Genomic DNA, 83,306 nt, shown 5'->3' with positions numbered 1-83,306 from the left:
TCGTCATCTTCGTCCAGGCCTTCGGCCTTCCCTTCAGATTCCCTCGGGCGCATCGAGGTTGCCCGCTGCCACGAAGCCCTGCACGACGGGCTACGCGTGTCTGGGTTCGTTGCGTCGCTAGACCTGTGGTCAGGGAATGGAAGGTGCGGTGCCCGCCTCGTGCCGGCCGCGCGGGCGGCCTTACGAGGCATACGCGGTGTCTTACGTACGCCGATGCCGCTCTCGCGTGTGGGCGCGGATGCAATAGCGTTTCACGCCGCTATTGAGCGCCGGATGGGCGGCGCGCGAGACGGTCAGCATGCGCAAGCCGGTGCCGGCCGCGCCGCCCATCACCGCCCCTCCCCCAACATGGGGCGTCAATAGAAAGCCACTTCCCGTAAGCGCGAAGCGCCCCCCCAACACAGTCAACAACACAAATGCCAAACGTGGCCGCCCGCGCGGCCGCGGCTTGGCGACCCTGTACATTCCATTCCCTGACCACAGGTCTAGCGACGCAACGAACCCAGACACGCGTAGCCCGTCGTGCAGGGCTTCGTGGCAGCGGGCAACCTCGATGCGCCCGAGGGAATCTGAAGGGAAGGCCGAAGGCCTGGACGAAGATGACGACGGGGTAGTCCGGCGCCCGCGCGCCGGACCGCAATCGTGGGCGCCCGCTGCCACGAAGCCCTGCACGACGGGCGACCTACGAAGAACGACCGAACGATGCAGACTATTGCAAATTCACTAAACCAGCACCCTCCGATACTCCCCCGCCACATGCTCCAAAGGCAACCGACTACGCCCCACCCCAAACAACTTCTCCCGCAACGTCCCATCAACATAAGCCGTCTTATAAACCCCTCGCTCCTGCAACTCAGGCACCACCAGATCAACAAAATCCGAATAGCACTCCGGCGTCACCGTACGCGCCAGATTGAAGCCGTCGATATCCGTCTCTTGCACCCAAGACGCCAGTTCCTCGGCCACCTGCCCCGCGCTGCCCACCAGCGCCGGATAACGACCGCCCAGCGCCATGTCCGCCAGCAGATCGTTCACCGTTCTGTCCGTGCGCGCCACCGTCAGATTCTTCACCGCCGACTCGATTGCATTGTTCTTCACATAGCGTATCGGTTCGTCCTTCTGGTATCGCGAGAAATCTATCCCCGTTGAGCTGGCATAGTGCGCCAGGCCTGCCTCTGGATTCGCATAGCGCAGGTATTCAGCGTGTTTCTCTCTGGCCTCGGCCTCCGTCCTGCCCACCACCGCCGTCACCCCCATGAAAAACTTGATGTCGCGCGGGTCGCGGCCTTCCTTGGCGACCGACTCGCGGACGCTGGCCACCAGCTTGCGCAGGCCTTCCTTCGTCTGGCTCGACACGAACACGCATTCCGCGTGGCGCGCCGCGAATGCCTGCCCCCGGCCCGACGAGCCGGCCTGGTACAGCACCGGCGTGCGCTGGCGTGACGGTTCCGACAGGTGGTAACCCTGCACCTTGTAGTACCTGCCCTCGTGGTCTATCCGGCGCACCGCCTCCGGGTCCGCGTAGACCCGGGCCGCGCGATCCGCGCGCACCGCCTTGTCGTCCCAGCTGCCTTCCCACAGCTTGTAGGCGACCTCCAGGAACTCGTCCGCGCGGTCATAGCGTTCGTCGTGCGCGATCTGCTCCGATAGTCCCATGGCCCGTGCCGCGCTTTCCAGATAGCCCGTCACGATGTTCCAGCCAATGCGTCCGTCCGTCAGATGGTCCAGCGTCGAAAAGCGCCGCGCCAGCAGATACGGCGCTTCGTATGTCAAGTTCACCGTCACCCCGAAGCCCAGGTGGCGCGTGGCCGCCGCCATGGCCGACACCGTCAGCAGCGGGTCGTTCACCGGCAGCTGGATCGACTCGCGCAGCGTCAGGTCCGCCGAGCCCTGGTACACGTCGTACACCCCCACGATGTCCGCCAGGAACAGGCCGTCGAACAGACCGCGCTCCAGCAGCCGCGCCAGCTCCGTCCAGTAGTCCAGCGTCTTGTACTGCGTCGACGTATCGCGCGGATGGGTCCACAGGCCGTGGTTGATATGGCCCACGCAGTTCATGTTGAACGCGTTCAAGAGGATTTGCTTCTTCGCCATGGCGTGCCGCTTTTCGAAAGATTCAGGTGGTGCCGACTCGGCCGGGTACGGCGTCGTTCAGGTAATAGTTGCCGACCGCGTGGCGCTTCCAGCGCACCGGATCGTGCAGCGTGTGCGTGCGCGCGTTGCGCCAGTGGCGGTCCAGGTTCAGGTGGTCCAGCGTTGCCTGGGTGCCGGCCAGCTCGAACAGCTTGGTGCCCGCGGCCAGCGCCGACTCGGTGGTCAGCGCGCGGGCTTCGGCCACCGCGATCGCGGCGGCGGCCACCCGATGCGGCTGGGGGTCGGCCGTCGCCACGTCCAGGATCCGGCCGGCGCGGGCCACCAGCGCGCGCGCCGCGTCCAGGCGGATCGACAGGCGGCCGAACTCGCTGATGGTCAGCGGATCGTCGGCGGCGCGTTCCACTCCCGCGTCGACCCAGGGACGCGAGCGGTTGCGCACGAAATCCAGCGCGTCCGCCAACGCCGCCTGGCCGATGCCCAAATCGATCGCCGCATGGATGATCTGCGCCAGCGGCTTGATCGTGTTGGGCGGCGCCGCGGGGTCAGCCAGCACCATCACGTCCTCAACCGGCACGGCCACGTCCTTGAACAGCACCGTGCCGCTGCCCGTGACCCGCTGGCCGAAACCCGACCAGTCGTCGATCACTTCCACGCCCGGGCTGTCGCGGCGCACGAAGGCCAGCCGCTGGATCGCATCTTCGCCTGCGGTCGCAGTGGGAATCCACTGCGCATAGAGGGCGCCCGTGCAATAGAACTTGCTGCCGTTAATGCGCCAGCCGCCCTGCCCGTCCGGCGACAGGCGCGTGCGGCGCTCCGCGGCGGTGCGGGTGCCGATCTCGGCCAGCGCATTGCCGAAGCGCTCGCCCGCCAGCGCGCGTGCATAGAAGCGGCGCTTCTGGTCGGCGTTGCCGTTTACGCGCAGCACTTCCAGCGCGTAGTAATGGTTTTGCGGAATCTGGCCCAGCGAGCCGTCGGCGCCCGAGATGATCGCCGTGACCTCGGCCAAGGTCACGCGCGACACGCCGGCGCCGCCGTATTCACGCGGCACGGTAATGCCCCACAAGCCGGATTGCGAGTAGCGTTCCAGTTCCGGCAACGGCAGGCGCCGCTCGCGGTCACGCTGCGCGGCTTCCAGCCCGAAGCCGGCGGCCAGTTCACGGGCCACGTCCAGCGCCTGCGCGTCGCTGCCGATGATCGCGGCGCGCTGCGGCGCCAGGGTCGAAATAGGCGTATCGCTCATGGCTCAGATCCAGGAGTGGCGGTTGGGGCGGCGGCCGTTCAGCAGGTAATTGCCCACCGCGTGATATTTCCAGCGCACCGGGTCGTGCAGCGTATGCGTGCGGGCATTGCGCCAATGGCGGTCCAGATTGAATTCCGCCAGCGACGAGCGGGCGCCCGACAGTTCGAACAGCGTCTCGCTGGCGGCCAGCGCGATCTCGGTGGTCAGCGCCTTGGCCCGCGCCACAGCGATCGACGCGGCGGCCACATCGTCGGCGTCCAGCGTGCGCGGCGTGGCCTCGTCCAGGTGTGCGGCAGCCTCCAGCAGCACCGCTTGCGCGGCGTGCAGATCGATGAACAGGCGGCCCACGTCGCCGATCACGTATGGGTCCTGCGTTGCCCGTTCGACGCCGGCCTCGGCCCAGGGCCGGGCGCGTTCGCGCAGGAACTTCACCGTGTCGTTCAGCGCCGCCTCGGCGATGCCGGCATCGATCGCCGCCTGCATCAGTTGGGCGAATGGACCTTGCAACGCGGGTTGTTCCTGCACGGTCCAGGCCGGCAGCACCGCATCGGCCTCGACGCGCACGTTGTCGATCAGCACGGTGCCGCTGGCCGTGGTGCGTTGGCCGAAGCTGGACCAGTCGTCCACCACCGTCAGACCGGCCGCGCCGCGATCCAGCAGCACGGTCACCAGGCGGCCCTCGGTATCTAGCGCTTTGGTGGGAATCCAGTGCGCATACAGCGCGCCGGTCGAATAGAACTTGCGCCCCGACAGCCGGTAGCCATCGCCGTCGACCACCAGGCGCGCCTGCACGTCACGCGCATGACGCGTATGGCGCTCGGGGCCGGCGTTGCCCAGCCGCCGGCCGGCCAGCACGCCCTCGTAATAACGCCGCTTCTGCTGCGGCGTGCCCACCTGGCGCAACAGGTTCAACGAGCCGAAGTGGTTTTGCGGAATCTGGCCCAGCGACGGATCGGCCGCGCTGATGATGCGGAACACCTCGGCCAGCGTCACGTGCGATACCTGGGGGCCGCCGAACTCGCGCGGCACGGTAATGCCGCCCAGCCCGCTGGCGGAATAGCGCTCGATCTCGCGCCAGGGCAGGCTGCGCGCCAGATCGCGCTGCGCCGCGCCCTGCGCGAAGTCCGCGGCCAGCACGTGGGCCGTCTCGATGGCCTGGGCGTCGCTATCGATGCGGACGGCCGGCACCACGCGGGGCGCCTCGTCGGTTTCCGGCAGAAGGGGGGAATGTGCGGCTTGCGGCATGGGACGGGGCGGCGGGGTGAAAACATGCAGCCTATCGGCGCGGCGCGGTGCACGGAAGGACGGATTTCTCATGGGGATATTTGAAATCGGTATATGGCGCCGCCGCGCCCGCCCCTACTTGTTAGCGTGCTCTGGCGCGGCATATCGAAATCACCAAAGAGTGTTTGCGGCGGGCTTTCGCGCTTGCTTAGAGTCGAGCTTTTCCTTGATCCGCGCCTTGCCGCCTGCCGCTTTCATGCCTGCACTGGATTTGCCCCTGGCCCTGGACTACGACGGCGCGCTGGAAGCGCGGCTGTTCGACGAGATCCGCCTGGTGGTTGCCCCCACCGTCCCCGCCGCGCGCATCGAACCGCCGCGCGATCTGGCCAATGCCGACGAACGCCGCGCCGCCGGCGAGTACGCCATCTGGAACACGGTGCATGACCTGTTCATCACGCAGGTGGCGGCGCAGGCGATCTGCGGCCTGTTCCGCGACGACACGGAATTCCAGTTCGCACTGGCGCGCCAGCTGGGCGACGATGCCGCGCACGCCGAGTTTTCACGCGGACGCGCGGCCGTACTGCTGGGCCGCGATCCGCTGCCCGACGTGGAGCAGGGCGTGCGCGATGCCTGGGATCTGGTCGGCGGCTTTGCGCTGCGCAACTGGCAGAACTTCCTGGCCTGGCAGTTCCATTACGAACACTACATCCTGGCACGCCTGTTCGTGAACCGGCGCACCGCCCGCGTGCTGGACTTCGGCCACCGCGAGTTCGGCGAAAACCGCATCCTGCCCGACGAAGAAGCGCACCGCATCCGTATCACCCAGTGGTGGCTGCGCAAGCTGGCCGGCGCCAGCGAATCCGAGCGCCGCGAATGGACCGACAGCCTGATCCAGGCCGATGAGGACGTGCAGCGCATCCTGGGCCCTTACCTGCGCGATTCCTGGCAGCTGAACCTGCGCGCCACCGGCCTGGACACCCGCGGCCATGTGGCGCTGTACGACGCCTGGCGGCGCGAGCTGCTGGCCACGCTGCTGCGCCTGACCCCCGACGACCTGCCCCCCTTGACCAGCCTGGCAGCCTGACCCGGCCACACCCCTCTCGACCGAAGGAATCCGCATGACCCAGCCCTTGCCCCCGGTGTCCCATGACGACACGCCGCAGGATGCCGTCAACCCCTTGCGCCGCTGGCTGCTGAGCGCCGGCGCGCTGATGGGCACCGGCGCGCTGTTTCCCAACGTGATCTTCCCGCCGGCCCACGCCGACACGCAGAGCCTGCCCAACACGCTGCAAGGCGCCACCCGCGGCGGCGTGCTGAACGCGGTGGTGCACCCCGAGCCGCCCACGCTGGCCTTCTACCTGAATTCGTCCACGCCCACCGGCGCGGTAGCCAGCAAGATCTTCGACGGCCTGGTGGAATACGGCCCCGACCTGAAGCCGCGGCCGGTGCTGGCCGAAAGCTGGAGCGTATCGGACGACGGCAAGACCATCACCTTCAAGCTACGCCAGGGCGTGCTGTGGCACGACGGCAAGCCGTTCACGTCGGCAGACGTGAAATGGTCGGCCGAGCAGATCTGGCTCAAGCACGCACCCAGCGCGCGCCGCGTGTTCCAGTACCTGCAGCAGGTCGACACGCCGGACGACCACACCGTGATCCTGCATCTGTCGCAGCCCACGCCCGTGGCGCTGAACGCCATCGACTCGCTGGGTGCGCCCATCCTGCCGCGTCACCTGTTCGAAGGCACCGACATCCAGAACAACCCCTACAACAACAAGCCGGTGGGCACGGGGCCGTTCGTCTTCAAGGAATGGAACCGCGGCAACTACATCGTGCTCGAGCGCAACGCGCACTACTGGCAGCCCGAACGCCCCTTCCTGGACCGCATCGTCTGGAAGATCGTGCCCGACGTGTCCGGCCGCGCCACCGCGCTGGAAACCGGCGCCGTCTCGTACGGCGAGCGCAACCCGGTGGCCTTCACCGACGCCACCCGCCTGTCCAAGCTGCCCAAGCTGGCGGTGGACACGGCCGGCTACAACGGCTTTGCCGCCTGGCTGTGGCTGGAAGCCAATCTGCGCGATCCGATCCTGGCCAACCTGAAGGTGCGCCAGGCCATCGCCCATGCCGTCAACAAGCAGGCGCTGGTCAAGACCGTCTGGAACGGCTATGCCGAGCCTTTCGTCAGTCCGGTGCCCTCGCTCGTCAAGCCTTATCACAACCCCAATGTGCAGCAGTATGCCTATGACCCGGCCCTGGCCGAGAAGCTGCTGGATGAGGCCGGTTATCCGCGCGGCGCCGGCGGCTGGCGCTTTGCGCTGACCCACGACTACATTCCATTCGGCGACGACTACCGCCGCACCGGCGAATTCGTGCGCCAGGCGCTGCGCAAGATCGGCATCGACGTGACGCTGCGCGGCCTGGACCTGGCCACCTGGACCCGCAACGTCTTCACCGACTACAACTTCCAGCTGATCAGTTCGTGGGGCACCGTGCTGATCGACCCGCAACTGGGCGTGGAAACGCGCTACTGGAGCCGCGCCGAAGCACGCGGCACCCCTTGGTACAACGTCTCGGGTTACAACAACCCCGAGATGGACCGCGCCATCGAGGCCGCCCAGGTCGAGACCGACCCGCAAAAGCGCATCGAACAGTACAACGAGGTGCAACGGCTGGCCCAGCGCGACCTGCCGCTGATCGGCCTGTTCGAGTTCCGCTGGTTCGGCGTCTGGGACAAACAGCTGCGCAACGTGACCGACGCCTCGTCCCACTCGCGCAACAACTTCGCCAACGTCTGGCTCGGCAAGGCCTGAGCGCCGCAGGATCGACCAGACATGTTCCCGCGCCTGCCCCGCCCCGTCCGTTACCTGCTGCAGATCCTGTTCGTGGTGGGCGCCACCGCGGTGGCGAACTTCTTCCTGCTGAAACTGGTGCCCGGCGACCTGGTGGACGTGATCGCCGCCGAGAACAGCGGCATCACCCCGGCCCACGTGGCCGAGCTGCGGCTGGCCTACGGGCTGGACCAGAGCGTGCTGGCGCAGCTGGGCTATTACCTGAAAAGCCTGGCGTCGCTGGACCTGGGCTATTCGTTTCGCTACGGCGAGCCGGTAGCCACGCTGATCTTCGGCCGCCTGCCGGCGACGCTGGCGTTGATCGGGACTGGCCTGGCGCTGTCGGTGCTGCTGGGCGTGCTGCTGGGGGTGCTGGCCGCCCGCCGGCCGCACGGCCTGTTGGACACGCTGCTGTCGGCCCTGGCCACCGCCGGCTATTCGGCGCCCATGTTCTGGACCGCGCTGATGCTGATCGTGGGATTCGGCGTGCATCTGGATTGGCTGCCGGTCGGCGGCATCCGCGACGTGGGCGCGGCCTACCAGGGCTGGGCGCTGTGGCTGGACTATGCGCGCCACCTGGCGCTGCCGGTGGCCACGGTGGCGATCTACTACGTCGCCATTTACGCCCGCCTGTCGCGCGCGTCCATGATCGAAACGCTGCAGGAAGACTACATCCGCACGGCCCGCGCTCGCGGCAACGGCGAGGCCCGGGTGATCTGGCGCCATGCGCTGCGCAACGCCATCCTGCCCGTGGTCACCATGCTGGGCCTGCAGAGCAGCGCGCTGCTGGGCGGCAGCATCGTGGTGGAAACCGTGTTCGCGTGGCCCGGCCTGGGCCAACTGTCGTTCGAGGCCATCGCCAGCCGCGATGTCAACCTGCTGCTGGGCATCCTGCTGATGAGCGCGGCGTTGGTGGCGATCATGAATATCGCGGTCGACGCCACCTACGGCCTGCTCGACCCCCGCGTGAGGAAAGCATGAAATCCGCCCTGCACGCCGCGCTGCGCCTGTTGCGCGCGCCGTCCGCCGCCATCGGCGCGGCCATCCTGCTGACCCTGCTGGCGGCCGCCGCCACCGCCGGCTGGCTGTACCCGGGCGACCCGCTGGAGATGGTGGGCGCGCCCTTCACCTGGCCGGGCAGCGACGCCGAGTTTCCCGCCGGCACCGACCTGATGGGCCGCGACATCCTGGCCGGCCTGTTCCACGGGGCCCGCGTGTCGCTGCTGGTGGGCGGCGCGTCGGCGGCCATCGCGCTGGGCATCGGCCTGCTGGTGGGCGCCTTTGCCGGCTACGCCGGTCCGCGCACCGACGCCGCGCTGATGCGCGTGACCGAGCTGTTCCAAACGGTGCCGTCGTTCCTTCTGGCCATCGTACTGGTAGCGATCCTGGGGCCGTCGCTGTCGACCATCATCTTCGCGCTGGGCGTGACCTCGTGGACCGGCATCGCGCGCCTGACGCGCGGCGAATTCATCGCGCTGCGCGAGCGCGAGTTCGTGCGCGCCGCGCAGGCGCTGGGCGCCGGCCACGCCCGCATCATCTTCCGGGAGATCCTGCCCAACGCCTTGCCGCCCATCATTGTCACCGCCGCCGTGCTGGTGGCCAACGCCATCCTCTCCGAAGCCGGACTGTCATTTCTGGGACTGGGCGATCCCAACGTGGTCAGCTGGGGCAGCATGGTGGGCGCCGGCCGCGAAGCCCTGCGCACCGCCTGGTACATGACCGCCCTGCCCGGCCTGACCATCATGGCCGCCGTGCTGGCGCTGAACCTGCTCAGCGACGCCATCAACGATGCCCTCAATCCCAAGCTGCGGCGCCACATGGCCGCGGCGCCCGCCCCCGCGCGCTGATCCTTTTTCCTACTCCTATGAGCACGCTGATCGACATCCAAGGGCTGAACGTGGCCTTCCCCGGCCACCAGGCCGTCAGCGGCCTGGACCTGCGGGTCCGCGCCGGCGAGACGCTGGCGCTGGTGGGCGAATCCGGCTGCGGCAAATCCACCACCGCCCTGGCGCTTTTGGGCCTGCTGCCGCGCCACGCCCGCACCAGCGGCCGCATCCTGTTCGAAGGGCGCGACCTGCTGGCGCTGCCCGAGCGTCAACGCTGCGCCCTGCGCGGCGACCGCATCGCCATGATCTTCCAGGAACCCATGACCAGCCTGAACCCGGTGCTGACGCTGGGCGAGCAGATCGGCGAGGCCCTGCGGCTGCATCGCGGCGCCACGGCCCGCGCCGCGCGCCAGCGCGCCATCGAGCTGCTGGACCTGGTGCGAGTGCCGGAACCGCAGCGCCGCGTCGACGACTACCCGCATCTGCTGTCGGGCGGCCAACGCCAGCGGGCCATGATCGCCGCGGCCATTGCCTGCGAGCCTGCCCTGCTGGTGGCCGATGAGCCCACTACCGCGCTGGACGTCACGGTGCAGGCGCAGATCCTGCGCCTGTTGGACGATCTGCGCGCCGAGCTGGGCATGGGGTTGCTGCTGATCACCCATGACCTGGCCGTGGTGGGCGACTGGGCCGACCGCGTCGCCGTGATGGTGGCCGGCGAAAAAGTGGAAGAGGGCCTGGCGTCCGTATTGCTGTCGCAGCCGCACCACCCGTATACGCGCGGCCTGTTGGGCGCGTCGCTGCGGCTGGACGACGCCACCCATTACCGCCAGCGGCGGCTGCCGGAAATCCGCACCCGGCTGGACCCGGCGTCGGGGCGGCCCGTTTTCGGACTGGTCACGCCGCCGCGCGTGGCGGCCGCCAATGACCCCGCCGTGCCGGATGCCCACCCGCTGCTGCAGGTGCGTGACCTGCGGGTGAACTATCCGACCCGCCAGGGCGTCAAGACTGCCGTGGACGGCGTGTCGTTCCAGATCGAGCGCGGCGAGACGCTGGGCCTGGTGGGGGAGTCCGGTTGCGGCAAGTCGACTCTGTCCCGCACCCTGGTGCGGCTGCTGGCGCCGTCGTCGGGCAGCATCCTGCTGCGCGGGGCGGATACCGCCCGGTTGACCAAGCGTGATCTGGCGGCCTACCGCCAGAGCGTGCAGATGATCTTCCAGGATCCCTACGCCTCGCTCAATCCGCGCCATTCGGTCAACGACATCCTGCAGGCCGCGCTGCGCATCCATCATGTGGATGACCGCCACGAACGCCGCCGCCGCATCGCCCACATCCTGGATGCGGTCGGCCTGCCGCAAGCCGCGCTGGCGCGCTATCCCAGCGAGTTCTCCGGGGGGCAGCGCCAGCGCATCGGCATCGCCCGCGCGCTGGTGCTGCGTCCGGCGCTGGTCATCTGCGACGAGCCGGTGTCGGCGCTGGACGTATCGGTGCAGGCGCAGATCCTGAACCTGCTGGTGGACCTGAAGGCCGAGTTCGGCTTGTCGTACCTGTTCATCTCGCATGACCTGTCGGTCGTGCACTACCTGGCCGACCGGGTGCTGGTGATGAATGCGGGCCGTATCGTCGAGGAAGGCCCCAACGCCACCCTGTGGCGCGAGGCCCGCCACCCGTACACCCGCAGCCTGATCGAGGCCCTGCCGCGCGGGCTGGCCGGAGCCGGTGAAACGCTGCGCCGGATCGCGTAGCGGGCGCCCGGGCGGGGTGCCTCTGCCTGGCGGGCGCCCGGCTATTCCCCCTCCTCCCAACGCAGTACTGGATTGCGGCCGGACGCGGGCCTATACTGGATTCGCCGTTGCTGGACATTCCTTTTCTCAAAGGAGAAGCAACATGTACAGGCACCTGCTCATTGCCGTGGACGGCTCCCTCACGTCCGAGTCGGCCTTCAAGCAAGCGCTCGTTTTCGCCAAGGAAATGGGCGCTTCGATCACGATCCTGCGCGCCATTCCCGAAGACCACCTGCTGGTTTACCAGGCGGAAATGCTGGGCGCGCACCAGGCGCCGCCCACCGACCAGGCGCGCAAGAATGCGGCGGCCTATCTGGAGGGCCTGGAGATGGAGGCGCGCCACGCCCTGGTGCCCTGCAACACGGCTGTCGCCGTCAACGACCACCCGCATGAAGCCATCGTGGCGGCCTCGCAAGCGCACCACTGCGACCTGATCGTGATGGGGTCGCACGGACGCCACGGCATGACCGGTTTCCTGCTGGGCAGTGAAACCCAGCGCGTGCTGGCGCGCACCAAGCTGCCGGTGCTGGTGTTCCGGCAAGACCGGCCCAAGGCGGCTTGATCCGCGCGGCGGCCGCCGTCAGCCCTGGTCCGTCGCCACGGGCGCGTGCTGGAACGTGAAGCTGTCGGCGTAGACGTGGTCCAGGCTGGCGCCGCGCGCGGCCAGCAGCGCCGTGGCCTCGCTGACCATGGCCGGCGCGCCGCACAGGTAGATGGCGTGTTCCGACAGGTCGCCATGGTCTTGCAGCACGGCCTGCTGCACGTGGCCGCGGCGTCCTTGCCAGCCGGCATCGGCGCGCGACAGCACCGGCACGAAGTTGAATTCGTACAGCCGGCCGGCCCAGCTATCGATGACCTCGCGCAGATACAGGTCCGCTTCGGCGCGCATGCCCCAGTACAGCGTCACCGGCGGGCAATCGTCGTTGTCCAGCAGGGATTCCAGGATGGCCTTGATCGGCGCGATGCCGGTGCCGGTGGCCATCATGATCATGGGGCGCCAATCCTGTTCGTGGTAGCTGAACACACCCAGCGGCGCTTCGATATCCAGCGCGGCGCCTGCCTGTGCCTGGCCCAGCCAGCGGTCGGTGTAGCGGCCGCCGGGAATGCGGCGCACATGGAAGTCGACCAGGTTGCCGGCGGGCGGCGATGCCATCGAGAAGCTGCGCGTTTCACCGTCCGGCAGCACGACATTCATGTACTGGCCCGGCACGTAATCCAGCGGCGCGTCGGATGGCAAGGCCAGCGTCAGGTGGATCACGTCGTCGCACAGCGGCGCGATGCGGTGCACGCGAGCGGCCAGGCGCCGCGGTTCGGCGAACGCGCGCCGGTCGGGCACGCTCAGGCTCAGGTCGCTGCACGGCCGCGCCTGACAGGCCAGCGCATAGCCCTGCTCCGCCTCCTCGGGCGTCAGCGCCATCGGAAACTCGTCGTAGGCCACCGTGCCCGCCGCCAGCTTGACGCGGCAGGTACCGCAGCCGCCGAACGTGCACTCGTGCGGCAGCTTGACCGCGGCGCGGGTGGCCGCCTCCAGCACGGATTCGCCTTCCTCGACCAGAAAGGTCTGTTCGGTTTCCAGGATATGCACGCGGTATGCCATGACGCTTCCTGCCGGCTGTCGCCTATTTCTTGATGTCCGCCTGCACCAGCACCTTCAGGCCGTGGGGCTCCAGCAATTCGGCCAGCGCCGTCAGCGCGGCCAGACCCGCTTGGGTGTCCTGTTCGCCGTTGCCGCCGCTCAGGCCGACTCCGCCGATCACCTCGCCGTTCACCACGATGGGGAAACCGCCCACGAACGCGGCGAACTTGCCCTCGAAACTCCATTGGATGCCAAAGGCCTCGTTACCCGGCAACGCGGGGCCGTTGGGCGGCGTGGTGAACAGGTGCGTCGAGCGCTTGTGCCCGGCCGCGGTGAAGGCCTTGTTCCAGGCGATCTGCGGGCCGGTGATGCGGGCGCCGTTCATGCGCTCCAGCGCGATGGGGTAGCCGCCGTCATCGACGATGCACACCGATTCTAGCACGCCGATCTGTTCCGATCGGGCAATGGCCGCGCGCACCATGGCGCGCGCTTCTTCCAGTTCCAGGCGATAGATCTGTTTCATGTCTGCTTTCCCAGGTTGGCCGTCAGCCGGCGCGGTAGACGGTCTTGATCTGCGTGTAGAACTCCAGCCCCACCCGCCCCGATTCGCGGAACGTCGACGTGCTGGAGCTTTTCAGGCCGCCAAACGGCGCGTTGATGAGGTTGCCGGTGGTGGTGCGGTTGATCTTCACGGTGCCGGCCTGGATGTCGCGAGCGAACCGGTGGGCGTAGCGCGCATCGGTGGTGGCGATGGCGGCCGACAGGCCGTATTCGGTGTCGTTGGCGCAGGCGATGGCCTCGTCGTAGCCGTCCACCGCGATCAGCGCCAGCACCGGGCCGAAGATTTCTTCGCGCGCGATCCGCATCTGCTGGGTCACGCCGGTGAACAGGGCGGGCGTCACGTAATACCCGCGATCGAATCCCGAGCCTTCCAGGCGATCGCCGCCGGTCAGGTGGGTGGCTTCCTGCTTGCCCAGCGCGACATAGCTGAGCACGGTATCGAGCTGCTTGCGGGTGGCCAGCGGGCCCAGGTCGAAATTGCCGTCCAGGCCGTTGCCGATGGTCAGCGCTTTCATCCGCGCCAGCAGCTTGTCGGTAAAGGCCGGCAGCACCTTGCGGTCGACCAGCAGACGGCTGGTGCCGGTGCAAGCCTGGCCGGACAGCGAAAAGCCGCCCTTGACCGCCAGGTCCACCGCGCGCTCCAGGTCGGCGTCGGCCAGCACGATCAGCGGATTCTTGCCGCCCAGTTCCATCTGCGTGCGCGTGGTCAGGCCGGCGCCGCGGTGGATCTGCTCGCCCGCGGCAGTGGACCCGGTGAACGAAATCGCCCGCACTGCCGGTGCGGCGGTGATGGCCTGCCCCACCTTGGAGGCTGGCCCGATCACCAGATTCAACACCCCCGGCGGCAGGCCGGCCTGGACGAAGGCTTCGGCCAGGCGGTAGCCGGACAGCGGCGCGTCCGAAGACGGCTTGAACACCACCGTGTTGCCGCTGATCAGCGCGGGCGCGATTTTGCGCGCGGGGATCGAGATCGGGAAATTCCACGGCGAAATCACCGTGACCACGCCCAGCGGCTCGCGCTGGCTGTAGACCACCATGTCCGGATCGTCGTTGACGAAGGTCTCGCCGGTGAACGACTGCCCTTCCACGGCATAGAAGCGGATCGTCTGCGCCGACCGCAGCACCTCGTCGCGGGCCAGCGCCAGGCTCTTGCCCTCTTCGCGGGTCAGTTCGCGGGCCACGCTGTCGGCGTGGTCTTCCAGATGCTGGGCGGCGCGAAACAGAATGGCCGCGCGCTTGGAGATCGGCGTGTCGCGCCACGCGGCGAACGCCGCTTGCGCCGCGTCCACCGCCCGGGCGCCGTCCACGGCGTCCGACAGCGGAAACCGCCCCACCACGTCCGCCGTATCGGCCGGATTGATATTGGGCGCGGTGGCGCCCGAGGCGCAGGGCACCCACTCGCCCCCGATGTAATTCCGAAATTCCTGCTGCGAAAGCTCGTCCACGGAAGTCCTTCCTTTGCCGGGCTGGCCGGGTTGACCGGAAATCGGCCGTCTGAGGTAATTTCTGAACATTGTATACTTTAATCTAGACGATTCGATCCGCGTAAACCCGAGGATGGGACGGGCCCCCGTTCCGGCAAGCGGACGTCCCGCCCCGTTGCCCCCTGTTCATTGCCAGATCAGCACGGCGCAGATGGTCGAGACGAACAGCGCCAGCAGCACGGGCAGCAGCAGCGCCCGTACCAGCGACAGCACGTGGACCCGCGCGAATCCCGCCACGGCGATCAGGGAAGACCAGGCGATCAGCGTGCCGCCCCCGGTCCAGACGGCGCCCATCTGCCCTACCGCCGCCAGCGTGGCCGGGTCCACGCCCACCACCGGGCCCAGCGCACCGGACAGCGTGCCGGTCAGCGGCAGGCCCGCGAAGCCCGAGCCGTCGATGCCGGTGATCATGCCCACCAGCAGTACGCCGAAGGCCACCAGGAAGTGGTTCTCGGGGATCAGGTGCTGCGCCGCCGAGATCACCTCGAACAGCAGGCCCGGCGCCTGCGCCTGGGGCAAGCCCAGGATCTGGGCGGCGGTTTCGTTGGCGCCCACGAAGAAGAAGCCCGCGATCGGCAGCACCGAGCCCATGGCCTTGAAGGCGAACACGAAGCCGTCGGTGACGTGCTCGGGACAGACGTCCAGCATCTTGCGCGGCCCCTCGGCCGCCAGCGTCACGAACATCATCACCACGAACGCCACGCCGCCCACCAGCGCCGCCGCGTCGCCGCCGCGCAGGGCCGGCAGGCCGGGAAACACCCGCGGCACCACCATCACGGCGATCACGCCCAGGAATGCCAGGGGCGTCACCACCGCGAACACGCGCGACCAACGCACGCGGCGCCGTTCGGCCTCGTCCAGGCCCGGCCCGCGCGGAAGCGCAGGGTTGGCGCCCATGGTGCCGCGCGCCAGCTCGGCCTTGTCGAACGACCCCGACTGCTCGATCTCGGCCAGGCTGCCGTCCTGCGCCCGTGCCTGCCAGGCCGGCAGCAGCGCCGGGTCGGCCGCCACGATGTGCTTGCGGATCAATAGATAAGCGGCGGTCAGCGCCACCGCGCCGGTGATCAGCGACAACACCAGCGCGCGGTCGGCCACCACCGCGGCGCTGACGGCCGCCCCCGCCGCCTTGGCGCTGATGCCCGGCGCCACCCCGATCACGTAGTCCGACGACAGCGCCATGCCTTGGCCGGCGATGGCGATCGCCATGGCGCCCGCCAGCGGCGGCAGGCCGGCCGCGATGGCGGCGGGCAGCAGAATCGCCGACACCAGCGGCACCGCCGGCGTGGGCCAGAAGAACAGCGAGATCACGTAGGTACAGAGCGCCAGGATGATGAATGACGAATGCCCGCCCCGCATCACCCGCCGGAACGGCTGCACCATGCGCACGTCCGCCTGCAGCGTCTTGAGCGCGTTGAGCAGCGCCGTCATGAAGGTGATCACCAGGAAGATGTTGAAGAGCTCCTTGGCCGCCACGAAGCTGGCCGAGAAGATGCCGATCAGCCCGCTGATCGGGTTGCCCGTGATGGCCAGCACCACCAGGAAGGTGCCGATCACCGACGGCACCACCACGTTGGCCCGCAGGATCATCGTCAGGATGATGGCGGCCACACTGGCCAGATAGACCCAGTGCGCGGCGTTGAGCACGACGTCCGATTGCATGCGCTATTCCCCTTGTCGACGTGGCTGTTAAGTCGCCACTTCGGTATACTATATTTCGTTATGCGCCATACCAATCGAAATATGCAACGCCTAGGGAAAGCGATAATTCTGAAAATTCCTTGAATATTCCAGGAAAATCAGGGCACTAAAGCGTGCGGCATGCCCTGTTACGGTGCATGCGCAAAAAACAAATAGACTACCGTATACAAAATAGGCGTAATACGATGCCCGCTTCGTTCCCCGACTTCTGGCATTACGGCGCCATGGCCGTCGTGGTGTTCGGCGCCGCGCTGGCCCAGGGCGTGGGCGGCATCGGCTTCGCCATGTTCGCCGCGCCCGTGGCGGCGCTGTTTTTCCCCCAACTGGCGCCCGGACCGCTCCTGACGCTGGGCGGCTTCATCTCGCTGCTGACCGCGCTGCGCGAACGCGCCGCGATCGACTGGCCCGCCGTGGCCTATGCCCTGAGCGGGCGTGCCGCCGGCACGCTGATCGCCATCTATGCCATGGCCCGCTTCTCGGCCCAGGCCCTGGGCTTGCTGTTTGCCGCGCTGATCCTGGCCGCGGTCGCGCTCAGCCTTGCCGGCCTGCGCTTTGCCGCCACGCCCGGCCGGGTCTCCGGCGCTGGCGTGGCGTCGGGCATCATGGGCACCATGACCTCGGTGGGCGCCCCGCCCATCGCCCTGGTGCTGCAACACGCCGAGCCCGCGCGGCTGCGCGCCACGCTGGGCATGGTCCTATTTCTTGGATCGATCTTTTCCCTGGCCATGCTGGCGTGGGCCGAACGCTACACCGGCTACCACGCCGGACTGGCGCTCAGCCTGGCGCCGTTCCTGCTCGCCGGCTTTGCCGTTTCCGGCCGCTTGCGCTCCCGGCTGCCGCCGCGGGCGGTGCGCGGCGTGCTGCTGAGCGCCTGCGCCCTGGGCGCGCTGGGCGTCATCGCCAAGGCCTTGTGGCTGGGCTGACGGCAAGCGCGCCCGCCGCCGCGACCCACCCCGGTAATACAATGAAGACTGTATCCATTCCACCAGACCTGCTCGCCATGACAACCACGCCCGTCAGCCCGCAAGCCGTAGACACGCAGCCTTCTGCCCCGCTGAAAATCGGCGAGCAGCATCCGCAGTTGTTCGCGGTCATCCGCGACAAGCTGCGCGAGCGCATCCTCAGCGGCGAATTCACCCCCGGCGACCGGCTGGTCGAAGGAAGGCTGTCGGAAGAAATGGGCGTGTCGCGCATCCCGGTGCGCGAGGCGTTGCGCGCGCTGGCCGCCGAAGGCCTGGTCACCATCGAGCCGCGCCGCGGCGCATCGGTGTCGGTGCTGTCCGACGCGGTGGCCTACGACATGGTCGAAGTGCGCGCCACGCTGGAGGGCCTGAACGCCAAGCTGGCGGCGCAACGCCGCGACGAGAAAACCGTTGAACGCCTGCAGGCCTTCCTGCGCGAAGGCACCGAGGCCGCGCGCAGCGAACAGCTGGACAAGTTCCTGGCGCTGAATTCGCAGTTCCACGAAATGCTGGCCACCATCGGCGGCAACGTCGTGCTGACCGACCTGATGCGGTCCCTGCGCGACCGCACCGCGCTGCTGTTCGCGCCCAGCAACATGCACCGCGCCAAGCAGAACTGGGACGAGCACTCGCAGATCCTGAACGCCGTCATCGCCGGCAACGGCGACCTGGCCGCGTTGCTGGCCAGCCAGCACGTGCACAACGCCGCCAAGGCCTACACCGACACCCGCCAGGCGCATTCGTCGGCCGCCTGAACCACGACCGTAGCGCGGCCCACTGCAGCCGCGCTGTGTGGCCTGGTGGCCGCGGCGCGGCCGAATTACCCGATCGGAGCGATCAGCCGTCCACAGGCGCCACCGGCGCCGCCTGGCCGGCGGCATCCACCACTACGCCCTTGCCGTTCTGCACCACCCACGACACCGCCACGTCCCCCAGCACGAACGTCTGGCACGCCATGCGGTAACCGGCCTCGAAGTCTTCGGGCCGCAGATGCTTGCGCTCCTTGGGCTTGATGGCGTCGGTGTGCTCCAGCCCCTGTTCGATGCGGCACTTGCAGGTGCCGCACAGGCCGCCGCCGCACTTGAATGGAATGCCGCCCTGTTCCTTGAGCGACACGCGCAGCAGATTGCTGTTTTCCGGCGCGCTGGCAACCTTGCCGCCGTTCGAAAGAAAAGTGATCTTGACCATGCTGCTCATTGCTCCGCGGCGACGGGATGGGCGCGTCGCGTCAAAGTGGTGTCGCCGCCGCCGAACCGCGTCAGGTGGTCCAGTTCGCGGCGCGCGGCCTCGATCGAGGCAAAGTGATCCAGGAATTTCGACGGCACGCGGTTCACCACGTAAGGCGGCGTCTCTTCGGTGACCACCAGCCGCGTCGGCCCGGATAGCCGCGCGATGCTGAACACCGCACGCGTGCGGCCGCCGCAGAGGTAGTCGTAGGTTTCGATGATCTCGGCCTGCTCGCCCGCCTCGGTGCGGAACACGCCGGGCTTGCTTGTCAGGATCACGTATGGCGCGTCGCCTGGATTCATGCGGGGCTCCTTTTCGTGCTGACAGGCCCTAGCCTTCCGCGTCCTGCGCCAATTCAACGTCGTTGCCGATCCACAGCTGGCAGACCAGCCGGTAGCCGTCGTCGACGCGATCGCCCAGCTGCTTTTTTTCCTTCCAGTTCACGGGCGGCAGGTGCTCCGCCCCCGCCAGCACGCGGCAGGCGCATTTGGCGCACTTGCCCATGCCGCACTCGTAGCGCAGATGCGGAAAGGGAAATTGCCGGATGCCGGCGCGTACGACCAGATTGGTGTTGTCCTGCACCACGCCGGTGTAGGTCTGACCGCCTTTGTGGAATACGACAGTGGGCATGGATCGGGATATCCGTGTCAGCGGCCGTGGCGGCGTCCGCGCACGCTGCGCGGGCGCCGCCACGGCCAGGGGAATCAAGCGGCCAGGCCCAGCTCGGGCAGCGCGATTTCCTGCTGCACGTAGTCGGTGTAGAGCGCGGTGGTGTACAGCAGCCGCATCTGCGCGCCGATCTCGCAGATCTTCAGGCAGCGCTGTTGCAGGTCCACCGTGTTGGCATGCTCCAGCACGATCTGGTAGCCGCGTTCGCCGTGGATCTCGTCGGACACGATGTGCAGGTCGAAGAATTCCACTTCTTCGTCGGTAAAGCCGTATTTCTCGCGCAGCGTCGGCGTCTGCTTGCGGTAGATGGACGGCACCTGCGATTCCAGCCCCACCACCAGGCCGGCCACGGCCACGATCGGGTCTTCGCGCATGGCCACGGCGTAGCACCAGCTTTGCAGCGCGCGGGTGGTGGGCGACATGTTGTCCGGGTTGACCACGCGTTCGCGCGTGGTGCCGCAGGCTTCGGCAAAGCGGATCAGCAAGTCCGTGTGGCGGTCGCCGCCGATTTCCTCTTCGTACATGTTGGCCAGCAGGAAATCCTTGGCTTCCGTGTAGGCATCCGGCGTGCGGGCGTACAGGTACCCCAGGTAGTCGGCGAAGGGGCCGACGTAGTGGTAGTGGTTTTCCGCCCAGCGCTGCAGATGCTGGCGGCTGAGTTTGCCTTCGGCCCAGGCGATGGAAAAGGGCGAGGCGTTGGCGCTCTTGCCCTTGATCGCGTTTTCCAACGCGGTACGGAATTCATCTCGATTCATCAGTTCTGCCATGACGCGCTCCAGGTCCAGTGGGGAGGGGCCGGCCGGGCGCTGCCCTTGGCCGATGATGAACATTGTATACCGTCTACCGTTTTAGTCGCCTAGGGTATTCCCACCCGAAGGCTGAATATCGGGGACGGCTCTTCTGATATCAAGGACTTGCATACCAGGACTGGGCTTGAGCAAGATTTGCGCAGACTGGTACAATGAATACACTTTCAATGCAATACGGAAATACCATGACCACCCGCCATCCCCTCGGAGACGCTCCCATCGGCCAGCAACTGCTGGCCCATTACGCCGGCCGCGACGCCGTGCGCCATGCCACGCCCTTGTTCCCCAAGTCCTGGTCGGAATGCTTCGCGCCGTTTCGCAACGCGCGGCTGCAGCCGCTGGCCGCGTCCACGGGCCAGGCTGCGCCAGGGCGCAGCGGCGCCCCGGTCGGGCAAGCAGGTTAAGTCGGAGTCAGACCGGGCCTAGCCCGTCAACAACGGGCCGGCGCGCCGGTCCCAGCGCGCCTTCACTCCCGCCAGCAGCAGCACCAGGCAAAAGCCCACGGTGTAGGCCACCACATCCCACCAATCGGGCACGCTGCCCAGGATGACGCGCAGCACCGGCTGCTCGATGCGCAAGCCGAAATATCGCGCCAGGTACTGGCCGAATTCCACCGCATAGCCCGTCAGCAAGGCCGCTATCGCCAGCGGCAGCACGCCCGCGCGGATGAAGCTGCGGTACACCAGGTACGCCCAGCCCACCGCCACCACATCGCCCACGAAACCGCGCAACAGCGGGTAGGGCTTGCCCAAGGTGGCGATCAACGCCTCCACGACTGTGACGGCGACCAGGGCGGCAAAGGCGGATCGATTGAAGGTCAGTCTCATCGTGAAGGAGTGCGTCGATTGTGCGGAAATGGCTGATATTGGAACGGCCGCCGCAATACGGCGCAACAATTAACGCCGCTGTCAGCTAGCCGGGCGTAGCCTGATCCGACCGCGCCGCGAGGGGCAGGGTACTAGAAAACACAGAGGAGACAAGCATGAGCACATTCGATCCGGATGGGCGCCGGCGCTTCCTGCGCCAGGCGTGTACCGTGGGCGCGGCCGGCACGCTGGCCGGCCATGCCCTGACCAGCCTGGCCGCCCCGGCCACTGTCACGCTGCCTTTCGCCAACGGCGAACGCGACCTGATCGCGTATCCCCAGAAGCGTCCGCTGATCCGCCAGACCTCGCGTCCGCCGCAACTGGAAACGCCGTTTGCCGTCTTCAACGAGGGCGTCATCACGCCCAACGACGCCTTCTTCGTGCGCTACCACCTGGGCAACATCCCCACCCAGGTCGACGCCAATACCTACCGGCTGCGCGTGGGGGGCCTGGTCGGCACGCCGCTGGAGCTGTCGCTGGCCGACCTGAAGCAACAATTCGGCGCGCCGGTCGAGCTGGTGGCCGTCACCCAGTGCTCCGGCAACAGCCGCGGCTTCTTCGAGCCCCGCGTGGGCGGCGGCCAGCTGGGCAACGGCGCCATGGGCAACGCCCGCTGGGTGGGCATCCCCCTCAAGCGCATCCTGGAAAAGGCAGGCATCCAGGCCGGCGCCCGCCAGGTCACCTTCCAGGGGCTGGACCGGCCGGTGCTGCCCGGCACCCCGGAATTCATCAAGGCGCTGGACGCGGCCCATGCCCTGGACGGCGAAGTCATGCTGGCCTACGCCATGAACGGCGCCGACCTGCCCATGCTCAACGGCTATCCCGTGCGGCTGGTGGTGCCCGGCTACTACGGCACCTACTGGGTCAAGCACCTGGCCGACATCAAGGTGCTGGACGCGGACTTCGACGGCTTCTGGATGCAGAAGGCCTACCGCATCCCCGACAACGACTGCGCCTGCACCCCGGTGGGCAAGGCCCCCGACAAGACGCGCCCCATCGGCCGCTACAACGTACGCAGCTTCATCACCAGCCTGGCCGACGGCGCCCGCGTGGCCAAGGGCAAGCCCGTCAAGGTGCGCGGCATTGCGTTCGACGGCGGCCGTGGCATCCGCGAGGTGCAGCTCTCGGTCGACGGCGGCAAGACCTGGCACGCCGCCACGCTGGGCCAGGATCTGGGCCGCTATTCGTTCCGCGAATGGCACGCCGACTTCACGCCCAAGCAGGCCGGCGCCTACGCCCTGAAGGTCCGCGCCACCAATACGGCCGGCGAAACCCAACCCCTGGACCCGCTGTGGAACCCGTCCGGGTACATGCGCAACGTGGTCGAAACCGTGCGCGTCGATGCCGCGTAAGGAGCCCGCCATGACCTTCTCCGCCCGCCGCCATTGCCCCGTGCGCCTGGCCGGCCTGGCCTTCGCGCTGGCCGCCGCCGCTGCCTGTGCCCCCGCCAGCGCCCTGGACATCCAGCTGCCCCAGGAAACCGCCACGCTGCACCCCGGCACCGGCCCCGGCGCCCAAAGCGCTGCCCTGTGCCTGATGTGCCACTCGGTCGACTACCTGTCGTCGCAGCCGCCCATGCCGCTGGGCTTCTGGGACGCCGAGGTCAAGAAGATGGTCGGCACCTACGGCGCCCCCATTCCGGCCGACCAGGTGCCGCTGATCGTGCAATACCTGAACCAGGCTTATCCGCCGCCCCAGCCAGCCGCTTCCGCCAAGCCCTGACCGTCGCCGTCCCAGCCGGCCGCTTCCGCCAAGCCCTGACCGCCGCCGCCCGGGCCAACGCCGACGCCGTGACGCCAGGCGCGCGGCGTCGCGCCCGCGCCCATTCGCGCTTCGCCTCGTCTTAACCCGGACCCCTATTAGGCGTACCATTGGACGGCCCCCGCCCGCCGTTCCCGGGGTTTCCAGAGGCCTTCATGCTCCAGCCCGTCTCGGCCAATAGCGACCTGGCCGCCGCCCCGCCCGAGGCGGCCGCCCCCCAGCCCGTCCTGCGGGTCAGCACGCTTTCCCCCTTGTCCTTCCCCGCGTTCCGCATCATCTGGATCGCCAACCTGTTCGCCAACCTCGGCACATGGGCGCAATCGGTCGCCGCGGCCTGGGTCATCACCACCGAGCAGAGCAGCCCCCTGATGGTCGCCATGATCCAGGTGGCCGCGACCTTCCCGCTGGTGGCGCTGTCCATCCTGACCGGAGTGCTGGCCGACAACTACGACCGCCGCAAGGTCATGCTCACCGGCATGTTGCTGGAGCTGGCCGGCGGCATCTTCATCACCATCCTGGCGTTCGCCGGGCTGCTGCATCCCATCACCCTGATCATCTCGGTGTTCTGCATCGCCATCGGCAGCGCCATCGTCACGCCCGCCTGGCAGGCCGCGGTGGGCGAACAGGTGCCGCGCGCCCACGTCGGCAGCGCGGTGCTGCTCAACAGCGTGAACTTCAACGTGGCGCGCGCGGTGGGCCCCGCCATCGGCGGCCTGCTGCTGGGCGCCACCGGCGCGCCCACCGTGTTCCTGTTGAACTGCGTGTGCTACGGCGGGCTGATCTGGGCCATCTGGCGCTGGCGCCGCGACATCCCGGTGCGGCGGCTGCCGCCCGAACGCCTGTTCGAAGGCGTGGTCGCCGCCCTGCGCTATACCCAGCACTCCACCGTGACGCGCGTGGTGATGCTGCGCGCCTTCGCCTTCGGCCTGTCGGCCAGCGCCCTGTGGGCGCTGCTGCCGTTGCTGGCCTACGACCACGAGAACGGCAACGCGCTGCTGTACGGCTACATGCTGGGCGCGCTGGGCGTGGGCGCGATCCTGGGCAGCGCCGTGGTCCGCCGGCTGCAAGCCGCCTGGGGCGCCAGCGGCCTGGTCAGCGCCGCCGCGGGGTTGCTCGCGGCCTGCCTGCTGGCGCTGGGCCTGACGGCCAATCTGTGGGTCGCGTTTCCCGCGCTGCTGCTGTCCGGCGGCTGCTGGATCGGCGTGCTGGCCACCTACAACACCACGGTGCAGATGCTGGTGCCCGACTGGGTCAAGGCGCGCTCGCTGGCGCTGTACCAGACGGCGATCTTCGGCGGCCTGGCGGCGGGTTCGTTCATGTGGGGCCATTTCGCCGGCACCATGGGCGTGTCCGGCGCCTTGTCCTCAGCCGGCATCATGCTGGGCATCACCGTCGCGCTGCTGTACCGTTCGCGCCTGCCCGAACAGGTCGATACCCAATCGCTGGCCCGCGCCGACAGCACCGAACCGGCGCTGTCGGCCGCAGGCTTCAACACCCAGCACGGCGCGGTGCTGGTCGCGGTGGAATACCTGATTCCCAAGGAAAAACTGTCGGAGCTGATCCGCGTGGCCGGGCCGATGCGCCAGGTGCGGCTGCGCAACGGCGCGCAGCAGTGGCAACTGTTCCGCGACCTGGAGCGCGAAGGCGTCTGGCGCGAAGTCTTCCTGGTGGAAAGCTGGATGCAGTACCTGCGCATGATCGATCGCATGACCCTGGCCGACAAGATGGTGCTGGACGAGCTGCGGGCACTGCACACGGGCGACAAGCCGCCGGTGGTTTCGCGCAACGTCAGCTACCTGGCCATGAACGAAGCGCAGGGCTTCTCGCTGCGCCGAGAGCCCGAATCCCTCTGACCCGCGAGACCCGACCATGCTGACTTCCCTTTGGCGTAAATGGCGCGCGTCGCGGCATGCCGGACCGCAGTTGGACGTGATCCTGGCGAGCGCCAATCCCGGCGCGCCGCTGGCGCAGCGCAACCTCTGGATGGTGGACCTGTGCCGCTGGATCGACCGTTCCGGGCGTGAAACCGCTGAAGAGAGCGGCCACCCCCAGCATGCGCGCCTGCGCTACGTCCTGCAGGTACTGGAGCGCAACCCCGCGCTGGCCACGTCGGTAGCGGCCACGCTGCGCTCGCTGCTCGCCGACAACGACCCCACCTCGCTGCTATGCGACACCGGCGTGGCCTCGCACCCCGGCTTCTGGGGCGAATTCTGGGAACGGGCGCAGGCCCGTCTGCTGCCGCCCCCGCCGAACCGCAGCGACCTGTTCGGCCTGTTCTCGCTGATCTTCCGCAAGGCTCACGACGCCGCCTGGATCGAAGCCCTGGACGATGACACGCTGGCGCGCATGCGCCGGCTGCTGCGCCACGGCGACGGCGTGACGCGCGCCGACCCGGCCGCGCCCGAGCCGCCGCCCCCGTCTCTGCAGGCTGCGCTCACCAGCAGCATCCAGGTGCTGGCCAGCCAGGTCCGCGCCACCGGGCTCAGCCAGGACATCCGCTCGCGCCTGCCCGGCCGGGTGCAGGAAAGCCCCTTCTTCCCGCTGGCGGCCGCCGCGGCCGAACTCTGCGACAGCGCACCGGACACGCCGCGCGACGTCTTCGGCAGGCGGCTGAACGTGTTTCGCGCGCTGCTCGACAATTGCCGCGCCGCCTCGCAGCACGTCTACGCCGAGCTGGAACAGAACGGCGTCTCGGTCGAGGTGGTGTTCCAGATCGAACGCATGAAGCTGCGTCTGGCGCGCATCGAGCTGCTCTTGAGCGTATGGGTCGACCCCACCCAGCGCCACAAATACGTGCACCTGGCCGCCGAACTCATCCGCTCGACCCAGGCCCGCAGCAGCATCCGCCACTTGGCGGCCTCGTCGTTCGCGCAGCTGGCGCGGCGCGTGATGGAACGCACCGCCGAAACCGGCGAACACTACATCGCCCGCGACACCACGGAATACCTGACCATGCTCAAGGCCTCCGCCGGCGGTGGCCTGGTGATGGTACTGACCGTCTACCTGAAGTTCTTCATCGTCTCGCTGCACCTGGACAAATTCATCGAGGGGCTGCTGGCCTCGCTGAACTATGCCGGCGGCTTTCTGGCGATCCACTTCGCGCACTTCACGCTGGCCACCAAGCAGCCCGCCATGACCGGCCCGGCGCTGGCACACCGGCTGGACGAGGCCAACACGCCCGAGGGCCGCGAGGCCTTCCTGGACGACACGCTGGCCATGATCCGCTCGAACGCGGCGGCCATCCTGGGCAACCTGGCGGTGGTGTTTCCGCTGGCCTGGGCGGCGCAATGGGTGGCGCAGCACTGGCTGAACCGGCCGCTGATCGACGGGCAAAAGGCGCAGGCAGCCCTGGACTCGTTCTCCGCCTGGGGCCCCACCCCCATCTACGCCGCCGCCACCGGCGTGCTGCTGTGGCTATCCAGCCTGATCGCCGGCTGGGCCGACAACTGGTTCGCGCTGCACCGCGTGCATGACGTGATGGCCTACGACCGGCGCGTGCGCCACCTGTTCGGCGAGCGCGGCGCGGCCCGCTGGGCGGGCTTCTGGCAACGCAATATCTCGGGCATCGCCGGCAACGTCTCACTGGGCCTGATGCTGGGCTTGGGGCCAGCCATCGTCAGCTTCTTCGGCCCGCACGTCGAGGTGCGCCACGTGACGCTGTCCGCCGGCCAGATCGGCTCGGCCATCGGCGCGCTGGGTTGGGACGTGGTGCACACGCACGCCTTCTGGATGGCCGTGGCCGGCACGGCCCTGACCGGCATCCTGAATGTGGGGGTGAGTTTTGCGCTGGCCTTCAACGTGGCGCTGCGCTCGCGCAACCTGCGCCGCGGCGACCGCCAGGCGCTGGCGCTGGGCGTGCGCCGGCGCATCTGGCAACGGCCGGCCACGCTGTTCTGGCCGGTCAAGCCGCGGCCCGCGGCACCCGAAGCCTGACCCAAGCGTCGCGGCGCCGGCGGCTCGCCGGCTTCAGACGCCCGCTTCCGGCGCCCAGCCGCCCGCCACGCGCCGCATGCGCGGCGATTCAAACGCGCAGGCCAGCGGAATCGGCGCGCCGTGCGCGTCCACCAGCCGCGTGCGCCAGCGCTCACCCTGGCACATCGCCACTACGATGCCGGCGACCTGTGCCTGGCAGCGTTGCAGCAACGTCAAGGCCGACGCCATCGTCTGGCCGGTGCTGACCGCGTCATCCACCACCAGCACGCGGCGGCCGCGCAGCGCGCCCGCCAGGTTGGGGTCCACGTACAGCAGCTTGCCGGCGTCCGGCGTAGTCAACGACCGCACCGGCACCGCCAGGCTTTCGTCATACCAATACTTGCGCGAATAGCCGAACGGCACATAACGCGTAAAACCCAGTCCGCGCGCCACCAGCGGCGCGAACGCCAATCCCAGCGTCGGCAGGCCCACCACGACCTCGGCATTGAAGGCGCGCGCCCGCTCGGCCATGAAGCCCGCCAGCGTTTCCACCACGTCCAGGCTGGCATGGTTGGCGATCAGCGAGGCCACGCAGCGCTGCGGGTCCGCCGGCACGCCGCGCAGCGGCAGCACCAGATAGCGGCCGTCGGGCAAGCGGGCCGGATAGCCGCGGGAGTAGGGCGGCTTGGCCGGCAGCGTCAACGCGTCGGCGGCGACGATCTCCTGCCAGTAGCCTGTAGTGGCGTCGAAAGGCGTGTCAGTGGAGCGCGGTGCGTCGAAAGGCGCCGCGCCGGCAAAGCCCTGATCGTCGTCAATAGCAGTCATGCGATTCAAGAAAAGATGGCCGGCGGCGCTCAGTGCGCGTCCGCGGCCAGGAATGCCTCGGCCAGCTTGACCCAGTAGCTGGCCGTGACCGGAAGAATGGCGTCATTGAAGTCGTAGTCGGGGTTGTGCACCATGCAGCCGCCTTCGCCCTCGCCGTTGCCCACGATGAAATAGCTGCCCGGCACCGCTTCCAGCATGAAGGCAAAGTCATCGCTGGCCTGCAGCGGTTCCAGGTCGGGAATCACCAGTTGCTCGCCCAGCCAGCCGCGCGCCACGGCGGCCGCGAACTCGGTGGCGCCGGCATCGTTCACCACCGGCGGATAACGCCAGCGGTAGTCCACCGTCACGGTGGCGCGGTGCACCGCGGCCTGCGCGGTGGCGATCGCCGTGATGCGTTCGCGCAATAGCGCCCGGGTGCCGGGCTTGCGCGCCCTCACGGTCAGGCGCAGCTCGACGCTCTTGGGAATCACGTTGGGCGCATCGCCGCCGTGGATTGCGCCGATGGTCACCACGGCCATGTCATTGGGGTCGATCTCGCGCGAGACGATGGTCTGCAGGGCCAACACGATGCTGGCCGCGGCCACCACCGGGTCCACCGCCACGTGCGGCATGGCGCCGTGCCCGCCCACACCGCTGACCGTCAGCACCACCGTGTCCGACGAGCTGTACATGGCGCCGGCGCGAAAGCCGAAATGACCGGCCGGGTAGCCGGGCTCGTTGTGGAAGCTGTAGACCGCGTCGCACGGAAAGCGCTCGAACAGGCCGTCGGCGATCATCTTCTGCGCGCCGCCGTGGCCTTCCTCGGCCGGCTGGAAGATCAGGTGCAGCGTGCCGTCGAAGCGCCCGCGCAGCGCCAGCGCGCGGGCCGCGGCCAGCAGGGTGGCCGTGTGGCCGTCGTGGCCGCAGGCGTGCATTTTGCCGGGATGGGCGCTGGCATAGGGCAGGCCGGTCGTCTCGTGGATGGGCAGGGCGTCCATGTCGGCGCGCAGGCCCAGGCGGCGCGTGCCCGAACCCAGCCGCAGCGTCCCCACCACACCCGTCACGCCCAGGCCGCGATGCACCTCGAAGCCCCAGGCGGTCAGGCGCTCGGCCACCAAGTCGCCGGTGGCGACTTCTTCGTAGGCCAGTTCCGGATTGGCATGGATGCGGTGGCGCAGCGCCACCATTTCTTCCTGGATCTCGCGGATCTCGGGCAACACGGGACCCTGCTCGGCGTGGCTCATAGCGTCTACTCCTGCTGGATGTTGGCGCTTTTGACGATGTGCGCGTATACGTCTTTCTCTTTCTTCAGGAACGCGGCGAACGCCTCGGGCGAGCCCTGGCCGGGAATCGCACCGCCTTCGGCCAGGCGCTTTTTCACCTCGTCCAGTTGCAGGACGGCGTTCAGTTCCTGGTTCAGGCGCTGCACCACCTCGGGCGGCGTGCCGGCCGGCACGAACACGCCGGTCCAGGTGTTCAATTCAAAGCCCTTGAGTTCGGGGGTTTCGGCAAAGGCCTGCACGCCCGGCAGCGTGGCAATGCGCGCCGCCGACGTCAGCCCCAGCGCGCGCAGCTTGTTTTGCTGCACCAGCGGCGTCGCGCTGGTGGTGACCAGCAGGCCCAGGTCCACCTGGCCGCCCATGACGTCATTGGTGATCTGCGCGCCGCCCCGGTAGGGCACGTGCACCAGCTTGATCTTGGCCTGCTCCTGCATCACTTCCATCGCCAGGTGCAGCACGGTGCCCACGCCCGAGGACGCATAGGTCAACGTGTCCGGCTTGCTGCGCGCCAGCGCGATCAGCTCCTGCATGTTGCTGGCCGGCAGGCCCGGGCGGGCCAGCAGCACCACTGGCGCCGTGGTCACCAGCGCCACCGGCGCCAGCGCGGTCTCGGCGTCGTACCTGACCGCCGGGTTGATCAGCCGCGCCACGCTCACCGGGCCGTCGAACCCCATCACCAGCGTGTAGCCGTCGGCCGCCGCGTGAGTGGCCTTGGCCACGCCCAGCACGCCGCCCGCGCCCGCCACGTTGTCCACGATGATGGATTGCTTCAGGCGTTCGCCCAGCTTCTGCGCCACCAGGCGGGCGGTGGTGTCGACGTTGCCGCCCGGGCTCACGGGCACGATCAGGGTCAGCGGCTTGGCCGCCGGCCAGGCATCGCCGGCACCGGCGGCCGGGGCCAGGCACAGCGCGGCTGCCAGCGCGGAGACGGACAGGAACAGGCGTTTGAACATGATGGCGGGCAGCCGGCTGCGGACCGGCGATGCGTAGAGGGCGAGGGCGCCATCGTACGCAGCCTTGCGTCATAACTGAAATGGGTTATTTTTATAGATTCATCAGGTAAATCTATGACCAAGCCGCCCGTCCGCGAATCCGCCGCCCCCATCCGCCAGCCCACGCTGCGCCAATTGCGCGGCTTCAAGGAGGTGGCCCGCCACGCCAGCTTCAGCCGCGCCGCCGAGGCCCTGGCCCTGAGCCAGCCCGCGCTGTCGTCGGCCATCCGCGAGCTCGAAGCCTTGATGGGTGTGACGCTGTTCGACCGCGGCACGCATCATGTGCGCCTGACCCCGGCCGGCCAGGCCGCGCGCGCCCAGATCGAATGGCTGCTCAACAGCTACACGCAGGGCGCTGAAGACCTGCGGCGCCTTCTGGACACGCAGGCCGCCACCGTGCGCATCGGCTGCATTCCATCGACCATGCACCTGCTGGCGCCCGCCGTGGCCCAATGGCGGCTGCGCCACCCCGAGATCGTGCTGATCCTGTCCGACCACTTGAACGACGAGCTGATGGCCGCGCTGGCCAACGGCGAGCTCGACATCGGCCTGGGGCTGGATTTCGGCCTGGCGCCGGGCCTGGCGGCCACCTTCGTGGCCGAGGACGACCTGGTGGCGGTGCTGTCCGACAGCCACCGGCTGTCACGCCGCCGGCAGATCACCTGGCAGGACCTGAAACGCGAACCGCTGGCCGTGCTGTCGCGCGGCAGCACCTACGAGATGATCGTCTCGGCGCTACGCCAGCAGGGCGCCGACCTGGCCGCCACCGATACGCTGAACTACACCGATACGCTCTACAGCCTGGTACGCGCCGGGCTGCGGATCGGCCTGATCTCGCGGCTGTACACGCAGGGCCAGCGCCCCGACGGCCTGGCGATCGTGCCGCTGCAGCATCCGCGGCTGACGCGCCGCATCAGCCTGATGACGCGCGCCCCTGAACAACAGGCCCGCGACGCGGTGAAGCGTTGCTATGCGGAACTGGGCGGCATGCTGCGGGCCAGGGCGGCGACGGCGACTTGAACGCGCGATGCCTGAACCGCCAGCGTCCGGCCATCAGAACGTGATGGTGGCGATGACGGTATCGGTATAGTTTCCCGGACGTGGCGTCGCCTGCACCGGCACCCTGCCATAGACCGTGAACTGCTGGTTGGCTCCCGTCCCCGTGCCGGTCAGCGGCGTGCCGCCGGTCAAGCCGTCACCCCAGATCGTTGCATAGCCGCCGTCCTGGTACAGCTGATAACTCACGGTATCGGCCGCCGTCGCATGCTTCATCTTGCGCGCGGCCACATTGTTGGCCACCGAGCCGCCGCTGAGCGCGACCGAGAAGGCGTTGTTATTGGTGCAACGCACCGTGATCTGGCCATTCGCCGTCACCACATGGTTCAACAGCCCTTGCGCCGGAAACGCCAGGTTGGTCGCGTTGATGGTGCAGTTCTTTTGCACGGTCGCTTGCACGGTCAGCGGGACGAAGAGCGTCTGCATGGGCGTCGTAATCGGGCAGTTCACCAGCAAGGTCGCCAACAACCCCGACGCGATGTCCACGCGCACAGTGGTGGTGTAGTTTTCGCTATACAGCGTGTTGGCGTTGCCGATGGTCGATACCGTACTCTGGTTGCCCGGCAGCTTCGCATAGAACGAAAACGAACCCGATCCCAGGCCACCCGTCAGCAACGGGCCCGTCACCAGCACCGATGTCGTCGTATTGGCCGCGGAAGTGCTCCATATCTGGTTGTGGCCGCTGTCCGTATACAGGTTGTAGTTCATGCGGAACGCGCCCGCGCCCATCGCACGCGCCTCCACCGACGGGCTGGTATTTCCCACCCCGGCGGAAAAGCACAGGCGCGCGCCCAGGGCCAGGCTGGTGAAATTGCACGTCACCGTCACGGTATTGCTGTCGGCGAACGTATCGGCGGCGAGCAACGGATTCACGGTGCCGAAATTGACCGTGCTGGTGGTGCCCGAGGCCAGCGCGCAAGTGGTCGCCTGCGCATCGGCCGACCAGCCCAGTCCCAACAGGGCTCCCAACAAGAACAATGCGGACTTCATTGTCCGGACTCCTTCAACGGCTGGCACACGAACGGCCCCAGCGTGGGCAGCGGCCTCGCGGGGTCATGCTGATACGGAAACTCCACCACGCAGGACACGCCGCCGCCTTTGATGCGCAGGTGGTTGTCCGGCGTCAGGTCTTCGACGAAGGCGATGCCGTCGTAACCCACCACGGACTGCTTGCCGCTTTCCACGTGCGCCACTTGCGCGCCCACCGGCACCGCCTTGCCGTCCGGCATCTGCAGCACCACCGACGCGGCGGCATAACGCTGCAACTGGAACCTGGCCAGCACGCCGGAGCCGGCCTGCGGCACCACCGCGACCTTGGTCGAGTCCAGCTTCATGTCCACGGGCAACTCGTCGGGATCGATGGCCAGACGGTTCACCTGGTAGGAATTCAGGTCCGGCACCAGCAGGTGCCCGGCGCTGTTGGTGCGTCCGAGCTTGCGGTTTTCATGCAGCACCGACACGCCCGGCATGCCATCGGTGCTGACCAGCGCAAAGGCGTCGTTGATGCGGCGCGACGGCGTCACCGCGCCGTCCATCAACACGACCGCGCCCGAGGCCTGCACCGCCGCCTGGCTCCTGCCGCCATAGTCCTGCCCCAACGCGGTCACCTGGCCGTAGCGGCCCAGGAACTGCAACTTGCCCTGGTTGTATTGCGCGCCGCCGCTGCGGCCGTTCTCCACGCCCCAGCCCCAGCCGCCGTCGTAGTCCACATTGCGCTGCGCCCCCACGCTGTAGATGTTTTGCTCGCCCTGCTTGCCGACCGACGCGTTGATCTGGGTGTTGTCGCCCAGCATGATCGACAAGCCCAGGTAGACGCCGTGCGAGCCGGTCTGGGCAAAATCGTTGTAGGCGCTCACGTTCATCGACACGCGGCTGTGCAAGTTGGCGGTATAGGAGGCGGACCCGATCTTGGCCGCGGGCGCCTGCGGCATGCGAAAGCCGACATAGCTGAACGCGACGCTTTGCGACAGGGTCAACGGCAGCGAAAACGTCACCCGGTCCGTCTGGCGCGGCACCGGCACATCTTCGCGCGACCCCAGGTCGCCATAGTCTCCCAGCGCGCGCACCGATTGCAGCTCCAGGCTGAAGGCCGGTTGCACGTACTGGTATCCCAGGCTCACCTGGCCGCCGGCGTGGTTGCCGGCGCTGCCCGACAGCGCGCCGTTGACCACGCCCGCCTGCCCCAGCCTGACCAGCGCGCCCGCGCCCACGTTGTAGACGCCTGCGCTCAGTTCCGAATGGCCTTCCAGCGTCAGCGCATCGTCCAGCCCGTAGCGCCCCGACGCGGTCATGGCCGGGCGCGTGTCGTAGTCGAACGAACGCACGCTGAATTGGCGCCGCACCACACCCGCCTCGATCGAGTAACTGGACAGTCCGGCCGCCAGCATCCGGGTGTCGATATACAGCGGCACCGACGTGCTGACGCTGCGCCCCAGCGCATCGCGCGTCACCAGCGTGGCCTGGCCCGCGCCGGTGATGCCGGGAATCTGGTTGACCACGAAGGGCCCCGCCGGCACGTTGCCCGAATACTGCTGCACCCCGTTCACGTATAACGACACCGACGACGGCACCACCGACGAAGCGCTCAGCGACGACACGGGAAATGTCACCAGGTCGGGCCGCAACGCGAAATTGCGGCCCCACTGGATGCCTGCCACGCGCACCGAGCGCGACCAGTTCAGCGACGAGGTAATGGTGTCGCCCACCCGCAGCGTCCGGAGCGTGTCCTGGTCGGACTGGGTCCAGTAGGTGTCGTAGCGCACGTAGCGGTCCGCCCGTCCGCCCAGATAGGTGGTGCCGGTGTTGCTGAGCGTGCCGTGGGGATCGAAATAACGCAGCTCGGAGTACGCCGACACCTTGCTGTAGGAGTCGGTCTGGGCATAGGCCTCGTAGTTCAGGATCAGGCCGCGCCCCGACGTCGCTGGCGGCGTCCTGGGCAGCCCGCGGGTATCCACCTGGAAAGGCTGGCGCAGCGCGTCCGGCACCACCAGGTTCACCGACTGCATGGCGGCGTTGTAGGTATACCGCAGGCCGGCGATCTCATCGAGCCGGATTTCGGTGTCTTGCGGCACGCCCAGCTTGCTCACGTCCACGCCCACCGATCCCAGCGCACCGGGGCTGGCCGACAGCCGGCCTTGCGCATCCCGGAAACGCAACAGCTGGGTTGTGTTCACACCATTGATACTCACCTCCAAATAGACGTCGCGTTCGGCGAGATCGCCGAACGACACCAGTTGGGTGGGCACATCCGCCGCTGCCGCCGACGCCCCGATCAGTATGAGCGCGAGACGGCCTGCGCAGCGCCCGCAAGCACGGAGAGCGCGTACTGCCATGGGCTGCCTTCTCTTACCCCGCAACCGCCTGCGAGGCGGGCCGGGACGCAATCAGTCAGTCAACTCGCGGAGTCACGGTGACGGCGTTGCCGTTCACCAGGGCCTTGATCTTTATCGGGCCGGTGGTGCCGTGTTTGACGGGAATCCGCCACTCGCGCTGCCGCTGGGCCAGCGCGTAGCCCAGCAGGCCGTCCACCTTCGCCACCGGCGTATCCGCACCGGCCACGATCTGCAGCGATGCCACCTGGGCATAGCGGGTGCCGGTGTTGGCCAGCCGCAGCACCCATTCCTTGTCCGCGCGCGCCACGTGCCAGGCCAGCTCGGGCACGGGCTCGGGCGTGGCGCCGGCCACGAATACCGGCACCGAATAGCGCATTCGCAGCACCACGCCGTTGATCCGTGGCGTGGAGGGATCGGGAATCTCGTCGATCACCAGCCGGTAGCTTTTCTGCAGCGGCGCCAGGTCGTTGCCGCTACGCACCAGCCGCACCAGTTGCTCGCCCTTGGGCGGCACCTGGATGATGGGCGGACTGGCCTGGATCTCGGTCGTGGGCGTGAGTACGTCGTCGTCCTGCGTCTGGTCCCAGGCGTACACCCGCACCTGGCCATAGATCGGCGTGCTCCCGGGATTGCGCAGCATGATGCCGGTGGCGCTCTGCTGGGGCGCCAGGTCCACCAGCACCGGCGAGATCTGCAGAGTCGCCGCTCGCGCGGGCAAAGCGCCGATGCCCACGCACGCCACCACCAGCGCGCCCGCCAACCAACGGATCGTGCCGCCCCGCCATGCAGGAGTCCCGATAACGCGCCGCACTAGAAGTACACCGTCGCGGTGACGGTGGACGTGTACAGATCGGGCGTCGGCGTCGCCTGCGCGGGCACCGTACCGGTGACCGTAAGCGCCTGCGCAGCGCCACTGCCGGTGCCACCCACGCGGTCGGCCACACCCGTGTCGCCCCACACCACGGTCTGGTTGGGTGCGGGCTGGTAAAGCTGATAGGCAACCGTGGACGTGGTGTTGCCCGTGGTCGTGCCGTTCATGAGCCGGTTGGCCAGGGTGGAGCCGGTGCCGGTGCCGGCGCTCAGGCCCACGGTATAGGGCGTGGTGTTGGTGCAGGTCACGTTGACCGTGGTGGTATTGCTGAACGCGGTGTTCAACACGCCGTGACTGCCGAAATTGAGGGGGTTCGCGGCGATGGTGCAATTTGCCGTAATCGTCAGCGTCACCACCATGTTCGCAGTGGTTTGCGCCTGGGCCGCCAGCGGCATCGCGCCCGCAGTTACCAAGGCCAGAGTCGTCGCGCACAAGGACAAGCGTTTCATGAAATCACCCCCACGAAATACTGTTGCACTATCAGACCAGCACACGAAACATGGTACGTCGGATATAGCGGCCAAGCACGATTCGGTTAATTTTCAAATCGGGTTATTTACGCTTTCTAACGGATTAGATTAAAAACCCGTCGCCAGCGGACATCGCTTGTCTATGAAACCACGCTTTATGCGGCCTTGGATAAATTGTTGTAATTCAGCAAATTAGGTAATTTCAGTTAGTAACATGGACGCGCGGGATTCGAATCATGGCCGCGGCGCTGGATTATCGAAGCGCATTATTCATCCATATTGCAGGGTGACCGGCTGGTCGCATTATCCGGCGCATCGCCGTCCTTGCCGGCTCGCGGCCTGCCGCATTCACGCCATCGTCGTCCCTGGCTGACGAAGCGTTGAATCCCCATGTCGCACTAGAATCAACGCTCAATCAACGCATCCCCCGGTCGGCGGCCCCGCGCCCCGACGCCTAGGGCCCCTCATGTTCTCGTTCTCACGCCACACCATCTATCCCGCGGGCCAGGGCCTGCCGGCTTCCGAGCGCCTGGGCGCGTTGCTGGCCGTCATGCTGGCCGTCTGCATGGCCAGCCTGGACACCGCCATCGCCAACACCGCGCTGCCCACCATCGCGCGCGATCTGCAGGCCAGCGATGCGGGCTCCATCTGGGTCATCAGCGGCTATCAGCTGGCGATGGTGGCCGGCCTGCTGCCGGCGGCCGCGCTGGGCGAGATCCTGGGGCACCGCCGGGTCTACATGGTGGGCATTGTGGTGTTCACGCTGTCTTCGCTGGCTTGCGGGCTGGCCCCGACGCTGCCGGTGCTGGTGGCCGCCCGCATCCTGCAGGGGCTGGGCGCGGCCGGCGTCATGAGCGTGAACGCCGCCTTGCTGCGCTTCATCTATCCCGCCCCGGTGCTGGGACGCGGCATGGGCCTGAACGCGATGGTGGTCGGCCTGTCGTTCGCCGCCGGCCCGACCGCGGCCTCCACCATCCTGCTGCTGGGATCGTGGCACTGGCTGTTCCTGATCAATGTGCCCATCGGCCTGCTGGCCATGGTGCTGGGCCTGCGCGGCCTGCCCGAGACCACCCGCTCATCGCATGGCTTCGACGGCCTGGCCGCGGCGCTGTGTGCGCTGACGCTGGGCCTGTTCGTGCTGGGCTCGAACGAACTGGCACACAGCGCGCCGTGGCCGCGCGTCACGCTGGAGTGGGGCCTGGCCGCCGCCAGCCTGTGGCTGCTGATGCGCCGCCAGGCCGGCCACCCCGCCCCCATCCTGGCGGTGGACCTGCTGCGCCGGCCATTGTTTGCCTTGTCCGCCGCCACGGCGGTGTGCGCCTTCGCGGCGCAGGCGCTGGCGTTCGTGTCGCTGCCGTTCCTGTTCCAGACGGTGCTGGGCTACACGCAGGTGCATACCGGCTTTTTGATCACGCCCTGGCCGGTGGTCGTCGCCATCATGGCGCCGATTGCCGGGCGCCTGTCGGACCGCTATCCGGCCGGCATGCTGGGCGGCGTGGGCCTGGCGCTGCTGGCGCTGGGCATGGCTTCCATGGCCTTGCTGCCGGCCGCGCCGTCGGCCTGGGACATTTCCTGGCGCATGGCGCTGTGCGGCGCCGGCTTCGGCTTTTTCCAGTCGCCCAATCTGCGCGCCATCATGACCTCGGCGCCGCCGTCGCGGGCGGGCGGGGCCAGCGGCATGATCGGCACGGTACGTCTTCTAGGGCAGGCCACCGGCGCGGCACTGGTGGCAGCCTGCTTCAACGTGTCGACCACCCATGGCGCCGTGCTCGCGCTGTGGCTGGGCGGCCTGTGCGCGGCGCTGGCCAGCCTGGCCAGTTTCGCGCGGCTGCGCTTCGGCGCGGTGGAACCCGTCGAGGCCTCCGCCGCGCGCTGAAATCGAGGTTTATTGCGGTTGATTTCGATATATTCCAGGGCCGGTCAGACACATACGTAAGATGTGCAACACCCGCTAAATATCGCTCAGGCGGGGCCGTTGTCCGGGTGTAGTCCCTCTCTACACCCTAGAACGACGCGTATGACACAGTTCCTGAAAGACATCACCATCCGCCGCATGATCCTGTGCACGCTGCTCATGATCAGTGTCCTCGTAGCCGGCCAATCGGCCATCAGCGTAAATGGTTTGCACAGCTCCGGTGAAGCGCTCGCCGCCAGCAACGACCTCCTGAACGAAGTTTCCTCGCTTGCCCGCATCAACGACCAGATCATGCGCGCGCGCCTGCGTCTGTCCCGCCAACTGGAATACGCCCGCGACGGCCTGGCAGCGCCCGCCGCGGAAGAAGGCCGCGCCATCGACGTGGCCCTGGAGGAAGCCCGCAAGAACCAGGCCCTGTTCCTGGAATCGGCCAAAGGAGATACCCCCCCATCGATACTGGAACCGCTGCAAAGCGGCTTTGACGCTCTGGTCAACGGCGGCATCGCCGTGCAGCGCGCCTTCCTGGCCCAGGACGACATCGAAAAGGCCCGCGCCCATGCCGCTGGCCCCGTCATCGCCGCCAGCCGCGCCTATGGCAAGAGCATCGAGAACTACGAGGCCTACGCCAAGGAACGCCAGGATGCGCTGGGCCTGCGCGCCGTCGAGGAACGCCGCCATGCCTATCTCGGCATCGGCCTGGTGTGCGCTGTCAGCCTGCTGCTGCTGTTCCTGGGCGACCGCTACGTGGTGGTCTTCGTCCGGCGTCCGCTGAACGACATCAAGCAGCACTTCCAGCATATTGCGCGCGGCGACCTCACCGTGCCCATCGCCCCGTTCGGCGGCAACTGCGCCGGACAACTGATCCCCTACCTGCAGGACATGCAGGCCAGCCTGGCGCGCACCGTGCATGCGGTGCGCGACGGCGTAGCCGAGATCAATACCGGCTCCAGCGAAATCGCCGCGGGCAACCAGGACCTGTCCAGCCGCACCGAGCAGCAGGCCGCTTCGCTGCAACAGACCGCGGCCAGCATGGAGGAGCTGCTGTCCACCGTGACCAGCAACGCCGACAACGCACGCCAGGCCAATGCCATGGCCGCCGAGGCCTTGCAGGTCGCGCAACGCGGCGGCGAGGCCGTGCAAAGCGCCGTGGCCACCATGCGCGACATCGCCAAGGATTCCGGCCGCATCGAAGACATCGTCAGCGTCATCGACGGCATCGCCTTCCAGACCAACATCCTGGCGCTGAACGCGGCAGTGGAAGCCGCTCGCGCCGGCGAAGAAGGCAAAGGCTTCGCGGTGGTCGCCGGTGAAGTGCGCTCGCTGGCGCAGCGCAGCGCCGGCGCCGCCAAGGAAATCAAGCAACTGCTCAGCGCGTCCGGAGCCACGGTCCAGGCCGGTTCCCTCCAGGTCGAAACCGCCGGCCGCACCATGCAGGATATCCAGGCGGCGATCGAACGGCTGACGCTGCTGGTGGGCGACATCGCCGCGGCCTCGCACGAACAGGTTACCGGCATCGGCCAGGTCAACACGGCGGTCACGCAGATGGATCAAGTGACGCAGCAGAACGCCGCGCTGGTCGAACAGGCGGCGGCCGCGGCGGCCTCGCTGGAAGCGCAGGCACAGCGGCTGCAAGGCGCGGTCAGCGCATTCCAGCTGCCGGGTCATGAATCCGGCCGCGAGGCGCCGGCCTTGCCGATACGCGAACGCCTGGCGCTATCGGCCTGACAGCAAAAGCGCCGAGGCGCGCGGCGGCGTTGCGCCGCCGCGCGTCATTCCAGCGCGGTCGCGCAGACTTCCTCGCCGTGGCGCACGACCCGCTTGGGCAGTTCGCCGCCGATCCAGTAGGCCAGTTCGGCGGGATGCGAGATATCCCAGGCCACGAAATCGGCCGTCATGTCCTGCGCCAGCACGCCATGGGTGCCTTGCAGGCCCAGCGCGCGAGCGGCGTGCACGGTGGCGCCGGCCAGCGCCTCTTGCGGCGTCAGCCGGAACAGCGTGCACGCCATGCTCAACATCAACCGCAAGGACAGCGCGGGCGAGGTGCCCGGATTGAGATCGCTGGAAATCGCGATGGGCACGCCATGGCGGCGCAGCAGATCGATGGGCGGCAGCTGCGTCTCGCGCAACGCATAGAACGCACCCGGCAGCAGCACCGCCACCGTGCCTGCCGCGGCCATGGCCAGCACGTCCGCCTCGGTCAGGTATTCCAGGTGGTCCGCCGACAGCGCGCCGTAGCGCGCCGCCAGGCTGGCGCCGTGCAGTGACGATAGCTGCTCGGCGTGCAGTTTGACCGGCAGGCCCAGATGGGCGGCCGCCAAAAACACACGTTCGACCTGCGCCGGCGAAAACGCCAGGTGCTCGCAAAACGCGTCCACCGCGTCGACCAGCCCTTCGGCCGCCAGCACCGGCAACATGCGCCGCGCCACTTCGTCGATATAGTCGTCGGCCCGGCCGGCGAATTCGGGTGGCAGCGCGTGCGCGGCCAGGCAGGTGGCGCGCACCGTCAGCGGCAGCGTCTGTCCCAGCCGTCGCGCCACGCGCAGCATCTTGCGTTCGTTGGGCAAGTCCAGACCGTAGCCGGACTTGACCTCCAGCGTAGTGACGCCGTCGCGCAGCAGGTGCAGCGCGCGCTTGCGGGCGCTGGCGTAGAGCTCCTGCTCGCTTGCCTGACGCGTCGCCCGCACCGTGCTGGCGATGCCGCCGCCCTGCGCCGCGATCACCGCGTAGTCCACGCCCTGCAGCCGCTGCTCGAACTCCTGGCTGCGGTTGCCGCCGAAGACCAGGTGCGTGTGGCAGTCGATCAAGCCGGGCGTGACCCAGGCGCCGCCCAGGTCGTTTTCCTGCCCGGCGTCGCCCCGTGGCAATGCGCTCTCTGGTCCGATCCATGCGATGTGCGCGTCCTGCGTCACGATGGCGGCATGCTCGATCACCGAGTATTGCCCGCCGGCCATGGTGGCCACATGGCAATTTCGCCAAAGCCGCTTCATATCCTGCCTCCTGTCAGCCCCCAAACGGGGGGTCAATCCGATCCTTGCGCCACCGGCGCGGGCAAGCCGCCGCCGGGCCGGTTGGGGTACACCCACATGCGATAGGCCACGCACAACAGCGCAATCCAGCACGCACCCACGATCAATGCGGCCTGCGTCTTGGGAAAATACCCGAGCACCGCAATCACGAACATCATGAAGACGATCGCAGCAATCGGCGCCGCCGGCCAGAGCGGCACCGGAAACTTCAGTTGCGCCACCTCTTGCCGGGTCATCGCGCGGCGCATGGCGACGTGCGACAGCAGGATCATCAACCATACCCAAACCGTGGCGAACGTGGCAATCGAAGCGATCAGCACGAACACGTCCTTGGGAATAAGGTAATTCAGCACGACGCCGCCCAGCAGCGCCACCGTCATGACCAGGACAGTCATCCACGGCACGCCGACCCTGGAAACCCGCGCAAAACCTCGCGGCGCCTGGCCTTGTTGCGCCATGCCGAACAGCATGCGGCCGGCGCCGAAGATATCGCTGTTGATGGCCGATACCGCCGCCGAGATCACCACGATGTTCAAGATGTGCGCCGCCGCCCCGATCCCCAGGCTATCGAAGATCTGGACGAACGGGCTGCCCTTGCTGCCAATCTGCGACCAGGGAAAGATCGACATCAGCACGAACAGCGTCAGCACGTAGAACAGCAGGATGCGCATCGGCACCGCGTTGATCGCCCTGGGAATGACGCGGGACGGATCCTTGGCTTCGCCTGCCGTGATGCCGATGATCTCGATACCGCCAAACGCGAACACCACCACCGCCAGCGAGGCGATCAAACCGCCAATGCCATTGGGCATGAAGCCGCCATGCTCCCACAGGTTATGCACACCCGTGGCGGTGTCCTGGGCGCTGATGCCCAAGCCGAACGCCATGATGCCCAGCCCCCCCGCGATCATCGCGACGATGGCTGCCACCTTCAGCAGCGACAGCCAGAATTCCAGCTCGCCAAAGACTTTCACCGCGCACAGATTCAGCGCGCCGACGAACAGCACGATGGACAGCACCCATATCCACTGCGGCACGTCGGGAAACCAGAATCCCATGTACAGCCCGAAAGCCGTGACATCCGCCAGGCAGACGATGATCATCTCGAAGGTGTAGGTCCACCCCGTGATGAATCCGGCCACCGGTCCCAGATAACTGGTCGCGTACTGCGCGAAGGAACCGGGCACCGGATTGCGCACGGCCATTTCGCCCAATGCCCGCATCACCATATACACGGCCGCGCCGGCAATCAGGTAGGCGATCAACACGGACGGCCCGGCCTCTTGAATCGCCTTGGCCGATCCGTAGAACAACCCCGTACCAATGGCGGACCCGAGCGCCATGAAGCGGATATGCCGCGCGGATAGACCTCTTTTCAGATTCTGGTTCTGAGCCTGCATCGCTGTCTCCCTCCCATTCTTGTATGAACGATCGCGCGCCGCAGCCGCACCGCCGATGGGCGCAGTCGCGCAGAAATCATCGCGTGGACGACCGAGGGGCCGCCTGCCTTTGACGCGCCCGCCCTACAGGCTGGGCAGCAGGCCCGCCGGCATCAGGGCATTCAGATGCCGGCCGCCGATCAACTGGCTGGCGGCTTCGATGTCGGGCGCGAAGAAGCGGTCTTTCTCGTAGTGAGCGACCTTTTCGCGCAGCAGGCCACGGGCCCGCTCCAGCTTGGGCGATGTTTTCAGGCCGGCGCGGAAGTCCAGGCCCTGGCAGGCCCCCAGCCATTCGATCGCCAGGATGTCGCGCACGTTCTCGGCCATGGGCCAGAGCCGTTTGCCGGCGTTGGGCGCCATCGACACGTGGTCTTCCTGGTTGGCCGAGGTGGGCAGGCTGTCGACGCTGGCAGGGTGGGCCAGCGCCTTGTTGTCGCTGGCCAGCGCGGCCGCGGTCACCTGGGCGATCATGAAGCCGGAGTTCACGCCGCCGTTGCTGACCAGGAAGGGCGGCAGCTGCGACATGTGCTTGTCCATCATCAGCGAGATGCGGCGTTCGGACAGGGCGCCGATCTCGGCCAGCGCCAGGGCCAGGTTGTCGGCCACCAGCGCCACCGGTTCGGCGTGGAAGTTGCCGCCCGACAGCACGTCGCCCTGTTCGGCGAACACCAGCGGATTGTCGGACACGGCGTTGGCCTCGATCTGCAGCACTTGCGCCACGTGGCGGATCTGCGTCAGGCAGGCGCCCATCACTTGCGGCTGGCAGCGCAGCGAGTAGGGGTCCTGCACCTTGTCGCAATCGACGTGCGAATGGCCGACCTCGCTATCGTCGGTCAACAGGTCGCGGTAGACGGCGGCCACGTCGATCTGGCCGATCTGGCCGCGCGCCTCGTGGATGCGGGCGTCGAACGGCACGCGCGAACCCAGCATGGCTTCGACGCTGAGGCTGCCGCAGACCAGGCCGGCGGCCAGCAGGTCTTCGGCCTCGAACAGGCCGCGCAGCGCGTAGGCGGTGGACACCTGGGTGCCGTTCAGCAGCGCCAGCCCTTCCTTCGCAGCCAGGGTCAGCGGTTCGAGCCCGGCGCGGGCCAGCGCTTCCTTGGCGGGTAGCCACTCGCCATGGAAGCGCGCCCGGCTTTCACCCAGAAGCAGCAGCGACATGTGGGCCAGCGGCGCCAGGTCGCCCGACGCGCCCACCGAGCCCTTGAGCGGGATGTGCGGATAGACGCCGGCGTTGACCAGCGTGACGAGGCTGTCGATGACCTGGCGGCGGATGCCGGAACGGCCCCGCGCCAAGCTGTTGATCTTGAGCACCATGATCAGCCGCACCATCGCATCGTCCAGCGGCTCGCCCACGCCCGCCGCGTGCGACAGCACCAGCGAGCTTTGCAGCGCCTGCAGGTCTTCGCGCGCGATCTTGGTCGATGCCAGCAGCCCGAAGCCGGTGTTGATGCCGTAGGCCGTGCGGCCCTCGGCGATGATGCGGTCGACGCAGGCCACGCTGGCGTCGATCGGGCCGTAGGCGGCCGGGTCCAGCGTGATGCGGCCGGGCTGTTGGTATACCTGGCGCAATTGCGCCAGCGTCAGATGGCCGGGTTTCAGGTGCAGATCCATTGTTTTTCTCCTGGACGATAGGTCCGTGTCATGCAATATCGTGCCGGCCGCCGGCCGCAAACGCCACTGGCGTAGGCAACCGGTCGCGGCGGGCGAACAAGTAATACAGGATGCCGGGCACGATCAGCCCGATGATCCACGAAATATCAACGCCGCCCAGGTGCGCGACCAGCGGGCCGGTGTACAGCTTGGTCGAGATGAAGGGCATCTGTACCAGCACGCCGAACACGTACACCAGAATGCCCGGCCAGTTCCAGCGGCCATAACGGCCGTCGGGGTCCGACAGCGCGGCCAGGTCATAACGGCCTCGGTTGACGAAGTAATAGTCCACCAGGTTGACGGCGCTCCAGGGCGTGAAGAACGCCAGCAGGAACAGGATGAAGGACTTGAAAGCGTTCAGGAAGGAATGCTGGCCAACCAGCGCCACGCAGGTAGCCGCGCCCACGATCAGCAGCACGAACCACAGCCGCTGGCGGCGCGTGATTTCCACATGGCCGCGAAAGCCGCTGATGATCGTGGCGATGCACATGAAGCTGCCATACGAATTCAACGTCGAAATCGTCACCTTGCCGAACGCGATACTGAAATACAGCAGCGCCGCCATCGTGCCGGTGCCGCCCAGGCTGACGATATAGGCGACCTCGCGGCCGGCGAACTGGCCCTTGGCCATGGCGGCCGCCAGCACGCCCAGCACCATCGCGATCTGCGCGCCCAGCACCGAACCCAGGCCCACGGCCAGGAAGGTCTTGAACGACGAGGTGCGGCCGGGCAGGTAGCGCGAATAGTCCGCCACATAGGGTCCATACGCGATCTGCCAAGACGCGGACAGCGACACGGCCAGCAGGAACGACGTCCAGCTGAAATGCCGGATCTGCAGCAACTGCCCCACATCGCCCAGCGCGACCACGCGGCTGAACAGGTAGATGAACGCGATCAGCCCCAGCACGCTGGCCACGCGCCCGATCAGGTGGATCATGCGGTAGCCGAACACCGTCACCAGCACGATGACGGCAGCGAAGATCAGGATACCCGCCGTATCGGACACGCCCAGCAACTGGCCGACGGCCTGGCCCGACAGCACCGTGCCCGTGGCCGTGAAGCCCAGGTACATCAGGCACACCAGCACGATGGGAATCGCCGCGCCATAGACGCCGAACTGCACCCGGCTGGAGATCATCTGCGGCAGGCCCAGCTTGGGCCCTTGCGCCGCATGCAGCGCCATGACGGCGCCGCCGAACACCTGGCCGATGAACAGGCCGATCAGCGACCAGAAGACGTCTCCGCCCAGCACGACAGCCAGCGCCCCGGTGACGATGGCGGTGATCTGCAAGTTGGCGCCCATCCACAGCGTGAACTGGCTATAGAGCTTGCCGTGGCGCTCTGTCTCCGGGATGAAGTCGATCGAGCGCCGTTCGATCAACGCCCCTTTTGCTGCAGCACTGTGGTGCTCCATGCGCTTCTCCTTGCGGGCGCCGGTCTCGGGCGCCCTTGTTCTTCTTATGTCGGGCCAGCCCGCGTCTCAGCGGCCGGCGTTGACCATCGGCAGGTTCAGGCCCTGTTCGCGGGCGCAGTCGATCGCGATCTCGTAGCCCGCGTCGGCGTGGCGCATCACGCCGGTGGCCGGATCATTGGTCAGCACGCGGGCGATGCGTTCGGCCGCCTCGTCGGTGCCGTCACACACGATCACCATGCCGGCGTGTTGCGAGAAGCCCATGCCCACGCCGCCGCCGTGGTGCAGTGACACCCAGGTGGCGCCGCCCGCAGTGTTCAGCAAGGCATTCAGCAACGGCCAGTCGGAAACCGCGTCGGAGCCGTCGCGCATCGATTCGGTTTCGCGGTTGGGGCTGGCCACCGACCCGGAATCCAGATGGTCGCGGCCGATCACCACCGGCGCCGACAGCTCGCCGCTGCGCACCATTTCATTGAACGCCAGGCCCAGCTTGGCGCGCTGGCCCAGACCCACCCAGCAGATGCGCGCCGGCAACCCCTGGAAGCGGATGCGCTCGCGCGCCATGTCCAGCCAGTGGTGCAGGTGCGCGTCATCGGGGATCAGTTCTTTGACCTTCGCGTCCGTCTTGTAGATGTCCTGCGGATCGCCCGACAAGGCAGCCCAGCGGAACGGACCCACGCCGCGGCAAAACAGCGGCCGAATGTAGGCCGGCACGAAGCCAGGGAAATCGAAGGCATTGGCAACGCCTTCTTCCTTGGCCATCTGGCGGATGTTGTTGCCGTAGTCGAAGGTCGGTACGCCTTGCTGCTGGAATGCGAGCATGGCCTTGACATGCGTGGCCATCGACTGCTTGGCGGCCTTGACCACGGCGGCCGGCTCACGCTTGGCGCGTTCGCGGTATTCGTTCCAGGTCCAGCCGGCAGGCAGGTAGCCGTTCAGCGGATCGTGCGCGCTGGTCTGGTCCGTGACCATGTCCGGACGCACGCCGCGGCGCACCAGCTCGGGCAGCACCTCGGCCGCGTTGCCGCACAGCGCGATCGACACCGCGCGGCCTGCCTGGGTGTATTTGGCGATGCGTGCCAACGCGTCGTCCAGATCGGAGGCCTGTTCGTCCACGTAGCGGGTGCGCAGACGGAAGTCGATGCTGGTCTGCTGGCATTCGATGTTCAACGAGCAAGCCCCGGCCAGGGTGGCCGCCAGCGGTTGCGCGCCGCCCATGCCGCCCAGGCCGGCGGTCAGCACCCAGCGGCCCGTCAGGTCACCGCCATAGTGCTGGCGGCCGGCCTCGACGAAGGTTTCGTAGGTGCCCTGCACGATGCCCTGGCTGCCGATGTAGATCCAGCTGCCAGCGGTCATTTGGCCGTACATGGCCAGGCCCTTGGCGTCCAGCTCGTTGAAATGTTCCCAGGTGGCCCAATGCGGCACCAGGTTGGAATTCGCGATCAGCACGCGCGGCGCGTTGGCGTGCGTCTTGAACACGCCCACTGGCTTGCCCGACTGCACCAGCAGCGTTTCATCGTCGTTCAGCTGCGTCAGGGCCTCGACGATCTTGTCATAACAGTCCCAGTCGCGCGCGGCGCGGCCGATGCCGCCGTACACCACCAATTCCTTGGGATTCTCGGCCACGTCCGGATCAAGGTTGTTCATCAACATGCGCAGCGGCGCTTCCGTCAACCAGCTTTTCGCCGTCAACGTATTGCCGCGCGGCGCGCGGATCTGGACATCGCGATAGCGGTTCGATTTTTCCAAGGCAGTCTCCGTGATCGTTGGCACCGCGCCAAAGGAAAGCACGGCCGAATGCCGGAATCATAGGATGCCTATGCTTGTATATACAAGTACAGAGAAGCGAAAAAGGCTCAGGGATTTCCCGTACTCTTCGCCCAGCCCCGAGAGGAGGCGGGCGCATCGCGACGTATTCAGGCGCCGCGCGATTGCAGTTCGATCAGGCAGGCATCCAGGCCGGCGTCGGACTCCAGCCGATACTCGGCCAGCTCGTCCCCTTCGACATGCAGGCAATCGTAGCGGGAAGGCGCCGGCAACGGCTCGCCATTGCGCCTCACCGTCAACGCTGGACCGGCATTGAACAGCAGCACCGTGCTGGCGGCGCTGTGGAAAGTCCAGTGTTTCACCCCGCCGATCCACTGGAGCCGCGCGCGATGCTGGACGGGCGAATAGATCAGGTTGAAGTCACGGATCGGGCCGCCCAGCAGCCGGCAATCCACCTGCGCATCGCCCGAAAACGCATATGCCTCGCGCGGGTCCAGCGGCGCCTGCGCGTGGCCATCTACCGTCAGCGCGATACCCGCGCCTTCCAGCACGGTGATGATGCGTTGCAACCCGCCGAACCGCGAGAAGCCGCCATCCTGCGCCACGTCGGCGATCGACAGCCGCCACGTGAACGCCGTGCTGCTTCCGCCCGGATTGCACGCCACTTCCTGGGTCGTGCCGCCGCCATTGCGCCACGGCATGCGGGGGTAGTCCTGCGCCCGGTACAGGCGCACGTCGGGATGCTTCATGTGGAGAACTTTCCTTCGAGGCGATGGCGCGAACCGGGGTGGATCAGGCGGGCCAGCGTCACCACGCGCTCGCCCGACCAGGTACGGCGGCGGATCAGCAGGCAGGGTTCGATGCGGTCGATCTGCAGCAGCTGGCATTCGCGCGGCTTGGCGACAATCGCCTCGACCACGTGCTCGCCTTCGGTCAGCGGCGCCACCCGCGTCAGATATTCATAGGGCGTGTGCTGCGTGAAGTCCTGCTTCAGGTAGTCCGGCGCCAGCCGCACATTGACGTAGCGGTCTTCCAGCTGAATGGGCGTGTCGTCCTCGTAGTGCACGATGACCGAATGGAACACCGGCTGGCCTTCGCGGATATCCAGCGCCGCGGCCTGCTCGCTGCCGGCGGGTTCTTCGGCCAGGCGCACCACGCGGCTGTGATGGCGGTGGCCGCGGGCCGTGATTTCGTCGGCGATGTTGTTCACCGCGAACAGCGCCGAACGCGTCTTGGGCTGCGCGACGAACGTGCCTACGCCCTGCATGCGTACCAGCAGGCCTTCGGCCGTCAGTTCGCGCAAGGCGCGGTTGATGGTCATGCGGGAATAGCCCAGCTCCTGGACCAGTTCGCTTTCCGACGGAACGCGGTAGTGCGCCGGCCACGCGCCGCTGCGGATCTGCTGGGCGATCATCTGCTTGAGTTGCGCGTAGAGCGGCGCCGGCGGGGCTGCGGCCTGGGCCGGCAGGCGGGGCGGAGAGGAAGCCACGGGAATGTCCTGTGTCGTGCCGTTGGATGAAAGCGGATTATAGGGGCGAGCTAGACATGTACAGACAGGAAGACAGGGTGGCTCACAACGTCCATTGGACGTCTTGCCCGCGATTTCATATACTCCCCCCCTGTATCAACCGGAGCCCGCCGTGCCCCATTCCCCCGCAGAAAAGAAGCGCGTCACCACGCGCCTGCGCCGCATCCAGGGCCAGGCGCTGGCACTTGAGCGCGCCGTCAACGAAGGCACGGAATGCGGCGCGCTGCTGCAGCAGCTGGCGGCCCTGCGGGGCGCGGCCACGGGCCTGATGGCCGAAGTGCTCGAAAGCCATCTCCGGGAAACCTTCCTGCAATCCGCCCAGGGCGGACGGCCTGGCGCCGCCACGATCGAACCCGAAGCGGAAATCGATCAGGTCATGCGCATCGTCCGTTCCTATTTGAAATAACGCCACCCGACCCCGTGGAGCAAAGCTTATGAAATCACGCGCAGCAGTCGCATTCGGACCCGGCAAGCCGCTGGAAATCGTTGAAATCGACGTCGCGCCGCCCCAACGCGGCGAGGTGCTGGTGCAGATCACCCACACCGGCGTCTGTCACACCGACGCCTTTACCCTGAGCGGCGACGATCCCGAAGGCCTGTTCCCCGCCGTGCTGGGCCATGAAGGCGCCGGCGTGGTGGTCGAAGTCGGTGAGGGCGTGACCTCGCTGAAGCCCGGTGACCACGTCATCCCGCTCTACACGGCCGAGTGCCGCGAGTGCAAGTTCTGCCTGTCCGGCAAGACCAACCTGTGCCAGAAAGTGCGTGCCACGCAGGGCAAGGGCGTGATGCCCGACGGCACCTCGCGCTTCAGCTACGACGGCAAGCCGCTGTACCACTATATGGGCTGCTCCACGTTCAGCGAATACACCGTGGTCAACGAGATCTCGCTGGCCAAGATCAATCCGGCCGCCCCGCACGAGAAGGTCTGCCTGCTGGGCTGCGGCGTCACCACCGGCCTGGGCGCCGTGCACAACACCGCCAAGGTCAAGGAAGGCGACACCGTCGCCGTGTTCGGCCTGGGCGGCATCGGCCTGGCCGTGATCCAGGGCGCGGTGCAGGCCAAGGCCGGGCGCATCATCGCCGTGGACACCAACCCCAACAAGTTCGTGCTGGCCAGCACCATGGGCGCCACCGACTGCATCAACCCCAAGGATTACGACAAGCCCATCCAGGAAGTCATCGTCGAACTCACCGACGGCGGCGTGGACTTCTCGTTCGAGTGTATCGGCAACGTGCACGTGATGCGCGCCGCGCTGGAATGCTGCCACAAGGGCTGGGGCGAAAGCATCATCATCGGCGTGGCCGGCGCCGGCCAGGAAATCAGCACCCGTCCGTTCCAGCTGGTCACCGGCCGCGTCTGGCGCGGTTCGGCATTCGGCGGCGTCAAGGGCCGCACGCAGCTGCCCGGCATGGTCGAAGACGCCATGAGCGGCAAGATCGACCTGGATCCGTTCGTCACGCACACGCTGCCGCTGGACCGCATCAACGAAGCCTTCGACCTGATGCACGAAGGCAAGTCGATCCGCACGGTGATCCACTACTGATCCCGCAGCCCGCCTGCAACACGGTCCCTGGACGGGTCCGGCGCCAACCGCGCCGGGCCCGTTTTTACATGACATTCGCGCGACAACACGGTCACGGCGTATGACAACACTGTCATTCATCTTCACGTAATCTTGGCGCTCGACCATGCGCCCTCGGCTAGGGCCTGTTCACACTAGAAGGCGCCTCGCATGAGTACCCAAATGAGTGACTATCAAGGCGCGAAGCGCAGTCGTGGCCGGCCCCCGGCGAGCATTCGCAACGCTGAGAGGCGCTCATTTGGGTACTCACCCTTCGGGCAGGCCGGTAATCGGGCGCCAGGCGTCGTTGCGCTCACCTTGCGTGGCACAGCCACGCGGCGGCGACCGCGCCTAGCCTGGCGCCCGATTACCGGCCTGTGCGAGGCGCCTTCTAGTGTGAACAGGCCCTAACAAGAGGGATGCAAGCGAATGACCACGTGGAAGAGGAATGCCGCCGCCCTGGGCATGCTGGCGCTGTTGGCCGGCTGCGGCGGCAGCGATGACGACGACACGCCCGCCAGCCCGGCGCCCGCGCCGGTAGCCAGCCGGCCCATGGAACTGACGATCCTGCACATCAACGATCATCATTCCAACCTGGACAGCAAAAAGAAGGACCTGAAGCTCAAGAACGCGGCAGGCACGCGCGTCACCGTCAATGCGGACGTGGGCGGCTTTCCCCGCGTGACCGCCGCCTTCAAGGCCCTGGCCGCGCAATCGCCCAACGTGCTCAAGCTGCATGCCGGCGACGCCACCACCGGCACGCTGTACTTCAACCGCGCCGGCGATCCGGGCGAGGCCGATGCCGCCCTGATGAACACGGTCTGCTTCGACGCCATGACGCTGGGCAACCACGAGTTCGACAAGGGCGACAGCGGGCTCAAGCGCTTCATCGGCTTTCTGCATGCCGGCGCCTGCCAGACCCCGGTCCTGAGCGCCAACGTGACTTTCGCCGCGGGCTCGGCCCTGAACCCGTCTCGCGCGCCGGGCATGGTCAAGCCGTCCATCGTCGTGCAGCGCGACGGCCAGCCCATCGGCCTGGTGGGCCTGACCATCGCCAACAAGACGCAACAGTCGTCCAGCCCCGACCCCGGCACGCTGTTCTCGGACGAGACCGCCGCGGCGCAGCAGCAGATCGACGCCTTGCGCGCCCAGGGCGTCAACAAGATCGTCGTGATGAGCCACATCGGCTACGACTACGACAAGCAGATCATTCCCAAACTGAGCGGCGTGGACGTGGTGGTGGGCGGCGATTCGCACACCCTGCTGGGTCCAGCCGCACTGACGACTTATGGCGTCGGCTCGCCGGCCGGCCCGTATCCGACCGAACTGCGCAACAAGGACGGCAAGCTTGTCTGCCTGGTGCAGGCCTGGGAATACTCGCAGGTGGTGGGCGAGCTGAAGGTCAGCTTTGATGCGAACGGCGACGTGACGGCCTGCGCCGGCACGCCGCACGTGCTGGTGGGCAATACGTACACCATCGGCGGCGTGGCGCCCGGCGCGGCCGACCAGACCGCGATCGCGGCCGATGTCACCGCCAGCGGCTTGCTGCGCGTGCAAGCGCCCGACGCGCAGGCGGCGTCGGTGCTGCAGCCCTTCAAGACCAAGGTCGATGCCTTCAGCGCCAGCCTGGTCGCCTCGGTGCCGCAAGAGCTATGCTCGCGCCGCGTGCCGGGCGGCCCCGGGTCGCGCGACTACGGCCGCTCCAGCGTCGCCTGCAACACGCTGGGCAACGTCAGCCTGCACGGCGGCGACATCCAGCAGTTGGTGGCCCAGGCCTATCTGGAAGTGGCCAATGCCAACTACGGCGGCGCCGATATCTCGCTGCAAAGCGGCGGCGGCGTGCGCGTGCCGCTCGTGGGCAACGTAACGGCGGCCAATGTCATCGAGGTGGTTCCGTTCGGCAACATGCTGTGGCGCCTGGACGTCACCGGCGCCGAGGTCAAGAGCATGCTGGAAGACGGCATGCAGGCGGTCTATGGTCCGGGCGGTTCCACCGGACCGTATCCCTATGCGGGCGGCCTGCGCTGGGACGTGAACGCGGCGCTGGCCGAAGGCAGCCGTGTCATCAACGTCGAGGTGCGCGACAACGCCTCGGGCAATTGGCAGCCGCTGGACCTGAACCGCACCTACAAGCTGTTCGTCCTGAGCTTCAACGCCACCGGCGGTGACGGCTACAAGACGCTGGCCAATGTGCCGGCGGCCCGGCGCCAGGACATTGGCGTGCTGGATGCCGATGTCCTGCAGACCTACATCGACGCGCAGGCCAAGGACCCCGTGTCCGGCCTGCCCGTGTTGAACCTGCTGCCAATCAGCCTGTACAGCACCAAGACGTACAGCGAATGAGCCAACGCCGGCGCCCTGCGCAGGGCGCCGGTGGCGCTCAGTCCAGATAAACGACCCCGCCCACCGTCGCTACGCTGACGAGCAGTCCGGCAGCGAGCAGGACATAGCGCGGACGGAGCGCGCGCCTGGTCGGGCTTTCGGCGTAGACGCGTTCGGTTTCATCCACGAACGCGTCCAGCGAAAAGTCGCGCACGGCCTTGCGCCTTGCGGCTGCGGCCGCCTGGCGCAGCACCGTCCTGTCTTGCAGGATCTCCGCCACCGTTCGCGCCACGCGGTCCGCCGCCAGCGCCGGCACGATCCAACCGTCCACGCCTTCCGTGACATTCTCGGCCAACCCGCCCGTGTCGCTGACGATGACGGGCTTGCCCGCGGCCATCATCTCGCGGCAGGCGAAAGAAATCGTCTCCAGGCGCGAAGACAGCACGAACCCCACGTCGATCGCGGCCAGCAAGGGCCGCACATCCTGCAGCAGTCCGGTAAAGACTACCGCGTCCGTCATGCCCAGCGCTTCGACCTGCCGCAACGCATCGTCCTGCGGCGGCTTGCCCGCGATCAGGATCGCCACCTGCCGCCGCAGCCCCTCGGGCAGCGACGCCACGGCCCGGACCATGTCCAACCAGTTCTTGTAGGCCGCCGTGCCCGCATGGCTGCCGATGACCAGGCGGCTGCGCAGGGCCGGCGGCAGGAGCTGTTCGCGCGCCTGCGCGGCCCCTTGTGCCAGCACCGGGCGGTAATGCTGCGTATCGACGCCGTTGCGCACCATCCGCAGATCTTCGCGCCGGAACGCCGAGCGCCCCATGCGCTCGTAGGTATCGCCGCTGACGCAGATCACGCGGTCGGTCGCCAGCCGCGCCCGCAGCCGCGTCCCCAGGCTGCGCGACGGCCGGCCGTTGTGCTGGGTGTAGACGATGAAGGGGCGCCGCGCGCCCATGCCCGCCATAGCCAGCATGCACAGGCGATGGTCGGCGGAACCGTTCACGTGGATCACATCGAACGCCTCCTCGCGCAGCAAGGCGCGTAGCTGACGCAACGCCAGCCATTGCTGGACAGGCGGCCCCTTGAACGACAATGCCACCGTGCGCACGCCAGGCAGGCGGGCCGCCTCGTCCAGCAGGCGGCTGCCCGCCGGAGCGGCCACCACGACGGCGGCGTGATCGCTGAGCCTGCGCGCCAACGACATGACGTAGGTGGTGTGGCCCCCGCCGTCGCCCTGGTGGAAGTTGGTATAGAGGATTTTCATGGATGAATACCGGCAGGCGCGTCTTGCATGGCGCCGGACTGCCGCAGGCAATGCCAATGCCGTTTCTCGAAGATGTCCCCGCCCAGCCGGCTGGCTTCGGACAGGTTGTAGACCGTGACGCCGCGTGCGCGCAGCAGCGCGCCGGCGCGGCGGAATGCGGGTTCGATATGCCCGGCGAATTGGCGGTCCAGCGCCGTGGGCAGCGACTGGCCGTCACGCTCGTAGAACCTTGGGCCCGCCTGCGCCGACAGGTCCAGGCCATGCAGATAGACCGTGCGCGCGCCTAGCCAGGCCAGGAACTGCAGCGCGGTATAGGCCACCGTGCCGCCGCCGAACACCCCGCGCGCGGGGTCCAGGCTGAAGCCCTGCGCGTGGTAGGGGTTGTGGGCATCGAATAGCACCAGGTCGGCATCCGCGGCCAGTTCGCGTGCCAGCGCATCCGGCTCGGCGCGCGGTTGCCGCGCGCGCTGGTGCACCTCTTCGAACAACGCGATCTTGCAACGGACTTCGCGCGGGTCGAACAGGAACGCGATCCAGCGATAGACCTCCGGCGTGGCGAACAGCAGCAAGTCCAGGGACAGGACCCGCGCCACCAGGTCGCGCCGCCGGCGCACGAATCCGGCGTCCAGCATGGCGTAGTAATGGAAGCGCAGCCCGGGATGACGCTCGGTCAGCGCGATCGATCCGTTCACGCCCATCACCGCGTCGAGCCGGCACTGGCCGTAGTCGATCTGCGCGATGGACGGACCGCTCAGGATCAGATGCGCCGGCGTGTCCAGGCCACGCGTCACCGTATCCAACGGCAGCGTTTCGGCCCCCTGTACGCCGCGCAGCACGCATCCGGCAAGACGCCCGGCCGCGTCGCGCCGCACGCTGACGAACGGCCAGAGCACTGCGTTGTGGCGCTGCGCCGGCGGCTGGGTGTGGCGGTACAGCAGCCGCAGCGCTTTGGTGAGCGGCCGGGACGCAAGCAGGCGTGGCACAAGCGGCACAGGGGTCATGAAGACACCCATTCAGTCCGCATTCTGCAATTCCCGGCACAGCGCCGCCGCGAACTCGGGGCCGTTGCGCATGCGCAGATATTCCGCGTAATGCTGCCGATAGCGCTCGCTGTACACGTCGGGCAGCGGACGGGCGCGGGACAGCTCGGCCATGCCGGAAGCGCGCCAGACTTCGACGTCGGCGCGCACGGCGGCGCGCGAGACCTGCCCCTGCGCTTGCTGCGCGGCAAACGCCGCGCGGGTCGCGTCCGGCAGGGCGCATTCGCTGCCCGGCGCCACCAGGCGGCCCTGGCCCGCCGCGGGTTGCGCGGCCAGCGCGGGCATCGCGGCGGATACGAAAACCGCCAGAGCGGCGGCGCGCGCCGCCAGGGTCGATCGCTTCATGGACGCTCCATACGATTGCGTGGCGGGCCGCCGGCAATGGCGGCCAATACATGCAAGCAGTCTAGAGAGCGCGCCCCGACAGAACGCGGACAGGCAGATTAGTTTTCTGTAATGTTGGCGGCAGCGATCGAGAACCCGAGGGTGATGACGCCGCCCTCGGACCGGGCGAACGGCTTGCCCCCATGCATGCGCGCAATGGCGGCCACGATGGCCAGCCCCAGTCCATGATGATTGGCATCGCCCGGGCGCGCCGCGTCCATGCGGTAGAAGCGGTAGAACAGGCGCGGCAGGTGTTCAGGGCCGATGGGGTCGCCCTGGTTGCGCACCGCGATGCGGATGCCGTCGGCCTGGCGCTCGATCAGCAAGTCGATACGGGTGCCGGGATGCGCATAGCGCACGGCGTTGGACAGCAAGTTGGACACCGCCCGCTGCAACAGCGAGCGGTCCACCAGCGCAGCGGCATCGCCCGTCACGGCCAGCGACAGGTCCGCGTCCAGGGCCTCGGCCTCGTGGTACGCGGCGACCTCGGACACCACCTGCGCCAGGCTCTGTGTCCAGGTGCCGCGCGCCTGCTCGCCGCGGTCGGCCTGCGACAGGAACAGCATGTCATTGACGATGCCCGACAGGCGCTGCAGCTCTTCCAGGTTGGAACCCAGCACTTCGCGCAACGCGTTCTCGGAACGCTTGCCGCTCAGCGCCAGCTCGGTTTCGCCGATCAGCGTGGCCAGCGGCGTGCGCATTTCGTGCGCCACGTCGGCATTGAAGCCTTCCATCTGCACATAGGCCCGTTCCAGCCGCTGCAGCACCGCGTTGAACTGGTGCACCAGCGGCCGGATTTCCGCGGCCTGATGGCTTTCGTCCAAACGCTCGCCGATGCGGTCGGGCGACAGGCGCGCCGCTTGCCGGCCCAGTTCGTCCACGGGCGCCATGGCGCGTCGCACCAGCAGCGTGCCGATGGCCGACACCGCGACAGCGCCGGCCAGCGCGCAGGCGAACAAGGTCCAGGCCAGGGCCGCGCGCAGATGCAGGTCGGACGTGATGTCCAGCACCAGCTCCGCATTCATCGAGCCTTGCGGCGACCCCGGCACGGGCAACGTGAAACTGATGCGGCGGTCATGGCCCCTATCCGCGTCGCCGTCGTCCGGCATGCCGTAGACGACCTTCTCGCCATCCAGTTCCAGCATCAGGGAAAAATCGGGCTTGCCGTAGAAGAAGTCATCCAGCTTGTGCCGCAGCGACGACGAATCGCCCTTGGCCGCGTTCTCTTCCACCAGGTGCTTGATGACTTCCATCTTCTGGGTCAGCAGCGCTTCCTGGCGGATGGACAGGTTGACGTTGGTGGCCCAGTAGACGGCCGCGCAGATCAGCGCCAGCGCCGCGAAGGTCTGAATCGCCAGCCAGCGCGACAGCCAGCGGCGCAACGACCGGGGCTGGGGCGCGGCCATCAATCTTCCCGCACTTCCAGCACGTAGCCCATGCCGCGCACCGTGTGCAGAAGCTTCTTGTCGAAAGGATCGTCGACCTTGCCGCGCAGGCGCCGCACCGCCACTTCGACCACATTGGTATTGCTGTTGAAGTTGATGTCCCAGACCTGCTCGGCCAGTTCCAGCCGCGACAGCACTTCGCCCTGCTTGCGCATCAGCAGCGCCAGCAGCGTGAATTCCTTGGCGGTCAGGTCCAGCCGCGTGCCGGCCCGGAAGGCGCGTCGGCGCAGCAGATCCAGTTCCAGGTCGCCGATGCGCAGGACGTTCTGGCCGCCCGCTTCGGCCACGTTATGGCCGCTGCGGCGTCCCAGCGCCAGCACCCGCGCCAGCAATTCGGACAAAGCGAAGGGCTTGGCCAGGTAGTCGTCGGCCCCGTCGCGCAAGCCCTTGACGCGGTCTTCCAGCTTGTCGCGCGCCGTCAGCATCAAGACCGGCACGCGATCGGTCTTACGCAATTCGTGCAGCACGGCAAAGCCGTCCATGCCCGGCAGCATCACGTCCAGCAGGATCAGGTCGTATTGGCTTTCGCGCGCCAGATGCAGGCCGCTGACGCCGTCCATCGCCACATCGACCACGTAGTTGTGCTCGGTCAACGCCCGGCGCACGTACTCGGCGAGTTTCTTCTCGTCTTCAATAACCAGTATTTTCATGGGGCCCCGGGATGGAAAAAGGCACGAACCGCAAAGCACCGCCACCCTATTCTACGGTCGCGGCGGCGACCCATGCCAAATGCCGTCCGGGCGCGCTGGCGCGGGACGGCAGCGGCGGACGGATCCGCCGCGGTATCGCCCGCGGCGCGGCCGCGGACGGCGGGAACAGACCCGGCAGCGCTCAACCGGGCGTGTAGATGGCAGCCAGGCGATCACGCTCGGCCGGCGTCATCGCTTCGACTTCGGCCAGGGCGTCGGCGCGGGTGCGCGAGGTGCCCTGCTTGACCCAGCCCGGCTTGCCCAGGTTGCGGTAGGTGAAGAACCACTGCTTCGAATCGGCTTTGGCTTCGGCCAGCTCATTGATGACCTGCGCCCGGGTCTTGCCGCCGTCGGCATGGTCCAACGCGGCGGTGTAGCCGATTTCGGTATTGGCCGCGTGCCAGGTGTTGTTGGCGCTGGCGATGGCCGGAACGGCCAGGGCGCCGCAAAGGGACAGCGTGGCAACGATACGGTGCTTCATGAGGATCTCCTGGTTTCGGTGACTTGCCGGGGCGGCGAAGGCGCCGCGCCTGCACGCTTTTTGTTAAGCGGTGAAGACACTTTACGGAGCGGACCTCGTCAATTCGCAGACATGCTGATTACGAATTGGTAATGCGCGAAACCTTACGGAAATGTCATTTTTCTGTCGAGGATCTGACGAGGCCCGTTGGATAAAGTGCCCGCAACTGCCTGCCTCAGCCCGAGTCCGCGGCGCTCTTCCCTTGGTTGACCTCATGCGCTTATATCCCCTGCCGCTTGTCCTGGCGGCCACCTTCGCCGTCTCACCGGCGTGGAGCCAAACCGGCCCCGCGCCTGATACGCCTGCGCCCGTGCAGTTCCTGGCAGCCCAACCCGCTCAGGCGGCCCCTGCCAATGCGCCGGCCGCGCGCCTGGCGCCAGGCGCGCAGACGTTGACGCTGGAACAGGCGCTGGCCATGGCCTACGAACGCAGCCCGCTGCTGGCCGCCGCCCGCAACGACGCCGCGGCCAGCGAAGGGCAGGTCACGCAGGCCGGTGTGATCCCGAACCCCAGCATCGAAGTGGGCATCGACGACAACCGCCGCAGCACCCGCAGCACCTCGGCCATGCTGAGCATGCCCGTGGAACTGGGCGGCAAGCGCGGCGCGCGCATCAAGGCCGCGGGTCTGGCGCGCGACATCGCCCAGCGCGACCTGGCCTCGGCCCGCGCCGATCTGCGCGCCGCCGTGATCGCCGCCTTTTTCGAAGTGGCAGTGGCGCAAGAGACCGTGCGCGTCGCGCAAGGCACCATCGAGATCGCGCAGAACGCCCTGCGCCTGGCCGACCGGCGCGTGGCGGCGGGCAAAGCCCCACCCCTGGAAAGCAGCAAGGCCCGCGTCCAACTGGCCAACTCGCGCATCGAGGCGCGCGCCGCCGACGCCGCGCTGACCACTGCCCGCCGCAAGCTGGGGCTGCTGTGGGGCGCGTCGGAGCCCGATTTCACACAGGTCGGCGCCGACCTGCAGGCCTTGCCGCAACGCGGCGCCATCGACGATCTGCGGGCCGCGCTGGCCGAGTCGCCGCGCATGGCGGCCGGCCGGCTGGCGGTGGACATGGGCCGCGCCCAGCTGGAAGTGGAAAAGAGCAAGCGCTATCCCGACGTCACGCTCAGTGCCGGCATAACTCGCGACACCGAGCAAGGCAGGAACAAGGCGCAGTTCGGCGTGGCGATTCCCCTGCCGCTGTTCGACCGCAACCAGGGCAACGTCTACTCGGCCACGATGCAGTCGTACAAGGCGCAGGACCTGTACCGCGAACTGGAATCGCGCATGACCGCCGACCTGCTGCAGTCCGTCTCGCAGTTCGATCTGGCGGTGGGTTCGGTGCGCGAGTACCGCGCCACCGTGCTGCCCGGCGCCGCCGAAGCCTACGACAGCGCCCGCAAGGGGTTCGAGGCCGGCAAGGTGAGCTTTCTGGAAGTGCTGGACGCGCAACGCACCCTGTCGCAAGGAAACATCGGCTACCTGAACGTCCTGGCCAACGCCTACCAGGCGTCCTCGGACATTGACCGCATTCTCGGACGTTGAACCACAGACACCCCATGACCCAGCCCAACGTGCTTTCCCGATACTCCCGTCCGGCCCTTGCCGCCGTCCTGTCCGCCTGCCTGCTGGCGGCGGTCTTGCCCGGCGCGGCGCGGGCCGACGGCGTCACGCCCACCGATGGCCACGGCCACGAATCCGCCGAAAAAGGTCCGCGCGGCGGCGCCTTGACCCGCGCCGGCGCCAACAGCGTCGAACTGCTGCTGGCGGAGGCCGACGGCCGCTCGCAACTCAAGCTATGGGGCACGGCCGGCGCCCAGCCCGTGGCGGCCGCCGGCCTGGTCGTCAAGGCCACGCTGACGCGCCCCAACGGCGCCGTGCAGACGCTGACCTTCAAACCCGAGCAGGACGGCCTGGTCAGCACCGAGTCCATCAACGAGCCCCATTTCTTCGAGATCGAGGCAGAGGTGTCCTGGCCCGGGCTGGCCCAGCCCATCACCGCGGCGCTGGACCGCGACGAAGGCAAGATCGCGCTGAACGCCGAACAGATCAAGGTGGCGGACATCCAGGTCGAGGCGGCCGCGCCCGCGCGGCTGGAGACCTCGTCGCAATTCCCCGGCGAAATCAAATTCAACGCCGACCGCACCGCCCACGTAGTACCGCGGCTGGCCGGTGTAGTGCAGGAGGTATCGGCCGACCTGGGCCAGCAGGTCAAGCAGGGCGACCTGCTGGCAGCCCTGTCCAGCACGGCGCTGTCGGAAATGCGCAGCGAATGGCTGGCCGCCAGCAAGCGGCGCGATCTGGCCGCGGCCACGCACCAGCGTGAACTGCGGCTGTGGCGCGAAAAGGTGTCCGCCGAACAGGACTACCAGCAGGCGCGTACCGCGCTGCAGGAAGCGCAGATCGCCGTGCAGAACGCCGAGCAGAAGCTGGCTGCCATCGGCGCGCCGCCGCGATCCAAGGACCTCAGCCGGCTGGAGATCCGCGCGCCGTTCGATGGCGTGGTCGTCGAAAAGCACATTGCCCTGGGCGAGGCGCTGGCCGACACCGCCAGCATCTTCACGCTGTCCGACCTGCGCACGGTGTGGGCCGAGTTCGTGATCGCGCCCAAGGACTTGCAGGACGTGCGGGTCGGCGAAGCGGCCAGCGTCGCATCGGCGGCCTTCTCCGGACGCGCGCTGGGCAAGGTCTCGTACATCGGATCGTTGCTCGGGCAGCAGACCCGCACCGCCACCGCCCGCGTCACGCTGGACAACCCCGATATGGCCTGGCGGCCGGGGCTGTTCGTCTCGGTGAATGTGGTCGTCAGCAGCGCCGAGGCCCCCGTGGCCGTGGCGGCCGACGCCGTCCAGACCGTGGAAAACGGACCCGTGGTGTTTATCGAAGTGCCGGGCGGCTACCTGGCGCAGCCGGTCCAGCTAGGCAAGACCTCCGGGGAACAGATCGAAGTGCTGTCGGGCCTGGCGGCCGGCGTGCGCTACGTGTCGAAAAACGCCTTCACCCTGAAGGCCGAGCTGGGCAAGGCCAGCGCCAGCCACGCGCATTGAGCCGGAGCCACCAGACATGTTCGAACGCCTCATCCGCTTTGCCATCGAGCAACGATGGCTGGTTCTTTTCGTGACCCTGGGCGTCGCCGCCATCGGGGTCTACAACTATTCGCGGCTGGCCATCGACGCCGTGCCGGACATCACCAACGTGCAGGTGCAGATCAACGTCGGCGCACCCGGCTATTCGCCGCTGGAAACCGAGCAGCGCGTCACCTACCCCATCGAAACCGTGATGGCCGGCCTGCCGGGCCTGCAACAGACGCGCTCGCTGTCGCGCTACGGCCTGTCGCAGGTGACGGTGATCTTCAAGGACGGCACCGACATCTACTTCGCGCGCCAGCTGGTCAACCAGCGGCTGCAGGAAGCCAAGGAAAGCCTGCCCGAGGGCATCACGCCGACGATGGGGCCCATTTCCACGGGCCTGGGCGAAATCTACCTGTGGACGGTAGAGGCCGAGCCCGGCGCCAAGAAGGAAGACGGTTCGCCCTACACGCCCACCGACCTGCGCGAGATCCAGGACTGGGTCATCAAGCCGCAGCTGCGCAACATCCCCGGCGTGACCGAGATCAATTCCATCGGCGGCTTCGCCAAGGAATACCAGGTGGCGCCCGACACCGAGCGGCTGGCGTCCTACGGCCTGTCGCTGACCGACATCATTACCGCGCTGGACCGCAACAACGCCAACGTCGGCGCCGGCTACATCGAACGCAAGGGCGAGCAATACCTGATCCGCGCGCCGGGCCAGGTTCGCTCGATCGACGACATCAAGGACGTGGTGCTGACCACCGTGGACGGCCAGGCCATCCGCATCCGCGACGTGGCCGACGTGGCTATCGGCCGCGAGCTGCGCACGGGCGCGGCGACCGACAACGGCCAGGAAGTGGTACTGGGCACGGTGTTCATGCTGATCGGCGAAAACAGCCGATCGGTATCGCTGGCCGTATCGGCCCGCATCGACGCCATCAACAAAACGCTGCCGCCCGGCATCAAGGCAGTGACCGTGTACGACCGCAGCAACCTGATCGACAAGGCGATCGCCACGGTCAAGAAGAACCTGATGGAAGGCGCGGCCCTGGTGATCGTGATCCTGTTCCTGTTTCTGGGCAACATCCGCGCGGCGCTGATTACGGCAATGGTGATTCCGCTGTCGATGCTGTTCACCTTCACGGGGATGGTCACCTACAAGGTCAGCGCCAACCTGATGAGCCTGGGCGCGCTGGACTTCGGCATCATCGTCGACGGCGCGGTGGTGATCGTCGAGAACTGCGTGCGGCGCCTGAGCCACGCGCAAGCGCATCAGCGACGGCCATTGACCCGCAGCGAGCGCTTCCATGAAGTATTCGCCGCGGCGCGCGAGGCGCGCCGGCCGCTGCTGTTCGGCCAGTTGATCATCATGGTGGTGTACCTGCCGATCTTCGCGCTCACCGGCGTCGAAGGGCGCATGTTCCACCCGATGGCGCTGACCGTGGTGCTGGCCTTGCTGGGTGCGATGATCCTTTCGGTCACGTTCGTGCCGGCGGCGGTGGCGCTGTTCATCGGCGATAAGGTCTCGGAAAAAGAGAACCGCCTGATGGTCTGGGCCAAGCGCCGCTACGAACCACTGCTGGAACTGGCGCTGCGCCGCACGCCGATCGTGCTGGCCGCCGCGACACTGTTCGTGGTGCTGTGCGGCGTGGTCGCCTCGCGCATGGGCAGCGAGTTCATTCCCAACCTGAACGAGGGCGACATCGCCATCCAGGCGCTGCGCATTCCGGGCACCAGCCTGTCGCAGTCGCTCGACATGCAAAAGCAGATAGAGACCCGGCTGAAAGCCAAATTCCCGGAGATCGAACGCGTCTTCGCCCGTACCGGCACCGCCGAGATCGCATCGGATCCCATGCCGCCGAACATCTCCGACGGCTACATCATGCTCAAACCCAAGGACCAGTGGCCCCAGCCGCGCAAGACCTCGGCGCAACTGCTGCAGGCCATCCAGGAAGAGGCGGCCCAGATTCCCGGCAACAATTACGAATTCTCGCAACCGATCCAGCTGCGCTTTAACGAGCTGATCTCCGGGGTGCGCAGTGACGTCGCGGTCAAGATCTTCGGCGACGACAACGATGTGCTGAACCGGTCCGCGGCCGAAGTCGCCGAGGTGCTGCAGGCCATTCCCGGCGCGTCCGAAGTCAAGATCGAACAGACCACCGGCCTGCCGGTGCTGACGGTGAACATCGACCGGGCCCGCGCCGCGCGCTACGGCCTGAGCCTGGCGGATGTGCAGGACACGCTCACCATCGCCATCGGCGGGCGCGAGGCCGGCACCTTCTTCCAGGGCGACCGGCGCTTTGACATCGTGGTGCGCCTGCCGGAAACCGTGCGCGAGAGCATTCCCGCGCTGCGCAAGCTGCCCATCGCCCTGCCCAAGACCGATGCCCTGGCCCAAACCTCGTACATCCCGCTGTCCGAAGTGGCGACCTTCGACCTGGCGCCCGGCCCCAACCAGATCTCGCGCGAAGACGGCAAGCGCCGCATCGTGGTCAGCGCCAACGTGCGCGGCCGCGACCTGGGCTCGTTCGTCGCCGACGCCGAGGTGGCGCTGGCGGAGAAGGTCAAGGTGCCGGCCGGCTATTGGACCGCCTGGGGCGGCACCTTCGAACAGCTGCAATCCGCCGCCCAGCGCCTGCAGATCGTCGTGCCCGCCGCGCTGCTGTTGGTCTTCGGCCTGTTGTTCGCCATGTTCGGCAACATCAAGGACGGCCTGATCGTCTTCACGGGAATCCCGTTCGCGCTGACCGGCGGCATCATCTCGCTCTGGCTGCGCGGCATTCCGCTCTCCATCACCGCCGCCGTCGGCTTCATCGCGCTGTGCGGGGTGGCCGTGCTGAATGGCCTGGTGATGCTGTCGTTCATCCGTTCATTGCGCGATGACGGCAAGCCGCTGGACCAGGCCGTGCGCATCGGCGCGCTGACCCGCTTGCGGCCCGTGCTGATGACGGCGCTGGTGGCCTCGCTGGGCTTCGTGCCGATGGCGATCGCCACGGGCACCGGCGCCGAGGTGCAGCGGCCGCTGGCGACCGTGGTGATCGGCGGCATCATCTCGTCGACCATCCTGACGCTGCTGGTGCTGCCCGCGCTGTACCGGCTGGCCCACCGCAAGGACGCCGACGAACTCGAACTGGCCGACAGCCAGGCCCAGACCCCGCCGGACCCGCAACCGCAGCCGCCCCGGCCCGCCGCCGCGCAGGCGCCCATGTAGTCGACCCGAGAACTACCATCATGCGTCCCTATCCCGATACGTCCATCCTGTCGCGCCGCGAGCCGCGCCCGGTACAGATCTCCATCATCATTCCTTTCCTGAACGAGCGCGCCGTGCTGCCGCTCTGCCATGCGCGGTTGCGGCAGGTGCTGGACGCGTTGGACGAGCCCTGGGAAATCGTGTTCGTCGACGACGGCAGCCGTGACGGCAGCGCCGAATACCTGGCCAGCCTGATGGCGTTCGAGCCGGGCCTGAAGCTGGTGCGGCTGAGCCGCAACTTCGGCAAGGAAGCCGCCATGACCGCCGGCATCCGGCACGCATCCGGCGCCGCCGTCATCCTGCTGGATGCCGATCTGCAGGACCCGCCCGAACTGATTCCCGAGATGGTGCGGGCCTGGCGCGAAGGCGCCGACGTGGTCGGCATGCGCAGGCGCAGCCGGGCCGGCGAAAGCTGGGCCAAGCGCGCCTCGGCCTATGCCTACTACCGGCTGCTCAGCCGCCTGAGCCAGGCCGAGATCCCGCCCGACACCGGCGATTTTCGCCTGATGAGCCGGCGCGCGGTCCAAGCGCTGCTGCAGCTGCCGGAACGCTGCCGCTACATGAAGGGGCTGTACGCCTGGATCGGCATGCCCACCCGTTTCATCGACTACGACCGCGCCCCGCGCGCCGCCGGCACCACCAAGTGGAATTACTTCGCGCTGACGCGCCTGGCAATGGAGGGCATCACCTCGTTTTCCACCGCGCCGCTGCGTTGGGCCACCGGAGCCGGCGTGATCGCCGCGCTGCTGGGCGCGTTGTTCGGTATCATCATCATCGGCAAGACCCTGCTCTTCGGCGATGATGTCGACGGCTATCCGTCGCTGATGGCGATGATCACCTTCCTGAGCGGCATCCAGTTGATCACCATCGGGCTGCTGGGCGAGTACGTGGGCAAGACCTATATGGAAACCAAGCAACGCCCGGTCTATCTGGTGCGTGACGTTCAACATAGCGCCGCCGCGGCCATGCCGCTGGCCGAAACCGCCAAGGGCCCGCATGCGGTTAACTTCTAGGGGCCTGCTGCTGGGTCTGACGGCCATACTGGCCGCGCGTCTGTTCGCAATGGCGCTGATGCCGTTCGTGGATACGTCCGAACCGCGCTATGCCGAGATCGCCCGCCTGATGGCCGCGTCCGGCGACTGGACCACGCCCTGGTTCGAGCCGGGCGTGCCGTTCTGGGGCAAGCCCCCGCTGGCATTCTGGGCCCAGGCGCTGTCCATCCGCCTGTTCGGCCTGTCTGAGTTCGCGGTGCGCCTGCCATCGTGGCTGGTGATGCTGGGCGTGCTGGCGCTGGTCCATGCCTGCGGCCGGCGGCTGCATGGCGAGCAGGCCGCACGCTGGGCCACGCTGATCTTCGCCACCATGCTGCTGCCGTTCGCCAGCGCCGGCGCGGTCCTGACCGATCCCTTCCTGGCGCTGGGCATGACGCTGTCGATGGTGTCGTTCCTGCTGGCCCCCGCCGATCCGCGGCCGCTGTGGCGCTACGGATTCTTCGTCGGCCTGGCCATCGGCCTGCTGGCCAAGGGGCCGCTGGCGCTGGTGCTGGTGGCCGGCGCCGCCGTGCCCTGGATGCTCTGGCACCGCAATGCGCGCACCTACCTGCGGGCGCTGCCCTGGGCGGGCGGCACCGCGCTGATGCTGATGCTGGCGTTGCCCTGGTATATCGCCGCCGAGATCAAGACGCCCGGCTTCTTCCAGTACTTCATCGTCGGCGAACACATCCTGCGCTTCGTCGATCCGGGCTGGGAGGGCGACCGCTACGGATCGGCCCACCAGCGCCCCTATGGCAGCATCTGGCTGGACTGGCTGCTGGCGACTCTGCCCTGGGGCGCGGCCTGGCTGGGCATGACGTTGTGGCCGCGCAAGCATGCGCCATTGCGCCAGCGCGTCGCCACGGCCATGCGCGATCCCGTCCAGACCTATCTGCTGGCCTGGGCGCTGGCCACGCCCGCCTTCTTCACGCTGTCAGGCAACATCCTGTGGACGTACGTGCTGCCGGCATTGCCGCCCGTCGCGCTGGCCACCGGCCTGCTGGCCAGCCGCTGGCAGAGCGTGCGCCCGCGGCGCCTGGCGGCCGCGGCCATGCTGCCGGTTCCCGCCGCGGCGCTGGCGCTGGGGGCCCTGGCCTGGGTCGAGCCCACGATCTACAAGACGGAAAAGCAGTTGGTGCAACAAGCCGACGCCATGCGCGGCAATGACCCGCTCTACTTTGTGGGCAGCCGGCCGTTTTCCGCCCGCTATTACTCGCGCGGCGAGGCCGGGCTGGTCAGCCGCCAGGCGCTGGACGGCGTCTTGCCCAAGGCGGGCCAAACGATCTTCCTGGCCGTGGCAAAGAACCGCGCCACCGAAGTGCTGGCCGCCTGGCCGGGCATCGTCACGCCGGTGTATGTCAGCCGGCGCTATGCCTTGTTGAAGGTCGACAGTGCCGCGGCCAAAGGCGCGGCGCCGTGAAGGCCCGCGCGGGCAGGCAGCGGCTTTGGCGGGTGCGGCCCTGACGCCCGCGCCCGCCCCGTGATATACCTGAGCCGCGCGCGCCGCGCCTGCCCGCCAGGCCCGCGCGCGCCGTACACCAGGAGCCCCGCATGTCCACCACCGCCACCTTGAACACCGCCGCCACGGCGCCCCGCCGCATGACCGCCCCGGCCTTTCGCGCCCGCAAGCGCGCCGCGCCCCTGGTCATGCTCACCGCCTACACCGCGCGCATGGCCGAACTGCTGGATCCGCATTGCGACGCGCTGCTGGTGGGCGACAGCCTGGCGCAAACCATCTACGGCCTGCCGTCCACCGTGCCCGTCACGCTGGACATGATGATCGCGCACGGCGCCGCCGTGGTGCGCGGGTCGCGCCAGGCCCTGGTGGTGGTCGACATGCCCTTCGGCAGCTACGAAGAAAGCCCCGAGCAGGCCTTCCGCTCGGCCGCCCGCGTCATGAAGGAAACCGGCGCCGGCGCCATCAAGCTGGAAGGCGGCCAGGCCATGGCCCCCGCCATCGCCTATCTGTCGGCGCGCGGCATCCCCGTCATGGCCCATATCGGCCTGACGCCGCAGGCGGTCAATATCCTGGGCGGCTACGGCGCGCGCGGCCGGGGCGAGGCCGAATACGCCCGCATCGCCGCCGACGCGGCCGCCGTAGCCGATGCCGGCGCGTTCTCGGTGGTGATCGAAGGCGTGGTCGAACCGCTGGCGCAGGCCATCACCCAGGCCATCGCCTGCCCCGCCATCGGCATTGGCGCGTCGGCCCAATGCGACGGCCAAGTGCTGGTGGTGGACGACATGCTGGGCATGTTCGAGCGCACCGCGCGCTTCGTCAAACGCTATGACAGCCTGGCCGACCGCATCCAGGCCGCCGCGCGCGGCTACGCCGACGACGTGCGCGCGCGCCGTTTTCCCGAGGCGCAACACCTGTACGGCCAGACGTAACAGGGCAATGGCGGCGTTTGTCGCTAGAATCAAGCCATGCCTTTGCCTTGCGTAGCCGCCCCATGACCCCGCCTCGCCCCGATTCCCCCCAGCTGCAGGACGCCATCGCGGACGCGATCAGCACCGCTACGCGCGGCGCCGGCCGCGTCAATATCCTGGTCGCGGGCAAGACGGGCGTGGGCAAGAGCACGCTGCTCAACGCCATCTTTCGCGGCGAACTGGCCAAGACCGGCGCGGGCAAACCCGTCACCCAGACGACGCAGGAATTCTCGCGGCCCGGCCATCCGCTCACCATCATCGACACGCGCGGCCTGGAGGTCGGCGACTACGAACGGTCGCGCCAGCAACTGGCGGACCTGATCCGTGACCGCTCGGCCTCCGACGACCAGGACCGGCACCTGCACGTCGCCTGGCTCTGCATCCAGGACAGCAGCCACCGGGTCGAAGATGCCGAAATCGAATTGTGCGCATTGCTGGCCGACGCCGGCATTCCCGTCATCGCGGTCCTGACCAAGGCGCGCAAGAACAGCGCTTTCCTGGACGAGGCCCGCAAGCTCCTGCCGCGGGCCCGGCAGGTGGTGGCGGTGCGCGCGCTGCCCGAACGCATCGAAGAACTGGACGCGGACCTGCCGCCCATGGGGCTGGACGCGCTGATCGAAGCCACCGCGCAGTACATCCCTGAATCGCAGCAGCGGGCCTACGCCAACGCGCTGTCGACCCGCAACAAAAAGGCCCTGGACGTAAAAAAAAAGCGGGCTGAGATAGAGGTGAACGTCGCGGCCGGCCTGGCCGCGTCCGCCGCGGCCGCGCCGATTCCGTTCTCGGACGCCGTCGCGCTGGTGCCTATCCAGGTCGGCATGATCGCCAAGATCGGCATCACCTTCGGCATGGAAATCAGCACGGCCGCCATCAGCACCCTGGTCACGTCCACGCTGGGCGCGTCCGCGGCCACACTGGTAGGGCGCTCGGTGGTGTCGGGCCTGCTCAAGTTCATTCCCGGCGCGGGCAGCGCCGTGGGCGGCACCATCGCCGCCACCACCGCCGGCGCCATCACCAAGCTGCTGGGCAACGCCTACATCGCGGTGCTGTACGACTTCTGCCAGAAGCATCCGGGCCAGGACATCGACATCGCCATGATCGCGCAGGCGCTCAAGCAGCGCGTGAAGCTGTAGGGTTGGCAAGGGCGCGGGCGCAAATCCTCGTTGATTTGGCAATGATTCGCCTAAAAGCGCCAAGATTGGCAAGGATTCGCCTTTTCGCGCGGCGCCGGTAAATAATCGCATCGGCGCGACGTAAACGTAGTGCCGCGAATCCCGCCACGCTCCCAATCCAATGATCATCGACAACTCCGACGTCATGTACCGGCACCTCGTGCAAGGTGTCATCGACTACGCCATCTACATGCTCAACCCCGACGGCACGGTCGCCAATTGGAATGCCGGCGCCGAGCGCGCCAAGGGCTATGCCAGCGATGAGATCGTGGGCCGGCACTTTTCGTGCTTCTACAGCCTGGCGGACCAGACGTCCGGCCTGCCCGGCAAGGGCCTGGAGATCGCGCGCACGCAAGGCCGCTTCGAGGCCGAAGGGTGGCGCATCCGCAAGGACGGCACGCCCTTCTGGGCGCATGTGGTCATCGACGCCATCCTCGACGAGGCCGGCGCCTTGATGGGCTTTGCCAAGATCACGCGCGACTGCACCGAGCGCCGCGAACGCGAACTGCAGCTACTGCATGCCAAGGAATTGGCCGAGCGCTACAACAGCGAGCTGGCTTCGCTGTCCAGCTTCCTGGAAGCCGTGGTGTCGCACATCCCCTCGTGCGTGCTGGTGCTGGACGCGGTGTCGCGGCGCATCCTGCTGGCGAACCGCCAGGCCGAAGCCGCCTTCGGCGGCGCCCGCGAGCAAATGCAGGGCAAGACCGTGCAGCAATGCCTGCCGCCCGGCGTGCATGAATTCTTCGAGCGCCTGACCAATGACGCGCTGCGTTCGGACGGTACGCTGCGCGAAGCCGGCCAGGAAGAACTGATCACCGCGCGCGGGCCCCGCACGCTGCGCAGCAAAACCCTGGTGTTCCACAGCAGCGATCCGCGCTCGCGCTACGTGCTGCTGATCGCCGACGACATCACGGACGAAAACGCGGCCCATGCCCAGGTGCGCTACATGGCGCATCACGACACGCTGACCGGCATTCCCAACCGCCGCCTGTTCCGCGAACAGCTGCTCAAAGCGCTGAACCCCGCCAACCCCGAACGCACGGCCGCCGTGCTGTGCCTGGACCTGGACAACTTCAAGAGCGTCAACGACACGCTGGGCCACCAATACGGCGACGAACTGCTGCGCCAGCTGGCCCGCCGCCTGGCTAAGAACCTGCGCGAACAAGACACCCTGGCGCGCCTGGGCGGCGACGAATTCGCGGTGGTGCTGCCCGGCATCGAGAAAACCGACGACCTGCGCCAGATGGGACAGCGCCTGATCGACGCGGTGCGCGAACCCTTCCAGGTGGATGGCCATACGGTGCCGGTCAGCGTCAGCATCGGCATTGCGACGGCCAGCGCGCAGGAATGCGCCGCCGACTACCTGCTGCGCTATGCCGACATGGCGCTGTATGAAGCCAAGCGCAACGGCCGCAACTGCCTGGCATTCTTCAAGCCCGAAATGGAAGCCGCGGCGCTCAAGCGCCACGAAATGGAAATGGACCTGCGCCAGGCGATCCTGTCGCAGCAATTGCACCTGCACTACCAGCCCATCAAGGACATCAGCCACGTGCGCACCGTGGGCCGCGAGGCCCTGATGCGTTGGCAGCATCCGGTCAAGGGGCTGATCATGCCTAACGACTTCATTCCCATCGCCGAGGAAACCGGGCTGATCCACGAGCTGGGCGCCTTCACGCTGCACGAAGCCTGCCGCGAAGCGACGACCTGGGAACCGCACGAGACCGTGGCGGTGAACCTGTCGGCCACCCAGTTCACCAACAACGCGCTGGTCTCCCTGGTGGAATCGGCCCTGGCCACCTCGGGCCTGGCCGCCAGCCGGCTGGAGCTGGAAATCACCGAATCCGTGCTGCTGGCCAATTCCGAGGCCAACCTGAACACGTTGAACCGGCTCAAGCAATTGGGCGTCAAGGTGGCGCTGGATGACTTCGGTACCGGCTACTCGTCGCTGGGCTATCTGCGCAGCTTCGAGTTCGACAAGATCAAAATCGACAAGTCGTTCACACAGGACGTCGAATCGAGCAAGGAGGCGCTGGCCATCATCCGCGCCATCAACGGCATCGGCCGCAGCCTGGATATCCCGACGACCGCCGAAGGGGTCGAAACCGCGGCCCAGCTGGAACGGCTGACGCAGGAAGGCTGCTCCCACTTCCAGGGGTACCTGCTGGGGCGGCCCGTGTCGCACGAGCCGCCGGAATCGCCTGCGGCGCCGGGGTACGCAGGCGGGACCGCCGCCTAGGACCTGTCAACACTAGCAGGCGCCTCGCACAGGCCCTAGTCCTTGAGCAGCGCCTGGCTGGCCCGGGCCGCGGCCTGTGCGGCGGCCTGGCGCCCTCGCACCAGCTCGAACAGATTCTTCGGATCGGCCAGGCGCGGCGCTACTTCGACGCGGGCGCCAATCCCGTGCTTGACCGCGCTGTCGCGCAGCCAGCGCAGGGCCGAGAAGTCTTCCAGCGCGAAGCCCACCGAATCGAACACCGTGATCTCGCTTTCGCCGCGGCGGCCGGCGCTTTGCCCGGTCAGCACGCGCCACAGCTCGGTCACCGCGAAATCAGCCGGCATCTGCTGCAGATCCCCCTCAATGCGGGTCTGCGGCTCGTATTCCACGAACACCGAACCGGCGCGCAACACGTCGGCATGCAGTTCGGTCTTGCCCGGACAGTCGCCGCCCACCGCGTTGATGTGCATGCCGGGCTCGATCATGTCCGCCGTCAGGATGGTGGCGTACGCCTTGTCGGCCGTCACGGTGGTCACGATATCCACGCCCTTGACCGCGGCGGCGGTGCTGTCGAAACGTCGCAGGCGCAGGCCCGGCACGCCCGCCAGGTTACGTTCCAGCTTGTCGGTCGCGGCGGGGTCCACGTCGTACAGGTGCAGCGTGTCGATGCCGAGGATGTGATGGAACGCCAGCGCCTGGAATTCGCTTTGCGCGCCGTTGCCGATCAGCGCCATGCTGCGCGAACCCGGGCGCGCCAGGGCGCGGGCGGCCAGCGCCGAGGTCGCGGCGGTGCGCAACGCGGTGGTCAGCGTCAGTTCGCTGATCAGCAGCGGCTCGCCACTGTTGACCTGCGCCAGCGCGCCAAAGGCCATCACGGTGCTCAGGCCGGCCAGCGGATTGCCGGGGTGGCCGTTGACGTATTTGAAGCTGTACAGATCGCTGTCGGACGTGGGCATCAGTTCGATCACGCCGGTCGCCGAATGGCTGGCCACGCGGGCGCTCTTGTCGAACTCCTGCCAGCGCAGGAAGTCGGCCAGCAGATAGTCCAGCAGATCCTCGAATACCTTGCGCGGGCCCTGTGCGGCCACGATCTTCGCAACGTCGGTGGTGGTGAGTAATGTCGTCATTATTTTCCCCTGTTGTATCGGTAGGGAAATTCTGGCCGATGGGCAGGTCAATGCCTAGCGCCCACTTTCCACACAAAACGCCAGGAACCTGCCATTGTGGCAACGGCCGATGCCACTTGTCGCAAATCCGCAGCGGCGACGCGCCGGACCTCGCGCAATACGGACCATTTGGCTATAGCAATTTGCATGACGCCCATGACCCGATGTTATGCGCCAGGACCGGGTTTTCACCCGCGGCGCGAAAAATCCGTCGCCATATCAATCATTTAACGCCTTTCTCCGGATTTTCACGAGCCGTGCGCTTGCGGTCCGCCACGGCTTTCCGATTCGCGTGCGCGCATGCATGCTTGAGGCTGTCGCGGCGCGCAGGCAAGGGCTTGGCGCTTGCGCCGCGCCCCCAAAGCACATCCGCGCCATCATGCCGCGCACCAGGAGATCGAATCGTGAGCAATGCATCCCCCGCCCGCAAAATGGGCCTGGCCGTCGCCCAGATGGGCGCCGTCAACCTGGCCGACAGCCGCCCGGCCGTGGTCAAGCGCCTGGTCGAAATGCTGCGCGAGGCCGCCGGCCGCAAGGCCGAATTCGTGGTGTTTCCCGAATTGGCGTTGACCACGTTCTTTCCGCGCTACTGGATGGACGACGCCGAGGCGGTGGAACGCTACTTCGAAAAAACCATGCCCAACGCCGACGTGCAACCGCTGTTCGACGCGGCGCGCGAACTGGGCGTGGGCTTTTACCTGGGCTACGCCGAAGTCACGCCTGAAGGCCGCCAGTTCAATACCGCCATTCTGGTGGACCGCAGCGCCCGCATCATCGGCAAATATCGCAAGATCCACCTGCCAGGCCACTCGGACCACAAGCCCGATGCGCCGTTCCAGCACCTGGAAAAGAAATTCTTCGAAGTCGGCGACCTGGGCTTCGGCGTCTGGGAAATGGACCGCACCAAGATCGGCATGTGCCTGTGCAACGACCGCCGCTGGCCTGAAACCTATCGCGTCATGTCGCTGCAAAGCGCCGAACTGATCGTGCTGGGCTACAACACGCCGTCGCTGAACATCCACTGGGACGAGCCCGCGCACCTGCGCACCGTCAGCCACGAAATCGTGCTGCAGGCCAGCGCGTACCAGAACGCTGTCTGGATCGGCGCCGCCGCCAAATGCGGCCACGAAGACGGCCACCACATGATCGGCAGCTCGATGATCGTGGCGCCCACGGGTGAAATTGTCGCGCGCGCCAGCGGCGAAGAAGACGAGGTCATCACCGCCCGGATCGACCTGGCCCTGGGGCAGAACTTCCGCGACCATGTCTTCAACTTCGCCAAGCACCGCAGCCCGCAACACTATCGCCTGATCGTCGAACGCACCGGCGCCGGCGAACCGCTGCCCACGGCCAAGCCCGAATAAGCGCCATCGGCACGAAGACGCCGCAAGCGGCAGGCCCGGCCCGCGCTACACCGGGCCGGCGTCCGCCGCGGCGCTGCCGGTGCGCAGTTCGACCGGCAGGTATTCGCGCATGACCTCGATGAACCGCCGCAGCCGGGCCGGCTGCAGCCGCGAGGGCGCATAGACCAAGTACACCGGCAAGGGCGCGGCGCGCCAGGCCGGCGCCAGCTGCACCAGCTGGCCGCTATCCAGTTCATCACGCACGGCCCAGGCCGATGCGATGCCTGCCCCCAGGCCCAATACCGCCGCCTTGCGCAGCGCATACAGGCCATCGGTGGACAGGCGCGGCTGGATGCCGAAGCGCACCACCTCGCCGGTATCCATGTGGCGCAGGCACACCTCGTCGCGATAGAAGGTACGCAGCGCCAGCCAGGGCAGGCGCGCCAGCTCGGCGGGATGCTGCGGCACCGGTCCGCCATCCAGCAGCGACGGCGCGGCCATGACGCTGCGCGGCACCTCGCCCAGCTTGAGCGCCACCACGGACGGATCCGACACCGGCCCGACCTTGATCGCGCAATCGATGTTTTCCGCCACGAAATCCGGCACCCGGTCGTGCAGCAGCCATTCCACGCGCATGCCCGGATACTGCTGCAGGTACTTGGCCAGGGGTTCGATGAACTGGTTCTGACCGAACGCGTGCGGCGCCACCACCCGCAGCGTGCCCGCCAGTTCCTCGCCCGCGCCGCGCACGTCGTTCTCGAACGATTGCCAGGTCGCCAGCAACGCCTTGGCGCGCTCGTAGCAACGCTGGCCGTCCTCGGTCAACCGGATGGCATGGGTGGAGCGCTGCAGCAAGCGCACGCCCAGCGTGCGCTCCAGCAATTGCAGGCGGCGGCTCACCGTGGGCTGGGTGCCACCCAGCTGCAGCGCCGCGGCCGACAGGCTGCCGGCCTCGACGATGCGTACGAAGGTTTCGACCAGCAGCATGCGGTCGGTGCCTGTCGCCGTCGCCAGGACAGGGGGATGAACGGGCTTGGTCATACGCCTATCGTATAACGGATCTACCCCGGCGCCGGCTACCAAAAGGACCGTCAGGCGCTCAGAATCTGGCCCATCCGCACGTTGCAGTGCGTCATTCTGATCACGGATTCCCTTATGTCCCCCGACCCCCGCGCACATAGCGCACCGCAAGATCTGTCTGCCGGCCTGGTGCTGCTGCTGGCCATCGGCGCCGGCCTGGCCGTCGCCTCCCTGTATTACAACCAGCCCATGCTGGGCGTGCTGGGCGCGGACCTGCGCGCCAGCGCCGGCGAACTCGGCTGGATTCCCACGCTGACCCAGCTCGGTTATGCGTTTGGCATATTGACGCTGGCGCCCCTGGGCGACCGCTACAACCGCAAGCGTATCGTGCTATTGAAAGTCGGCGCCCTGAGCGCGGCCTTGCTGCTGGCCGCGATGGCGCCCTCCGCCAGCGTCCTGCTGGCCGCCAGTTTCGCCATCGGACTGTCGGCCACCCTGGCACAGGACATCGTGCCCGCCGCCGCCGCGCTGGCGCCCCCGGCGTACCGCGGCCGCATCGTCGGCACGGTGATGACCGGGCTGCTGCTGGGCATCCTGCTGTCGCGCGTGATCAGCGGCGTGGTGGCCGAACAGTTCGGCTGGCGCGCCATGTTCCTGGCCGCCGCGGTGTCGATCCTGGCCCTGGGCGCCGCCCTGTGGCGCGGCCTGCCCGCGTTCGCGCCGACCACGCAGCTGCCCTATGCCGAACTGTTGCGTTCGCTGGGCAGGCTGTGGCGCGAGCATGGCGAGCTGCGCCGGGCCGCCCTCGCGCAGGGGCTGCTGTCGCTGGGTTTCAGCGCGTTCTGGTCGACCCTGGCTGTGATGCTGCACGGCGCGCCGTTCCACCTGGGCTCGGCCGCGGCCGGCGCGTTCGGGCTGGCCGGCGCGGCTGGCGCGCTGGCTGCGCCGCTGGCGGGACGCTACGCTGACCGGCGCGGCCCCAACGCCGTCAGCCGCCTGGGCGCCGCGCTGACCGCGCTGTCGTTCGCGGTCATGGCGCTGCTGCCCCTGCTGCCGCCTCAATCCGGCCTGTGGCTGCTCGCGGCCAGCACGATCGGCTTCGACCTGGGCATCCAGGTAGCGTTGATCGCGCACCAGAGCATCGTCTACGGCATCGACCCCGCCGCCCGCAGCCGGCTCAACGCGGTGCTGATGGTCAGCGTGTTCATCGGCATGGCCGCCGGCGGTGCGCTGGGCAGCCTGGCGCTGGCCACTTGGGGCTGGATGGGTGTGACTTTGGTCGCCACCGCGGCGGCAGCCGGCGCCTTGTTATTGCGCGTGTTGCCGGGCCGGCTGCGCCTGCGCCGCCGCGCAAGCTGCGCCGCCTGATGACGGGCTGACGCCGGCCCAAAAAAAACAAGGCGGGCCGGGAACGCTGCATTTACACATCGTTCCCGGCCCGCCTTGGCATTTGTTCCGACGGGATCAGGCGTCCGGCTGGTTGATCTGCGAAGCGTCGATGATTTCCGCCACCAGCACCGTGCCCGGGCCGTGCAGGAAGTACTCCGATTCCAGCGGCTCGCGCAACTTCATGTAGCTGGTTTCGCCGATCTGCATCGTGTGCCCGGCGGCCAGTTCGGCGCCGCTGTCCAGCAGGTACGCCATGATGTTGTTGAACATGCCCGAATACTGCTCGCCCTGATGGTGGCCGTCGGCCAGCGCGGCAAAGTCCGGCAACCCGAAGGCGTCGCCGCCGTAGGTGCGCATCCACACGCCTGGCACGCCCTCGACCTCGTACTTCACGAAACCGCAGTACAGCATGGTCAGCGGCAGCGAGCGCAGCAGGTCCAGGCTCTCGTCGCCCACCGACTCGCGGGTGAACACGCCGGCCGGCAGCGACGTATGCGCGTGTTCATTCAGCAGCGCCAACGCGTTGAACTCCGTCAGCGCGCCAGCCACCGCGGCCAGCGCCACGTACTGTTCCAGGGTGTCTTCTTCGAAGCCGGCGTAGTACAGCAGTACGTGGCTGACATGGGCGCGCACCTGCGCCTTGACCTCCGCCGGGTAGTGCGCCGGCGCCACGCAGGCCTCGATCGATTCCTGCGGAAAGGGCGCATTGAAGCCCACCAGGCGCACCACATGCTTGCCCCAGCCGACCATGGCCAGCAGCTCGGGCATGTCGGGTTCGATCTCGGCGCGCGCCTGGCGCATGTCGGGGTGATACGCGCGCAGCGCCGCCGTCAGCGCATCCGCCTTGAGCGCCAGCGGCGCGCTGAACACCACTTGCAGGCTGAGCGGATCCTCGATGTCCGGATTGGCCGTCAGCGCGGCGGTAGCGGCGGGGGATTCGTTGCGGCCGAAAAATCGGGAGATGAGACTCATGGTGGGGAGCGAACCTGTCCGGGGAAAGCGGGGATGCTATCAAGCCGCGGCGACAGGCTGGCGAGCCATGTGCAACAAAACCCCGCCACGCGAAACTACACGTTAAATTTCCCGGCAAATCGGCGCAGGCTTTACGGCATTCACTTCAGTTCGCGCGTCGCGCCGATTACGCGCAGGGTCGGCATCAACTGACGCCATGCGTCCTTCGGAATCGATTCCGGCCGCTTCAACTCGGCCGCCGCCGGGTCGTCCAGCAACTCGCCCTTGCAGGCGAACACGATGCTGTTGGTCATGTCGTCATCCACCACCTCGAACATCGACGAACCGAACGACGCCCGCACTCGGTCCAGGTATTCGCGGTGGTCCGGATGGTTCAAGTGGAAATTGATCACCAGGATGCCGTCGTCGCGCAGCGCCTCGTAGCAGTCGGCATAGAACTCAGCCGAGCACAGCGCGCCGGGAATGCCCGCGTCGCCGAAGCCGTCCAGCAGCAGCACGTCGGCCACGTCCTGCACGCCCCGCAGATGGTCAGCCGCGTCGGCCTGCACCACCCGGAAGCGGTCGTCATCGCGCGGCACCAGGAAGGCGTCGCGCAGCGCGATCACATCCGGGTCGATCTCCACCACCTCGATGCGCGAGCGCGCCAGATAGCGATAGCAGAACTTGGCCAGCGAACCGCCGCCCAGCCCCACCATCAGAATGTCCGCCGGCGCCGGCGTAAACAACACAAAGCCCATCATCATCCGCGTGTATTCCAGGTCGAGCGCGTCCGGATTGAGCGTGGACATGCGGCTCTGGATGACCTTTTCCGAGAAATGCAGGGCCCGGGTGGTGCCCGATTCCTGCACGAAGGGCCGCAGGGGCAAGACGGAGGCCTCGGACGGCGCGCAGGCGTCAGGCGGGGACGGGGAAGGATTGCGATGGGACATGGGGCCAGAAGATACCACCGCCCTTTATCGGACGGGTTACCCGCCCAATTTTTAAAGAAAACCCCGGCGGCTGCCGTACATAAACCAGCACCTCGCCATTACGGACAGGTCGGCCAAGCCGGCGGCCCCTATCTGCCGCGCCTGGCTCTTTGCTTTACCGGAACCTCATATGACCGCCAACCTGGACACGGATCGCCCTCTTTCGCAGACCGCCGCGCGCATCGCGGACGCTCGCGTGGCCGCCGTCAAACGCGACGCCCAGCGCGATGCCGACGCGGATGCCGCCGCCGGGCAGGACAAGGAGCCGCCGTTCAAGGACATGCCCACGTCGTTTCGCGTGGTGCTGAGCGACGACTCGCTGGAACGGGCCGCCAAGGCCCGCAAGGCCATCGCCCAGTTGACGGCTACCGCGGCCCAATCCCGGCAGGATCAGGCCCGCAGCCGCGTCGACCAGATCAAGCAGCGCATCGAAATGCTCAAGAAGATGCTGATGCTGCTGGGCAAGGCGGCGGCGAAGTCCATCCTGATCGAATTACGCCAGCTGGCCGGCGAACTCGGCCAGGCCGCCGCCGCGCTGAAGGACAGCGGCGGCGTGTCCACCGCCGGCACCGGCGTCGGTCCGGCCACCGCGCCCGTGGTGCACGCCGGGTCCCCCCCAGGCCCGGCCGGCGCGATGCCGGGCGGCGAGGGCGCGCTGGCGGCGGTCGCCACGACGGCCGACGGTGCCAGCGCGCCGGCCGGATCCGGCACGGAAGGCAGCCAGGCTTCTGCCACGCCGGCCGCCGCACGCGCATTGGCGGCCTATGCCGCAAGCGAAACGGCCGCTGGCGGCGACAATACCGCCGGTGCCGGGGCATCGCCCCCCGGCGCTGCGGTGTCCCCCGCCACGGAAAGCGCCCAGGCCGCCCGAGACGCGGCCGCTGCCGCGGTCGACGCCGCATTGAACCCGCCCACCCCCGGTCAGGGCAAGCCCGGCGGCGACCCGGAAAAGCCGGTCTCCGCCACGGAATCCCGGCAAGAACAGCAAGTTGCGGAAAAGCGCCGCCAGGACGACGCCCAATCGGTGCGCGACGCCATCCGCGCCCTGAAGGAACTGCTGGCCATGGTCAAACGCAAGCTGCAGCAAACGGACGGCCAGGCCCAGAAGCAGGCCGACGACGTCCAGAATGCGCTGGCCCGGGCCGAGCAGGCCGCCCAGGCGCTGGACGGCGGCGGCCTGCTGGCGGGCGCATCGGTGTCGGTATCGGCGTAGCACCCGCCGCGCAGCCGCGTCGCACCAACCGGCGCCTCCTGCCGTTACCCCAACGCGTCGATCCGCTGCAGCGCGCGCGTGCCCGCCCTGGAAACCTGCCCATGCGGGTGCGCCTGGCATAGCACCGCGATCGACCGCAGCGCCTGCGAGGGCCGCTTTTCGATCGCCATCGCCACCGCTTCGCCCAGGAAGAAGTCGTCGTCCCGCGCCAGCGCTTCCAGCAACGCCAGATCGTTCAGGTCCAGCGATGGGATCAGTGCCAGCACCACCTCCACGCCCGCGTCCTCTTGCAGCAGCTCGCGGATCAGGCTGCCCAATGGCGGCTGGCCATCCACGAGCGGCGATGGGTCGGGATGCAGTTCTTCCATATCCACCCCCTGCTCGCCGGCCTGGCGCGCCGCCGCGGCAAAGTCCGCCAGGGAATCGAACACGACGCGGCTGTCACCATCGTGGGTCAGATACAGCACGCGGCCCGTCAGCGGTGCCCGGCCCAGCAACAGGTGGTGATTGCTGGTCTCGGGATCATCCAACACAAGGCCTTGCAACAGCTCGACCACCGGATGGCCATGCATGGCGCTGGTCAGTTCAAGCGCCCTGTCGCGCGGCAACAGGCCCAGCGCGGCGAAAGCCGGGGAATCGATCGTGGCGAAATACGCGTCCAGGGTCACGACGCAGCTCCTGTGAGGGAAAAACCGACTTTAACGCCAAGATTGGCATTCGGTGCCCAAACTTGCCCAACCCCTCTGATGGCACGCACCGGGTACGCGGACGAGCAGGAGAGAAATAAAGTCGGTCGCAGGGGTTTTGTGTTCGTCGAGTGCCTGCGGCTGGCACCTGCGGACCGGGCCCGCCTGCCTCTTGACAGACCCACCCTTCGCGCCAGGCCAGACGACGTGCATTCTGAAAGCCGGGCCGAACTGGAAACGGAGCCAGCGCCTGATGTTGCGCTGGGGGACCGCTTTCGGCCAGTAGCCGCTTTCGGCCATGGAGCGTCATCCGACCGCACCAAGGCCTGGACATTCAGACGTCCGTTCACCTCAGCAATGGGTCGTTCGGGATAAAGCTCCGGCTTCGTGGCTGTTCGTGCCCCGTTGCCCCGTTCCCGACTTTGAACTCATCGAGCCGCGTCGTGGCACTGCGAATCGCTGGGCGCCAACCTTGCCTGGTTCGACCGCTATTTGCGCGGCGGACGGGCTGTGCCTGCGCGGTCTGGAAATGACCGGCCAAAGGTATAACCGAAGCAGCACGCGCTTGTCATCGCAACAACATCGTCCTTTGAGAAAGTCGCATTCGTGACGTCGCCGCAAAGCGACGATCGGGACATCGATGATACAAGGCCAGTTCAGATCGTCTCCAGAAGACACGCGGAAGTGATCGTGCCGTTGCGCGCACCCGCATCGCCACTGGAATCGCCACGCCTCGCGTGCTGCGGCGCCGCCGGCGGTGGCCCTGTTCACTTCATTGGCGGCTTGACTCCGCAGCACGGTCGAAGCAGCCGAACAAAAACACGGCAACTGCGAACCCCAGTATGACGACGCACACGCCATCCCATCCCGCCCATGCCCATGCCGCGCCTGACAGCGCAGCACCAATTGCGCCGCCGACGAAAAAGATGCCGACAAAGAGCGCGTTCAATCGGCCACGAGCCGCCGGATTAATCAGGTTGATCGCGCGTCGGCCGAGCGTTTGATCTGCGATCACACCGGCGTCGAGCGCCGCCGCCCCGACTACCAGCAATGCGAGCGCAAGGACGGGATGCGTGGCCGCGGAGAACCCGCCCCAGCCCGCCCCGGCAGCCGCGAGCATGAGTACCGCCGCGATCATCACCAGATGCGCGGTGATTTGTGTCGCACGCCCCGCGCCGCAATCGCCGAGGTACCCCGCGAGCGGCGTCACCATCGCGCCGGTTGCACCCGCCAACGCGAAGGCAGCAATGCCTTGTATACCCAGCGAAAACGGCGGCTGGGCAAGAAGCAGTGCGATGGCTGTCCAGAACGCGCTGAACGCACCGAGCGCGAGCGCGGCAAGCGTCGCGCGACGCTGTAAGACGGGTTCGGTGCGCAGCAAGGTCCACAGCGAGCGCAGCAAGTCCAGGTAGCGAGCGGCCGTGTGCGGCGTGTGACTCGGCAACCGCGTCAGCAGCACGACAGCAAGCAGCGAGTCGGCCAACGCCGCGATGCCATAGAACGCACGCCAGCCAAACGTTCCGCCGATCAGGCTCGCGAGCGGTCGCGACAACAAGATGCCCAGCATCAGGCCGCTCATCACGTTGCCGACTGCGCTTCCGCGCCGGCTTTCAGGCGCCATCGACGCCGCCATCGGCACGAGCATCTGGATCACGCTCGATGTCGCCCCCGCCATGAACACCGATGCCAGGAACAGCCAGCCCGATCGCGCGAGCGACGCGAGTCCGAGGAACATCGCGCAGCAGGCGAGCGTCCAGACGATCAGGCGGCGATTTTCGAGGAGGTCGCATAGCGGTACGAGCAATAGCAGACCCGCGGCGTAGCCGAGTTGCGGGAGCATTGCGATCACGCCGGCAAGCTCGGGCCGCATAGTCAGTGCTCGGCTGACAGGCCCCGTCAGAGGTTGTGCGGCGGTCAGGTTCACGACGATCACGCCGACGGCGGCGGCAAAAAAGATCGTCAATGGCGTGGTCAGGCCGCCGCCTGGGGACGCATCCGCTTGCAGTGAGGGCAGCGAAGCGGAGGGCAGTTTGCGCGCGCAGGTGTCAGCGGGTTGACTCATGGGTTTGGGCTTCCGGGTGTACGAGTGTGGCCTATCCTAAGGATGAGAACGTTATGCGACAATTGAATTATCTTGATAATGTTTATGCGAGATTGTTTTATGAACACGCGTGACTTGCAGGCTTTCGTGGCAGTGGTCGAAAGCGGCTCAATGGTGCGGGCGGCAGAGAGACTGTTTCTGACTCAGCCGGGACTCACGCGCCGTGTCCAGAATCTGGAAGCGATGCTCGGCATCGAGTTGCTCGACCGGCAGAGCAAGCCGCTCAAGCCGACGGCGGCCGGAAGCGACGTCTATGGCCTTGCGCGCACGGTGCTACGCGCGGTCGACGACCTGCTGGCCGTCGCGTCGCCTGATAGCGAGCCGGCAGGCGAGTTTAGGATCGGGGTACCGCCGTTTTTGTCTGAGCTGGCGTTGGAGCAACCCATCGACCGTCTGCGTGCCGCCTTTCCGAATCTGACGCTGCGCGTGACAGCGGGCTGGTCGCCGGGACTGCTGGAGGGCATCGAAAAGGCGAAGGCGGACGCGGTCGTCGTGCTTTTACCTGAAGGCGTGCCGTTGCCGGACGGCCTGACGTCGACGCTTCTCGCCAATAAGCCCACGGTCGTCGTCGCGCCGCGCTCGTTCAGTCTGCCCGAAAAACCCGCCTCGCTCGCCGATCTAGCGGCTTATCCCTGGGTGCTGAACCAGGACGGTTGCGGAATGCGTTCAGCACTGAGCCGCGCCATGTCTGCGGCGGGTTTGCCGTTCAACGTCGCTGTCGAAGCGTTCGGTTCGGAACTGCAATTGTCGCTGGTCGCGCGCGCCTTGGGCATCGGGCTCGCTGCGCCTGAAGTGCTGGCGCGCAGCCCGCATCGCAATGCGCTGCAGATCGTCGATGTGCCGGAGTTCAATAGCGGACTGAGCGTGTGGCTCGTGCATGGCGTGCTGCCTGGCCGTCTTGTGCGACCCGTCGCGGTGATGCACGACGCACTGATCGAAACGCTGAAAAGGGATGCGGTATGTTTGCCCCTCGCCGATTCCGTCGCATAAGCCCGAGCAGAAGCTGCGTTGCAGGAGATTTTCCACCACCGGCCGCGGCTCAAAAGCCGGGTAGATCCCGAGACTTCGACGGCCGCTTTGCCTCTCACAACGGCCATACGCTTCCCGCCAAAGTCGATGTCCCCCTAGGGTCGAAAGCCGGCATTCGCGTCGCCGCGCGGATACCTGAGTTGGGTCGGTATGTGCAGATGACATCTGCGTCCCGGCCGTAATGGAGGTTGGAGATATCGAGCAATACCTTGATGATCTCCTTCACGGAAATAGCTCGACCTGAAGACAGGATCAAAGCGCTGTGAAGGCCTCAAATGAGAGTCAGGATTGATCCCAGGCATCAATCGTCAAGATTTGATCAGCAGAACATGCGGCCATACGGTCGGCATGCACCTGGACCTTGCCTATCCAACCGGGAGGCTGTGCATATTCCTCGCCCTCGTCAATGCCGAAGATCCAGACGCCATCCTTGGAGGGCAAGATACCGCCGCCTTCAATCAATGGCAGTACATCGCGAGCGCGTGCGGCATAACGGTTCGGATAGCCGCCGGCGGCGAACTTGACGGCCTTGTGCACTTGCGCCAAGTGCTCGATCCAACCGATGCCGTCAGCGCCCGCTTCCCACTGCGCCAAGATGGCAGCACGACGCGCTTCTGGGGCGGCGTGGTCGCATTCCTCGGGGCTGCCTTTCGATACGATGATCCACCAGCCGATCATGTGTCACCCTCTATCCTGGAGGTCAATGCCTCGAATTCGAACATTTTCGTTACGGAAATGGAAGTGAAGTCATGCCAGCAGCCAGCATTCGACCCACGAAGCGCGGTCGAAACGATGCATGGCAAAGATCTTTGCTTAGCAGCCAGCTGGTACCACGCAGACGAAGAGGTTTAAGAACACAACCATTCAAATACCTCCATGGTGTCTGCACGGCAAGCAGGGAAAGTTTACGCACATCTGCGGTCGCCGGTACAAATTAGCGCGAGGAACTGAGATCCCACGGGTACGTCTTCTGCTGAGCCAAACCTCGTGC

Annotated in this window: 70 protein-coding genes; 31 read left to right on the top strand and 39 right to left on the bottom strand. The window is 67.4% G+C overall.

Annotation, left to right across the window (positions count from 1 at the left end):
• Positions 1–723 precede the first annotated feature (723 nt).
• From A9974_RS09255 to A9974_RS09245, 3 genes are read right to left on the bottom strand one after another with little or no spacing between them, the layout of a single operon-like run.
• The gene (locus tag A9974_RS09255) at positions 724–2,094 is read right to left on the bottom strand and encodes an LLM class flavin-dependent oxidoreductase (protein WP_183003805.1); all 1,371 of its coding nucleotides are present in this window, start codon (positions 2,092–2,094) and stop codon (positions 724–726) included.
• 22 nt (positions 2,095–2,116) lie between these two features.
• A complete protein-coding gene (locus A9974_RS09250; protein WP_183003804.1) occupies positions 2,117–3,334 on the bottom strand; it encodes an SfnB family sulfur acquisition oxidoreductase in 1,218 nt (405 codons plus the stop codon).
• Positions 3,335–3,337: 3 nt separating this feature from the next.
• Entirely contained in the window at positions 3,338–4,579 is a 1,242-nt protein-coding gene (locus A9974_RS09245) for an SfnB family sulfur acquisition oxidoreductase (RefSeq protein WP_183003803.1), read from the bottom strand.
• A 235-nt stretch (positions 4,580–4,814) separates the two neighbouring features.
• Here A9974_RS09245 and A9974_RS09240 point away from each other — a divergent pair, with 235 nt between their 5' ends.
• From A9974_RS09240 to A9974_RS09215, 6 genes are all read left to right on the top strand, one after another.
• A complete protein-coding gene (locus A9974_RS09240) occupies positions 4,815–5,642 on the top strand; it encodes a hypothetical protein (RefSeq protein ID WP_183003802.1) in 828 nt (275 codons plus the stop codon).
• A gap of 34 nt (positions 5,643–5,676) precedes the next feature.
• A complete protein-coding gene (locus tag A9974_RS09235; protein WP_183003801.1) occupies positions 5,677–7,365 on the top strand; it encodes an ABC transporter substrate-binding protein in 1,689 nt (562 codons plus the stop codon).
• Between the two features lie 21 nt (positions 7,366–7,386).
• A complete protein-coding gene (locus A9974_RS09230; RefSeq protein WP_183003800.1) occupies positions 7,387–8,364 on the top strand; it encodes an ABC transporter permease in 978 nt (325 codons plus the stop codon).
• Positions 8,361–9,230: an ABC transporter permease gene (locus tag A9974_RS09225; protein WP_183003799.1), complete on the top strand. Its 870-nt coding sequence runs from the start codon at positions 8,361–8,363 to the stop codon at positions 9,228–9,230. Before A9974_RS09230 ends, A9974_RS09225 begins: the two co-directional genes overlap by 4 nt.
• Before the next feature lie 17 nt (positions 9,231–9,247).
• Positions 9,248–10,951 (top strand): ABC transporter ATP-binding protein, encoded by a 1,704-nt coding sequence (locus A9974_RS09220; protein ID WP_183003798.1) that lies wholly within the window; start codon positions 9,248–9,250, stop codon positions 10,949–10,951.
• 142 nt (positions 10,952–11,093) lie between these two features.
• Entirely contained in the window at positions 11,094–11,552 is a 459-nt protein-coding gene (locus tag A9974_RS09215; RefSeq protein ID WP_183003797.1) for a universal stress protein, read from the top strand.
• A gap of 18 nt (positions 11,553–11,570) precedes the next feature.
• Here A9974_RS09215 and A9974_RS09210 read toward each other — a convergent pair whose 3' ends face one another.
• The 4 genes from A9974_RS09210 to A9974_RS09195 form a co-directional block, all read right to left on the bottom strand.
• Positions 11,571–12,587 carry a 2Fe-2S iron-sulfur cluster-binding protein gene (locus A9974_RS09210; protein WP_183003796.1) on the bottom strand — a complete coding sequence of 339 codons (1,017 nt, stop codon included), beginning with the start codon at positions 12,585–12,587 and terminating at the stop codon, positions 11,571–11,573.
• Between the two features lie 22 nt (positions 12,588–12,609).
• Positions 12,610–13,089: a heme-binding protein gene (locus A9974_RS09205; protein WP_183003795.1), complete on the bottom strand. Its 480-nt coding sequence runs from the start codon at positions 13,087–13,089 to the stop codon at positions 12,610–12,612.
• 22 nt (positions 13,090–13,111) lie between these two features.
• Complete coding sequence (locus A9974_RS09200; protein WP_183003794.1) at positions 13,112–14,572, bottom strand: aldehyde dehydrogenase family protein; 1,461 nt, start codon at positions 14,570–14,572, stop codon at positions 13,112–13,114.
• A 165-nt stretch (positions 14,573–14,737) separates the two neighbouring features.
• Positions 14,738–16,270, bottom strand: a complete 1,533-nt coding sequence (locus A9974_RS09195; protein ID WP_183003793.1) for a hypothetical protein — start codon at positions 16,268–16,270, stop codon at positions 14,738–14,740.
• A gap of 224 nt (positions 16,271–16,494) precedes the next feature.
• On the opposite strand from A9974_RS09195, the gene A9974_RS09190 reads away from it, so the two are divergent.
• Together A9974_RS09190 and A9974_RS09185 are read left to right on the top strand one after the other, a co-directional pair.
• A complete protein-coding gene (locus A9974_RS09190) occupies positions 16,495–17,232 on the top strand; it encodes a sulfite exporter TauE/SafE family protein (protein ID WP_183003792.1) in 738 nt (245 codons plus the stop codon).
• Positions 17,233–17,309: 77 nt separating this feature from the next.
• Complete coding sequence (locus A9974_RS09185) at positions 17,310–18,026, top strand: GntR family transcriptional regulator (protein ID WP_183003813.1); 717 nt, start codon at positions 17,310–17,312, stop codon at positions 18,024–18,026.
• Positions 18,027–18,108: 82 nt separating this feature from the next.
• Here A9974_RS09185 and A9974_RS09180 read toward each other — a convergent pair whose 3' ends face one another.
• From A9974_RS09180 to A9974_RS09165, 4 genes are all read right to left on the bottom strand, one after another.
• Positions 18,109–18,468 (bottom strand): 2Fe-2S iron-sulfur cluster-binding protein, encoded by a 360-nt coding sequence (locus tag A9974_RS09180; RefSeq protein WP_183003791.1) that lies wholly within the window; start codon positions 18,466–18,468, stop codon positions 18,109–18,111.
• On the bottom strand, positions 18,465–18,800 hold the full coding sequence (locus A9974_RS09175) for a ferredoxin (RefSeq protein ID WP_183003790.1): 336 nt from the start codon (positions 18,798–18,800) through the stop codon (positions 18,465–18,467). The genes A9974_RS09180 and A9974_RS09175 overlap by 4 nt, the downstream gene beginning before the upstream one ends.
• 28 nt (positions 18,801–18,828) lie before the next feature.
• A complete protein-coding gene (locus A9974_RS09170; RefSeq protein ID WP_183003789.1) occupies positions 18,829–19,128 on the bottom strand; it encodes a 2Fe-2S iron-sulfur cluster-binding protein in 300 nt (99 codons plus the stop codon).
• 74 nt (positions 19,129–19,202) lie between these two features.
• Positions 19,203–19,934, bottom strand: a complete 732-nt coding sequence (locus A9974_RS09165) for a TenA family transcriptional regulator (protein ID WP_183003788.1) — start codon at positions 19,932–19,934, stop codon at positions 19,203–19,205.
• Between the two features lie 227 nt (positions 19,935–20,161).
• Here A9974_RS09165 and A9974_RS09160 point away from each other — a divergent pair, with 227 nt between their 5' ends.
• Entirely contained in the window at positions 20,162–20,380 is a 219-nt protein-coding gene (locus A9974_RS09160; protein WP_183003787.1) for a hypothetical protein, read from the top strand.
• Positions 20,381–20,398: 18 nt separating this feature from the next.
• Here A9974_RS09160 and A9974_RS09155 read toward each other — a convergent pair whose 3' ends face one another.
• Positions 20,399–20,803, bottom strand: a complete 405-nt coding sequence (locus A9974_RS09155; protein ID WP_183003786.1) for a DUF2809 domain-containing protein — start codon at positions 20,801–20,803, stop codon at positions 20,399–20,401.
• Between the two features lie 155 nt (positions 20,804–20,958).
• On the opposite strand from A9974_RS09155, the gene A9974_RS09150 reads away from it, so the two are divergent.
• From A9974_RS09150 to A9974_RS09135, 4 genes are all read left to right on the top strand, one after another.
• Positions 20,959–22,194: a molybdopterin-dependent oxidoreductase gene (locus tag A9974_RS09150; RefSeq protein ID WP_183003785.1), complete on the top strand. Its 1,236-nt coding sequence runs from the start codon at positions 20,959–20,961 to the stop codon at positions 22,192–22,194.
• Positions 22,195–22,204: 10 nt separating this feature from the next.
• Positions 22,205–22,564 carry a sulfite:cytochrome C oxidoreductase subunit B gene (locus A9974_RS09145; protein WP_183003784.1) on the top strand — a complete coding sequence of 120 codons (360 nt, stop codon included), beginning with the start codon at positions 22,205–22,207 and terminating at the stop codon, positions 22,562–22,564.
• Positions 22,565–22,758: 194 nt separating this feature from the next.
• Positions 22,759–24,456 carry an MFS transporter gene (locus A9974_RS09140; protein ID WP_183003783.1) on the top strand — a complete coding sequence of 566 codons (1,698 nt, stop codon included), beginning with the start codon at positions 22,759–22,761 and terminating at the stop codon, positions 24,454–24,456.
• A gap of 16 nt (positions 24,457–24,472) precedes the next feature.
• Positions 24,473–26,536 (top strand): site-specific recombinase, encoded by a 2,064-nt coding sequence (locus tag A9974_RS09135; protein ID WP_183003782.1) that lies wholly within the window; start codon positions 24,473–24,475, stop codon positions 26,534–26,536.
• 33 nt (positions 26,537–26,569) lie between these two features.
• Here the strand turns inward: A9974_RS09135 and A9974_RS09130 are convergent, their stop codons facing one another.
• Genes A9974_RS09130 through A9974_RS09120 form a run of 3 tightly spaced genes read right to left on the bottom strand, consistent with a single transcriptional unit; the run spans position 26,570 to position 29,552 of the window.
• Positions 26,570–27,340 (bottom strand): phosphoribosyltransferase, encoded by a 771-nt coding sequence (locus A9974_RS09130; protein WP_183003781.1) that lies wholly within the window; start codon positions 27,338–27,340, stop codon positions 26,570–26,572.
• Between the two features lie 29 nt (positions 27,341–27,369).
• Complete coding sequence (locus A9974_RS09125; protein ID WP_183003780.1) at positions 27,370–28,563, bottom strand: M20 aminoacylase family protein; 1,194 nt, start codon at positions 28,561–28,563, stop codon at positions 27,370–27,372.
• Positions 28,564–28,568: 5 nt separating this feature from the next.
• Positions 28,569–29,552, bottom strand: coding sequence for a tripartite tricarboxylate transporter substrate binding protein (locus A9974_RS09120; RefSeq protein ID WP_183003779.1), 984 nt, complete (start codon positions 29,550–29,552; stop codon positions 28,569–28,571).
• Between the two features lie 114 nt (positions 29,553–29,666).
• On the opposite strand from A9974_RS09120, the gene A9974_RS09115 reads away from it, so the two are divergent.
• Positions 29,667–30,611, top strand: coding sequence for a LysR family transcriptional regulator (locus A9974_RS09115; RefSeq protein ID WP_183003778.1), 945 nt, complete (start codon positions 29,667–29,669; stop codon positions 30,609–30,611).
• A gap of 33 nt (positions 30,612–30,644) precedes the next feature.
• Here A9974_RS09115 and A9974_RS09110 read toward each other — a convergent pair whose 3' ends face one another.
• The 4 genes from A9974_RS09110 to A9974_RS09095 are packed head-to-tail and all read right to left on the bottom strand — an operon-like array spanning position 30,645 to position 35,299.
• Positions 30,645–31,637, bottom strand: coding sequence for a spore coat U domain-containing protein (locus A9974_RS09110; protein WP_183003777.1), 993 nt, complete (start codon positions 31,635–31,637; stop codon positions 30,645–30,647).
• Positions 31,634–33,979, bottom strand: coding sequence for a fimbria/pilus outer membrane usher protein (locus A9974_RS09105; RefSeq protein ID WP_255468106.1), 2,346 nt, complete (start codon positions 33,977–33,979; stop codon positions 31,634–31,636). Before A9974_RS09105 ends, A9974_RS09110 begins: the two co-directional genes overlap by 4 nt.
• 55 nt (positions 33,980–34,034) lie before the next feature.
• The gene (locus tag A9974_RS09100; protein WP_220805896.1) at positions 34,035–34,739 is read right to left on the bottom strand and encodes a molecular chaperone; all 705 of its coding nucleotides are present in this window, start codon (positions 34,737–34,739) and stop codon (positions 34,035–34,037) included.
• Positions 34,740–34,789: 50 nt separating this feature from the next.
• Positions 34,790–35,299: a spore coat protein U domain-containing protein gene (locus A9974_RS09095; RefSeq protein ID WP_183003776.1), complete on the bottom strand. Its 510-nt coding sequence runs from the start codon at positions 35,297–35,299 to the stop codon at positions 34,790–34,792.
• A gap of 487 nt (positions 35,300–35,786) precedes the next feature.
• On the opposite strand from A9974_RS09095, the gene A9974_RS09090 reads away from it, so the two are divergent.
• Both A9974_RS09090 and A9974_RS09085 read left to right on the top strand, forming a co-directional pair.
• Positions 35,787–37,196, top strand: a complete 1,410-nt coding sequence (locus A9974_RS09090) for an MFS transporter (protein ID WP_183003775.1) — start codon at positions 35,787–35,789, stop codon at positions 37,194–37,196.
• Between the two features lie 141 nt (positions 37,197–37,337).
• The gene (locus A9974_RS09085) at positions 37,338–38,960 is read left to right on the top strand and encodes a methyl-accepting chemotaxis protein (RefSeq protein WP_183003774.1); all 1,623 of its coding nucleotides are present in this window, start codon (positions 37,338–37,340) and stop codon (positions 38,958–38,960) included.
• A 44-nt stretch (positions 38,961–39,004) separates the two neighbouring features.
• Here the strand turns inward: A9974_RS09085 and hutI are convergent, their stop codons facing one another.
• From hutI to hutC, 7 genes are all read right to left on the bottom strand, one after another.
• Positions 39,005–40,222: an imidazolonepropionase gene (gene hutI / locus A9974_RS09080; protein ID WP_183003773.1), complete on the bottom strand. Its 1,218-nt coding sequence runs from the start codon at positions 40,220–40,222 to the stop codon at positions 39,005–39,007.
• A gap of 32 nt (positions 40,223–40,254) precedes the next feature.
• Positions 40,255–41,661: an amino acid permease gene (locus tag A9974_RS09075; RefSeq protein ID WP_183003772.1), complete on the bottom strand. Its 1,407-nt coding sequence runs from the start codon at positions 41,659–41,661 to the stop codon at positions 40,255–40,257.
• A gap of 123 nt (positions 41,662–41,784) precedes the next feature.
• Positions 41,785–43,314 carry a histidine ammonia-lyase gene (gene hutH / locus A9974_RS09070; protein WP_183003771.1) on the bottom strand — a complete coding sequence of 510 codons (1,530 nt, stop codon included), beginning with the start codon at positions 43,312–43,314 and terminating at the stop codon, positions 41,785–41,787.
• A gap of 28 nt (positions 43,315–43,342) precedes the next feature.
• The gene (locus tag A9974_RS09065) at positions 43,343–44,767 is read right to left on the bottom strand and encodes a cytosine permease (RefSeq protein ID WP_183003770.1); all 1,425 of its coding nucleotides are present in this window, start codon (positions 44,765–44,767) and stop codon (positions 43,343–43,345) included.
• A gap of 66 nt (positions 44,768–44,833) precedes the next feature.
• Complete coding sequence (gene hutU, locus A9974_RS09060; protein WP_183003769.1) at positions 44,834–46,513, bottom strand: urocanate hydratase; 1,680 nt, start codon at positions 46,511–46,513, stop codon at positions 44,834–44,836.
• A 167-nt stretch (positions 46,514–46,680) separates the two neighbouring features.
• The gene (locus A9974_RS09055; RefSeq protein ID WP_183003768.1) at positions 46,681–47,280 is read right to left on the bottom strand and encodes a HutD family protein; all 600 of its coding nucleotides are present in this window, start codon (positions 47,278–47,280) and stop codon (positions 46,681–46,683) included.
• Entirely contained in the window at positions 47,277–48,020 is a 744-nt protein-coding gene (gene hutC, locus A9974_RS09050; protein ID WP_183003767.1) for a histidine utilization repressor, read from the bottom strand. Before hutC ends, A9974_RS09055 begins: the two co-directional genes overlap by 4 nt.
• A gap of 151 nt (positions 48,021–48,171) precedes the next feature.
• On the opposite strand from hutC, the gene A9974_RS09045 reads away from it, so the two are divergent.
• The 3 genes from A9974_RS09045 to A9974_RS09035 all read left to right on the top strand — a co-directional run bounded on the left by A9974_RS09045 (position 48,172) and on the right by A9974_RS09035 (position 51,964).
• Positions 48,172–48,465, top strand: coding sequence for a metal/formaldehyde-sensitive transcriptional repressor (locus A9974_RS09045; protein ID WP_183003766.1), 294 nt, complete (start codon positions 48,172–48,174; stop codon positions 48,463–48,465).
• 28 nt (positions 48,466–48,493) lie between these two features.
• Positions 48,494–49,603 carry an S-(hydroxymethyl)glutathione dehydrogenase/class III alcohol dehydrogenase gene (locus tag A9974_RS09040; RefSeq protein WP_183003765.1) on the top strand — a complete coding sequence of 370 codons (1,110 nt, stop codon included), beginning with the start codon at positions 48,494–48,496 and terminating at the stop codon, positions 49,601–49,603.
• 447 nt (positions 49,604–50,050) lie between these two features.
• The gene (locus A9974_RS09035; protein ID WP_183003764.1) at positions 50,051–51,964 is read left to right on the top strand and encodes a bifunctional UDP-sugar hydrolase/5'-nucleotidase; all 1,914 of its coding nucleotides are present in this window, start codon (positions 50,051–50,053) and stop codon (positions 51,962–51,964) included.
• 37 nt (positions 51,965–52,001) lie between these two features.
• Here the strand turns inward: A9974_RS09035 and A9974_RS09030 are convergent, their stop codons facing one another.
• The 6 genes from A9974_RS09030 to A9974_RS09005 form a co-directional block, all read right to left on the bottom strand.
• A complete protein-coding gene (locus A9974_RS09030; RefSeq protein ID WP_183003763.1) occupies positions 52,002–53,204 on the bottom strand; it encodes a glycosyltransferase in 1,203 nt (400 codons plus the stop codon).
• On the bottom strand, positions 53,201–54,205 hold the full coding sequence (locus tag A9974_RS09025; protein ID WP_183003762.1) for a hypothetical protein: 1,005 nt from the start codon (positions 54,203–54,205) through the stop codon (positions 53,201–53,203). Before A9974_RS09025 ends, A9974_RS09030 begins: the two co-directional genes overlap by 4 nt.
• A 12-nt stretch (positions 54,206–54,217) precedes the next feature.
• On the bottom strand, positions 54,218–54,589 hold the full coding sequence (locus A9974_RS09020; protein ID WP_255468105.1) for a hypothetical protein: 372 nt from the start codon (positions 54,587–54,589) through the stop codon (positions 54,218–54,220).
• Between the two features lie 98 nt (positions 54,590–54,687).
• Positions 54,688–56,034, bottom strand: a complete 1,347-nt coding sequence (locus tag A9974_RS09015) for a heavy metal sensor histidine kinase (protein WP_183003761.1) — start codon at positions 56,032–56,034, stop codon at positions 54,688–54,690.
• Positions 56,034–56,723: a heavy metal response regulator transcription factor gene (locus tag A9974_RS09010; RefSeq protein WP_183003760.1), complete on the bottom strand. Its 690-nt coding sequence runs from the start codon at positions 56,721–56,723 to the stop codon at positions 56,034–56,036. Before A9974_RS09010 ends, A9974_RS09015 begins: the two co-directional genes overlap by 1 nt.
• Positions 56,724–56,904: 181 nt before the next feature.
• Positions 56,905–57,243, bottom strand: a complete 339-nt coding sequence (locus A9974_RS09005; RefSeq protein ID WP_183003759.1) for a DUF4148 domain-containing protein — start codon at positions 57,241–57,243, stop codon at positions 56,905–56,907.
• A gap of 253 nt (positions 57,244–57,496) precedes the next feature.
• On the opposite strand from A9974_RS09005, the gene A9974_RS09000 reads away from it, so the two are divergent.
• From A9974_RS09000 to A9974_RS08965, 8 genes are all read left to right on the top strand, one after another.
• A complete protein-coding gene (locus A9974_RS09000) occupies positions 57,497–58,807 on the top strand; it encodes a TolC family protein (protein ID WP_183003758.1) in 1,311 nt (436 codons plus the stop codon).
• Between the two features lie 14 nt (positions 58,808–58,821).
• Positions 58,822–60,309 carry an efflux RND transporter periplasmic adaptor subunit gene (locus tag A9974_RS08995; RefSeq protein ID WP_255468104.1) on the top strand — a complete coding sequence of 496 codons (1,488 nt, stop codon included), beginning with the start codon at positions 58,822–58,824 and terminating at the stop codon, positions 60,307–60,309.
• A gap of 16 nt (positions 60,310–60,325) precedes the next feature.
• Positions 60,326–63,544, top strand: a complete 3,219-nt coding sequence (locus A9974_RS08990) for a CusA/CzcA family heavy metal efflux RND transporter (protein ID WP_183003757.1) — start codon at positions 60,326–60,328, stop codon at positions 63,542–63,544.
• 20 nt (positions 63,545–63,564) lie between these two features.
• Entirely contained in the window at positions 63,565–64,596 is a 1,032-nt protein-coding gene (locus A9974_RS08985; protein ID WP_183003756.1) for a glycosyltransferase family 2 protein, read from the top strand.
• Positions 64,580–66,034 carry a glycosyltransferase family 39 protein gene (locus tag A9974_RS08980; protein ID WP_183003755.1) on the top strand — a complete coding sequence of 485 codons (1,455 nt, stop codon included), beginning with the start codon at positions 64,580–64,582 and terminating at the stop codon, positions 66,032–66,034. Before A9974_RS08985 ends, A9974_RS08980 begins: the two co-directional genes overlap by 17 nt.
• A gap of 131 nt (positions 66,035–66,165) precedes the next feature.
• Positions 66,166–67,002 carry a 3-methyl-2-oxobutanoate hydroxymethyltransferase gene (panB, locus tag A9974_RS08975; RefSeq protein ID WP_183003754.1) on the top strand — a complete coding sequence of 279 codons (837 nt, stop codon included), beginning with the start codon at positions 66,166–66,168 and terminating at the stop codon, positions 67,000–67,002.
• A gap of 62 nt (positions 67,003–67,064) precedes the next feature.
• Positions 67,065–68,174 carry a YcjF family protein gene (locus A9974_RS08970; RefSeq protein WP_183003753.1) on the top strand — a complete coding sequence of 370 codons (1,110 nt, stop codon included), beginning with the start codon at positions 67,065–67,067 and terminating at the stop codon, positions 68,172–68,174.
• 160 nt (positions 68,175–68,334) lie between these two features.
• A complete protein-coding gene (locus A9974_RS08965) occupies positions 68,335–70,449 on the top strand; it encodes an EAL domain-containing protein (protein WP_183003752.1) in 2,115 nt (704 codons plus the stop codon).
• Between the two features lie 35 nt (positions 70,450–70,484).
• On the opposite strand, the gene A9974_RS08960 is transcribed toward A9974_RS08965, so the two are convergent.
• Positions 70,485–71,555: an ornithine cyclodeaminase gene (locus A9974_RS08960; protein ID WP_183003751.1), complete on the bottom strand. Its 1,071-nt coding sequence runs from the start codon at positions 71,553–71,555 to the stop codon at positions 70,485–70,487.
• Between the two features lie 470 nt (positions 71,556–72,025).
• On the opposite strand from A9974_RS08960, the gene A9974_RS08955 reads away from it, so the two are divergent.
• On the top strand, positions 72,026–72,958 hold the full coding sequence (locus A9974_RS08955) for an N-carbamoyl-D-amino-acid hydrolase (protein ID WP_183003809.1): 933 nt from the start codon (positions 72,026–72,028) through the stop codon (positions 72,956–72,958).
• Between the two features lie 45 nt (positions 72,959–73,003).
• On the opposite strand, the gene A9974_RS08950 is transcribed toward A9974_RS08955, so the two are convergent.
• Positions 73,004–73,978: a LysR family transcriptional regulator gene (locus A9974_RS08950; protein WP_183003750.1), complete on the bottom strand. Its 975-nt coding sequence runs from the start codon at positions 73,976–73,978 to the stop codon at positions 73,004–73,006.
• Positions 73,979–74,092: 114 nt separating this feature from the next.
• Here A9974_RS08950 and A9974_RS08945 point away from each other — a divergent pair, with 114 nt between their 5' ends.
• Positions 74,093–75,325 carry an MFS transporter gene (locus A9974_RS08945; RefSeq protein ID WP_183003749.1) on the top strand — a complete coding sequence of 411 codons (1,233 nt, stop codon included), beginning with the start codon at positions 74,093–74,095 and terminating at the stop codon, positions 75,323–75,325.
• A 96-nt stretch (positions 75,326–75,421) separates the two neighbouring features.
• Here A9974_RS08945 and A9974_RS08940 read toward each other — a convergent pair whose 3' ends face one another.
• Positions 75,422–76,318 carry a DUF4261 domain-containing protein gene (locus tag A9974_RS08940; RefSeq protein ID WP_183003748.1) on the bottom strand — a complete coding sequence of 299 codons (897 nt, stop codon included), beginning with the start codon at positions 76,316–76,318 and terminating at the stop codon, positions 75,422–75,424.
• Positions 76,319–76,458: 140 nt separating this feature from the next.
• Positions 76,459–77,247, bottom strand: a complete 789-nt coding sequence (locus tag A9974_RS08935) for a fused MFS/spermidine synthase (protein WP_183003747.1) — start codon at positions 77,245–77,247, stop codon at positions 76,459–76,461.
• 169 nt (positions 77,248–77,416) lie between these two features.
• Between A9974_RS08935 and A9974_RS08930 the strand changes: the two genes are divergently transcribed.
• Positions 77,417–78,499, top strand: coding sequence for a hypothetical protein (locus A9974_RS08930; RefSeq protein WP_183003746.1), 1,083 nt, complete (start codon positions 77,417–77,419; stop codon positions 78,497–78,499).
• 44 nt (positions 78,500–78,543) lie between these two features.
• Here A9974_RS08930 and A9974_RS08925 read toward each other — a convergent pair whose 3' ends face one another.
• Together A9974_RS08925 and A9974_RS08920 are read right to left on the bottom strand one after the other, a co-directional pair.
• A complete protein-coding gene (locus tag A9974_RS08925; protein WP_183003745.1) occupies positions 78,544–79,167 on the bottom strand; it encodes a hypothetical protein in 624 nt (207 codons plus the stop codon).
• A 790-nt stretch (positions 79,168–79,957) separates the two neighbouring features.
• Positions 79,958–81,247 carry an MFS transporter gene (locus A9974_RS08920; protein ID WP_183003744.1) on the bottom strand — a complete coding sequence of 430 codons (1,290 nt, stop codon included), beginning with the start codon at positions 81,245–81,247 and terminating at the stop codon, positions 79,958–79,960.
• Between the two features lie 99 nt (positions 81,248–81,346).
• Here A9974_RS08920 and A9974_RS08915 point away from each other — a divergent pair, with 99 nt between their 5' ends.
• Positions 81,347–82,276: a LysR family transcriptional regulator gene (locus A9974_RS08915; protein WP_183003743.1), complete on the top strand. Its 930-nt coding sequence runs from the start codon at positions 81,347–81,349 to the stop codon at positions 82,274–82,276.
• Between the two features lie 321 nt (positions 82,277–82,597).
• Here A9974_RS08915 and A9974_RS08910 read toward each other — a convergent pair whose 3' ends face one another.
• Positions 82,598–82,993 carry a hypothetical protein gene (locus A9974_RS08910; RefSeq protein WP_183003742.1) on the bottom strand — a complete coding sequence of 132 codons (396 nt, stop codon included), beginning with the start codon at positions 82,991–82,993 and terminating at the stop codon, positions 82,598–82,600.
• Positions 82,994–83,306: the final 313 nt, after the last annotated feature.

It is taken from the genome of Achromobacter sp. UMC71 (assembly GCF_014170305.1).
GTDB lineage: Bacteria > Pseudomonadota > Gammaproteobacteria > Burkholderiales > Burkholderiaceae_B > Achromobacter.
The sequence above is the reverse complement of the archived record's forward strand: the minus strand, read 5'-3'. Positions and strand labels throughout refer to the sequence as shown.

What these genes read in the sequence shown, in the direction of transcription:
- A9974_RS09255 (WP_183003805.1), bottom strand. Translation starts at nt 2,094, where the DNA reads ATGGCGAAGAAGCAAATCCTCTTGAACGCGTTCAACATGAACTGCGTG.
- A9974_RS09250 (WP_183003804.1), bottom strand. Translation starts at nt 3,334, where the DNA reads ATGAGCGATACGCCTATTTCGACCCTGGCGCCGCAGCGCGCCGCGATC.
- A9974_RS09245 (WP_183003803.1), bottom strand. Translation starts at nt 4,579, where the DNA reads ATGCCGCAAGCCGCACATTCCCCCCTTCTGCCGGAAACCGACGAGGCG.
- A9974_RS09240 (WP_183003802.1), top strand. Translation starts at nt 4,815, where the DNA reads ATGCCTGCACTGGATTTGCCCCTGGCCCTGGACTACGACGGCGCGCTG.
- A9974_RS09235 (WP_183003801.1), top strand. Translation starts at nt 5,677, where the DNA reads ATGACCCAGCCCTTGCCCCCGGTGTCCCATGACGACACGCCGCAGGAT.
- A9974_RS09230 (WP_183003800.1), top strand. Translation starts at nt 7,387, where the DNA reads ATGTTCCCGCGCCTGCCCCGCCCCGTCCGTTACCTGCTGCAGATCCTG.
- A9974_RS09225 (WP_183003799.1), top strand. Translation starts at nt 8,361, where the DNA reads ATGAAATCCGCCCTGCACGCCGCGCTGCGCCTGTTGCGCGCGCCGTCC.
- A9974_RS09220 (WP_183003798.1), top strand. Translation starts at nt 9,248, where the DNA reads ATGAGCACGCTGATCGACATCCAAGGGCTGAACGTGGCCTTCCCCGGC.
- A9974_RS09215 (WP_183003797.1), top strand. Translation starts at nt 11,094, where the DNA reads ATGTACAGGCACCTGCTCATTGCCGTGGACGGCTCCCTCACGTCCGAG.
- A9974_RS09210 (WP_183003796.1), bottom strand. Translation starts at nt 12,587, where the DNA reads ATGGCATACCGCGTGCATATCCTGGAAACCGAACAGACCTTTCTGGTC.
- A9974_RS09205 (WP_183003795.1), bottom strand. Translation starts at nt 13,089, where the DNA reads ATGAAACAGATCTATCGCCTGGAACTGGAAGAAGCGCGCGCCATGGTG.
- A9974_RS09195 (WP_183003793.1), bottom strand. Translation starts at nt 16,270, where the DNA reads ATGCAATCGGACGTCGTGCTCAACGCCGCGCACTGGGTCTATCTGGCC.
- A9974_RS09190 (WP_183003792.1), top strand. Translation starts at nt 16,495, where the DNA reads ATGCCCGCTTCGTTCCCCGACTTCTGGCATTACGGCGCCATGGCCGTC.
- A9974_RS09185 (WP_183003813.1), top strand. Translation starts at nt 17,310, where the DNA reads ATGACAACCACGCCCGTCAGCCCGCAAGCCGTAGACACGCAGCCTTCT.
- A9974_RS09180 (WP_183003791.1), bottom strand. Translation starts at nt 18,468, where the DNA reads ATGAGCAGCATGGTCAAGATCACTTTTCTTTCGAACGGCGGCAAGGTT.
- A9974_RS09175 (WP_183003790.1), bottom strand. Translation starts at nt 18,800, where the DNA reads ATGAATCCAGGCGACGCGCCATACGTGATCCTGACAAGCAAGCCCGGC.
- A9974_RS09170 (WP_183003789.1), bottom strand. Translation starts at nt 19,128, where the DNA reads ATGCCCACTGTCGTATTCCACAAAGGCGGTCAGACCTACACCGGCGTG.
- A9974_RS09165 (WP_183003788.1), bottom strand. Translation starts at nt 19,934, where the DNA reads ATGGCAGAACTGATGAATCGAGATGAATTCCGTACCGCGTTGGAAAAC.
- A9974_RS09160 (WP_183003787.1), top strand. Translation starts at nt 20,162, where the DNA reads ATGACCACCCGCCATCCCCTCGGAGACGCTCCCATCGGCCAGCAACTG.
- A9974_RS09155 (WP_183003786.1), bottom strand. Translation starts at nt 20,803, where the DNA reads ATGAGACTGACCTTCAATCGATCCGCCTTTGCCGCCCTGGTCGCCGTC.
- A9974_RS09150 (WP_183003785.1), top strand. Translation starts at nt 20,959, where the DNA reads ATGAGCACATTCGATCCGGATGGGCGCCGGCGCTTCCTGCGCCAGGCG.
- A9974_RS09145 (WP_183003784.1), top strand. Translation starts at nt 22,205, where the DNA reads ATGACCTTCTCCGCCCGCCGCCATTGCCCCGTGCGCCTGGCCGGCCTG.
- A9974_RS09140 (WP_183003783.1), top strand. Translation starts at nt 22,759, where the DNA reads ATGCTCCAGCCCGTCTCGGCCAATAGCGACCTGGCCGCCGCCCCGCCC.
- A9974_RS09135 (WP_183003782.1), top strand. Translation starts at nt 24,473, where the DNA reads ATGCTGACTTCCCTTTGGCGTAAATGGCGCGCGTCGCGGCATGCCGGA.
- A9974_RS09130 (WP_183003781.1), bottom strand. Translation starts at nt 27,340, where the DNA reads ATGACTGCTATTGACGACGATCAGGGCTTTGCCGGCGCGGCGCCTTTC.
- A9974_RS09125 (WP_183003780.1), bottom strand. Translation starts at nt 28,563, where the DNA reads ATGAGCCACGCCGAGCAGGGTCCCGTGTTGCCCGAGATCCGCGAGATC.
- A9974_RS09120 (WP_183003779.1), bottom strand. Translation starts at nt 29,552, where the DNA reads ATGTTCAAACGCCTGTTCCTGTCCGTCTCCGCGCTGGCAGCCGCGCTG.
- A9974_RS09115 (WP_183003778.1), top strand. Translation starts at nt 29,667, where the DNA reads ATGACCAAGCCGCCCGTCCGCGAATCCGCCGCCCCCATCCGCCAGCCC.
- A9974_RS09110 (WP_183003777.1), bottom strand. Translation starts at nt 31,637, where the DNA reads ATGAAGTCCGCATTGTTCTTGTTGGGAGCCCTGTTGGGACTGGGCTGG.
- A9974_RS09105 (WP_255468106.1), bottom strand. Translation starts at nt 33,979, where the DNA reads ATGGCAGTACGCGCTCTCCGTGCTTGCGGGCGCTGCGCAGGCCGTCTC.
- A9974_RS09095 (WP_183003776.1), bottom strand. Translation starts at nt 35,299, where the DNA reads ATGAAACGCTTGTCCTTGTGCGCGACGACTCTGGCCTTGGTAACTGCG.
- A9974_RS09090 (WP_183003775.1), top strand. Translation starts at nt 35,787, where the DNA reads ATGTTCTCGTTCTCACGCCACACCATCTATCCCGCGGGCCAGGGCCTG.
- A9974_RS09085 (WP_183003774.1), top strand. Translation starts at nt 37,338, where the DNA reads ATGACACAGTTCCTGAAAGACATCACCATCCGCCGCATGATCCTGTGC.
- hutI (WP_183003773.1), bottom strand. Translation starts at nt 40,222, where the DNA reads ATGAAGCGGCTTTGGCGAAATTGCCATGTGGCCACCATGGCCGGCGGG.
- A9974_RS09075 (WP_183003772.1), bottom strand. Translation starts at nt 41,661, where the DNA reads ATGCAGGCTCAGAACCAGAATCTGAAAAGAGGTCTATCCGCGCGGCAT.
- hutH (WP_183003771.1), bottom strand. Translation starts at nt 43,314, where the DNA reads ATGGATCTGCACCTGAAACCCGGCCATCTGACGCTGGCGCAATTGCGC.
- A9974_RS09065 (WP_183003770.1), bottom strand. Translation starts at nt 44,767, where the DNA reads ATGGAGCACCACAGTGCTGCAGCAAAAGGGGCGTTGATCGAACGGCGC.
- A9974_RS09055 (WP_183003768.1), bottom strand. Translation starts at nt 47,280, where the DNA reads ATGAAGCATCCCGACGTGCGCCTGTACCGGGCGCAGGACTACCCCCGC.
- A9974_RS09040 (WP_183003765.1), top strand. Translation starts at nt 48,494, where the DNA reads ATGAAATCACGCGCAGCAGTCGCATTCGGACCCGGCAAGCCGCTGGAA.
- A9974_RS09035 (WP_183003764.1), top strand. Translation starts at nt 50,051, where the DNA reads ATGACCACGTGGAAGAGGAATGCCGCCGCCCTGGGCATGCTGGCGCTG.
- A9974_RS09030 (WP_183003763.1), bottom strand. Translation starts at nt 53,204, where the DNA reads ATGAAAATCCTCTATACCAACTTCCACCAGGGCGACGGCGGGGGCCAC.
- A9974_RS09025 (WP_183003762.1), bottom strand. Translation starts at nt 54,205, where the DNA reads ATGACCCCTGTGCCGCTTGTGCCACGCCTGCTTGCGTCCCGGCCGCTC.
- A9974_RS09020 (WP_255468105.1), bottom strand. Translation starts at nt 54,589, where the DNA reads ATGAAGCGATCGACCCTGGCGGCGCGCGCCGCCGCTCTGGCGGTTTTC.
- A9974_RS09015 (WP_183003761.1), bottom strand. Translation starts at nt 56,034, where the DNA reads ATGGCCGCGCCCCAGCCCCGGTCGTTGCGCCGCTGGCTGTCGCGCTGG.
- A9974_RS09010 (WP_183003760.1), bottom strand. Translation starts at nt 56,723, where the DNA reads ATGAAAATACTGGTTATTGAAGACGAGAAGAAACTCGCCGAGTACGTG.
- A9974_RS09005 (WP_183003759.1), bottom strand. Translation starts at nt 57,243, where the DNA reads ATGAAGCACCGTATCGTTGCCACGCTGTCCCTTTGCGGCGCCCTGGCC.
- A9974_RS09000 (WP_183003758.1), top strand. Translation starts at nt 57,497, where the DNA reads ATGCGCTTATATCCCCTGCCGCTTGTCCTGGCGGCCACCTTCGCCGTC.
- A9974_RS08995 (WP_255468104.1), top strand. Translation starts at nt 58,822, where the DNA reads ATGACCCAGCCCAACGTGCTTTCCCGATACTCCCGTCCGGCCCTTGCC.
- A9974_RS08990 (WP_183003757.1), top strand. Translation starts at nt 60,326, where the DNA reads ATGTTCGAACGCCTCATCCGCTTTGCCATCGAGCAACGATGGCTGGTT.
- A9974_RS08985 (WP_183003756.1), top strand. Translation starts at nt 63,565, where the DNA reads ATGCGTCCCTATCCCGATACGTCCATCCTGTCGCGCCGCGAGCCGCGC.
- A9974_RS08980 (WP_183003755.1), top strand. Translation starts at nt 64,580, where the DNA reads ATGCGGTTAACTTCTAGGGGCCTGCTGCTGGGTCTGACGGCCATACTG.
- panB (WP_183003754.1), top strand. Translation starts at nt 66,166, where the DNA reads ATGTCCACCACCGCCACCTTGAACACCGCCGCCACGGCGCCCCGCCGC.
- A9974_RS08970 (WP_183003753.1), top strand. Translation starts at nt 67,065, where the DNA reads ATGACCCCGCCTCGCCCCGATTCCCCCCAGCTGCAGGACGCCATCGCG.
- A9974_RS08965 (WP_183003752.1), top strand. Translation starts at nt 68,335, where the DNA reads ATGATCATCGACAACTCCGACGTCATGTACCGGCACCTCGTGCAAGGT.
- A9974_RS08960 (WP_183003751.1), bottom strand. Translation starts at nt 71,555, where the DNA reads ATGACGACATTACTCACCACCACCGACGTTGCGAAGATCGTGGCCGCA.
- A9974_RS08955 (WP_183003809.1), top strand. Translation starts at nt 72,026, where the DNA reads ATGGGCCTGGCCGTCGCCCAGATGGGCGCCGTCAACCTGGCCGACAGC.
- A9974_RS08950 (WP_183003750.1), bottom strand. Translation starts at nt 73,978, where the DNA reads ATGACCAAGCCCGTTCATCCCCCTGTCCTGGCGACGGCGACAGGCACC.
- A9974_RS08945 (WP_183003749.1), top strand. Translation starts at nt 74,093, where the DNA reads ATGTCCCCCGACCCCCGCGCACATAGCGCACCGCAAGATCTGTCTGCC.
- A9974_RS08940 (WP_183003748.1), bottom strand. Translation starts at nt 76,318, where the DNA reads ATGAGTCTCATCTCCCGATTTTTCGGCCGCAACGAATCCCCCGCCGCT.
- A9974_RS08935 (WP_183003747.1), bottom strand. Translation starts at nt 77,247, where the DNA reads ATGTCCCATCGCAATCCTTCCCCGTCCCCGCCTGACGCCTGCGCGCCG.
- A9974_RS08930 (WP_183003746.1), top strand. Translation starts at nt 77,417, where the DNA reads ATGACCGCCAACCTGGACACGGATCGCCCTCTTTCGCAGACCGCCGCG.
- A9974_RS08920 (WP_183003744.1), bottom strand. Translation starts at nt 81,247, where the DNA reads ATGAGTCAACCCGCTGACACCTGCGCGCGCAAACTGCCCTCCGCTTCG.
- A9974_RS08915 (WP_183003743.1), top strand. Translation starts at nt 81,347, where the DNA reads ATGAACACGCGTGACTTGCAGGCTTTCGTGGCAGTGGTCGAAAGCGGC.
- A9974_RS08910 (WP_183003742.1), bottom strand. Translation starts at nt 82,993, where the DNA reads ATGATCGGCTGGTGGATCATCGTATCGAAAGGCAGCCCCGAGGAATGC.